Origin of the sequence: Croceibacter sp., assembly GCF_002716225.1 — a bacterium.
Lineage (GTDB): Bacteria > Bacteroidota > Bacteroidia > Flavobacteriales > Flavobacteriaceae > Croceibacter > Croceibacter atlanticus.
On record NZ_PAZX01000007.1, the window covers coordinates 403,701 to 494,364 of the forward strand.

The window sequence follows — 90,664 nt, forward strand, 5'->3', positions numbered from 1 at the left end:
TCTGAGCAAGGACCACAAGGACCTTGAGCACCCATTTCCCAGAANTTGTCTTTTTTGTTTCCATTTAAAATACGATCTTCAGAAATATGATTCTTCCAAAAATCATAAGCTTCTGTATCACGTTCTAAACCTTCAGAANCATCACCTTCAAAAATTGTAACGTATAAGTTGTCTTTATTTACCTTGTAAACTTCTGTAAGCAACTCCCAAGCCCAAGCAATAGCTTCTTCTTTAAAGTAATCTCCAAAACTCCAGTTTCCTAACATTTCGAACATTGTATGGTGATAGGTGTCTATACCAACTTCCTCTAAATCGTTGTGCTTACCACTAACGCGCAAACATTTTTGCGTGTCTGTAACTCTACTACTTTTAGGATCTCCATTACCTAAGAAAAACTCTTTAAACTGGTTCATCCCAGCATTTGTAAACATTAGCGTAGGGTCATCTTTAATGACCATTGGGGCAGAAGTGACAATGCTGTGTTTTTTAGATTTAAAAAACTCGAGGAATGTTTTACGAATATCTTGAGACGTCATTAGTCAAATGTTAATTACTTTAAGAAAANTTTATTTTTTTATATTTGTCACTTCCGCTTAGTTTTTTCGTCGTTAAGGGCGTACANATATATCGGCAAAAATAACATATTTAAACGAATGAGTAAGGTAAAATACTATTATGACAGTGACACACTTTCCTATCGAAAGATAGAACGAAAGAAGGGTCGTCGTTTTGGGTTTACATTTCTTATAGTTATTGGTGTTGCTCTAGCGGGTTTTCTATTTCATATTCTTTATTTAAACCTTCCTCAGATTGAAACGCCAAAGGAAAAAGCTTTNAAACGAGAGTTGGCTAATATGGAAATACAGTATGATATCCTTAATAAAAAAATGGATCAAGTAAATGCTGTACTTACAGATATTGAAGATAGAGACAACAATATATACAGGCTTTATTTTGAAGCAAATCCAATTCCTGAAGAGGTGCGCCGCGCGGGTTTTGGAGGTATAAACAGATATAAGGATTTAGAAGGTTACGATAACTCAGAATTAATTATAAAGAGTAACAAACGTATGGATGTTATTACCAAACAATTGGTAGTACAGTCTAGATCTCTAGATGAAATTGCAGTATTGGCAGAAGACAAGGAAAAACTTCTTGCTGCAATACCTGCAATACAACCTGTAAGAAACAAAGACTTAAGTAGAATTGCTTCTGGATATGGCTGGCGAAGCGATCCTTTTACTAAGGCTAGAAAATTTCATTACGGTATGGATTTTACCTCACCAAGAGGTACACCAATTTATGCTACAGGAGATGGTGTTATAGAGCGCGCCGATAGCAGATCTACCGGTTATGGAAATCATATTAGGATAGATCACGGTTATGGTTATACCAGTTTATATGCGCACTTATATAAATACAATGTAAAAAAAGGCCAGCGTGTTAAGCGTGGCGATGTTATTGGCTTTGTAGGAAGTACGGGAAGATCTCAAGCACCACACCTGCACTANGAGATATTTAAAGATGGAGAACGTATTAACCCAATTAATTTTTACTACGGGAATTTATCTCCAGCAGAGTTTAATGAAATTCTACAAAAATCTCAGCAAGAAAATCAATCTCTGGATTAATATTCTTTCTCNTGTAACATAACAGTTGCAAATCATACTAATAGATTGTAATACTATGTTAATAGGCACTTAGAGTGTGTATTTTGCAATAATGGTATTTAAAAAATGTCTAATTTAGCAGTATGCATATATCGCTTCCACAGAAATTATATTACAGTATTGGAGAAGTGGCAGAAGCCTTTGGTGTAAATGCCTCTTTAATACGATTTTGGGAAAAAGAATTTGATGTTCTGAAGCCCAANAAAAATGCAAAGGGAAACAGGAAGTTTACACCTGAAGATATNAAGAATCTTCAATTTATCTATCATTTGGTTAAAGAAAGAGGNTTTACTTTAGAGGGNGCAAAAACTCATTTAAAGGAGCAAAAACACCAATCTTTAAAAACATTTGAGATAATTAGAAAATTGGAGGCTATTAGAGCAGAATTAAACGAATTAAAAAACAACCTTTAAACAAATACCAACCTAAACTCACTATCATGAAAAAGTGGCTTATACCCGTAATAATTATTGTTGTATTAGGATTTGTAATCTATAATATGACTGTTGGCTTTAACAACAATGCTGTAGAGATGCGAGAAGACGCAAAAACAGCTTGGAGTAATGTAGAAAGCTCTTACCAAAGACGAAATGACCTTATCGGTAATTTAGTTAAAACTGTGCAAGGTGCAGCAGATTTTGAACGTACAACTTTAACCGAAGTTATTGAGGCACGTGCAAAAGCAACATCTGTTAATATAGATGCAAACAATCTTACGCCAGAAGCAATCTCTAACTTCCAACAAGCTCAAAGTGGTTTGTCTGGGGCACTATCTAGATTGTTAGTAACTGTTGAGCGTTATCCAGACCTAAAAGCAAATCAAAATTTCCTAAATCTGCAATCTCAATTAGAAGGCACAGAGAATAGAATTAATGTTGCAAGAGATCGTTACAATGCTCAAGTAGGTGAATATGAAAAATACACCAACAAATTTCCGAACTCAATCTTTGCAGGTTGGTTTGGCTTTGAAGAAATGACGCGTTATGAAGCAGATGCAGGTAGTGAAAATGCGCCAGATGTAGATTTCGATTTTAATTAAGCCTATGTCTAAAGTTGAAGATTTTCTTACTAAAAACGACGAAGCAGAAATTGTTGAAGCTATTCGTGNAGCAGAAAAACAAACGTCTGGTGAAATACGAGTGCATTTAGAAAAAACCTATGATGGTGATCATTTTGATCGTGCNTTAGAGTTATTTCATCAATTAAAGATGGATAATACAAAGCAGGAAAATGGTGTGCTAATATACGTAGCTGTAGAGGATAAAAGCTTTGTTATTTATGGCGATAAAGGTATTAACGATGTTGTGCCTAATAATTTTTGGGAAAGCACTAGAGATGCCATGCAAGCCGAATTTAAAAAAGGTGACTTTAAACAAGGGTTAATTAATGGAGTATTGAGTGCAGGACAACAATTGCAAGCCCATTTTCCTTGGGATGCAGATGATGTAAATGAGCTTTCTGATGAAATCTCTAAAAGCTAATGCATAAATTAACAAACATATTACTTGTTTTAAGTTTAGCTATTGGTCAAATGGTTGTTGCNCAGCGCGATATACCAGAAAAACCAAGTGGCGCAGATAATCAAAAACCAGTATTTGATTATGCTGAAATTTTATCTGATGCTGAAGAAGCGCAACTTAATACTAAGCTAATAAGTTATGCAGACACTACATCTACGCAAATTGTAATTGCCACTATTGAGTCTTTAGAAGGAGAATATATTGGTTTATATGCGCCTAAATGGGCTCAAGAATGGGGTATTGGTCAATCTCAAGAAGATAATGGNCTCTTTATCTTACTTTCAGAGAGTGATCGCAAAATTTGGATAACNACAGGTTATGGTCTGGAAGAATATATGACAGACTATAGAACAAAAGAGATTATAGATAAAATTATAATACCAGAATTTAAATCTGGTAGCTATTATAAAGGTTTAGATAAAGGAACCACTGCAATATTTCAAGTTCTAGACGGNACNTTTAAAGGTACACGCCAATCTAATAGTAATGATGGNTTACCTATGGGTGTTATACTTTTCATTATTTTCATAATTATATTTATTGCACTTGCTAGCAAACGTGGCGGAAAAGGAGGCGGTTCTGGAACAAGACGTGCTGGAGACTCCTTGTTAGATGTTATAATCCTTAGTAGTATGGGTCGCGGCAGTTTTGGCGGCGGCGGTGGCTTTGGTGGCTCTTCTGGCGGCGGCTTCGGCGGTGGCGGTTTTGGTGGTGGCTTTGGTGGCGGTGGCTTTGGCGGCGGCGGNGCTGGTGGTGGCTGGTAATCTNCAGAGCATATATTTAACCAGAANCTTTTAAGATCCATTACCNTATTTTATGTCTTCAANAACTAATTATTTAGAAATAAACAGAACATCGTGGAANGCTCGTACAACACATCATATTACTTCAGAGTTTTATGATGTTAAAGGGTTTTTANAAGGCANTACTTCACTTAAGTCTATAGAATTAGAATTGCTAGGAGATGTAAAAGGAAANTCTATTCTTCATTTNCAATGCCACTTTGGTCAAGACACTATTTCTTTAGCTCGTTTAGGTGCCCAATGCACAGGTGTAGATTTNTCTGACAAAGCAATTGANGCNGCAGAGCAATTGGCAGATAAAGCTAATATTGAAGCGTCTTTTATATGCTCAGATGTTTATGATTTGCCAAATAATTTAGAATCGAAATTTGATATTGTTTATACAAGTTATGGTGTTATAGGTTGGCTACCAGATTTAGATGCTTGGGCAAAAGTGATATCTAAGTTTTTGAAACCTTCAGGAAAATTAGTTTTTGTAGAGTTTCATCCTGTAGTCTGGATGTTTGATGATGATTTTAAACATATTAGCTATTCTTATTTTAATAAGGGTGAAATTGTAGAGACAGAAACGGGTACATATGCTCAAAAAGACGCGGATATTACAAACGATTATGTTTGTTGGAACCATAGTATGAGTGAAGTTGTAAATAGTTTAATTAAAAACGGATTGCAAATAAGTACTTTAAATGAGTATGACTACTCACCTTATAACTGTTTTAATAATACCGNGGAGTTTGTTTCAGGTAAATTTAGAATACAATCCTTAGAAGAAAAAATACCAATGGTTTTTGCTATAAAAGCTACAAAAATATAATGGGTGTTACTTTATATTATGCTTAAAACATAAGCTGTTTTCAANGTTTTTATATTGCCCATAATTAGGAATACGTTGGTATCCATATGAAGTGTAAAATGAAATAGCTGCCTTTTGTTTCTTGCCGGTTTCTAAAACACAGTTAAAATACCCTAATTCCTTAGCCCAATTTTCAAGAGCATCTAATAGTTTACTAGCAACAGATTTGCCTCTCTCATCTTGTAATACAAACATGCGTTTAATCTCGACCGCATTGTCATCAAAAGGTTTAATAGCACCACAGCCTATAGGTTTTTCATCTCTATAGGCTACAATAATATGGTTGTACTTGTCTGTATGATTAAACTGTTTGTAGAAAGCATGAAGAATCTCGCCATCTGCTTCAGCTAAATCCTTATTTAAAAGTGTTACTAAATAATTAAAATCTGAATCTTGAGATGTTGTTCTTTTTAAAGTCACCATCATTCAGCAGAGTGTNTANTTATTTTTTTCTAAAGTAAATGCTAATAGGAACACCAGAAAAATCAAAGTTTTCTCTAAACTTGTTTTCAATAAAGCGCTTATATGGCTCTTTTATGTATTGCGGTAAGTTAGCAAAGAACGCAAATTGTGGTTGCGGTGTTGGTAACTGCATACAATACTTAATTTTAATATACTTTCCTTTAGTTGCTGGTGGNGGTTGGTTTTCTATAATAGGAAGCATTAAATCATTAAGTTTACTAGTCTTAATTTTTTGATTTCTTGCTTCGTATACNTCAACAGCAGTTTCAATAGCTTTAAAAATACGTTGTTTTGTTAAGGCAGATATAAAGATNATTGGCACATCTGTAAATGGTGCAATCTGTTCGTGAATATGCTTTGTAAACTCCTTNACGCTTTTNTGGTCTTTTTCAACTAAATCCCATTTGTTAACTANGATCACTATTCCTTTTCGGTTGCGTTCTGCTAGCCAGAAAATATTCTGTACTTGGTTNTCAAAACCACGAGTAGCATCCATTACTAATAAACATACATCTGCATGTTCAATNGCGCGCACACTNCGCATTACAGAGTAAAATTCTAAATCTTCTTTAACTTTAGTTTTACGGCGTATTCCTGCAGTATCAACTAAATTAAACTCAAATCCAAAACGGTTGTATTTAGTGTCAATAGAGTCTCTTGTAGTACCTGCAATNTCTGTTACGATATAACGGTCTTCGCCAATTAATGCATTTATAAATGAAGATTTACCCGCATTTGGTCTTCCTACTACAGCAAACCTAGGTAAGCTATCTTCTTCGCGTTCTTCTTTCTCTGGNAGAATTTTTACAAGCTCATCTAATAAATCACCTGTTCCTGCACCATTCATACTTCCAATAGCATGNTATTCTCCTAAGCCAAGGTTGTAAAACTCCACAGCATCTGCGTGACGCTCTGCATTATCAACCTTATTTACAACAAGCATCATCGGCTTATTGCTACGGCGTAATAGTTTAGCAACATCTTCATCCATTCCAGTAATTCCAGATGTAACATCGACCATAAATAGGATGACATCTGCTTCATCTATAGCTAGCTCTACTTGCTTGTCTATTTCCTGTTCAAAAATATCATCAGACCCTACAACATATCCACCAGTATCAATAAGTGTAAATTCTTTACCGTTCCAATCTGCCTTTCCGTAATGGCGATCACGTGTTACACCACTAATGGCGTCTGTAATGGCTTCTCGGCGTTGAATCATCCTGTTAAAGAATGTCGATTTACCTACATTTGGTCGTCCTACAATAGCTACAATAGCACTCATAATCTGTTTAATTTTGTGCAAAAATACGCTATTTGAGTTACGAATAACAGATATGAAACAACTAAGTTTNAGAGTGATTTAAAGTTACTTGCACCTTTGGTGTGGTGTTTAGCATAGTATTTGTGGTCGTAAATTGAGAATATTCGCTTATTTTTCACTAAACTTGGCGTTCAATTTAATTTTTCTTTCCATATATGAGAATTATATATAGCTTTTTAGCCCTATTGCTACTTGTTGGTCCTACAACATTTGCACAAAAAGAAATTACACTAGAATCTATTTATGACGGTACGTTTAGACAAGAACGTTTACAATCNTTAAGATCATTAAATAATGGCGATGAGTATGTTGTACAGAATTACGACAGAGCAGCCAATACTATGACGGTAGATGTTTACAGTTATAAAACAGGTGAAAAAACACGAACGCTTATTAACTCTGCCGCTATTGAAGGATTACAGTATTTTCAAGGCTATGAGCTTTCTAATAATGAAACCAAGGCATTACTTTCAACCAATAACGAACAGATTTTTCGTAGATCCTCAAGAGGAATATATTATGTGTATGATTTAAACACTAAGGCAATTGTAAAAGTTAGTGAAAATAAAATACAAGAACCAACTTTATCTCCAGACGGCACAATGGTAGCCTATGTGTTTGAAAATAATATTTATATAAAGCACCTTGAATCTGGTGATACAGAACAGATTACTACAGATGGTGAAATTAATAGTATTATTAATGGTGTGACAGATTGGGTTTATGAAGAAGAATTTGCTTTTGTAAGAGCTTTTGATTGGAATGCAGACAGTAATAAGATTGCTTTTTTACAATTTGATGAATCTGAAGTTCCAGAATTCTCTATGGATCTTTTTAAGAAAGACCTTTANCCAACACAGGATGTATTTAAATACCCAAAAGCTGGAGAGAAGAATGCAGATGTAAGTTTACATATTTTTGATCTGAACACTAAGCAAAGTATGCCGGTTAATCTTGGAAAAGAATATGAGTACCTGCCAAGATTAGAGTGGACAAAGAAAGCAAACATATTAAGTGTACAAGCGTTAAACAGATATCAAAACGATTTAGACTTAATTTTTGTTGATGCCGCTGCAAATACTTCAAAAGTTGTTCTTAATGAGAAGGATGAAGCATATATTGATATCACAGACAACCTTACATTTCTAAACGATAACAGTTTTATTTGGACATCAGAAAAAGATAACTGGAACCATATTTACCATTACTCTAAAGAAGGTAAATTAATTAATCAGGTTACAAAAGGAAATTGGGATGTGACAGATTACTATGGTTTTGACCAAAGAACAGGNCGCATCTATTTTCAAAGNACNGAAAATGGTAGCATAAATCGCGATGTATTTTCAATTAAGATGAATGGAAAAAACAAAGCTCAGCTAACTCAGAAAAGAGGAACCAACAGTGCAGACTTTAGTAGTGATTTTAGCTATTTCATTAATTCTTATACGAGCGCAAGAACACCTTACGAGTTTACTCTCATAGATTCTAAAACTGGAAAGAAAGTAAGAGATATAAAAGANAACAAAGCTTTGTTAGAGCAGTTGAAANCTTACAACTTGTCTTCTAAAGAATTTTCGACACTTAATGTTAATGGGAATGATTTAAATATGTGGATGATAAANCCACAAAATTTTGANCCTACAAAATCATATCCATTATTAATGTTTCAATATTCTGGTCCAGGTTCTCAATCTGTAACCAATTCATTTTATGGAACAAATGACTATTGGCACCAAATGCTTGCACAACAAGGTTACATAGTAGCTTGTGTAGATGGTCGTGGTACAGGTTATAAAGGCGCAGATTTTAAGAAAGTGACTCAAAAAGAGTTGGGAAAGTATGAAGTTGAAGATCAAATACAGGCAGCAAAACAATTAGGAGCAGAGTCTTATATAGATGCTGAGCGTATAGGTATTTGGGGTTGGAGCTANGGTGGCTTTATGTCTTCTAACTGTTTATTTAAAGGAAACGACACCTTTGCAATGGCTATTGCAGTAGCACCTGTAACAAGCTGGAGATTTTATGACAGTATATATACAGAACGTTATATGACAACACCACANGAAAATGCAAGTGGTTATGATGATAACTCACCAATAAATCATGTTGATAAATTAAAAGGAGATTTCTTATTGNTACACGGTAGTGCAGATGATAATGTACACGTACAAAATACAATGCAAATGATTGAAGCCTTGNTACAAGCCAACAAACAATTTGACTGGGCAATTTATCCAGATAAAAATCACGGCATTTATGGTGGNAATACCAGNTTACACTTGTATACTAAGATGACAAACTTTATTAAAGAGAACTTATAACTAACACAAAATAGATATGGAATATAGATTTGGAGGTTCAGCAACCAACCAGAAAACTGTTTTAGGACAACCATCAGGATTATTTGTCCTGTTTTTCACTGAAATGTGGGAGCGCTTTTCGTATTACGGAATGCGTGCTTTATTAGTACTTTTCTTAATAACAAATGTATTAGGNGATGCCGAAAAGGGNTATGCTCCAGGTTGGGGTTGGGAACGTGCAGATGCAGTAATACTTTATGGATGGTATATAGGATTAGTTTACTTAACACCTATAATTGGTGGTCTTATTGCAGATAAGTTTACAGGATACAGAAAAGCTGTTATTATTGGAGCAGTAATAATGACTGTAGGACATGCATCAATGGCTTTCGAGGTTTTTGCAGATTGGTTTTTCTACATCGGGCTAGTGCTATTGATTTTAGGAAATGGAATGTTTAAGCCAAATATTTCTTCAATGGTAGGACAACTATACAAATCACAAGGTGAAGAAAAAGATGCAGGATATACTATATTTTATATGGGTATTAANGCTGGAGCTTTCTTAGGAATTTTACTATGTGGTTACATAGGAGAGAATATAGGATGGCATTACGGATTTGGTTTAGCTGGTATTTTTATGTTCTTCGGAATGTTACAATTTTACTTTGGTCAAAAGATTTTCGGAAAAATTGGATTAAGTGCTAAAGCAGAAACAGATTTTATTGATGAACGCGGCATACAAGCAGAGGAAGATTTATTAGAAAATAAGCCAGAAGAAGTTCCGGCAAATGTGACGCGTGACCGTATTATTGTTATTTCAATATTCGCATTGTTTACTACATTCTTTTGGTGGGCATTTGAGCAAGCTGGATCTTCAATGACCATTTTTGCAAGTGATTATACAGACCGCGCATTAACAGGAGATTCTGCCCTAATATTTAAAATAATTAATACAATTATAACAGTAGTGCCATTGTTGGTAATTACATATGTATTGGGAATGCTGTTCAAGCAGACATTTAAAAAGTTTGCTTTATCTAATTTTTGGCTCGGATTAAGTTTTGCTATTATTTGGGGAATCGTAATTTGGATGTTAGTGAGAGAATTTCAATCTGATACTACAGAAGTAGCAGCATCTTGGTTNTCAGTTTTAAACTCATTATTTATCATTTTGTTTGCACCGCTATTTGCAAAATTTTGGCAGTCTAGATTTAATCCTACAGGTCCAATTAAGTTTGCTATGGGATTAATCCTTGTAGGTATAGGTTTCGCAGCTTTAGCTTATGGCTCTATGGATATACCATTAGGTGCTAAAACAGCTTCAGTNAGNATGATATGGTTAGTATTAGCNTTCTTACTACATACANTAGGCGAGCTTTGTTTATCTCCAGTAGGTTTATCTTATGTAAGTAAATTAGCGCCTGTAAGATTAGTAGGTCTTATGTTTGGTATCTGGTTTATCTCTAACTTCTTGGCAGGAGTTATAGGTGGATGGACAGCAAGTTTTATGGATCCTATATTAGACGAACATGGACTTTCAACATTCTTTTTAATCTTTACACTTATTCCAATTGGAGCTGGTATCATTATGGTACTTATTTCTCCTATTATTAAGAGAATGATGCACGGTATTAGATAANCAAAAACTTATTATAACATTTTATACTAATCCTATAACATTTACGTTATAGGATTAGTTTTTAAATGGAAACATTCTAAATAACGGAATGATTTTTGTTTAATAAACANTACATATTATGAAATACACACTACTCTTAGTTCTTTTAATATTTACTACAACGCTATCTGCGCAAGAAGTAGAATGGATGAGTATGAATGATGCATTAGAAGCACAAAAAGAAGATCCTAAGAAGATTTTTGTTGATGTTTATACAGATTGGTGTGGTCCTTGTAAATTAATGGATAAGAAAACGCTGCAGAATAAAGATGTGGCTAAGTATATTTCNAATAACTATTATGCAGTAAAATTTAATGCAGAAGGTACAGAAGAGGTTAATTATAACGACTTTACTTATACAAACCCAAATTATAATCCAGATAGAAAAGGTAGGAACAGTCAGCATTTATTTGCTCACGCTTTAAAAATTACTGGATACCCAAGTATTGTGTTTTTTGATGAAACAGGAAAAGTTATAGCTCCTGTAGTTGGTTATCAAAGCCCAACTCAACTGGAAGTTTACCTTAAAATGATTAACAATGACGACTATAAACGTTTAAATACNGCTGAAGCTTGGAATGCCTATAAAGACAATTTCAAGTATAAATTTAAAAATTAATTACCCAAGCTAACCAGCTTACGGTAAGTGTTAGTAGGACTGAATAGTGCTAAGATGTTCAGTCTTTTATTAGGAAAGCTCCTTTTTCTCCAGTTGGATGAAAAGGGAGTTTTTTATGTTTTGCAGTAGCTTTCCAACGTTTTACATAGCTTTTATAATTATTTCCATCTGCAATAATACGTTCTGGTGAAATAGAGTCTATAAGTCTATTTAAATTAATTTTTGGAGAATTGCTAAGTATGATGGTAGCGTTACTAAAATCTGAACTATAAACACCTAAACTATCAATCACGTAAATACGATTACCCTTAAATTGATAAACATTTTTTAAGGGAACTGTAGAAACTGAATCTAAGTGACTACCAACAATATAATTTGAAACTAACTGCCGAGTAAATGAACTGCTACTTGAATCTTTAAGCGACACTTCAAAATGTTCTCCTTTTTTNAAACCAATAACGGTTTGAGCAGTTTGCTGAAAAACTACAAACTCCTCAGTAGTCTTTGNAGTGTAGGACTCATACATAAACCCAAGTTGAAAAATTACTACAGCACAAAGTATATAAATGAAGNTTTTAGTCTTAAAACGTTGTATGGATATTAAAATAGTACCAATTAAAACATAAGTAACTATAGTTTGAATTTCTGAAAATGGGATCTCCTTAAATACAAAAGAATTTTGTTGTGCAACCCAACTTATAACAGAATTCATAAACCCGATTACTAGCCTGAAGCCTTCAGCTATAAACGAAGGTAGAATACCCAAAAGGGCTAATGAGATACAAAGAAGCCCATACCCTAAAATGATGCCTAAAAAGGGAATTATNATAAGATTTGTAACAAAAAACAACCCTGGAAATTGATGGAAATNAAATAAACTTAAAGGCAATACGCCAATCTGTGCAGCAATAGTTACAGTAAAAACACCCCATAAGATTCTTGAAATATAATATTTAGGTCTAGGAATGAGTTTAGATAATTTAGGCTGCAATAGTATTATAGAAAATACAGCCAGATAACTTAATTGAAAGCCCACTGAAAATAAAAATTGGGGTTGCACTAATAGTATTACAAGTGCAGATAAAAACAAGGTGTTCAAAGTACTAGTTTTTCTTTTCAGATTTAGTGCAACAGCTAAAAATGAAAACATTGTAACTGCTCTNATAACCGATGGAGATAAACCTGCAATTATNGCAAAACACCATAAAAAGAGTACAATTAANACAGTTTTAAAGACATTGCCGTGTTTAAACCTGAAAAGTGGTGATAGTATAAGTTGAAGTAGCATTAGNATAATACCAACATGNAAACCAGAAACAGCTAAAATATGTATAACACCAGCAGATGCGTAGTCGTCATACATATCTTTTGAAATGTCTTTTTTTTGCCCTAATAATAATGCCTTTATAACAGCAAGCTCGTCACCTTTAAAACCATTGTCAATTAACGCTGTTTCTATGTTGTTTCTCAACGTGTTCGCAATACTATACATTGAAATTTTAACCTCTGAAAATTGAAATATCTCTCGGTTGCTAATACTTGCCTGTGCTAATATATTTTGATGCTCCAGATATTTAGCATAGTTAAATTGATATGGGTTTTTGGGTTCTGTAACTTTAGATAGTGTACTCTTAAAGGCTAANTATTCTCCNATATTATACGTNGGTTTTAAAGAGTCTTCTNTGCGAACCTTAAGTAGAATTTTACCANNAATGGGCTTATTGTTTATACGCTCAATATTGAAAATATAATTTTCTAAATTCCCATAAGGCTTAAGCTGTTCTGAAACATGNCCTTTTAANGTTAATGNGTTTTCATATGAAATTGAGTTTGTAAAATGATTNGGGTTATTTTTAGGTTGGTTAATTTCCCAAGAAAACATTCCTATACAAACAAATAAGAAAAGTGCAGCNACACCAAATAAGGCATCTTGTTTNTTACTTCGTTTAGACTTTATAAATAAAATAGTGAAAACTAGGACAGTACTACAAAGTAAAGTAATGACAAGCTTAAAGCTAATGGTAAACGTATAGGCTATTAAAATACCAGCAATAATAGCTAAGGTGAGCTTTATGATACTGAAATTGAGCACTTTCATATTGAAAAGTAATCAATTTATTTTAATTTANGTTATCTATAAAACGCGTCTAGCCATTACAAAAGCATTTTGCCAGTAAGCTTCGCTAAAATTAGATACAATTACACCTCTTGAACTTGTTGAGTGTATAAATAAAATATCTTCATCATTAAACCCTACAACTAATCCAACATGGTTAATAACCTTTCTGTTTTTATTTGTTTCAAAAAATAATAAATCNCCTTCATTAACTTCATCTAATTTTAAGCGAGTGCCTTGTAGAGACATTGCTCGTGAGGTTCTCGGCAACTCTACATCTTCAGTTTTAAAAGAAGTATAGACAAGACCGCTACAATCCATTCCACGTTTTGTGGTGCCACCAAATTTATATGGCGTGCCTTTAAAATCTAATGCGTAGTTGGTAATTTTAGAAGCGCGCTTGTCTTCTTCGGTTTTTTCGACAAACACAACGTGCTCACTTTTTTTTGCATCCTTTTTGGTTCTTATAACAGGCTTAATCTTCTCTTGTTCTTTTACAGTAGTTACAACTCGAGGTTTAGAACTACCGCAAGATGAAAACAAAACAAGAGCTAAAACAGAGATTAAAATTAAGCGCATTAAGAGTGGTGTAAAGTGAGTGTGAAATGTAATAAAAATATAAATTGATTATGAAATTGCATCAACAATTAGTTGTGCCGTTTTATCACTAGCTCCTGCACCGCCCAATTTCTTTTCCAAATCATAATAGTCTAAAAACAAGTTTTGTCTGTTTGTTTCGTCTAANATTATACTCAACTCTTTTTTTAATGTTTTGGTATTAAAATCGCCTTGTATTAATTCTTTTACTACGGGTTTATCCATAATTAAATTAACGAGCGAAATATATTCTAGGTTAATAACACGCTTAGCAATTTGATAAGAGATGGTACTACCTTTATAACAAACCACTTCAGGTACTTTAAATAATGCTGTTTCTAAAGTAGCTGTTCCAGATGTTACCAAAGCAGCTGTTGCAAGACTTAAAATATCGTAAGTCCTGTTCATTACTAAATTTACATTTTGCTTTTNAGTGAATTTAGAGTAGAACGCCGCATCTTGGCTNGGTGCTCCAGCAATTACAAATTGATAGTCTTTAAAATCTTTAGTAACGCTAAGCATAACCTCTAACATTTTAGATATTTCCTGCTTTCTGCTACCAGGTAATAATGCAATGATAGGACGGTTNTCTAAATTGAATTCAGCTTTAAAATNAGATGGGTTTATAAGTTGTTTTTGTNCAATTGCATCAATAAGTGGATGTCCTACAAAATGCACCGGAAAATTATGTTTATCTTCATAAAACTCTTTTTCGAAAGGCAGTATAACGTACATAGCATCTACATCACGCTTAATATCTTTAATACGNCCTTCTTTCCAAGCCCAAATTTGTGGAGAAATGTAATAGTGTGTTTTGTAACCTTCAGTTTTAGCCCATTTGGCAATTCGTAAATTAAAGCCAGGATAGTCTACAAAAATTATAACATCTGGGCTGTAGTTTGTTATGTCTTTTTTACAAAGCGTTATATTTTTAAGAATGGTTCTTAAGTTCATCACCACCTCAATAAACCCCATAAAAGCCAATTCTTTATAATGCTTTACCAGTGTACCGCCTACATCTTGCATTAAATCGCCACCCCAAAACCTAAAATCGGCTTGAGGATCTTTTTTCTTTAAAGCTTTCATAAGGTTAGCAGCGTGCAAATCGCCACTGGCTTCACCAGCAATTATATAATATTTCATAGGGTATGTAGTATGGTGAAAATCACCTTAAAATTACAAAATTAACAACTAGTGATGGTTAATTAACCAAACTTCAGGATAGCAATAGCAATAGCCGTCATTAATGATACAATTAAAACGCCTTTAGCACGATGGTCTTTTTTCTTTTTGAGAAANACAAAAAATGGAAAGAAGTTAGCTACTGCTCCAAGTGCAATAAGGCTACCTAGAAATTCATTTTCTACAGCAGCATTAAAAGTGCTGTCTAAAGACTCATTAGAAAATATAAGNATGTATAANATAGTTCCTATACAAGTTGCTATTAAACCAGTTACAAAACCAATTAATAATTCTTTTTTAATATCTATACTAGTCATTTAATTCCCAGCTATTTAAATCTTGAATAAAGTGATGTGCAGTTAAATCAAATTGAACAGGTACTACGCTCACGTAGCCGTTGCTAAGTGCCCATTCATCTGTATCTTCACCTTTATCTTCGTTAATAAATTCTCCAGTAAGCCAATAGTAATCTCTGCCTTGNGGGCTTTTTCGTTTATCAAAATCTTCTACCCAATGCGCTTTGGCCTGGCGGCATACTTTAATGCCCTTAATTTCTTTCTCTTTTAGTTTTGGAAGGTTTACATTTAAAACAACACCTTTGGGTAGGCCTTTGTCTAAGACATGTTCAGTAATCGCTTTTATGTATTTTTTACACGGTTCAAAGTCTGCTTCTAACGAATAATCTAATAAAGAAAATCCAATTGCTGGAATACCTTCTACACCAGCCTCAACAGCAGCACTCATTGTTCCGCTATAAATAACGTTGATTGATGAGTTTGAGCCGTGATTTACACCGCTTACACATAAATCTGGCTTTCTGTGTAAAATTTCTTGTGTTGCTAATTTAACACAGTCTGCAGGAGTTCCAGAGCAGCTATATTCCTTATGGTCAGCATCTTCTGTCATTTTAACGGGGTCGCAATATAGGGTGTCGTTAATTGTTATTGCGTGTCCCATAGCACTTTGTGGGCTATCTGGTGCAACAACCACTACGTTTCCTATGTCTTTCATGACAGATATAAGAGCGCGTATTCCAGGTGCTGTTATACCGTCATCATTGGTAACTAATATTAAAGGTTTTTTGTTAGCCATAAGTTGTAAGTTATAAAGCTGCAAAACTACTGAATTAATAATACCTAAAACTTATGAGTTAGTTAACAAATAATTGGCTAGCTTAGCAGATGTTGGCACGGTTTTTACCGTATATAAAATGAAAACGAAACAATGACCATAATCAGGATTATGAAAAGGAATTATAAAATATTAATAATAGGCTTGGTGTTTGCCATAGCCTCTTGCAGTTTCACAACTAAAAATTTTGAAAACGATAATAAAGATAAATTACTCATAGATCTTATTTCTTATGTGCTTAGCAAAGCNCATTATGATGCAAAAGATATAGATGATAATTTTTCTAAAGCAGTGTTTAATGATTATATAAATGCATTAGATCCTTTAAAACGTTACTTCTTAGCTTCAGATATTGAAGAGTTTAAGGCTTNTGAAGANCAAATTGANGATCAGGTAAATAATTTAGAAGTATCCTTTTTTTCATTAACTCATGAAAGATTGGTAGAGCGTATGAAAGATGCTAAGGCATTTTATCCAGAACTTTTAGAGAAGCCATTCAATTTTAATGAAGATGAAACCATTAATACAGATTATGATAACTTACCTTATGCNACCANTAAGGAAGAACTAAAANATAGATGGCGTAAGCAACTTAAATTTTCTACATTATCTACATATTTAGAAAAGCAGGAAGATCAAGAAAGAAGCGAAGATGAAGTTGCTAAAACAGATGAAGAATTAGAAGTTGAAGCTAGAGNAGTTACACGAACATCTTACCAAGAATATTTCGATTTTAATGATGATTTAGAGCGTAAGGACTGGTTTTCAATCTACATAAATGCAATTGTTGAAGAGTTTGATCCTCACTCGTTTTACTTTGCTCCTAGTGATAAAGATAGGTTTGATATACAAATGTCTGGAAAGCTAGAAGGTATTGGAGCGCGNTTACAACGTAAAAGTGATAATATTAAAATTGTTGAAATTATATCTGGCGGTCCAGCTTGGAGAGGTGAAGAGATTGAAGTAGGNGACCAAATTCTTAAAGTAAAACAGGAAGATGAAAAAGANCCTGTAAGTATTGTAGGAATGCGCNTAGATGATGCTGTTAGCTTAATTAAAGGTCCTAAAGGCACAAAAGTAGTATTAACCGTTAAAAAAGTTGATGGTACAATTGAAGATATTGCAATTATTAGAGATGTTGTAGAGCTTGAAGAAACTTACGCGAAATCTGCAATTGTAGATAAAGATGAACAACGATTTGGAGTAATTAACCTTCCAAAGTTTTACTTTGATATGCAAAATTACAAAGAACGTAATGCTGCTAAAGATGTAAAAGAAGAAATTATTCGTCTTAAGAAAGAAGGTATGGAAGGTCTAGTTTTAGACTTACGTAACAATGGTGGTGGCTCATTACAAACTGTTGTAGATATTGCAGGTATGTTTATAGAAGAAGGACCTGTTGTACAAGTTAAAACAAAAGAANCTGGCCAAGAAGTGCTAAAAGACAAAGACAAGAGCATTCTTTGGGATGGTCCTTTGGTAATTTTAGTAAATGAGTTGTCTGCATCTGCATCAGAGATTTTAGCTGCTGCAATGCAAGATTACAAACGCGCTATTATTATTGGAAGTAAGCAAACATATGGTAAGGGTACAGTACAAAATGTAATGGATTTAAACCGTTGGTTACGCCAAAACGAATATGGAGATATGGGTGCTTTAAAAGTAACTACTCAAAAGTTTTATAGAGTTAATGGAGGATCAACACAATTAGAAGGAGTAAAGAGTGATGTTGTAGTTGTAGATCGTTATAGCTTTATAGATATAGGAGAAAAAGATTTAGAAAATCCGNTACCTTGGGATAAGATAGACTCTGCAGATTATACACCTTGGGAAGGTTATATAGATTTTGAAGAAACAATTTCAAGCAGTAAAGATCGTATGGCTGCAAACGAGCAGTTAAAGCTAATTGAAGAAAATGCTAAATGGGTAAGTGCCCAACGTGAAGACAATGAGTTTTCTTTAAATTATTCAACTTATAAAGCTGAGGTAGAAAAAGATGAAGCTGAAGCTAAAAAATACGATGCTATTTCTAAATACAAATCAGATCTTACNTATAAGTCTNTNCCTTACGAAGAAGAGTTATTTGTAAATGATACAATACTTAAGGAAAAGCGCTCAAGATGGCACGAAAACTTAAGCAAGGATGTTTATATGGAAGAAGCAATAAGCGTTCTTAAAGATTTAAAGCTTAATAACATTAAGCGCAGTAAAGTAGCAAACATTAAGAACTAATAAATAGAATGGCAAACGCCAATTCATTATCTCAACTCNCGCTCCAAAAGTTTAAAAAAAACTTTTGGGGCGTTTTGAGTTTCTGGTTTGTTNTCTTGGGAATATTACTTGCAATATTTGCTTATGCATTAGCACCAGANAATTCTCAAAATGCTAATCAACAACATATTTCAATTCACTCTAAGAAGCCAGGATTTAAGGCTACTATTCTTACCATACCATCAAAATTAGAGCAAGAACAATCTTTTTTGGATAAACTCTTATTTGGTANGGAAGACAACTCTACAGAGTTACCTATTGTAGATTATAAGTTTGAGGGAGAATCAATAATTGTAACACCTTATACAGATGAAAGCATTAAAGGTTTGCCTAAAACCTATTCTTTTGCATCTTTTCCCAAAGGCTTAACTAAAACCGAAATCGAATCTCAATTTATAAATGAACAAACNTTTTTATTAGGAACAGATAAGTATGGTAGAGATTTGCTAAGCAGAATGCTAGTTGGTATTCGTATATCACTATCTATTGGTTTTGTAGCAGTATTTATCTCGTTGTTAATAGGAATAAGTTTGGGAGCACTTGCAGGGTTTTACGGTGGTAAGATAGATGCAGCTATCATGTGGCTTATAAATGTAACGTGGTCTATACCTACTTTACTATTAGTAATAGCCATTACATTGGCTTTAGGTAAGGGATTTTGGCAAGTGTTTATNGCAGTAGGTTTAACAATGTGGGTAGAGGTTGCCAGAGTTGTTCGTGGCCAAGTAATGAGTGTAAAAAATATGCAATATGTAACTGCAGCACGTGCTTTAGGGTTCACAAATGGTAGAATAATTGTAAAACACATCTTACCAAATATTTTAGCACCAGTAATTGTAATCTCTGCAGCTAATTTTGCTGCTGCAATATTAATTGAAAGTGGTCTTAGTTTTTTAGGTATAGGAGCACAACCTCCAATGCCAAGTTGGGGAGCAATGATAAAAGACCATTACAGTTATATTATTTTAGGTAAAGCTTACCTGGCAATTATACCTGGCTTGGNTATAATGAGCTTAGTAATGGCATTTATGCTAATAGGTAACGCTCTNAGAGATGCGTTAGACGTTAAGAGTTAACTAAAAATTTTATGCCTTGAAAAATTGCTAAACCTAGCAATACGACACCTAAAAATCGAGATACTTTTCTTTGTACAGTTTTGGTGTCACCTTTAACTGTATTACTCCATTTAGAATAGCCATAAAGGGTTAAGACTTTACCCAAGTAAACGCCAATAAAAAACACTAACAAGTCTAATGGAGATGAGTTAGAGGTAATCATTATAAGGTGTTTATTTATAATACTGAATGCTACCAACCAATAAATCATCACTGGCGGATTTAACAACGATAGTACAAAACCTTTAAGGTACTTAGAGGTTCCCATGTCATACCAGTGGCTGCGGTCATCATTTTTTGAAGGCTTTTTAACCAGGAAATATATACCAGCTATAAAAAACAAAAGAATGATAGTAAGATGAAGCCACATATTACGCTCAAAGAATGAAGCTATCATCATATTAAAATTAAGCGCTAGCAACGCTAATAAAATTTCTCCAAAACCAGCACCAAGAGCAATTTTAAATGCTGTTTTTTCACCAGACTTAAGAGTGGTCTGTATTACAGAGATATTTACCGCACCTAAGGGAATTGCAGAAAGTATGGTGGCAAGAACACCTACAAACAGGTAAAGTATTATCATAACAGTTTCGTTGAAAAACGAATGGCAAACTTACATGAAAAAAGCCAAAAACATTTTTTAATAATGTTATTGGCTTAGTATTAAGTGCGTTATTTATACTCTTTAGTTTACAGAATCTTTGGCTTTTGTTTTCTTCTTACCAAAGAGACCACCTAAAATATCTTTTGCTGCATCTTTTATCGCATCCTCATTAGTTTTAGGTGTACCTGCTTTAACACTATCTTGTTGTACTGTGGTACTATCCTTAGGCTTATTGCCACCTAAAATATTTCCTAAAAGGTCTTTTCCTTTATCCTTAAGATCATCTTTCTGCTTATCTATTATACGTTGTGTTAAACTGTTTACTACAGCTTGTGTATTTAAGTTTACTTTAGGGCTATTAAATGTTCCTGTAAGTCCTATTGGTAAAGCAACTGTCATTGTTTCTCGTTCCTGTGCACTAAGCTTAGAAAGCAAGCCACTAACCTCACTACCCATATACTTAGCAGGGACATCTAAAGTAACGTTATAATTCATATTTTGATCTAAACCGTGTGTGCCTCCAGCAGTTACTTTAATTCCTTTTATATTAAAATCGAATGGTTTTACTTGGATGTTTCCATTATCAAAAGTAAGGTAGGTTTCTAAGTTGTTTAGATTAAGATTGTCAAGATTTAAAAAGGCTACATTTTCAGACAACCGTGCTAACAATGGAGATTGTTCTGCATTTACTTTAGCGGTTAATACTTTTGCAAATGCATTTCCGGCAATGGTTTGTAATTGCGGCGTTAGGTCACCATTAAGATTACCATTTAATTTAATGTTTGTGTTTAAGGCGCCTTGTAAAGCTTTTGCAATTGGAGCTAAACCTTGAAGTAAATCTAAACCTTTAAATGATTGGTCTATGTCTATGGAGTTTAAATCCAAATCCATTGCAAATGTTGGTGTGTTTCCTTTTGTATTTACATTTCCATTTAAGGCAATGTTTCCGCCAAAAAGACTAGATTTTACATTGGTTAAAGATGCTTTTTCATCTTCAATAGCAATTGTTCCTGTAGCATTAGATAACTCAATGTCATCATAAATTACTTTCTTAACATTAAAATTCATTGTTGCAGCTAAGAAATCTGGAATTTTAATTGCTTCATTGTTATTAGGAGTAGTAACTGTATTTTCTGAAGTTGTCTTGGTAGCGGCAGTATTGTCTTCAGCTACCATAAAATCACTAACCTTAAACGTATTTGAGTTTACATTAAAATCACCTTTTAGATCTTGCTTAGACATTAAAAAAGGAATAAGGTTTTGAATACTTCCTGTTGCCGAAATATCTGTTTGGCCACTTGTTGCAGCAAAGCTATTTAAAGAAATATTTCCAGGTTTAAAGCTTACGTCTGCATTAGCAACTTTTAATTTGTTAGGAATGTCTGGAGATTTATAGCTGAAGTTTTTTAAGCTTGCTGTACCATTACTTTTAATGTTCTGATATTGCTCACGCTCTACAGAATTCATATCAAAGTTTGTGGTTAAGTCTGTAGTAAACCTTCCATTTAAATCTTGTTCAAGATTAAGAGGATAAACTTTCTCAATATTTGCTAAATCTAGAGAACCCTTAAGCGATAGGTTAACCAACATATTCTCAGTTAAATTTCTAAAGCTTCCGTTTGCGGCAAACACATCTTGATCTATCTTAAATGTTAGGTTGCCTATGTTTATATAAGTGTCTTCAACAATACCAGTTTCATTTTTAATATCTGCATTTATTGTAATGTTGTTTACACGTTTAGGTAGCTCTGTATACTTAAATGAGGCATTGCTTGAACGTATCTTTATGTCTAATGTAGGAATGTGTGTATCGTCTACAATACCTTTAATTTTTCCATCTACTATAAAATCTCCAGTTGTATCTACGCCATCTAAGTTTTTAGAATAGGTTTTGGGTATAATAGCTAAGAAGTTTTTAAAGTCTGAAGATGGTGTTTTAAAGGTAATGTCAATATCATTGTTATCTTCATTTACCTGTACAAACCCATTAAATGTTAATGGGAGTTCATTAATTTTTGCTTCATTTTCTAAAAACGTATACTTCTGTTTGTCTAGGTCTAGCTCAAAATTAGCATCTAATGTAATGGTATGGTCTTCTAGATAGTTTACGCCATCTAAATCTAAAGAGACCAAAGCATTGGTCTGTGTTTCTAAAGTAGATTTAGACACAGATAAATCTCCATTACCTACGTGATTTACATCTTTTAGCTTGAAAAATGTTTTGGTAGATTCATCTAAATAATTAATTCGAGAATCTTTTATCTCATAATGAGATAAATCAAAAGTAAAACCTGAACTTGTTGTATCTGTAGGTGTTTCAGTAGTTTGGGGTTGCTCTTTTGCTATATCATAGTTGGCATTACCTAAAGAATCTACTTTAATATTAATGTATGCTTTCTCCAGATTAAGCTCATCTACTTTAATTTGTTCATTCTCCTTTTTTAAAAGTTGCTTTATACCCATTTGTAACTCTAAGCGTTCACCACTTGCTAGGGTGTCGCCTTTAAAAGGATCGTTATTTACAACGCTAAAGTCTTTAATAACAACGGTAGCATCTGGAAAAGAGCTAAACAAAGTTAAATCTAGGTCGCGCCACTCCACTTGAGCATTTACGTTATTATTTATAGTCTTCTTTATAAGTTTTTCTATAGTGCCTTTAAAAAGAAAAGGTGCTGCAATTAATCCTATGACTAGGATTAGAACAAAAATCCCGAATATTTTAAGTATTTTTTTCATATAAATGGTCTAATATTTTAGACTGCTTTTTTTAATTAAATTTCTAACTCTTTTGTAGGTGTTAAGTTAAAGTACTTACGCATTGCAAAGACGGCTGCATAAAGCAAAGGTGTATCTAATGCAGCAATTAATACTTTAAATAAAAAACCGCTAATTAGCAATTCTGTAAAAATATCCCAAGGCAAAATCTCGAAAGAACATAACAAGAATAGCACACTAAACGTATCTACAAATTGAGATAAGAACGTTGAAAAGTTATTTCGCAACCAAAGGTGTTTTCCTTTAGTAAGGCGCTTCCAAAAATGGAAGATCTGTATATCAATATATTGCGCCAATAAGTATGCCATCATCGAGGCAAAAACAGCTATTGCAGAGTTTCCGAATACTTTTAAGAATAATTTATCATTTATAGGCGAATCTGTCAGTGCTGGTACACTAGCTGCCACCCAAATAATGAGTAATGAAAATACAGAAGCAAATATGCCAGTGGTCACTACTTGGTTAGCCCGCTTTTTTCCATAAATTTCTGATACAATATCTGTTATAAGAAAAGTAATAGGATAGGGTAATATGCCTACTGAAATTTTAAAGGTATAAATACCAAAAAAGTCCCAAGAGAAAAACTTCTGAAATATTAGATTAGAAACCACCAAAGAAGTGATAAATAATGCTGCCAATATAAAATATATTCTCTGAGCTTTTAAGCGTTGTGATAAAGATAATTTTGTCATTACCACAAAGGTAAATTTCATAACCTCAAGGTTGTATTAAAATTGTGTGAATAATGGAGGACAACTGTTATAAAAAATCTAGTAATTTTAGGTTTGTTCTCTAAACTTGCATTGGTTGTAATTGGTATCTTCGCAATTTCATGGCATTACCAGAACAACATCTTGTATACTTGTCTTTGGGCAGTAATTTGGGCAATAGAATTGAGCACTTGCAATACGCATTATATGCTCTTTTTGAAACTGTTGGTCACGTTTTAAAAGTCTCGTCGGTATATGAAACACCAGCTTTTGGTTTTAAAGGAGATGCCTTTTTAAATATTGCGGTGTCTTTGCAAACTATATTGTCTCCTAAAGATTTAATGGCTGAAATACTCTCTATTGAAACACATTTAGGGCGCATAAGAACCAAAACTAAAGGTTATGCATCCAGACCAATAGATATTGATATCCTCTTTTACGAAGATTTGGTAATAGAAACAGAATTGCTCACAGTGCCACATCCTCATATGGCCAATCGTAAATTTGTGTTACAGCCATTACTAGATATAGGTGCAGAAAAGGTACATCCTAAACTTAATAAAACAGTTACTACACTGTTTCAAGAGTGTAATGACGACTCTGTTTTAGACAAGCAACCAAAATGGTTGAAAAACCCTAGTTTACAATTTAACTTCAAGGCATTTAATTATCTCGCTATCGAAGGTAATATTGGTGCCGGAAAGACAAGTTTAGCAACAAAAATTTCAGAAGATTTTAATGCTAAACTTATTTTAGAACGCTTTAAGGACAACCCTTTTCTACCAAAGTTTTATGAAGATAAAACACGTTATGCATTTCCTTTAGAGATGAGTTTTTTGGCAGATAGATATCAGCAATTAGCAGATGATATTGCTCAATATGATTTGTTTACAGATTTTATAGTAAGCGATTATGATGTTTTTAAATCTTTAATATTTGCTCAAGTAACTTTACAGGAAGATGAGTATAAATTATATAGTAAGCTGTTTTATATGATGTATAAGGAGTTGGCAAAGCCAGATGCTTACATATACCTTTACCAAAATACAGATCGTTTATTAGCAAATATTAAGGAACGTGGTCGTGAGTATGAACAAAGTATAGACGCTAATTATCTATTAAACATAAATAAGAGTTACTTAAACTTTATTAAAAGCCAACCTCAAATGAATGTTAAGGTAATTGACATATCAGAGCTTGACTTTGTAAATAACCGAGCAGATTATTTAAGAGTTTTACGTGAGATCTTGAGTACCACTCAAAGTGCGGTTTAACTATATTAATTTCCCCAAATTCGATTCCAAAGATTGCCTAAAACAGTCTTCATTTCTTCAGAGTTTCGTTGTGGCTCTTCAATGGTTAATCCATTTTTAGTTTCTGCGAGTTTATAAGAAAACGCAAAATTAAGGGTGTCTGCATAAATATCATAAGCACCAAAACGCAAATCGTTAAAGTAGAGTTGTTCTCCTTTTTTAGAAACAGCATACCAACCTTCAGAAATAGTTATTAAACGACTCAGTGCTTTTTTGTCTTCAATTTTATCTAATAGTTGATGCTGTTTAGGGACTTTAATAAAAGAAATAGACTGAGTGTCAAAGATTGAATAATCTGCTAATACATAATGGTTGCCGGCATCTATGTTAGCAGACCATAACAAAGTATTAAACGGTGCTGGCCTAGTGTCTATCTTAGTGTAGTTAATATTTTGATTGTCAAGTGCAGTTGTGAACTTAAAGTAAGTAACACCTTTTAAAAGCAATGTAATTAATAAATAGCTAGAGCTTAATATTAAACCGAGTGTGTTAACACGCTTTCGTTTTTCTGAGGTTCTTGGCAGTCGCATTGCTAAAATTACACAGACTAAAAAGGGCAAAGTGTATAAAGGGTCTATCACAAATATATTTTGATAAGCTAACCTTAAATCGAAAGGCCAAAATAATTGTGTTCCCCAAGTTGTATGTGCATCTAAAAGTGGGTGTGTAACTAATCCCCAAAAAAATAACCAAGACCATTGTTGCCAAGTTGCCTCTTTGGTTTTGTAATAGAGTTTTGAAATTAACCAACCCAATAACGGAGCCATACCAATACTAAATAATATGGAGTGACTTATGCCACGATGTATTTCAATTGCAGTAATAGGATCTAAAAAGTTACCTACCAAAGTATCTAAATCTGGAATTGTACCTGCAATAGCACCCCAAAGCATAGCTTTGTTTCCTACTTTTTTACCAAGAACAGCTTCGCCTACAGCGGCACCTAAAACAATTTGGGTTAAACTATCCATTTATGAGTCTATAATCTGCATTTTCTTTAATAAGAACGAGGCATTCATGTTTTGGCAAATTCCGTTTTTTAAGGTGTAATCAAAATGCAACTCGTTATCTATAATTTCTGCGTCGAAATAGTAATTATGTACTTCGGGTAAGTTATTGGCAACCTCACATAGACTTAAGTCGTGTGTAGCAATTATACCTGTGGAGTTTGTGCCATTTAATTTTTCAATAAACTTTTTAGAACCTATGGCTTTGTCTGTTGAGTTTGTTCCTTTTAAGATTTCATCTAAAATTATGAAATAATCATCCTTAGCAATTTCATCTACAATAAACTTAAGACGTTTTAATTCTGAAAAGAAGTAAGAGGCATCATCACTAAGTGAGTCTGTAGTTCTCATACTCGTAATAAGCTTAATAGGATTGTAGGTGCAGGTTTTTGCACAAACAGGTAAACCACAGTTAGCCATAACAACCATAAGAGATACGGTTCTTAAAAATGTACTTTTTCCGGCCATATTTGCACCTGTAATGATAAAGAAATGACCGTTTTCTATATGAAACGAATTCTTTACAGCCACCTCACTAGCCATTAATGGGTGCGCAGCATCTTCTACATTAAATACAGAAGGTTGCTCTGTTATTTTTGGGAAAGTAAACTCCTTATGGTTAAAGCTAAAATTACCTAGACTGTTGTATGCATCAAACACAGCAACAACCTCAAACCAATCTGAAACTTGGTGTTTGTGGGCTTTTATCCATTGCTCAATTTTGTAAGATTGAAAATTATCCCATTGTAAAAAGCCATTGCCAAAAATGCCAAAAAGCATATTGTTACGTTGGTCTAAAGCACTTAATAGTTTTGAGAAACGAGATAATACTAGTGATGCTTGTTCTTTCTCAGTTACTATTTTTGCTTTTTGTTCTTTTAAAAATTCAGAAGAAAATTCTGTAGCTTCAATTTGCTGAATAAGTTGATAGTATTGCTCAAATAAGCCTTGTATCTTAGAAGTGTGAGAAGAAAGCAGATTTACTTTCTTTACAAACAATCCTGTTATTGCTAAACCAACAAAGAACCAAAAGCCTACAAGATAAACTGAAACAATATCAAAAAAATAAAGCGCAATTAAAGTAATTGAGATTCCGCTAAAAACAAATGGTAGCCAAGTAAACAATTTTGGGATTGCGGGTTTGTAGTTTGCAAGCCATGTCTTTACAGTTTGTGTGGTAATTTCAGTCTTTACCAAGCTTGCGGTTGCAGAAAAGTTTTGGCGCCATTCTGGTTTTTCAGCAAGTTCTTTTATAGCTTCTTGTTTTATTGAGATTCTATGTGTCTCGTTAGCTTTAAGATACTCTGCTAACTTGCGTGCTCCTTCTGTTAACGCAGCTCTGTTTAAATATTGAAAAAACGATTGTGGTCCAAATAAATCTATATCGTGACTATAATGGTGAGCAGGATCTATATATTCTGAACCGTTTGGAAGCTTAGAGTAATTACGGTTAAGTACTTCTAATTCAATTTCATTTAAAGCCACTAATTGTCTTAGCTTGTCGCGTTTTGCCTGTAAATTTGAGTGACGCGACACCAAAAATAAAAACACAGCTATAATCACAAAAATGCTTAATAAAATAGCTTGAGTGTTTGGGTAAGACGCATATACTACATAGGCGCCAACTATAAATACAGCGAGTCTTAACATACTAGACCATAAAAGCTTGGTCTTTAATTGAGATAAGGCTGAGTTATGGGTCTCTAATTGACCTTTGTAAAATTTTTTAGCTTCTTGCATAGCTGCAAAAGTAAGGAATTGAAAGCTCAAAACTCACCTAATTAAATCTGCTGAATAGGGTTTTAAGAATCTAGATTGTTAAGCGTTTCTTTTTGTTTTTTTGTGAGGTTGGCTACAACTAAATCGTAACTATAATCTATAAGAGTAATGAGGCGTTTTGTAGGGACATTGCTATTAACATTTACACTGTTCCAGTGCTTTTTGCTCATATGGTAAGCTCCGTAAATATCATCAGGAAACTCATCTCTCAATTCCAAAGCTTTGTCTGGATCGCACTTTAAATTTATAAATTGATTTCCAGACTCCCATTTTTCTAAACCTACTAACGCAAACATTTTATTCATCACTTTAAATACAAGCGTATGCTCATCAAAAGGAAACTCTGCAGTGGTTCCTTTTTTAGAAAGACAATAGTTTTGTAGCGCTTCAATATTCATAACTAATTGGTTGTAATTAAGTTATTTAATTGAGAGGCTTCTTGTGATGTAATTTGCGCTTTGGGTAAATGCAAGACTTCATTTTTAGAAGTTCTTAATGCATAGTGTGTTTCATTTTGCTGAACACTTTTAAAAAATTGGTGTTCTAATTCTGAAACAGCATCATCTTCTTGTAAAATAATTTTGTCTGGTGTTATTTGAAATTGAAAGGTGTACCCTTCAAACATACGTGGTTTTAAAAACGGAATTATAATAGGTTTTAAGGTATAATAAATACCGAAAACTAAAGTGAAACCAGATAACGATTGTATGAAGCTAGACTCTACAAAATAGTAATTGTACAAACTTAGTGCTATAATAAAGGGACCACCAAAACGTCTCATAATCTTAAGGTATGGCTTGCCTACTTTATAATAGTTGTTTCTATAAATTGAAATACGTTCTGCTTTAGTAAGTGTAATGGTGCTCATTAATGTAGTTTTTTAATGTCTCCTTTTTCGCCATCTATAGCTAATGCAGAGTAATCTAATTTCCAACCTATAGTTTCAGCTAAGCTTTCCATTAATAAGATGCTATTTAAGGCTTCTTTCTTGGCTTGCTCTAACAATCCACTTTCTGGAACTTTATCAATTATATGTTGTTTGGCCTCGCGGTTCATTTCTGTAAGATCGTGGCTTGTAAAAGGGTTTGCCCAACCTTCACGCTTGTCGTAAAATTTCACATCACTATCTATAGTTAAAATTTCAGGTTGTGGAAAATTTGAAATTTTAACCAGTTTTTGTTCTGGATCGCTTGTAAGCTCAATCTTATTTAAATCGAACCCAACGTGTGCCTTTGCATTAATAAGTATAATTGCTTTTTTTCTGCCAATAAAGTAATCTACCCATTTGTCTTTTAGGCTTTTGTAATGGTAAATTTCGGCAAAATCACCTTCTACAGTTACCAATTTACAAACACGCTTCATCTTCTCTAAAAGTACAACGCTTTGTGTGTCTGTACGTTTACGAGAATTGCGTTTAGAAAATGCATTAAAAATAAAATAGGCGACAATTGCGCCACCAGCTAAACCGAGGAAAAGTAACTCCATAGACTACAAAGTTAGTAGTTTTTTAAATATCATGGCAGTATCTATAAGCTTCAACAGGTACGAGATGCAAAAATAACTTCTTATCTCTAAAAATTTAAAAGGATGAGTTTGTGGTATAGTCTGTTTTATAAAATTCTATAAAGAACAGGTTTGCTTGGTGAGGCATCATTCTCAAAAGAGGCAATTTGTAAATTAAGAATATAGTCTCCATCTTTTACAGCATTTGGTACATAGATTAGTTCTGTGATAGTGGCATTAAACCTTGTGTCATTAGGATAATTCCAGAATGCATGATGTGCCAATAACTCTCCACCATCTTTTTCTTTATCCACACTTGGTAAATCTATAAGCAAGTGCTGTACACCACAACGCCTAATATATGCTGCTGCTTTTTCTGTGAGATACGGCCAATTGGTATTGGAGTATTGGCGTGTTTTCTTTTTAGAGGTATTGGGCAGCGTTCTTATAATAAGTGCTTCGGCTTGATGTGGTTTAAAAAATGTTTTTATCTGTTTCTTAGACAAAACAAAGTCTTCGTTACGTTGTTCTGGAACTATAGAAATTACTTTAGCTTTAAACATATATGTTTTTAAGCTGTTGTTAATGCTATGAAACTGTTCTGTAATATGGCCAACACATTCTGTATGTGTTCCGTGCGCGTGAGGATTAAACCAAATGTTGTTAAAGTTTACATCTGCGCCCTCAGAAACTTTACCAACCCATTTTTTATCTGAAACAGGCTCTATTTTTGGGGCTTTTAAATACCAAGCTTCTGGATTGTTATTACCATCTTTAAGAGGCAAAGAAATATCTATAGGTGCATTAAAATCGACAGTGTAAAGTGATTCTTTATGTTTTATGGTGGCCCGCACAGCGATTATATTTTTTAGAGTTCAGCTAAAGTTACATGAAATAAAATAAGCTCGCTATGTGAAATAGCGAGCTTTATTAAATTTTTAACCCTAACCTTATTTCTTAAGGTTTAGTATAATGATAAACAATCTTCCAAATATAAAAGTAAACAATCCGAAAACGGTTGTAAGAAAAGCAATTTTTAAGCCGCCTGCCATTACGCCTTGCGATACACTGCCAGCACCTTCTATAGCATCAAAAGCTTGTATGAGGCCAATAACACTACCTAAAATTCCCCAAGCTAAAATAAATAATGAGATATTACTAAGCAATGTGATAGTATGATCCTTGTTTGCTTTTGTAACAAGTTGCCTTACAAATAGAGCTACAAGAATTATGAAAATGAATACTATTGGCCACATGAAGAAAGGACCACCTTCGTTAATACGATCTAAAAGCATAATACTGTGTTTTAATGATTAATAGGTGTCAAAACTAGGCACTATAAAGCTACATTATTTTTATTTGCGACCAACAACCAATTTATGAGTGGTTTTTACAGCATCTTGTATAAATTATTTATTAATAAACTTGTTATGACTGAAAACCTTGTTAAACCAGTCATTCGTCTCAAAAGTTATAAGTATTGCTCAATTTTTAGCATCTTGCAGTGTGGATATATTAAAATTCAATCAAACTAAATTTTTAGCATCTCATATTCTTTTATGGATAGGTGTTTGGTTCTTTTTTGTGTATTTCTTTAGTTACAACTCATCAAACTCACTTTACGTTACTTGGTTTTCTAGTATTTTGTTACCCTTAACAATGGCAACAACCTATACTACTGTTTACTACCTTATTCCTAAATATCTATTAACTAGAAATTATGGGTTATTTGTACTATACTCTACCTACACATTAATCTTTACATCTTATATAGTTGTCCTTACAATGTTTGGCAGCTTTATGCTTTTGTCTAATTTTAATGTAGTGGATATGCCGCCTATGAGTAGAAACTTTGTGTTTATACTTATTTTAGTATACCTCATAGTAGGTCTTGTAAGCTTTGTAAGTATACTTAATTATAATTTTAAGACGCTATCAAAAAATAAAGCCTTAGAGAATAAGATATTAGATGCACAGCTAAAAATTAAAGACCAAGAATTACATTATTTAAAGAAGCAAATTCATCCTCACTTTCTGTTTAATTCTTTAAATACCATTTATGGATTTTCACTGAAGAAATCTGAACAAACTCCAGATGTTATACTGAAGCTATCTAATTTGCTAGATTATATTTTATACCAAGTACAACAACCTAAGGTAGCTTTAAAACAAGAGATTATACATATTGAAGATTATATTAGTCTTGAGCAAATTCGTTTTCAGGATACCTTAAAAACTAAGGTAAACTACAACACCTTTAATCCTAATCTTGAAATACCACCTATGCTGTTTTTACCATTTGTTGAAAATGCATTTAAGCATGGCGCAATCCTCAATGGTTTCTTACAGATAGAGATGACAGTAAATGTGCAGACAACTAGCATTGAGTTTGAGATAAAAAATACAGTAAAATCTAAAACACCAGCTAACGGTAATGGCTTAGGATTACCAACCATTAGAAAGCGATTAGATTTGTTATACCAAGATAATTATGAGTTAAACTCTAGCTTAGTGAATAACTGGTATACTGTTAACTTAAAATTAAACACCAATGTCTAAAACATTTAATGCTATAATAGTAGATGATGAGCCTATTGCTAGAGACATTATACGAACGCATTTAGAAAAGCTACCACAACTAATAGTTAAGGCAGAATGTAAAAATGCTATCGATGCTTTGGCAGTCTTAAAAGCAGAACATATTGATGTTGTTTTTTTAGATATTAATATGCCCGAAGTGTCTGGTTTATCTTTTGGGAAACTCATAAATAAAGATGTGAAATTAATTTTTACAACGGCACATAGAGAATATGCTGTTGAAGGCTTTGAGCTACAGGCTGTAGATTACCTTTTAAAGCCAATTTCCTTTGAGCGCTTAAAAAAAGCTACAGATAAATTAACAGGGTTTGTACAAGAAACAGAACAAGAAATTAGGGTTAAAACAGATACACCTTCAGATTTTACTTTTGTAAGAGCCGATCGTAAAATGGTTAAAGTAAATTTTGATGATATTAGCTATGTAGAAAGTTTGAGTGACTATATAAAAATACATACTAATACAGATACAGTAGTTACTAGAGAGACAATTTCAAACTTTGAAGCCAAGTTGCCTAAGCTTCAGTTTGTAAGAACACATAGGTCTTTTATCGTTTCAATCTCAAGTATAGTATCTTTTACAAATGAGTATGTTGAGGTGCCAAATAAAGCGATTCCTATAAGTAGAAGCTATAAAGAAGAGGTATTGTTAAGATTGCAGAATTAATAAGTGCTATTTTAAATTCAGCATAAATAATTCTGAAGCAATTCCGTCACTTAAAAATTTACCTTTTTTTGTTACAACAATGGTATCTCCGTCTAAGAATAAAAGATGATCTTCTATAAAATTTTTGGCCTGTTGCAATACGTAAGTTTTAAAATTTAGGCCAAATTCCTTTTCAATTTTACTAAGTGAAATTCCCCAAATGGTGCGTAAGCCTGTCATGACATATTCATTGTACCTGTCTGTAACAGATAACGTTTCAACCTCGTTAGGGATAATGTCTTGTTGTATGCTTTTAATGTATTTTGGATTGTTATTTATATTCCAACTTCGTTGTTTGCCATTATAGCTATGTGCAGAAGGACCTATGCCAAGATAAGATTTACCTGTCCAGTATGCCGTATTGTTTTTAGAGTGATATCCTTGTTTTCCAAAGTTTGAAAACTCATAATTACTGTAGCCTGCTTGCTGTAGTGTTTCAATAAGAATATCAAAATGTTGTTTTGCTAAATCATCATCAACTGGAGGCACAACACCTTTTTCTATATAGCGTTTAAGTGCAGTATTGGGCTCAACAGTAAGCGCATAACTAGAAATATGTGGTATATCAAGTTGTAGGGCAATGTTGAGATTCTCTTTCCATTTCTGGGTTGTCATTCCTGGAATCCCATAAATGAGATCTATTGAGATGTTATCAAATTCAGTTTTTGAAAATTCTATACATTGTAAGGTTTCTATAGCATTATGAGCACGATTCATCAGTTTTAAATCGTCTTCAAAAAAAGATTGAATGCCAATACTAAGCCTATTAATTTTAGATTTTCCTAACTCTGTAATTTTGTCTTTGGTTAAATCATCTGGATTTGCTTCAAGCGTAATTTCAGGAGTTTCAGAAACGTTGTAATTAGTATAAACAGTTTCAATAAGGCTATTTAACTCTTCAGCGGAAAGTAGAGAAGGTGTGCCACCGCCAAAATATATACACTCCACAGTATTGGTAAGCTCAACTTTACGAAGTGATAATTCTGTTTTAAGAGCATTTACAAGCTCATCTTTTTTCTTTAATGAGGTAGAAAAATGAAAGTCGCAGTAATGACAGGCTTGTTTGCAGAATGGAATATGTATATATATGCTAGACAATGAAAGTAATTAATGTTATTAGTTAGCTATTTTATGTAAACTCAGATGTTATTTTACAATTCGCTTTTCATTCTGTTTTACAAAGGCATCCCAGCCAGAGTAACTTTTACCAACTTCAATACGGCCAGTGTTATAAAAATGGCAAACTGCTGCTGCAAGGCCATCTGTACTGTCTAGGTTTTTAGGTAAGGTCTTAAGTTTTAAAACACTTTGTAGCATTTTGGCAACCTGTTCTTTACTGGCATTTCCGTTTCCTGTTATTGCCATCTTTATTTTTTTTGGCAAATACTCTGTTACAGGAACTTCTCTGCTTAATCCTGCAGCCATAGCTACGCCTTGGGCACGACCAAGTTTAAGCATACTCTGTACATTCTTTCCAAAAAATGGCGCTTCAATAGCTATTTCATCTGGATTAAACGTGTCTATCAACTCAATTGTACGTTCAAAAATAAGTTTAAGTTTAATATAAGGATCTGTATATTTTTTAAGCTGAAGTTCATTTAACTGAAGACACTCCATTTTTTTATTTACCACTTTAATTACTCCAAAACCCATAATTGTGGTACCTGGATCTATGCCTAATATGATGCGTTCTTTGCTCAAAACTTTAGTGTAAAACGTTACTTTTGGATATGCCGAAGTTGCCTCACAAACTTACACAATTCTTAACTGCTTTCTTTAAAGTAGCAGTGGTGATTTGCGTGTGCATATTTATTTACAAGCGATTACTAGACGAAACGGAGTTTAAAATTGAAAATTGGCTGCAGTTTCTTATAAACAGTAAAATATTCACGCTTAAAGTGATGATTGTTTTGGTGAGTTTCACACTATTAAATTGGTTTCTTGAATTAAAAAAATGGAAAAGATTAGTTTATCCATTTTCTAAAATAACTCTCAAAGATGCATTTAAACAATGCTTATCTGCTCACGTATTGGCTATAATCACACCTTTTAGGACTGGAGAATACGGTGTAAAAGCCGTGTATTTTCCAAAATTTATGAGAAGTGCCATAATTAAACAAAACGGCTTAGGGCATTTTATGCAATTGGCAGTTACTGGTTTTTTTGGTGTAATTGGGTGTATTAGTATTGCTTTGTCGCAATATCCTGATAAAGCAATTCTCATAATCTTTGGTGTAACGCTATTAATAGCATCTATAATTTTAATAGTGAGAAAGCTAATTAATCGATTTAAACTAGATGTTATTTTGATTACTCAAGTTCTTAAATTATCTATACTTAGGTATCTTGTATTTGCACATCAATTTTATTTCATATTGCTAATTTTTAATATTCAAATAGGGTATGTTTTAGGGATGTCGGTAATTTCTGCAACGTATTTAATTGCTTCAGTAATACCAATTCTTAACCTCTTTGATGCAGCATTAAAAGGGAGTATTGCCATAACATTATTTTCGTTATTTGGTGTAAGTGCTATGCCTATATTTTGTGCAACATTGTTAATGTGGATGCTAAATTTTGTGTTTCCAGCAGGTGTAGGAAGTATATATTTTCTGAAATTAAAGACTCATGATAGGTTAACCACAAAACTAGTGCAGGATGTTTAGCATTGTACTAATAGTTACTTGTTGCTATGTATTGCTGCTTGGTCTTTTTCTTGTTGGTGCCTTAAGGTTACCTGAGTTTAAAGCCACAAACACTTCTCATTTTACTAAATTTTCTATAATAGTTCCTTTTAGAAATGAAGTCGAGCATTTAAATGAATTGCTAACCTCATTTGAAAATTTAGATTATCCAAGGTCACACTTTGAAATCATACTTATCAATGATTCATCTGAAGATGGCTCTGTCTCTTTAGTTAAGTCGTTTACTCACACAACTAATTTAGAAATTAAGCTGATGCACTCTTATGGAACAACAAAATCACCTAAGAAAGAAGCACTTTTAAAAGGAATAAACAAATCGAATAATAATTGGATAGTAACCACAGATGCAGATTGTGCAGTACCAAGGTTATGGCTAAAGACACTAAATGCTTTTATCATAACCAAAACGCCTAATATGGTAGTTATGCCAGTCTTTATAACAAATGGACATAAAAAAACTTTAGAATGTCTTGAAACCTTGTGCTTGCAGACTGTTACAATGGGATCATTTGGTGTTGGTAAACCTATTATGAATAATGGTGCTAATTTGGCTTACCAAAAATCTGATTTTTTTCATGTAAAAGGATTTATAGGTAATGAACAAATTGCCAGTGGAGACGATATGTTTTTATTTGAAAAATTTATTAAATATAACTTGAGTGTTCAATATCTTAAATCTAAAAGTGCAATTGTATTAACTAAGCCTCAAAAAAACCTTAACAACTTAATCTCGCAACGAATACGCTGGGCATCTAAAACAAGTGCATCTAAGAATGTTTTGCTAAAGATTAGTGGAGTTCTAATTTTTAGTATGAATTTACTTGTGCTTATACTTTTAGGTTACAGTATTCTTATATTAAAATTGAGTACCCCTTTATTAATAGCTATTAGCTCGAAATTTTTAATTGATCTTATGATTATGGCTTTTGGAGCCAAATTTTTTATTTACAAGCTTAATTATTTCAATATCTTAAAACAGAGTTTAGCATATCCTTTTGCCAATGTGTATATAGCCATACGCTCAATGTTCGGAGGTTTTTCTTGGAAAGATAGAGCCTTCGAAAAATAATTTAATTAGAGACTATTATAATAGGAAGGTCAAAAGTTACACCAACAGGAACTCCTCTTTTTTGTGCAGGATAAATTTTAGGCAGTGTATTAATAGCATTAGTGCACCAGATTTCTAGAGTGTCTTTGTTTAAGAGGTTATAACCACAAATTTTTTGTAGTTTAACTAATCCTTTATCGTTAATTTTCAGATTTAATGTTATTGTATCATTATTTGTATTACGTTCTAACGGGTGAAAGGTAGACAACTGCTCATAAAAATGAAGAGCTATGGTTTCTTCAAAACATGCTTTTATTTTTTCTCTTTCAGATAAACTTTCACAGAGATCAAATGTTGGGTAGCTATCTACTTTAGACCAATTTATTTGATGAATTTCCTCCTCAACAACATCTTTTGATGAAATTTTATTTAGCTCAAAGCCATTGCATCCAGAGCAAATTATAAGTAGAAAAAATAACGACGAGACTCTCATGGCTTCAAAAATACAAATTGATAAAGTATTAATAAGGCACTTAGAATCATATAATTAATACACCGCTTAGATTTTAGTGTATATATTTTATTTTGAAAACCATTTTACTTTGTTTTCAATAGGTTCTCTGTAGCCTTTTTCAATAGGCTCATCATAATACCCCATATATAGAAAACCTAAACAAGCTTCTCCTTTTTCTAAGTTTAAGAAATCATTAGTGTACTTAATTAAGCTAGGAGAGCTCCAATAACAACCTATTCCAAGCTCTGTGCACATTAACCACATGTTTTGGACTGCCATAGCCGTAGCGGCAACCTCTTCCCATTCAGGAACACGTTCGTTCAGATCTCTCTGCATGCAAATTGCAATCACTGTATGAGAGGATTTAAATTTTTGAGAAATTTTCTTTGCTTTGAACTCAGAAGGTTTTTCTATTTCTTTCAAATAGGTACTAGCAAGAAAATCCCCTAATCTTAATTTTGCATCATCTTGAAAAATTTTAAAACGCCAAGGTTCAGTTTTCTTGTGAGTAGGAGCCCAGTTTGCTGCTTCTAAAACTTGAAGTATAGTGTCTCTAGCAATTGGCTTGGTGTTATATTGTTGGGGAAATACAGAACGTCTATTTTTAATTATATTGAAAAGCATTTTTTATTTTAAAGGTATTAATTTAAAATATGCTTGAACAAAAAATATTGAAATTTTGTTTAGATTCAAATGAGGGGTTTCAGAGGTTAATTATCAAGTGTTTAAAGTGTATTTTCTATTTTCAGAATTTTAATAACTTGAAAAAAAACAAAAAATTTAAAAATAATGTTTGTGGGAAAGAAAAAGACATGTATATTTGCCCTCGCTAACAAGCAAACGGTCTGGTAGTTCAGTTGGTTAGAATACCTGCCTGTCACGCAGGGGGTCGCGAGTTCGAGTCTCGTCCAGACCGCAAATTAGCAAAAAGCTTCAACATTTGTTGAAGCTTTTTTTATATATTTACAGTGTTGTGAGCTGAACNTGTTCAGCTAGGCTTGTAGTAGAGCCAATGAGAAGCTTATCCTTTAGGATGGGCTTTTTTTGATTAAATAAANTTTTGGCGTTCTACAAGNTANGTGGTTAAGATTCGATTAAAGTCTTTAGTCGTNTCTGCGGTTACATANTTAATCTGATATTGAATACACTTTAACCTTAAGTTTTTGAAATATTTAGAAATTGCTTCATTGTAATTGTCTTTAATACTATCAGCATATAAATTAATATGCTCTCCTGTTTCAACATCTACATAGCGTTTTGGACGATTNTCAAANTTNAANTTGANTTCTTTTTCAGAATCATANGTNTGAAATAAGATGACNTCGTGTTTGTTATGCTTTAAATGTCGTAATGCATCAAATAACTTTTNTTCATCCTCATTGCTTTGAAACATATCTGTAAATAAGAAAATCATAGAGCGACGATGAATATTTTCTGCAATTTGATGCAAATATTTGTATGTCTCAGTATCCTCTTCTTGTGGATTAGTNNTCACTGTTTTTTCTAGCTGATCTAGCAACATTGCTTGGTGACGATCACTTCCTTTTTCTGGNGCATAATATTCATATGTGTTACTATAAATACTTAATCCTACNGCGTCTCTTTGTTTTTTNAAAATTGTCATTAAACAAGCACTTGCCAATACCGAAAANCCAATTTTATTTAAGCTGTCTAAAGTCTGNGTTTTGACTTTTGGATAATGCATAGATGCAGAATTGTCTAAAATTATATGACAACGAAGGTTAGTTTCCTCTTCATACCGCTTTGTATAAAGCTTGTCTGTTTTGGCAAATAATTTCCAGTCTATATGTTTTGTNCTTTCACCATTATTATACACTTTATGTTCGGCAAATTCTGCAGAAAAACCGTGAAACGGACTTTTATGCATACCACTAATAAAGCCTTCGACAACCTGCTTTGCTAAGAGTTCTAAATTTGTAAAACCACTTGTTTTATTTACTTGGTCTTGAAGATTCATTCAAATTTTAAATTAAAGCTCACGCGTGAGCCATTATGAAGTTTGTTTATTTTCTGTAAAAGTCAAGTCTAGCGATAGTTTTAATGTTTTTTTTGAAAACAAAATAAATGCTATTAAGAATTAAAGATACACATTTGGAAGGTGAGTAAAGAACCTGTGATATCAATTTAGTATTTAGATATAAAAACAAAAAAAAGGTTTAGCAAACGCTAAACCTTTTTTTTAAAATATGAAGATTAGATTATAATAATGCATCTAATGCTTCAGCATAAGTGTTTTTTGGAGCTACACCAACTTGACGACCTACTACTTCACCATTTTGGAAAACCAATACAGTTGGAATATTACGAACTCCATATTTAGCAGCAAATTCTTGATTTGCATCTACATCTAATTTTCCTACTACAGCTTTACCTTCGTAGTCTTTACTAATATCATCTATAATTGGTCCTACCATACGACATGGTCCACACCAAGCAGCCCAAAAGTCTACCATTACTGGCTTGTCACTTTTTAATACTGTGTCTTCAAAGTTTGCATCTGTTATTTCGAGTGCCATAATTTTTTGTTTTAATTGTTATACAAAAGTAGTCAAATATTTTTCCAAAGCTTACAGTGTAAAAATCAGTTTTAGTTATGGAGCAATACGTCTGGCTTATAATGTTTTACTCAATGTGATTAATTTTGAAACAGTTTTATAATTTCTTGCTGTAATACTTACATTTAGAGTACTCTCCATTTTGTTNGTTGTAAGTTTTGCGCGTCCNGCTCCTTTTTCGTAAACTATATAAACACAAGTTGAGGTTGCTACAAAATGTTCATCGATAAATTGTTGCTTATTTAAGGAAGTGACATTCTCGCTTTTAGGCTTACTCTGATAAAAACAAAAATAACTTTTCTCTAACTGTTCATTCGTAAAGGGAGAGCTTTTAACTAGCTTGTCAAGTTTATTGGGAGTTAATATAATTACTGGTATGTCCCAACCGTATTTATTTTTTATAGCTTNCTTTATGAGTTCCTGNAGGNNNTTATTNTCAATNGGTGNTTTAAAAAGAATATTGCCGCTTTGAATGTATGTTTTTACGTTTTTAAATTCTAAACTTTCAAATAGCAGCCTTAANTCTGCCATGAGTATTTTTTTGTGTCCNCCTACATTAATACCTCTTAAGAGTGCTATATATGTATTCATGATTTCTTGAAAATATCTTCTGCAATTAAATAACCGCCAGTCCACGCATTTTGAAAATTAAAACCTCCTGTAATGGCGTCAATGTTTAAAACTTCACCTGAAAAATATAGATTTTTGTGAAGCTTACTTTCAAAAGTCTTAAAGTTAATATCTTTTAAANTAATNCCNCCAGCAGTGACAAACTCTTCTTTAAAGGTGCTNTTTCCGTTAACTTTATAAACGCCATTTGTTAGTTCCTCGGCTAAGTTTTGAAGCTGTAAGTTATTTAGATCTGCCCAGTTTTGGTTTTCAGATATATTTGAGGNTTCTAAGAGTTTGTGCCATAAACGTTTTGGNAACTCAAACTGAGCGTGAGTGTATGGAGACTTTTTTGAATTATTTTGTTTTAATACATTTAATTCTTGAAATGTTTCTTCTGTGGAANAATGTGTACGCCAGTTTACAGCTATTTTAAATTGATAATTCTTATCGTTAAGGATCCTTGCTCCCCAAGCAGATAATTTAAGAATCGCTGGACCACTCATACCCCAATGCGTTATTAATAACGGGCCAGAAGCTTCAAGGTTATTAGTGTCTAAAACTTTTACAGATGCCTCTGTAGCTAAGCCCATTAAATCTTTNATNCTNTAATCTTTTATNTTGAATGTAAATAATGATGGTACGGCAGNTTTAACTGTGTAATTTAATTTAGTGAGTGTCTTCCACATTTTTGGATTACTGCCTGTCGAAACAACTAAATGNTTTGTTGTATAGGTATTATTTGTAGTATTAACAATCCAGCTTTCGTTNTGAGGTGAAATATCTGTAACAGATTCTTTTAATTTTATATCAATACCCAATTCTTCAGCTTGATCTAAGAAGCAATTTATTATTGTTTGAGAATCATTGCTAACAGGAAAAATTCTGCCGTCGTCTTCAATTTTTAATTCAACACCACGTTCTTCAAACCACGCCATTGTGTCTCCTGTCATAAATCTATGAAAAGGGCCAAGCAATTCCTTTTCGCCTCTTGGGTAGTTTTTAGACAGTTCTTTAGGGATAAATTCTGCGTGGGTTACGTTACAACGACCACCACCAGAAATTTTCACCTTGGTTAAAACTTCTTTACCGCGTTCAAGTATTGCAATTTTAGCATTTGGTAATTTTTCAGCAGTATTTACAGCGGTAAAAAATCCAGCTGCGCCACCACCAATTATTAATACATCATAAACGTTCATAGGGTAAAAATAGTGATTAAGGAGTTGTAAATGTATGTTGGCAAGCCTTAATTAAATAGTAAGGGATCATCTGTTATGATGGCGTCTACCTGAAGATGGCTAAGTGTTTTTATAAGAGAATTAGTNTTTACCGTCCAAGTGAAAATTTTTAAGCCTCTTTGTTTTATTAATTGAACAGAATCTTCATTTAACAAACTATAATGTGGATGAAATGAATAGGCATTTATTGTTTCTGAAAANTATAANGCTTCTTGAAAATTAAAATTAGTAAGTANACCAAGTTTTGCATTAGCATCTAATNTTCTATATGATTTTAATTCTTGTTTGTAAAAACTTGAAATTATAATGTTAGTGTTTAAGGCGGTATGTGNTTTAAGAAGTTCAAAAACCGGTAATGCTGTTTTCCTGCCTTTCAACTCAATGTTTAGATATGCGTTTTTAGGGATAATCTCAAGTACNTCGTTAAGTGTAGGAATTATAAATTCACCTTCTAGTCTTAAAGNCCGNAATTCATTATAAGTGAGATTTTCTATAAGCCTAGAGTCTTTAAAACAACGNTTTAAATCTAAGTCNTGAAACACTATAACTTCTCCAGTTTTGCAACAATGTACATCTATTTCTACNCCGTTTGNNCCAAGTTGAAAAGCTTTCTGNANAGAAGGCANTGTGTTTTCGTAAATATGACTNTTAGCGCCACGATGCCCTATGCAAAGAGGCTTATGCATTTTTGAGTATATCTTCTGCAAATTTCTCACACAGATTTATTGTCCCTTTTACATCTTCTAGAGTTGTTCTCGGGTTTATTAAGCACATGCGCAACACTATTTGATTTTGAAGAATTGTCGTTACAAGAAGCGCCTCTCTTGAAGCCATTATCTTTTCGCTAATTTTTTGGTTTAACTCATCTAATTCTTCCTCATTAAGGTTTAGTTTAATTGAGTTGTATCTAAAATTAATTACAGCTAGTGTAGCGGGTGATACTACTTCCCATTTAGAACTCTTGCGTAAAATAGCCTCTGTTTGCTCTGCAAGNTTTAAGTTATAATCTATTGCTTTTCTAAAAGCTTTTAGCCCAAATGTCTTAACAGACATATATAATTTTAATGCTCTAAACCTTCTTGTAAGTTGTACGCCATGATCGTAAAAATTTATTTCACTATCATTGCCTTCAACATCTTTTAAATATTCAGGTTTTTCTGTAAATGTATGTTTTAACCACTTGCTGTTTCTTACTAATAGNCAGCCCATTTCATAAGGTTGGTAAAACCATTTGTGAGGATCNACAGTTAGGGAATCGGCTTTATCAATTCCTTTNAACAANTGCTTTCCATTTTTAGCTAAAATTGCTGCACCGCCATAGGCACCATCAATATGAAACCAGAGTTTTTCTTTCTTGCAGATTTTAGAAAGTTCTAATAATGGATCTACAGTTCCTGTATTGGTTGTTCCAGAAGATGCTACAATACAAAACGGCTGTAAGCCTTGTAAACGATCTTTTGCTATAGCATTCTGTAACTTGTTAAGAGACATTTTAAACTCTAAATCTGTTGGGATGATCCTAATTTGATCTCTTCTAAACCCTAAAATGGTAATAGCTTTAATGTTTGAGGAGTGTGCTTGATCGCTAAGGTAAAGAACAGCTTTACTAAAGTCTTCACCACATTTAATACGTCTTGCTGTAACAATTGCTGTTAGATTTGCCATAGAGCCGCCACTAGTAAAGATACCGCCACCACGTTTAGAGGGAAACCCAAACAGTTTTAAGAGCCAGTTAATTGTTACAATCTCTAACTCTGCTGCGGCAGGAGAAGCTACCCAACCACCAGAAAACACATTAAATCCTGTTGCTAAAGTATCTGCTATTGTGCTTACATAGTTACTTGGTCCTGGAACAAAAGAGTATGATTTTGGATGCGAAACAATGTTACTGTTAGACATCACCTTGTCTACCACAAAATTAAGTACGCTCATAGCATCTGTTGGTTCTTCTGGAGCATCTTCAAGAAACAACTTGTCCATATCTTCTCTTGAGCCTTCGGCTACTGGTAATTTTGAGTTTTGAGTATCAAAATGTTCCACGAGTTCATCTATAGCTTTATAGCCAAGTGTTCTCATTTCTTCTTTGGTAAGTTCTAATTTATGGGCGTTTGTTGTCATCACTTAAAATTATATAAAAAAAGCTTCAGAATCTACCGAAAACCTATTTCGATACATTCTGAAGCTTTCAGTGTTTTGCTAAGGCGTCTAATAAAGACGTGCTTCAATAATTAATAAAAAAAAGAGCTTTAAAATAAATTTTAAAGCTCTTTGTGCGGGCGAGAGGACTCGAACCTCCACACCTTGCGGCACCAGATCCTAAGTCTGGCGTGTCTACCAATTCCACCACGCCCGCGAGCGATTTTATTTAGAAAACTTCCTCGATAAATTGAGGCTTCCTCTAAAAAGGAATGCAAAGATAAATATTTTCTTATAATTGAAACCTAATTTTTATAAGAAATTTGAGACTGATTTTCGTATTTTTACAAGACATCAAAAAAATGCTATGGCAACAATACAAAAATACCTAGAAGAACATAAGGATCGTATGCTACAAGAGCTTGTAGACTTACTTAAAATTCCATCTATAAGCGCAGATAAAGCATATAAGGCAGATGTTATAAAAACTGCAGATGTTGTAAAACAACGGTTAGAAGAAGCAGGATGTGATATCGTCGAAATTTGTGAAACGCCAGGTTATCCTATTGTATATGGAGAAAAAATTAAAGATAAATCGTTGCCAACTGTACTTGTGTACGGTCATTACGATGTGCAACCGCCAGATCCTGTAAATTTATGGGACAGTCCGCCGTTTGAGCCTGTTATTAAAAAAACAGAGTTGCATCCAGATGGTGCTATTTATGCAAGAGGATCTTGTGATGATAAAGGCCAAATGTATATGCACGTGAAAGCTTTAGAGTACATGACTAAAAATGATGAGCTGCCGTGTAACGTTAAGTTTATGATTGAAGGTGAAGAGGAAGTTGGTAGTGAAAGCTTAGGGTGGTTTTTAGAGCGTAATCGCGAAAAACTTGCTAATGATGTTATTTTAATTAGTGATACGGGAATGATTGCTAAAGACGTGCCAAGCATTACTACAGGATTAAGAGGTTTAAGTTATGTTGAGGTAGAGGTTACAGGACCAAATAGAGATTTACATAGTGGTTTATATGGCGGTGCAGTAGCAAATCCTATAAATATCTTAACGAAGATGATAGCTTCGTTACATGATGATGATAACCATATCACTGTTGAAGGTTTTTATGATAAAGTAGAAGAATTAAGTGTAGAAGAGCGTGAAAAAATGGCTGAAGCTCCATTTTCATTAGAAAACTATAAAAGCGCTTTAGATATAGATGCTGTATATGGTGAAAAAGGATTCTCCACTAATGAGCGTAATTCTATACGACCAACGCTAGATGTTAATGGGATTTGGGGTGGTTATATAGGAGAAGGAGCAAAAACGGTTATACCTAGTAAAGCTTTTGCGAAAATATCAATGCGTTTAGTACCAGATCAAGATTGGCAGGAAATTACAGCATTGTTTAAACTACATTTCGAAAAGCTTGCGCCTAAAGGTGTAAGAGTAGAGGTTAAGCCTCATCATGGCGGTCAAGCATATGTTACGCCAATAGATAGTGATGGGTATAAAGCTGCAAGTAAAGCTTATGAAAAGACATTCGGGAAAACGCCTATACCTCAACGTAGTGGTGGTAGTATTCCTATTGTATCACTTTTTGAAAGAGAATTAAAAAGTAAGACAATTTTAATGGGCTTTGGTTTAGATAGTGATGCCATACACTCTCCAAATGAACATTTTGGTGTTTGGAATTATTTTAAAGGTATTGAAACTATTCCTTGGTTTTACCACTTCTTTACTAAAATAAAGAAATAGCAATATATCACACTAAACACCTAATAATTGATAATAATCCCGCAAAAAAAGTAAATTTTTGCGGGATTATTGTTTTTGCACTGTATTTTATAATACATTCGTTTTTCAAACCAATAAACCCTTTATTATTATGAAAAAATTATTTTGCCTATTAGCTTTAGGTGTAGCTTTAGTGTCCTGTGAAAATGATACTATCGAGCAGCAATCTGATGAAGTAAATATTGCTTCTGAAACTATAGACCTTTCAGATTTTTCAACTTCTAGCGATAAAAGTTTAGCTTATGATGCACCAGAGAACTCTAGAAAATGTAAGTCGATGGAAGTATTAGAAAGACAAATAAAAGAAAATCCTTCGCTTTATAATAAAATGCTTGCCATAGAGCAGTTTACAAGACTTAGAAATGCTAAGAAACCAGGTGGAGGAAATGGTAATGGAAACGGAAACGGTAATGGCGGAACTGATGGTGGAGGTTCTACTCCAACTGAAGATAACTTAGGGACACTAAATATTCCTGTTATAGTTCACGTTATTTATAATAATGCTAATGAAAATATAAGCGCACAGCAAATAGACTCTCAAATTGCTGTTTTAAATGAAGACTTTAGAGCAACAAATGGAGACGTAAGTCAAGTGCCTTCAGAATTTGCTGGTTTAGTGGCAGATTCAAACATCAACTTTTCATTAAGTCAAGTTATACGTGTAGCATCCACAAGAACATCTTGGGGAACTAATGATGCTATGAAATATGCTTCTAATGGAGGATCAGATGCTGTTACACCAAATGCTGCTTTAAATATTTGGGTTTGTAATATAGGTGGAGGAATATTAGGTTATGCTCAATTTCCAGGAGGAAACTCTAATACAGATGGTGTTGTAGTTTCACCACAGTATTTTGGTACTACAGGTTTTGTTTCTTCTCCATTTGATGGTGGTAGAACAGCTACTCATGAAGTTGGTCATTGGTTAAACTTAAGACACATTTGGGGAGATGGTAGATGTAGACAAGATGATTTTGTTGCAGATACACCATCGTCTGATGCACCTAACTACGGTTGCCCTTCATACCCTACTGTTAACTGTAGGTCTAATGACATGACTATGAACTATATGGATTATGTTAATGATGATTGTATGTATATGTTTTCACAAGGTCAAAAAGAACGTATGAGAGCATTATTTGCTAGTGGTGGTCCTAGAGCTACGTTTGTAAATTAATTTAAAATTTATATAACTTAAACCGCTTAAGAGATTAAGCGGTTTTTTATTTTATTATGGTTTTTAACGAACATCAAAATTTTAACCAATGGTGGCTTTGGATTTTACTATTAGTTATTTCTGTTGTTTTTGGCTATGCTATAATTCAACAAGAAGTTTTTAATACGCCTTTTGGAGATAAGCCAGCACCTACTTGGGTGTTAATCTTAATCGTAGTTTTATTAGGAGGCTTAGGTTTGCTTTTAAAAGCATTTATTTTAAAAACAAAGATAAATTCTGAAGAGATTTCATTTAGTTTCAAACCTTTGGTATCTCGTAAGTACACTTGGAGTGAAATTAAAACTATTAAAGTTATAGATTACGGCTTTGTAGGAGGTTGGGGCATAAGACTAGCCACAAAATATGGAACAGTTTATAATATTAAGGGATCAAAAGGGCTACTAGTTACTTTGATTAACAAGAAACAGTTTGTAATAGGAACTCAAAAACCAGAAGTTTTAAAAGCGTATTTAATCAGGTTGTCTGAAACTAATACGGTTGTTAAATCTTCTTTACATAATCTGTGATAATTACTATCTGTTGGCCGTCAACCTTGCCTTCAATATACTTTTCATTTTCGTGGTCTAAAGAAATTCGCCTTACTGCAGCACCTTGTTTGGCTACAAGACTACTTCCTTTTACCTTTAAATCTTTAATAAGTACAACACTATCGCCTGCTTGTAATACTACACCATTACTATCCCTATGTACAAGTTGATTGCTAGTGTCTACACCATCACCTTCAGCTTTTGCCCAAGCTAATTGATCTTCCTCCATATACATCATATCTATTAAATCTTGTGGCCAACCTTCTGCCTTAAGTCGTTGTAACATTCTGTAAGCCATAACTTGTACTGCAGGAACGGTACTCCACATAGAGTCGTTAAGACAGCGCCAATGGTTAGGATCTCTTTGGTCTGGGTTTTCTATTTGAGAGTTACAGGTATTACAAATCAAAATAGCAGCTTCTTCACCATCTTTAGGAGATGACGGTACATTATAAACGCCTAACTTTTCTGAAGAACCACAAAGTTCACATTGGTTATTGCTGCGCTGCTGTAATACTCTTTCTACACTCATTTTTTGTTTATTTATGGTGCAAAGGTAACCCAACCTCATTAATCAATGTGATTTCGAAACGATATAAAATTCAAGAGAGGTTTAATTTTAGAGAACTATAGTCTAACAGCTCTAAAATTATTTATCAGAATACACCTTTATAGGTTCTGTAATCTTTGGAGATTTAACAGGTGGTTTTGCTATTGCGGTTTGATTTTTCCTGCGTATATGTTTACAATAATATGAAAACAGCTCATTAGCATCTGCTCCTAGCCATTTTTTTACATATATAGTCCAGAAGTGATATTGTACATACCAAACACCACGTTCTTCATATAACCTGGCAGACGATTGTAACTTTTTATTAATGACAACAAACTCTTTGCGCTCATATAATTCATTAATTAAAATATTGTCTTCATAGATGATAAAAGATTCATCAAAACCTCCAATTTCATTAAATAAAGCTCTTGTTATAAATTGACTTTGATCTCCGCCACGACACGCACGCCAGCTAAATTGCGTTAGCCAACTTGCTAAACGTAACCACCAATGGTTGTTATCAAACTGCATTCTAAAACAACCAGCAAGATTGTCTTTCTGTATTTCCTCTATTATGTAAGTGTCAAAATGCTTAGGAGGAAATGAGTCTGCGTGTAAGAAATAAAGTACGTCTCCTTTTGAGTTTTTAGCGCCTGTATTCATTTGTTTAGCTCTCCCTTTTTCAGATGGTATAAGTTGAATCTTATAGCCATCAGCAAAAAAATTAGAAACAGCTTCTTGGGTGCCATCTGTACTGCCACCATCTATTACAGAAATATCTGTGATATTAGTTGCGGTAGAGCTATCAACTAAATGTTGAAGTAAATTTGTAATGTTATCAGCCTCGTTTAACGCTGGAATAATAATACTAAGCATATACCAAACTTACGGAAAGTATACCTTGAAAGTTTTTTAAAACCTAAAAAAACCCACTTGTTTCCGAGTGGGCTTGTAATTATTTTAAAATAAGGTGCTTATTGCTCGTTAAGATCCCAATTGTATTCCTTAAACGTAATCTCTGCATTAGGATTTATCTTGGTATCACTATACTTATTAATATATTCTGCCAAGTTTGGTTCGAAATCTTTGGTGTAAAAGCTGAAAATCTTAGATAGCTTTGGAGCATTCTCTGAAATCTCATTTTTATCTGAATTTATAAATTCATTAGTTACCAAGTCTAACTGTTCGTTTATTTTTCCAGCAGTATATGCTTCATCTAAAAGTTTTGGGCAAGAATATGATGCACAGTTAATAGCAAAATGAATTCTAGGCTCATTCATTTTTCTTAACACACCGTTTTCAAGAGATCCCAAGGATAGCATACTCCCATCAATTGGAATAAATGCATTGGTAAAAGCACCATTTATATCTTGTATACTATTTGTTGGATAATTTCTCAAAATTAAATCAACCGTATAGGCATTATAAGTATTTATGTAATAGGCAAGTAGTTCTTGTACAGACCAATTGCTGTTAGGTTTGTAAGATTGGAGTGTGTTTAAATAACTGTCTAAGGCAGCTCTGTCGTTTTTAAAACCTTTATAGTCTACAAAACCTGCTTTGTTTACGTATTTCTTTAAAAGGGCATCCCATTCGCTGTGGTCTACATTTACTTGAGAATTTGCAGTGGTAGACATTAAATCTCCATCTACCTTCTTAGTTGGTTGTCCTTGGCTTGTTAAACCTGCAGCACCAATTAGTGCGCAACTTTGCAATCCAGATACTGTTATGGCTATTATTAAGAATTTGAATATTAACTTCATTTGGTTTGTGTTTTGGTTAAAGGATAAAATTCCTGTTTAATAAAATCTTTAGGAAAACGCTCATCACCATCAAAACCTAATTCAATATCACGACCGTCTTCTGGAATATGGTTGGTACCAAAAAGGTAATCCCATATACTAAGAGTAAGTCCGTAATTAACACCATACTTTACATGTTTTGGCAAAACTTTAGCATGATGCCATATGTGCATCTTAGGATTATTAAAAATATATTTTAAAGGGCCATAGTCCCAACCAAGATTTGCGTGATTTAAATGGCCAACTGAAAGTGCAAAGAAGTGCACAATGGCAACATCTGCAGCATCAAAACCACCAATTAAAGCAATAGGAATATACAGTGCAGATTTATAAACTACAGGTTCCATCCAATGGTAGCGTAAATGAGCAGCAAAGCCCATTTCTTTTACAGAATGGTGTAGTTTATGAAAATTCCATAGAAAAGGAACTCGGTGTAAAAGGCGGTGCACATTCCATTGTGTGAAATCTGAAATTAAAAAGAAAATAAGTAATCCTACGCCATAAGGAAGCGCATCCACATCAAATAACTGTGCGCTTTCCAAACTAACTCCAAAGAGACTTAAGAAATTATCAAAAAGTAACGCTACAGTGTTGGAAAGTGCGATGAACACAATTAAATTCAATAAAAAGAAATTAAAGAACATATAAAATGTATCTAGCCAGAAGTCTTTTCTGAATATTTTTTGGTTCTTACGCCAAGGAAATAAAACTTCTAAACCCCAAACCACTAAAGAGACTATTATTAATCCATAAAAATAGTTATCCCATTTATTGTAACTCGTGATTTCTGAGAGGAGATAGTTCCAATATCCCGAATAGGAGTCTTGTATGGTCTGTAAAATATCATTCATAAGCCTTGCAAAAGTAGTCGAAATCTTACCTAAATCATTTCAATTGTAAATACGATTTATTAATAGTTAGATATTGAAACGCTATGGTTTTAATATCGTATTTAAATAACAACCACATTTGTATTGAAACTTTTTACACTATTCTTTTTATTTCTCACAACGACCATAGTTGGGCAAAACCAAATTTCCAAAAAGGGGTTGATTTATCATAATAATGAACCACTTGCTAACTGTAAAATTATAAACAGCACAGCAAACTTTACTACAGTTTATTCTGACACCAATGGTTTCTTTGAGATTTCTGTAGCGCTTAATGACACTTTACAATACATATACTCCAATGAACTTGTAAAGACACAGATTATAACAAAAGAGGTTATAGAAAAAGAATGGTTAGAGATTAACATTTTACAAGGTATAAATATGTTAGATGAGGTTGTTTTAGCGCATAGGAAAGATTTAAATGCAGTGTCTTTAGGAATTAGTAAACCTGGTATTATGCAACCTACAGTTTTTGAAAGACGGTTGTTAACTGCAGGCGATTTTAAACCAATACATCTTTTAGGCTTACTAGGCGGCTCTTTGCAAATAGACCCTATACTAAATGCTATAAATGGAAAAACTAAAAAATTAAAGAAATTGGTAGCTTTTGAGAGAGTTGCTGCCGATGTAGAATACCTTGAGAAAAAGTATTTACTCTTTATGATGTCTAAATTTAAAATTGATAAAGCAAAGGCAACCTCATTCTTTGTATATGTGGCAGAAGAACAATATTTGAGAAACTTAATTTCTGAAGAAAACGACTCTGGAATTAAATTTTATCTAATAGATAAATTTGCCGTATTTAAATCTTTTGGAAACTAAAAAGAGCCTCATTACAGAGACTCTTTTTTAAAAAATTATAATACTTAGCAACAACCGCCACCATCATAATGATAGGTAGACTCGCTAAAGTAAATGTCATCTCTGCCTAAAGCTTTTAATGCAGCAGCTGTTTTGTCGCAAATTGCTAACGGCTGATTTTTTAATAAAATATGGCCTTTTTTGTCATCAAAATAATCGTCTTTACCGTAGTAAATGGCTGCTTTACCTGTAAATACACAAGGACCATCTTCTGGCATTGGGTCTTTAATTGCTGCAACTTCAATAGACTCTATGTAAATTAACTCGTCTGTAGGGTATGCGCCAGGATTTAAGATGCGGTATGGTTTTCTTGCTCTAATTTCGATTGTGCCAAAACCTACATCTGTTAAAGCTTTTACGTATTCTTTTATTGGTAAACTACCACTAAGGCATAAAGCTCTAAGACGTTCGTCATTACGTAGAGTTTCATTCATGTCTTGCTCGCAAGTAGGATCACTCATTACAAGTTTGCCATGTGGTTTTAATACACGGTACATTTCTTTAATGGCACGTGTTAAATCTTCGGCCTTAAAAATATTGAATAAGCAATTTTGTGCAGCCACATCTATACTGTTGTCCTCAACTGGTAAGTTTAGCGCATCTCCTTTTTTAAGGTCTACAAACTCACTTTTAAACCAATCGTTCTGTTCTTCGGCAATCTTAAAGTTTTTGCGAGAAGCTTCAAGCATTTCATCAACAACATCAATACCAACGACACCATTTTTTTGACGGTTAAAATATGAGAATTGTAATAACTCCATACCGCCACCAACACCTACGTAAAGCATTTTAGGGTTATTAGACAAATCGCGAGCGTGAACAGTACTTCCGCAGCCGTAGTTCATCTCCTGCATGATTTTTGGAATTTTTAAACCTGGTAATTCCCAAATAGGATTTGTAGTACAACATAATCCTACATCTGGTGTTATTGCTGCTTCCTTGTAAACATCATGTGTGGTATCTAAATAACTCATAGTTGTAACCTTGTTTTAAATTGTAGTTTGACTAATGCGTGAAGGATTGAGGCTTTGTTGAAGCTCTTTTGCTTTTTTGCAAAAAGCGACTGCCGAAAGCCTGACCTTTAGGGCACGCCATACGCTTATAATGTCTTAATTAATTCTGTAAATAATGTGATCATATGTGGTTCTGCTTTTTCTGCCATCGCTATGATTTCTGAAATATCTACAGGTTTTAAATTGTCTGGGTCACACTCGTCTGTTAATACAGAAACGGCTGCGACTGGTAAGTTTAGGTGGTTTGCCACTATAATTTCTGGAACAGTGCTCATTCCTACTGCATCTGCACCGATAATCTTTAAGTAACGGTATTCTGCTCTAGTTTCTAGCTGAGGTCCGAATACAGAAGCGTAAACGCCTTTATGTAAATTAATATCTTTAGATGCCGCAATTTTCTCGATTGTTGCACTCATGGTTTTGTCATAAGGAGCGCTCATATCTACAAAACGTTCTCCCATTTTTTCTACACCTTTAAAAGCAAGAGGAGAGCCACCTTGTAGGTTTATATGATCATCTATCAACATCATCTCACCTTTCTTAAAACTGGTGTTTATAGCGCCAGAGGCATTACTTACCAATAGGTGTTTAATGCCCAACTCGTGCATAACACGAACAGGATAGGTTACATCTGTTAATGTGTAACCTTCATATAAATGAAAACGACCTTGCATTACAATTACATTCTTACCTTCTAAAGTGCCGTAAATAAGTTTGCCTTTATGAAACTCAACAGTAGCAGTTGGAAAGTTAGGAATATGGTTATAACTAACTTCGTGCTGTATGTCTATATGGTCTAATATTTTACTTAAACCAGTTCCTAGAATGATACCCACATCTGGAGCAGTAAATCCTTTACTTTTTAAATATTCTGAAGTTTCTTCTATATATGCTTTCATAGTCTATTGAAAATCTTTGTCTAAATAATTTGGTAAAAATTGCTGAAACGCGTCTACATGTTTAATGTCACTAAAGTAATCTACATCATTTCGTTCTGCTAATACTTTTACATTGGTGTCTTCTAAATCTTTTAAAGTGTTTGCCAGCACAGTATCTGTACCCCAAGTTTTGTTAGTGAAGACTTTAGTTTGCAAGCTACGCATTCCTAATAAATAATATCCACCATCTTCTGCAGGTCCTACAACCGCATCATGGTTTTTTAATGCAGAAAACGCCTCTTCTAAATCTTCTTGACTCATATCATACATATCACTTCCTATAATGATAATGTTTTTATAGCCATCTTTAAAACCTTGTTCAAATGCATGTTGCATACGTATACCTAGGTCTTCACCTTCTTGTTGGTACTTGGTGTATATAGTTTCATCCCAAATATCATTTTCTCTCACTTTTACAGAATAATATACAGCTTTATTTACATCTAACTGTTTAGTTATTGAAACTGTATGATCTAATAAGAATTTGTAAATTTTGAGGGCAGACTCATCTCCAACAGTTTTGGCTAAACGGGTTTTACATTTGCCCAACTCAGGATTTCTAGTAAATATTAAGAGAAGGTTTTCAGATTTAGTATTGGTCATTAGTGTGTAATCTTGTAAGCGCTATTTTTATAAATAACTTATTTATGTTTAATATACTTTATCTCCAGTTTTTAAATACTTTCCCCATACTTTAGAAAATACATGAACCTTATTTGTTTTCTTGCTTAAACTATCAACTACTGTAAAGCCAGCATCTTTCCAGGCAAAAATACTACCATATAAATTCTGTATATTGGTATAGCCTTTATTGCTTAGCTTTTCGCCAAAAGTCTCACTCCTAATACCAACAGAGCAATACACTACAATAGGTTTAGATTTTGAAATAGATAATGTATTTAAAATAGAGTCGTTTGGCTGTTCACCAACCCAAACGGCATTTGGTAAATGGCTAACTAAAAACTCCTGTTTTTTTCTTGTATCGAGAATAGTATAAGTATCCTCATCCATTTTAAGTTCTTGCACAGAAATGTATGGAATACTACGTGTATTATATTGCTCCAAAAGTGCATCTATATTTTTTTGGGCCAACATTGAGCCAGCAGAAAAAAATAATAGCGAAACCAGAATAAGAGTTTTCATAATTTTAGAAAATACCAGACTAAACTAAAAAGCTTTTCGACTAAGTTTAAGAGTGCCTTTATGCTACAGTACCTTGGCAGCTACTACCAGCACCAGCAGTACAACCATAGCAATGTTGTGAGATAATTATGTTTCTGTCATTAAGTAAATCTTCATTGTAATCTGAAACGTGTTTAACTTTACTAGCAACCTTTAAGCCAAGCATTTGGTTAAAATCACAATCATACAACCAACCATCCCAACTAATTGAAATTGTATTAGTACACATCACATTTTCAACTGCTGCAGGATTATAGGCATCAACTAATTGATACATGTAATCTTCATAATTTTCTGAAGCTATTAGATAGTCTAAGAAACGCGCAATAGGTAAGTTAGTGATAGCAAAAAGATTGTGAAACTGTATGTTAAAATCTTCAAGCAACGCCTTTTTAAAATCTTTCTCCATAGCAGCTTGATCGCCTGGTAAAAAGGCTCCACTAGGGTTATAAACAAGGTCTAAGCGTAAATCGCTTCCTGGCATACCATAGCCACGCTCATTTAGTTCTTGCAGCGCTTTAATAGATTTATCGAAAACACCATCACCACGTTGTTTGTCTGTCTTACCACGAGTCCAGTGTGGCATAGAGGATATTACGTGAACATTGTGTGCTTTAAAAAAGTCTGGAAGGTCATAATATTTTTTGTTTGCACGAATAATGGTAAGGTTACTACGTACAATAAAATCTTTAATACCAGCTTTTGAAGCCTCTTCAACAAACCAACGAAAATTTGGGTTCATTTCTGGGGCGCCACCAGTTAGGTCTAACGTATGTGCTCCTGTAGTTTTAATAATTTCAAGACATTGTTTCATAGTCTCGACCGTCATAATTTCCTTACGGTCTGGTCCAGCATCTACGTGACAGTGTTCACAAACCTGATTACACATATACCCTAAATTCATCTGTAAAATCTCAAGGGTTTTTGGGCGTAAAGGGAACTGGTTTATTTCAGAAATTTTTTCTTTAAAAGTTGGCAATTCACCACTTTGAAAAATTCCGTTTGAAAGTATTTCTAACTGTCTGTTTGCATTTGCTAATTCGCTGTCTTGTTTCTTTAGAGACTTAGTCGCCATTCAATATAATATTTAAGATGAGAGTTTAGTGTTTTAAACTCACAGAGCTATTTAAAAATTCAGTTTTAAAAGATTTTAGAATTAAAAATCTTAGTGAGAAAGTTTCTCATATTTATTCATCATCTGTACACCATGAACTAGTGTTGCGCCACTCTCAATAGCAGCACCAACATGAACAGACTCCATCATTTCTTCTTTGGTAATACCACGCTGTAAGCCATCTTTAGTATATGCATCTATACAATAAGGACACTTAACAACATGTGAAACAGCTAATGCAATTAAAGATTTTTCTCTCGCAGATAATGCGCCTTCCTCAAATACTTTACCGTAATAATCAAAAAATTTTGTACCTAGCTCTTCGCTCCATTCTGTAATTTTTCCAAATTTTCTTAGGTCTGCTGGGTCGTAATATGTTTTGTTCATGATCTATATTTTTGCCTAAATATAAGTATTAATCGTTATTAACTATAGATACTTACGAGGAACTTGGCATTATAGTTTTTTAAAATAGAAAAGCGTTCCTACAAATTGTAAGAACGCTTTAAGGCTATTTAAATAAATAGAATTGGGATTATTTTTTAATCTGAAGTTTAGTTACAAAAGAATTTCCTTTTGCAGTTGCCTTAACAATATAAAGCCCTTCAGATAAATTACCTGTTTGGATAGTGTCTTGAGTAGAAATGTTTGACTGCTTAAGAATTAACCTTCCGTTCATGTCATAAACCTCTAAAGTATCTAATGCCTGTGTTACGCTAAATCCTTGTGTTGCAGGATTAGGGTAAACAGAAAGTAAAGAAGGTTGTGACACGTCTTGAGTACTCAAGCTATTAGCTTCATTAGCATACACGTAAAACTGACCTGGTTCTAAACTTATCTCATTAGCTGTGTTTGTTACCTCTATAGTTTCATTAGTTAGCATATTATACCAAGTTCCTGTTTCTTGAAATGTTGGATTTATACTTTGTGTGGTAATTCCAAAGTTTCCTAAAACAGTGACATACCTTATAGAGTTTCCTGTAGCATTAGTGTCTTCTAGCTGTATTTTCTTTAAACCATTTGCGTTACCAACATCTAATGTAAAGGTTGTAGTTTTAAAAATTGGCTCTGCCAATTTTAACGCTATTAATTGAGACCATGTGTTATAAAGATCTACTCTATTTTGATCATTTAGAAAGTCCCAACCGTCTGGTTTTTCGTCCAGCTTACATTGGTCATTACCATAAGGTGTAGGCAACGTACCGTTAGAGCACGTAAAAATGCTTGTTTCATAACCAAGTTCTCCAAATTGCCATATCATCTTAGGACCTGGAACCGTAAAAAAGAACGCTCCTGCAGCTTCTAAACGGTCTAAAGCCGTTGGTAAGTCTGTTGCATCATAACTCGCATTAGAATTTCCGAAAGCTAAATTTTTATAGTTAAGACGTTCTTCGTCATGACTTTCCATATAACTTACTTGAGTTGGTGCGGTAAAATTGTTATTTATATAAGATACACCACTAATATTATTCTCTGTATTATAACCCATTGTACTTTGGTTATAAGGGTTTGTCAATTTATTCCAGGTCATAATACCTTTTCCTTCATCTAAGCGATAGTTACCCCATTCTATTTCTTCTTGTCTTGAACCTCCATTTCCTAAATGCTCAAAAATGATAAGAAAATCTTCATCTACATCCCATTGTGCATCTGCATATAGTTTTAAAACATCTACGCGGTCTTGGTTATAGCTGTTTGTACAGCCTTCATCACCTTCGCAATTTTGTGTAAATCCTTTAGTTAAGTCCCAACGCATACCATCTATCTTGTATTCTTCTATCCAATATTGAGCGGTTTGCATTACATATTGTCTTGTAGCATTGCTACTATGGTCAAAATCATTAAATACATTGTAAGAGTGCTGTGCAACTTGGTTAAAATATGGACTTTCTGCAGTTGCTTGACCACCATAACAACCATTGCAATTGTTATACATTCTGTATAATGGGTTTTGTCCTGTTGCTTGGTTGTAAACTACATCAAGAATAATTGCCATTCCTCTAGCGTGTGCCTCATCTACCAGTTCTTTAAATTTATCTGGTGTTCCATACGCCTTGTCTAGTGCCATGTGAAATTGTGGATTGTAACCCCAACTTATGTTTCCATCAAACTCAGAAACTGGCATTAATTCAATGGCGTTTATCCCTAATGTTTCTAGATAATCTAGACGATCTATAACATCCTGAAAGTTTTTATTGTCATCAAAATCTCTTACAAGTAGCTCATAAACCACTAAATCTTCTTTTGCAGGCTTTTCGAAATTGTCTATTTGCCACGTGTATTCTGATGCTCCTGGAATGACCCAACTAATTGCATCTTGTGTTTTGTCTGATGGATAATCAGGAATGTTAGGAAACGTGCTTTCTGGAATAAACACATCGTTGTTTGGTGTAAGTACTAGAGTAGAGTAAGGGTCTGCTATCGTAATTTCAGTATCAATTAGATATTGAAACAAAAGATTTTCTCCAGGCGTTTGGTTGTTTAATGTAATCCAATGTTTGTCTTGAGCTTCATCAAAATTTAATAAATAGTCATTGCTTAGTGCCCAATCTGTATCATTAAAATTACCAATAAGGTGTACATAGTCCTTGTTAGGTGCATAAAGTACTAAAGTAACAGATGTGTTATCTTCTGAAATGTTTATACCATCTTTCATTCCTGCAGGTACGGCAGCTAACGTAGGGTTGGGTGTTAATAAAACTTGAAATGTTTCACTAAGTGTTTCATTAGTGTCTGGATTTGTTGCAACCAATTCAAAATTTGAATCTTCTGAAACAATTACATCATATGTATATGTAGATAGTCCATTTTGAGTATCTGTACTAGTACCATTAACAAAGAGCTCGTAATTTGCATTAACACCCGTTTCAGCTTGAATACTTAATGTGTTTCCGGCATCTATAAATGAAACTGCTTCTGTAGGATTGTTAAGGTTTAATCCAAATACACCAACATTAAATATAAAATCTCCTGTTTGGCTAGCGCCATTTTGGCTTTTAGCAAGCACGCCGATTCGATCTATATTGGTAGAATTATAAAACTGCGTAGGGTCTGAAATTACATAAGAATATGTACCATCACCATTGTTGGTAAATTGAGCTTCAGCTGGTGAATTACCAAAACCACCACTACCAGTTACTGGAGAGTTGGTTGCAGCATCACTGTTAGGCTCATAAAACCAAGCCCATAAATATACATCTGAGGTTCCCCATTGTTGTTGTACATCTATACCTGATAATGTGATTGTAATTTCATCTGTTTGGTTAAAAGATGCAGGTGTAATTGTGATGTTTTGTGCTGAAAGCGTCATCACCATTAAAACTGCTAAAAATGTAAAGATTGATTTCATAGAAATGTTTTAAGATAAAAAAGGCTGTGAGTTACCACAGCCTTTAAAAATTAGTTTCAGATTATAACAAATTCAAAGAAAACTGATAATTTCTAGGATTGCTTAAGTCTAATATAACTTCATATGTTCCTGCCTCGCTAACAGACATATTGGTAGAGCTGTTAAACTCTAACGTACCGTCTGACGCTAAACCAAAGTTAGTGCCCCAATCGTCATTAGCTCTAAACTTAAATTCACCTACAGATAAATCTAACGTAATAGACCAAGTTCTTGAAGCTCTGTCAAAAGTTAGATCCATATCTTGGCTCCAGCCAGAATCATCTCCAGTAGTAGCAAATCCTATAATACCCCAATCTGTTTTTTGTGCAGAGTAAGTAAGATCTGTTGTATTAGCATTTACTAGGTAGTAGCCTTCTCCATCTGGTGTGGCACAATTTCCTTCGCCATCTGCAGTAAGTTGTTGTGTGTAAGCTAAACTTCCTGAAGCATCACCATAATCTACATTTCCCCACGCAAAATTTCCATCTGCATCTGGTGTTACAAATTTGTATTCTGTAGTTAAGTACACAAAGCCTTCATAATCGGTTTCTCCAGTTGTACTAGCTTCTAAATAAGGTACAAACGCCACGTTTTCATTTTCGTCAGGATTCCACTGTCCAAAACTAGGATCTCCACCATCTTGGTGAGGTCCTGGAACTGCCAATCGAGGTCCGTTTAATGGAACATATGTGGTAACAGATACTGTTTGTAGGTTAGAGGTTCTTTCTAGAACACCAGTTTCTGTAGTGATTGTTGCCAATAGTCTAAAATCTAAATCTCCTGTTTCTCCTGCTTCTATACCACTTAAATTAGCAATAGTATTTAACGATTGGTGTGTTAAAGCAAAAGACGTCGTGAAGTTATCGTCATTAGAATTTGCTGTTATTTCTTGAGGTGCTGTAAACTCAGTGCCACCTAAAGTAGCTTGTAATGTATAGTTTACAGAGACTGTCGCGCCTTCCGTATCAAAATCTTCAAATGCAATAGTTGCAGCTGTATCTTCCAATGTAGAGTTATCTAAAACTATGCTTGAGCCTTCCACAGGAGCATTTAATTCTGGATCTGCTTCAACATAAGTTGTTGCTGTATATATTAAAGCTTCTGTGTTTCCTGAAGCACTTTCTCCTCTTAAGTAAAATGTAAACTCCTTAAATGGTTCTGCGCCTATTTCTAAAAGCGTTGTATTTAAGTTAGCAACACTTACAGTAAAGCTACTGGTTTGTGTTGTTCCTAAAGTTACCGTAGATGTAAACTCAGGATCTGCAGAAAGTACAATAGAAAAAGGACCTTCTTCATCTCCAGTAAAAGTTACTGTTGTTGCTGGGTTTTCTGGGTAAGAAAAGTTAAGACTTAAGTTAGAGACATCTCCATTATTTGCTGTAAATACAGATTCTTGATCTTGTACCACTAAAGACTCATCATCTTCACAAGCTGTAAACAACATAAAGAATGCTGCTAAAAAACTAAGTTTGTATATAAATTTCATAATGTTTAGTTTGATAAGTTAATAGGAATCATACCGTATTTTCCAGATAGGTCATTAAACCAAATCTCGTAAGCATCTGCTACTGGAATTGGAATTTCTCCTGCATCTGTAGAGGCTTGTCCAGAAAACTCACTAGTGCCACCCCAAAGAGTTCCATCTAAACTAAATTGAATACCACCAGTATTTAGATCTGTTGAAAGAACAGACCAGATATGAGGATCAAAAGTAGATTGTGTCATAGCAACATCTTCTGTAGTTGAAGAGCCTGTAATTGTTACTTGTGTGTAATCTGTTGCGCTAGCTTCATCAAAAAGATCTATGCTAAATGTACGTTCTGCAAGATCTATTGTAAATGAGTAATACCCTTCTGAAGGGACACTAAAAACGCCTGGATCATCTCCAGAACCATCATTTACATTTACTTCGTCACCACCGTTTGTTCCCCATTGTGGTTGCCATTGTCCTCTTACTTCAAGAAGTTTAAATGCCATATCTCCACTTAAGAAACGACCTGTATAGGTGTATAGGTTATCGTTTTGAGAATCTCTGTAAAGTAGTGGATTTTCGTTGTTGTTATTCCAATCTGCTTCTGTTGCGTTACCAACTAAATACAAATCTTTAAAAGGATAGGTAAAGAATGGATAGATTTCGAAAACAACAGTGTTTGATGTTGCTGCTAAGCTATTTGTAGTTCCTATTGAAGAATTAACTCTCACATAAACATCTGACCAGTTAAAAGGAGCTAACCCTATTTGGCTTGCTTTTTTATTTAAGTCGTTAACAGTTAGCGTGATTGCATTTGGCCTTCCTTTAGTTACAGTACCTAATGATAAGGCGTCTGTGAACTCTGCATTTGTAGCCATTTGTACGTCATACTTAATCTCTGTAGGTACGTTATAATCTGCTTCTTCCCAAGATATGGTAACTGCAGGATTGTCTACATTGCTAGCATCTAATAAGATGCTCGTAATGTCAAGTTCTAAAGCCACTGGCTGTGCAGTAAGCTCTGCTTGAAAATCTGTTGAATCGTCTTCACTACAGGCACTAACTAAAAGGCCTAGTAGGAAAAGCGACGCAATTTTAAGGTTCTTTATCATAATTATTGTTTTAATTGTATTGAATTAATAACCTGGATTCTGTATTAAGTTCGGGTTTGTTGCTATACTCGAACTAGGAATTGGGTAAAGTGTTCTTGTAGCTTCGATAGATGCTCCATCTGGGCTGTCTCCTTTGTACTCCCAAACGTATTGGTTGCCTGTAAATAAACCAAAACGAATAAGGTCTTGTCTTCTGTGGCCTTCCCAATGTAATTCTCTTGCGCGTTCGTCAATAATAAAATCTAGTGTTAATTGGCTATTTGTAATGTTACCTTGCGTACTACCAAAAGCACGCTCTCTTAATTCATTAATATAACCTACAGCTAGATCTAAGCTTCCGCCGCCACCTCTTAAGTGAGCTTCGGCGTACATTAGATAAACATCTGCAAATCTAAAAATAGGGAAATCTGCATCTGAGAATGTTAGGTCAGATCCTTGTTCTCCTGTTGATGTTCTGTTAGAGTATTTTGTAAGAATATAACCATTATTTCCTTCAGAAACTGGCTGTACGCTTATAGGTCTGCCACTAGTAATTAATGAATTTCTTTGGTCATTGTTGTAAAGACCGTCTTCAAATAGTTGAGAAAACTCTCTACGTAGTCTAAACAAACCTCCAAATCCTCCAGCACTAACACCTAAAGACTCTCCATTTTGCTCCATCTTACCAACTTGACCTTGTACTAAAATTGTAGTACCACCAAAGTTTTGAGCAAATAAACCATCGTTTACAGATGGTAACATAATCTCATTCTGTGCACCATTTGTATTGTTATCTGCCAAGAAATTATCTAAATAGTTTGGAGTAAGTGTATAACCACTACCAATAAGCTCTTCACAAATATTTAAACAGTCTGTATAACGGTTAGTTCCTATATACACTTCTGCATTAAGGTAAAGTTTAGCTAAAATCATCTTAGCAACACCTTGGTCTGCACGACCATACTCATTTTGTAATGCTGGTGCTAAGTCTGTTTGTGCTTCTAGAAGCTCTGTTTCAATAAAGTTAAATAACTCTTCGCCTACAATTTCTTGTGGAGGTGTAGCAGAACCAATAACATCATTCTCTGTAACAAAAGCAGCTTTTCCAAACATATCTAATAAATGGTAATATGATAATGCTCGTAATACTCTAGCTTCTGCTCTAAATTGAGTGATGTCTTGTCTTAAGTCATCAGAAACACCTCTTGAGTCTAATAGTTCGTCTGTGGTTTGTCTTAAGAATTCATTTGCTAATGTAACTGAAAAAGACGCTCTTGCAAATACTCCTAATATTAAAGGATTTTCTGCGTCCCAAGTACCACGTTGTATACCTCTAATTCCTGGATCATTTTCGAATGTGAAAATAGATTCGTCTGTTGAAAGGTTTTGTAAGTTATATAACCCTCTAATGTATTGTCCAGTACCAGCATCTAAGCCTCCAATATTTGAGCTGCCTGCGCCGCTTAAGCCAGAAAGCGAAAGGTTGGCATAAACACCAGCTAATAAACTAGTATAGCTGTTAGAGTCTGCAAAAAACTCGTCTTCCAAAAGTAATTCTGGATCGTTAGGTGTTACATCTAGGTCTCCTTCACAAGACGTGGTCAATGTGAAGACTGCTAATAACAGTAATAGTATATTGATTTGAATTTTCATTATATCTTTAATTTATAGATGTTATTAAAATTTGTAATTAGCTCCAAATTGGTACACTCTAGCTCTAGGGAAAATGGTGTTATCTACACCAGATGCACCTACTTCTGGATCTAAGCCGCTATAGTCTGTAATAACAAATGCATTTTGTACACCTGTCCAGATTCTTAAACTATCTCCCCATTTAGTATCATCTAATTGGATAGTGTATCCTAAAGTAGCATTATCCATTCTTAAGAATGATGCATCTTCAAGATATATGTCTGATCTTATAATTTCGTCTGTACTTTGAGTAAAGTTAGTTTCTAATACAGATGTAGGTATGTTAGCTAAGAAACCATTACTGTTTAAATTGTTATAGTATGCATTGTTAGAGCTTACATTGTTATAAACGTAATTTCCTAAGCTAGCTCTTAAAAATACAGAAAGGTCAAACCCTTTATAGTTTACTGTAGAAGAAAAACCTAATAACACGTCTGGATCTGGATTTTTAGAAATAAATCGGTCATTGTTGTCTATTAACCCATCACCATTAAGATCTACGAATGCACCTTCAATAGGGTTTCCGCTTGCATCATAAACTTGCTTATAAACATAAAAAGAACCTGGAGCAAAGCCTTCTCTCTGTAAACCAATAGTACCACCAGTACCACCAGCAATTCCTGTAGTTTCAATATCTAAACCAAAAGCAAGATCTTCAATTTCTCTATCTAAGAAAGCAGCATTAAAGTTTACGTTCCAGTTTAAGTCTTCTTGCTGAATGATATCAGAATTTATAGTAAACTCTAAACCTTTAGAGCTAAAACTACCAATATTTAAAAAGCCTTGGTTACTAAAGTTAGAACCATCTGCGATTGGTACAAAAGATAATAAGTCTTCTGAAATGTTTTTATAAACTTCAACAGAACCAGAAATGCGATTATTAAAGAAACCGTAATCTAAACCAATGTTAGTTTGCTTAGTCTCTTCCCACTTAAGCAACTCATTTCTAAATTGTGGCTGTGCAATAGGAATAGAGCCGTCTCCAAATTGATATTGAGAGTTAGGTTCTCCTAAAGCAAAGCGACTTGTAAACAATAAAGACTGACCAATATTTTGTTGCCCAGTTACACCATAACTTGCTCTTAATTTTAAGAAGTTAAACTTTTCAGACTCTGCAAAGAAATCGTCACTAATTGTCCAACCTGCAGAAACACTTGGGAATGTACCAAAACGCTCATCTGGGCTAAATCTAGATGTACCATCTCTAGTAACAGATGCAGATAAGAAGTACTTATCTTTATAAGACACCTCACCTTTACCTATGTAGGTTAATAAAACTACTTCTGGGTCTATATTAGTAGTAGGAACAATAAGGGTGTTTGGGTCATTTTGTTCTCCAGTAGAAAAACTTTGTGATTCAAATTTTTGGTAGTTATATACACCTTGTACCCCTAAAGTAAAGTCGTTTATAGTTTTGTCGTAACGTAATTGAAAGTTAAACTGCTGGTTAGTTCTTTCGTTTTCATAAGCACTGCTGTTTCCTAGTAAAACAGTTTCACCTTCGTCGTTTACTATTCTTACACCCAAGGCACTTTCTTCAGGTCTCATAAAAGTACCTTTACCAGTACTCTTATCATATCCTAAGTTTAATAATGCACTAAACTCTGGTGCAAAGTGAAACTTATAATCTAATACAACATTACCAAAATAACGTGTTACTTCACTAACATTTCTAGTTTGCATAAGCTCTGCTACTGGGTTCCTAGCAACATTGGCTAGTGGATCTCCATTTGAATCTGTAAACTCAAAGAAACCACCATAAGCAGATCCTTCTTGGTAAATAGGTTGTGTTGGGTCAAAACGCAAAGCACCACCTTCAACACCAGGACTAAACCTGTTATCCTCTAGAGTAAGGTTAGCATTAAGGCTTACTTTTAAGTGGTCATCAAATAAACTAGGGTTAACACGTAAAGAGTAGGCATTACTTTGAAACTCCGATGTTTTTCTTAATCCAGGTCTATCTGTAAAACGCGCAGAAAACCTTACTGGTAATGTGTTTTTAAACAAAGAACCATTTAAAGACAGGTTACTATCAAAAGTTACTTGATTTTCATAAATCTCATCTTGCCAATCTGTATTTGCATCACCTAATAATCCTACATCTTGAGGACGCTGCTCGGCTACTAATGCTCTAAACTCATCTGCAGAAAATACATCTATAGTTTTAGCAAGTGTGTTATAACCTACTTGTGTATTAAACTCTGCCTTAAACTTCTTACCACCTTTTTTAGTTGTGATAATAATTACACCATTTGAGGCTCTACTACCATACACTGCTGTAGATGCAGCATCTTTAAGAACAGTAAAAGACTCAATGTCTGAAGGGTTAATAGTAGATAATATAGATCTTGCACCGCCTACGGCATCATTATCTATAGGTAAACCATCTATAACTATAAGAGGTTGGTTAGAGGCACTTAGAGAAGCACCACCACGAATTCTTATGTCTGATCCTGAACCTGGTGCACCACTAGTATTAATAGATAAACCAGCAACACGACCGCTTAATAAGTTTTCTGGTGTCGCAATGTTACCTTGATTAAAATCTTTTTCTGTAACCGCAGTTAATGCACCTGTGGAGCTTTTCATGGTTGTAGTTCCATATCCCACAATAATTACTTCATTTAATTTTGCGGCATCTTCCTTCATTGCAAATGATAGGTTAGATTGGCCAGTATAGGTAATTTCTTGTTTTTGAAACCCAACATAGGTTACTACAACAACATCACCAGAATTTAGAGAAATTGAGAAATTTCCATCAAAATCGGTGGAGGTTCCATTTGCGGTACCCTTAATTAAAATATTTGCTCCAGGTATTGGTAATCCAGAGGCAGCTTCAGTTACTGTTCCAGTCACAATATCCTGCGCAAATAAAGAGAGCGGAAATAGCACAAACAGCCATAAACATTTAGTAAGTAATTTCATATAAAATAGTAATGAGTTAGTAAATGATTGTACTTAATAGATTCACTTTTCGTTGTTAAAAATATATAAATCATTAAGTAAACTTTAAGAAATAAAAAATTATCCTCAGCGAAAACGTTTTCGTGTTGACAACTTTCTATTTATGACAATATTTCATTAACATCCGTTTGAGATAAAAGGTTAATAATTATGCATTACCTTTATTGCGAATACAATATCCCATGAATAAAAAAGTCACATTAAAGTCAATTGCCAAGGAGTTAGATGTATCAATTTCAACAGTTTCAAAAGCGTTAAAAGACAGTCCAGAAATTAGTAAGGATACAAAGCAGAAAATTAAAGCATTTGCAAAATTTTATAATTACAAACCAAATAATATTGCTCTAAGTTTAAAGAACAGAAAAACTAAAACTTTGGGCATTATCATTCCAGAAATAGTACACCATTTTTTTACTACCGTAATTAAAGGTATAGAGCAAGTTGCTAATGATGAAGGTTATAATGTAATTGTATGTCTTTCTAATAACTCATTTGATAAGGAAGTTATAAACATGGAGATACTTGCTAATGGCAGTACAGATGGTTTTATAATGTCTGTCGCTAAAGAAACACAACAAAAGAAAGATTATCACCATTTGGTTGAAACCATAAACCAAGGTATGCCAGTTGTTATGTTTGATAGGATGATTCCAGAAATTAACTGCGATAAAGTTATTATAGATGATAAGAAAGGCGCACGACAGGCGGTTCAGTTTCTAATTGATAAAGGAGCAAAAAAGGTTGCGCTATTAACTACAGTAGATTATGTGAGCGTAGGAAAATTAAGAACTACAGGATATTTAGAATGCTTAGAAAGTAATGATTTGCCTATTGATGAATCCTTAATTCTCAAAATAGAAGATATGGACCATTATGCTGAAAAAATTGAAGAATTTTTGAAGCAAACCTCTTGTGATAGTATTTTTGCAGTTAATGAACATTTTGCTGTAGAGGCTATTAGAGCCTTAAGGACACAAGGAAAGTCTGTACCAGAAGATGTCTCTGTAATTGCATTTACAGATGGCGAATTGTCTAAACATTTCATACCAAGTCTTACTACAATTAATCAAAAAGGCTTAGAAATGGGTGCAACTGCAGCAAAACTACTTATTGATAAACTTGAGCGTCCAGAAGATGAAAAAGAGCTCTACCAAACCGTTATACTCGAAACATCACTTATTGAAAGAGAATCTACAAAATAAGATAACATTGCTTTTTTAGACATTTCTAAAAATTAGTTTATATTTGACCCGATTATCAAACTTAATGATTCACTTTTCGCTGTTAAGTCTTGATAATTATTCTTTGTTAAGGCTTATCGTCTTGTTTAATTAATACAAACGATATGCAAAAACCCAAGTTAAGTTTTTGGGAAATCTGGAACATGAGTTTCGGGTTTCTTGGTATTCAGTTTGGTTTTGCTCTGCAAAACGCAAACACCTCAAGAATATTTGAAACCTTAGGTGCTCAAGTAGAAGATATTCCTATACTTTGGATAGCTGCTCCTGTTACAGGATTAGTTGTACAACCTATAATTGGTTATTTTTCAGACAGAACCTGGACAAAATTAGGTAGGCGTCGCCCTTATTTCCTAATTGGCGCAATCTTATCATCTATAGCTTTATTTATGATGCCTAACTCTCCATCATTATGGATTGCGGCAGGTACACTTTGGATTATGGATGCCTCCATAAATATTTCAATGGAGCCTTTTAGAGCTTTTGTAGGAGATAACCTTCCAGACAGACAACGTACTTTAGGCTTTGCTATGCAAAGTTTCTTTATTGGTATAGGTGCTGTTGTCGGGTCTTTACTACCATATATTTTCACCAATTGGATTGGTTTAGAAAATACAGCGGCAGAAGGTGTTATACCGCCATCTGTAAAGTGGTCTTTTTATGTAGGTGGCGTGGTATTTTTAATGGCAGTCTTGTGGACCGTTTTTAAATCTAAAGAATATTCTCCTAAAGAATTAGAGGCTTTTGAAGCCGCTTCTAACGCTAAAGCATCTTTACAGCCTAAAATAGAAAACAGAGAAAAAAACATTAAAAACCAGCAAACTATAGGTTTGGTGATGGCTGCAATTGGAGCAATTATAAGCTACTATATCTACGCAAATTCACTCACTAAAGAACTATATATCTTGTTTGTCGGTTTAATTGTATTAGGCACCTTATTTATTATAGTAGCTCAACTTAGAAAACAAAACATAAGAAATGGATTTACCATTATTATGACAGATATGTTGAATATGCCCGAAACCATGAAACAATTGGCTTGGGTACAATTCTTTTCTTGGTTTGCATTATTCTCAATGTGGATTTACACCACAGCATCAGTAACTGGACACGTATTTGGTACTACAGATACTACAACTGTATTATATAATGACTCTGCAGATTGGGTTACTGTTATGTTTACAGTTTATAATGGTGTCGCTGCAGCAGTTGCATTTTTGCTGCCAGTACTTGCTAAACGTACAAGCAACAAATTTACACATATGCTAGCTTTAGTAATGGGAGGCTTAGGTTTAATATCTATCTACTTTGTAACTACTAAAGTAGGATTATTGTTGGCAATGGTAGGTGTTGGTGTGGCTTGGGCAAGTATATTGTCAATTCCTTACGCGTTGCTTTCTGGCTCATTGCCTTCAGCTAAAATGGGATATTATATGGGTGTATTTAACTTTTTTATAGTAATACCTCAAATAGTAGCTGCTACAATCTTAGGCTTTTTAGTTAAAGAATATTTTAATAGCGAACCAATTTATGCTCTAATCATAGGTGGTTTTGCTATGATCCTTTCTGGACTATTAACATTAAGGGTTAAAACCAATAAAAAATTAAACATTAGTGATGCAACAAACTAAAGGATTCATATTCGATTTAGATGGTGTAATTGTCGATACCGCCAAATACCATTTCTTAGCTTGGCGCAGTTTAGCGAACCAGTTAGGTTTCGACTTTACTGAAAACGATAACGAAAAGCTAAAAGGCATAAGTAGAGTAAAATCGCTTGAGATGATCCTAGAATGGGGAAACATCACTTTGCCTGAAGAAGAGTTTAATAAGCAAATGGCATTAAAAAATGAAGAGTATTTAGCACATATAAGTGATATGAATGCCTCTGAAATACTGCCAGATGTTGAGAAAACATTAGAGTACTTAAAAAATAAACAACAAAAAATAGCCTTAGGGTCTGCAAGTAAAAACGCATCTCCAATTCTAGAACGCGTTGGTTTGTTAGATACATTTAAGGTTATAGTAGATGGTAATGCCGTTACTAAAGGTAAGCCTAATCCAGAAGTCTTTTTAAAAGGAGCAAAAGGTTTAGACCTAAACCCAGAAGCATGTATAGTTTTTGAAGATTCAATCTCAGGCATACAAGCTGCAAACAAAGCTAACATGGTTAGTATTGGTATAGGAGACCCAAAGGTGCTTCACGAAGCAGATTATGTATTCAAAGATTTCACAGAGATTTCTGAAGCATTTATAAATAAATTAATTGAAAATGAAAACGCAACTCTAAAACAAAACTAAGAGTAGTGTTAATGACTATTGAAAATTTAAAGCAATGAATCAAGAATATATCACAGCCAACGCTTGGTCAATTATAGAAGATGATTTTGACAAAGACCGCGTAAAATCCTCAGAGAGCCTTTTTAGTTTAGGAAACGGTGCTATGGGACAACGTGCTAATTTTGAGGAAACTTATACAGGAGACACCTTTCAAGGTAGTTATATTGCTGGTGTTTATTATCCAGATAAAACACGTGTAGGTTGGTGGAAAAACGGATATCCAGAATATTTTGCCAAAGTACTAAATGCTCCAAACTGGATTGGGATCAATGTTACAGTTAATGGTGTAACTTTAGATTTAAATACCTGTAAAAGCATAACTAATTATAAGCGTGAACTTAATATGAAAGAAGGATGGTATGAGCGTTCATTTACTGCAGTCTTGCCAAATGATGTTGAGGTAAACGTAAGTGCAAAACGCTTCTTGTCGCTAACACATGATGAGCTTGGAGTTATTAATTATAAGGTAACTCCAGTTAATACAAAGGCCGTTATTGAATTTTCGCCCTATATAGATGCAGGTATTACTAATGAAGATACTAATTGGGATGATAAATTTTGGGATATACTATCTGTTACAGAAGCAGACCAACAAGGATTCATTGCCTCTAAAACTATGAAAACAGAATTCCATGTAGGAACTTACATGCAATCTCTAGTCTTTGTCGATGGGCAAAAGCAGAATTTAAAACCATCTGTCACCCAATCAGATTCAGAATTATATTATAAATACACATTAAATGTAAATAAAGGCGAAGAAGCTAGTATTCAAAAATTTGCGGGATATGTGACAGATATGAATCACAAAACATCTCAATTAATTGATGCAGCAAAGACAGTTCTTAAAGAAAGCATCAATTTAGGATATGAAACGTTGTTAAAACAGCAAAAAGATTCTTGGGCTTCAATTTGGGATATGGCAGACATTACTATTGATGGTGATGTAAAAGCACAGCAAGGTATAAGATTCAATATCTTCCAGCTTAACCAAACCTATTTAGGAAAAGATGAACGTTTAAATATTGGGCCTAAAGGTTTTACAGGTGAAAAATATGGTGGTAGCACATATTGGGATACAGAAGCGTATTGCATACCATTTTATATGGCAACCAAAGACCAAAATGTAGCAAGAAGCTTATTGGCTTACCGTTACAATCACCTAGATAAAGCTATTGAAAATGCTGAAAAGTTAGGCTTTACTAACGGTGCAGCATTATACCCAATGGTTACTATGAATGGTGAGGAAAGCCATAACGAATGGGAAATAACCTTCGAAGAAATACATAGAAATGGTGCTATGGTTTATGCCATTTACAATTATGTAAGATACACAGGAGACTTTAGCTATATTCCAGAAATGGGATTAGAAGTTATGATAGCAATATCAAGATTCTGGTATCAGCGCTTTAACTATAGTCAAGAGAAAAACAAATTCGTAATGTTAGGCGTAACTGGTCCTAATGAGTACGAAAATAATGTAAATAATAATTGGTATACCAACTACTTTGCAAAATGGTGTATAGAGTACACTATGTTATGCTTAGATAAGGTTAAGGATGGTTATAGTGACGATTATAATCGCATTGTAGGCCATACTAAACTTAATGACTCGGAGCTAGACAAATGGCAAGAATTGGTAGACAATGTCTATTTACCGTATTCAGGTAAATATGATGTGTATTTACAGCAAGATAATTTCTTAGATAAAGAGTTAATACCGGTTTCAGAGCTTGATAAAACACAACGGCCAATTAATCAAAAATGGAGTTGGGATCGTATATTAAGATCGTGCTACATTAAGCAAGCAGATGTGTTACAAGGGTTTTATTTCTTCGAAGATCATTTTACAGAAGAAGAATTAGAGCGTCATTTTGACTTTTATGAACCACTTACAGTCCATGAATCCTCATTATCACCTTGCGTGCATAGTATACAAGCAGCAAAGTTGAATAGAATGGACCAAGCATATACATTTTATTTAAGAACATCTCGTTTAGATTTAGATGACTATAATAAGGAAGTAGAAGAAGGTTGCCATATTACAAGTATGGCAGGAACGTGGATGAGTATTGTTGAAGGATTTGGTGGTATGCGTGTTGTAAACGATACACTATCTTTTGAACCAAGGATCCCAAAAGAATGGGATGCATATTCCTTTAAAGTTAATTTCAGAAACCAAGTGGTTAAGGTAAATGTGTCTCAAAAAGGAAGCACGTTTGAGGTAGAAGGTAACTCAACTTTAAGCATTATCTTAAATGGAGAAGCGTTAAAAATTTCACCATCACAACCTGTAAAGGCATAATTTAAAACACATAATATGAATCGGTTAATAATAGCTATTTGTTTACTTCTAAGCATGCAAACAACGTTTGCACAGTTAGAAAGGTTGGAGCCACCAAATTGGTGGGCAGATATGAATTTAACATCAGTCCAACTGTTATGTTATGGTGAAAACATTTCAGATTATGAGGTGTCCTCTAAAGACATATCTATTGTAAATGTGGAGCGTACAGAAAATCCAAATTATCTGTTTGTTAATGTAAATTTTGAAGGGCTTTCTGCTGGAGAATATTCATTTAAGTTCAAAAAGAAAGGTTCAAAATCTTTCACTAAGGCTTTTGCCTTAAAAGAACGTGATGCAAACTCAAAAGAAAGAGAAAGCTTTAATTCAAGTGATTTGGTGTATTTAATAATGCCAGATCGTTTTGCCAATGGAGATACAAGTAATGACAGTATGCCAAGTGTTACAGAAAAAGTAAACAGAGCAGAACAAGGTGGCCGTCACGGTGGCGATTTACAAGGTGTAATTAATCAATTAGATTATTTAGAAGATCTTGGAGTTACTGCACTTTGGAGTACACCACTATTAGAAGATAACGACGCAAAATATTCTTATCACACCTATGCACAAAGCGATGTATATAAGATCGATCCACGTTATGGCACCAATGAGGATTATAAGCGCTTGGCTACCGAAATGGAACAACGCGATATGAAATTAATAATGGATTATGTGACCAATCATTGGGGTGCAGAACATTGGTTAATTAAAGATTTACCAGAACAAAGCTGGATTCATCAATTTGAAGACAATAAAGGCAAAGATTTTCCTTTAGATGGCTATGCCAACTCAAACTATAGGATGACAACACAGTACGATCCAAACGCATCTACAATAGATACACGTTACTGTGAAGATGGTTGGTTTACGAGTACAATGCCAGATTTAAACCAAAGCAACCCTAAAACGTTAACCTATTTAATACAAAATGCCATTTGGTGGATAGAGTATTCTGGGTTAGATGGTTTTCGTGTAGATACCTATTCATATAATGATAAAGAAGGCATCGCAAATTGGACAAAAGCTATTACAGATGAATATCCTAACTTTAATATTGTAGGAGAAGTTTGGCTACATAATCAAGCCCAAATAGCATATTGGCAAAAAGACAGCAAAATAGGAGCCTTGCAAAATTTTAATTCTCATTGCCCAAGCGTCATGGATTTTACACTTCATGATGCAATTGGTGTAATGTTTAAAGAAGACAACGCCAGCTGGAATGACGGAATGATTAAAGCGTACGATAATTTTGTGAATGACTTTTTATACCAAGACATAGACAATCTTATGGTTTTTGCAGAAAACCATGATACCGGACGTATAAACGAAATTTACAATGGGAGCCTAGACCATTATAAACTAGCAATGACGTTAGTGGCTACCACAAGAGGAACACCTCAAATTTATTACGGTAGTGAAATAGGAATGCGTGGCGACAAAGGAAAAGGAGATGGTGCTATACGACAAGATTTTCCTGGTGGTTGGGCTACAGATGCTAACAACGCCTTTACAAAAGATGGCCGTACAGAAGAGCAAGAGGCATATCATTTATTCTCTAAAACACTTTTCAATTTCAGAAAAGTGACACCAGCGTTACATACAGGAGAGTTATTACATTACCTTCCAGAAAATAACGTCTACGTATATTTCAGAAGTTTAGAAGATCAAACTGTAATGGTTGTATTAAATAATAATCCAGAAGAACAGACTTTAGATTTAAGTCGTTTTGCTGAAGGTATTAAGAAAGCTACAACAGGTAAAGAGTTATTTTCTCAAAACACACTAAATTTAGATGAACCCTTAACGGTTAAGGGAAAATCTCCATTAGTAATAAGCTTAAACTAAAAACAATGAAGTCAAATTTCCTTTTAATTTTTGGTCTTGTATTAACTGTCTTTGGCTGTAAGGAAATGACGTTACAGGTAAAAAAAGAGGCAGTTAAAGAAAAACAAATAGCAGAAGAGTTTGTGTTTAAAGCTTTAGATAGCGCAGTTTTAAAAGAAGGTAAGCTATTTAGGGTAGATTCTTTTCCGTCTCAATTTGTAGTCCCAAGAACGGTTGATGTTTGGGTACCAAAATCCTATTCCAAAGACAGCACGTATGTTGTGTTATATATGAATGATGGTCAAAATCTTTTTGATAGTACCACAACTTGGAACAAACAGGAATGGAAAGTAGATGAAACCTTAAGCAGATTAATACAACAAGATTCAATAAAAAATACAATTGTTGTAGGCGTGCACAGTATTCCAGAATTTAGGCATAGTGATTACTTTCCGCAAAAACCTTTAGAGCAACTTCCAAGCACAGCGTATGATTCTGTAGTGGTTATGGCAAAAAACAATGATGTCTCTAAAACAGAGTTTGTTTCTAATTCAGATAACTATTTAAAATTTTTAGTTGAAGAAGTTAAACCACAAATAGATGCTCAGTTCTCTACAAAAACAGGTGTTGAGCATACAGTAATTGCTGGAAGCAGTATGGGCGGATTAATTTCATGGTATGCAGTTACAGAATATCCTAGAATATTTGGAGGCGCAATTTGCATGTCTACACATTGGCCTGGCGCAATGCCGTTTGAAGGCAATCCGTTACCTGAAGCTTATTTTAGTTATCTGGAATCTAAATTACCAAGTCTAGAAACACATAAGTTTTATTTTGATTACGGAGACAAAACTCTAGATGCACTATATCCTCCATTTGCAACTCGAGTAGATGCTGTGTTTAAAGAAGCAGGTTTTACAGAAGATAATTTTAAAAATATGTTTTTTAAAGGCACAGATCATAGCGAGGCATCTTGGCAAAAACGATTACACATTCCTCTTAAATTCACATTATAATGATTCGAGTAAAACACATAGTGCCCTTTAGCTTAGTATTATTAGGACTATTAGTTGTGTCTTGTAACACTAAAGGAAAAGCATTAGGACAGCCTTCTGTTATTAAAGGTATGGCAACGCCAATACGTTTAGACGTAGATAGTACATCTGTATTGCTAACAGATTATTTTTTAAATGTTTCTGAAATAGATTCAACAAGTACCACTAAAGGATTTGAATCTTCCATAGATAAAGACAAGACAACACTCAAACTAAAAACCTTAGCAAACGCACCAGCATTAGGCAACCTAAGAGTGTGGACAAATGGTGTAGCTAATGATATACCGTTATTTAAAAGCGCTAAAGAATCTAAAACAATTTCATTTAAAGCTGAAGAAAATCAGTTTCAAACTGTTCAGTTAAAAGGAGAATTTACAAATTGGGGCACACAACCAATGCGCTATGCAAATGGAGAATGGACATATAGTGGAATTTTTAATCCTGGAAATCATCAATATGTTCTTATCGCAGATGGTAATGAAATGAATAATCCAGATGAAACAGAAACTGTTGATAATGGTATGGGCGGCACTAACTCTGTTATTTCTATTGGAAATAAGAATGCGTTAAAGCCAGAGCTTTCTACGGGAAAGAATAATGTGTCTGCTTTCACAGTAAAGATTAAAAACAACTACAACACTGTTTTAGCATATTTAGACAATCAACTTATTGATGGTTCGTATGAAGAAACAGATTCAGATGAAATTTATATAAAAATCCCAAAAGGTTTAAAAGGGCGTCATCTTATAAGAGTGTATGCATCTAATATAAACGGAAGAGGTAATGATATTTTAGTACCTCTCGAAAATAGTAGTGTTATAAGTGAAGCATCTAAATTAGAACGTACAGATTTTCACACTCAGATTATGTATTTCTTAATGGTAGATCGTTTTAAAGACGGCGATTTAACCAATACTAAAAAAGTTGATAACGACAGTATTTTACCAAAAGCCAATTATTATGGTGGCGATTTACAAGGTGTTTTAGACAAGATAAAGGACGGTTATTTTAAAGAATTAGGAATTAATACTGTGTGGTTGTCACCAATAACACAAAATCCCGAAGGCGCGTATGGTTTGTGGCCAGAACCTTTAACCAAATTTTCTGGATATCATGGATATTGGCCAATTAGTAATACAAAAATAGACTACCGCTTTGGAGATGAGGCCTTGTTTAAAGAGCTTATTGAAGAAGCTCACAAACAAGATATGAATGTTTTGCTGGACTATGTGGCAAATCACGTTCATGAAGAACATCCATTGTATAAAGAGCATCCAGAATGGGCAACAGAGTTATACTTGCCAGATGGTACGCTAAATACAGAACGTTGGGATGATCATAGATTAACAACTTGGTTTGATACGTTTATGCCAACACTTGATTTTAGCAAGCCAGAAGTGGTAGAAACTATGACAGATTCTGCAGCTTATTGGGTTACAAATTATGATTTAGATGGCTTTCGTCACGATGCCACAAAGCACATTCAATTAGACTTTTGGCGTACGCTAACACGTAAAGTTAAAGAACGCACAGACAGACCTATTTATCAAATAGGAGAAACCTACGGTAGTTATGAGCTAATTAATAGTTACATAAACACAGGAATGTTGGATGCGCAATTCGATTTTAACCTATACGATGCAGAAGTATCAACCTTTGCTAAAAATGAAACCTCTTTTGAGCGTTTAGCAAATACCTTGCAACAAGGCTTAAATTATTATGGAAGTCATCATTTAATGGGGAATATATCAGGTAACCAAGATAAGGCGCGCTTTATAAGTTATGCCTCTGGAGACGTAAGTTTTGAAGAAGATGCAAAAAAAGCAGGTTGGACACGTGAAATTACTATGAGTGACACTACGGCGTACAAAAAGTTGGCGCAGTTGCAGGCCTTCAACTTATCTGTACCAGGTATTCCAGTAATTTATTACGGAGATGAGTATGGTAGTATTGGCGGTAATGATCCAGATAACAGACGCTGGATGAAGTTTGAAAACTTAAACAATCAAGAAACTAAGCTCAAAAACACTGTAACATCATTAGTTAATAAGCGTAGAAACTCAATGGCACTTCAATATGGAGAAACCAAAATTTTAAGAGCAGATAAAGAGGTGATGATTATTGAGCGAAACTATTTTACAGAAGAAGTATATGTTGTTTTTAATAAAACAAATAAAGCTCAAGATATAAACGTAGATGGTAATACCATAACTGTTGAAGCAAACGGATTTAATTTTTTCGATAAATAACTTAAGACCCTAAATAAAACATACAAACAATGAAAATATATATTTCAGCTTTATTAATAGGACTTGCGTTTGTAGCATGTAAGTCAGAACCTAAACAAGAAGAGGTAACAGTAGAAACTCCTAAAGAGATTGCGCCAGTTAATGATGAAATGCTGGAAACAGCAATTATCTATGAGGCAAACATAAGACAGTATTCTAGTGAAGGTACTTTTAACGCCTTTACCAAAGACATTCCTGAGCTAAAGCAATTGGGTGTAAAAGTAATTTGGTTAATGCCAATATTTCCTATTTCAGAAACTAAACGTAAAGCTACTGGAGGCGATTTTGCAAGCCTTATTGAAGATGAGGCAGAGCGTGAAAAAATGTTAGGTAGTTATTATGCTGTTTCAGATTTTACAGAGGTAAATCCAGAATTTGGTACCAAAGAAGATTTTAGAGCACTTCTTAAAACGGCACATGATAATGATATGTATGTAATTTTAGACTGGGTGCCAAACCATACAGGTTGGGATCACGTTTGGATAAAAAATCATCCAGAATTTTATACTAAAAACGCTAAAGGAGAAATTACAGATCCATTAAACGAAGATGGAGAGCCAGTTGGTTGGGCAGATGTTGCAGACCTAGATTACAGTAATGAGAACTTACGTAACGAAATGATTTCAGATATGAAATATTGGTTGTCTGAAGAAGGTGTAGATGGCTTTAGATGTGATGTTGCTGGTAGTGTACCATTAGATTTTTGGGAGCAAGCTATACCACAACTTCGTGATACTAAAGATGTATTTATGTTAGCTGAAGCTTGGGAGCCAGAATTATTAAGAGCTAATTTATTTGATATGGCTTACGCTTGGGATGGTCATCATATGATGAACGCAATTGCATCTGGAGAAAAGGATGCGTCTGCTTTTAAAGACTACCTATCTAAAGTTGAAACCGACTACGAAGACAATGACATCTTAATGAATTTTGTAACAAACCACGACGAAAACTCTTGGAATGGAACTATTAAGGAGCGTATGGGTTCTAATGCAAGTGCAATGACAGCGTTGTCATACACAATGCCTGGAATGCCACTAATTTATAGTGGTCAAGAATACGATCTAGATCACAGGTTAAAGTTTTTTGAAAAGGATAGTATACCAAAAACAAAAGCTAATATGTGGCCATTGTTAGAAAAATTAGGGCAACTTAAGACAGAAAACAAAGCGCTTCATGGAGGTAAAGATGCTGCAACAATATCTATTTTAGAAACATCTAAGCCAAATGCTATCATTGCTTTTAAAAGAGAGAAAGCAGAAGACCAATTGGTATATTTAGCAAATGTATCTAATAACCCAATTACATTTACTGTACAATTAGAAGGTGTATATGTAGATGAAATGACAGGAAAAGAAATTGCGCTAGCTAAAGATCAGGAACACACATTAAAAGGAAATCAATACGTTATTTATACCAATAAATAATCTAACATATTATGTTTCGGTTAAACCTGTAATATATCGCTTAAGATATGTTACAGGTTTTTTTATTCTTTTAATTTTAAGAGAATTAAATCCTTTATCTCTAAAAAGAGATGCTCATTACTAACTATTTATCAACCGAAAACGTTTTAGTCAAGAGTAAGATTAGGCGTTTCCTTTTATTCTCAATACATTTAACATAATGAAAGATAAATTGAATCATATTGCTGTCCTAACAAGTGGTGGCGATGCTCCAGGAATGAATGCAGGAATAAGAGCAGTTGTACGTTCTTGTGCATTTCACGATATTAAATGTTCTGGTATTTATAGAGGTTACCAAGGTCTTATAGAAAATGATTTTGAAGTTCTTAATGCACGTTCAGTAAGAAATATTATAAATCGAGGTGGCACCTTTTTAAAATCTGCACGTTCTAAAGAATTTAGGACAAAAGAAGGACGTCAAAAAGCTTACGAAAATCTTATATCTCAAGGCGTAGATGCCTTGGTGGTAATTGGAGGAGATGGTACATTTAATGGTGCAGTTGTCTTTAATGAAGAACATGATTTTCCAATAGTAGGAATGCCAGGTACTATAGATAATGATATTAATGGAACAGATCATACCATTGGTTACGATACTGCATTAAATACTGTTGTTGAAGCTATAGATAAAATTAGAGATACCGCAAACTCTCATAACCGTTTGTTTTTAGTTGAGGTTATGGGAAGAGATGCAGGAGATATTGCCTTAAATGCAGGTATTGGTGCAGGAGCAGAAGAGATTTTAATTCCGGAAGAAGATTTAGGAACAGATAGATTGTTAGAGTCTTTAAAACGAAGTAAGAAATCTGGGAAAACCTCCAGCATTATTGTGGTTTCTGAAGGAGATAAAATAGGTAAGAATATTTTTGAACTCGCAGAGTTTATTGAAACCAACCTAGAAGATTACGAAGTTAGAGTCACTGTTTTAGGACACATACAACGTGGTGGTACGCCTAGCTGTTATGATCGTGTTTTAGCAAGCAGGTTAGGTATTGGTGCCGTAGATGCATTATTGGCAGGAGAGCGAGACATTATGATAGGAACAGTGCACGGTAAAGTTACATCTGTGCCATTTAAGGAAGCTGTTGCAGGACGCAATAAAATAGATTTAGATTTAATTAGAGTGGCAGATATTACTTCGACATAATACAATAAGATGTCTCGTGACAGGCATTGTCGAAATAGTTATATAGAAAAGAAATTATTAATTAAAAAGTTACCCAATACGTTGGGCATTACTATGACAAAATTAGCAATAAACGGTTTTGGCCGTATCGGTAGAATAGCATTTAGAATAGCAACACAACGCGACAATGTAGAAGTTGTAGCAATAAACGATTTATTAGACGTAGATCACTTAGCATACCTATTAAAATATGATTCAGTTCACGGAAAATTTCCAGGGATTGTTGAGGTTAAAGACGGCAACTTAGTTGTAGATGGTAATACAATTCGTGTAACAGCAGAGCGCAATCCAGAAGACTTAAAATGGGATGAAGTAGGTGCAGAAGTTGTAATGGATTGTACAGGAATATTTACAGATTTAGATAACGCAGATGCACACTTAAAAGCAGGTGCTAAAAAAGTAGTTATCTCTGCACCATCTAAAACAGCGCCTATGTTTGTAATGGGTGTAAACCACAAAGATGTTAAACCCTCAGATAATATTGTATCTAACGCATCTTGTACTACAAACTGTTTAGCGCCAATGGCTAAGGTTATAGATGATGAGTTTGGTATTGTAGAAGGGTTAATGACTACAGTACACGCAACAACATCTACACAATTCACTGTAGATTCGCCATCAAAGAAAAACTACAGATTAGGGCGTTCTGCAATGGCTAATATTATACCAACATCAACAGGAGCTGCAGTAGCGGTAACTAAAGTAATACCATCTTTAAAAGGTAAGCTAACAGGTATGGCGTTTAGAGTGCCAACAACAGATGTGTCTGTTGTAGATTTAACTGTACGTACAGAAAAGCCAGCTACTTACGAAGATATTAAGATAGCATTTAAAAAAGCATCTACTGGAGATTACCGTGGAATTATAGATTATATTGAAGATGATGTGGTGTCTCAAGACTTTGTAAGCGATGCCAATACATGTAATTTTGATGCAAATGCAGGAATTGCTTTAAATGATAAATTCTTTAAATTAATTGCTTGGTATGATAACGAGTACGGATATTCTTCTAAATTGGTAGATTTATCGTTACACGTAGCGTCATTATAATTTCATAAATATTTAAAAGAGTCTGGTGCTGTTAAATTATTAGTTTAATAGATGCTGGACTCTTTTCAATTTTACAAACACCTATCTTTAATTAAATTTTATTTATGGTACTCATAGCAGATGGCGGCTCAACAAAATGCGACTGGATTCTATTAGATTCCAAAGGCGATGTAAAGCTTAAGACAAGAACACTTGGCTTAAATCCAGCAGTCTTTAAACAAGAGGTTTTAGAAGAAAGGCTAAAAGAAAATAGTGAGCTTAAATCTATATGTGACATTGTAGAAACAGTACACTTTTACGGCGCAGGTTGTGGTACCAAAACGCCTAAGCAAAACCTAAAAGAGACATTACAAAATTACTTTTACGCAGCTAAGGAGATAGAGGTAAATGAAGATATGGCTGCTGCAGTGTATGCTGCAACAACAAAACCAGGCATTGTGTGCATCTTAGGTACAGGATCTAATTCCTGTTACTTTGATGGTAAAGACATTCACATGGCGGTGGACTCATTAGGGTATATTCTTATGGATGAAGCTAGTGGTAATTATTTTGGCAAACGCCTAATTAGAGATTACTACTACAATAAAATGCCTATAAAACTTAAAAAAGAATTTGCAGCTAGGTTCGATTTAGATTCAGATGTTATTAAAATGAACCTTTACAAAAAAGAGAACCCAAATATGTATTTGGCCTCTTTTGCAGAGTTTATATTTACCAGTGAAGTAGGAGATTTAAATGCTTATTTCTATAAATTAATAGAAGAAGGCATGCTCAAATTTATAGAGCGTCGCATTCTTTGTTTTAAAGAAGCACAACACGTGCCTATTCACTTTATAGGATCTATAGCCCATTTTTCAGAAGACATCATAAGAGAATGTTTTGAGCCCTATCAACTTGAGTTAGGTTCAATAATTAGAAGACCTATTGATGGTCTTATACAATACTATAAAGACAATATATTATAATGAATTTCCCATCTATAAACCCTACAGAAACAAACGCTTGGAAAGCACTAAAAGATCATTTTGAAAGCATTAAAGCTGAAAAAATGAAAGATTGGTTTGCTAAAGATCCTCAGCGTGCCGAAAAGTTTTCAATAGCTTGGAAAGATGTGTATGTAGATTATTCAAAAAACCGAATAACTGCAGAAACTAAACAACTGCTTTTAAACTTAGCAGATGAGGTGAAGCTTAAAGATGCTATTGAAGCGCAATTTTCAGGAGAAAAAATAAACCAGACAGAAGATAGGGAAGTATTGCATACAGCGTTAAGAGATGCTAAAACCAAAGTTTCTGTAAACGGAGAATCTATTTCTAAAGATGTTCAGGATAATCTGGACCATATGCAGTCGTTTTCTAAAAGTATTATAAACGGCGATTGGAAGGTCATACCGGAAAGCCTATAACAGATGTTGTAAATATAGGTATTGGAGGAAGTGATTTAGGACCACAAATGGTGGTTGATGCGTTACAGTTTTATAAAAATCACCTTAACGTACATTTTGTTAGTAATGTAGATGGAGACCATATTTCAGAAACGTTAAAACACTTAAATCCTGAGACCACTTTATTTGTCATTGTTTCAAAAACATTTACAACACAAGAAACACTTACCAATGCCAATACGGCAAGGCGTTGGTTTTTAAAAAACGCCGAAGAATCTGCAATAGCCAAACACTTTGTAGCAGTATCTACAAATGCTACCGCCATTAAAGATTTCGGAATTTCAGAAAAAAACAGTTTTACAATGTGGAACTGGGTTGGTGGCCGTTTTAGTTTATGGAGTAGTGTTGGACTTTCAATAAGTTTAGCTGTAGGTTTTAACAACTTTAAGCAGCTTTTAGATGGTGCAAAAGACATGGATTCTCATTTTAGGAATACAGAATTTTCAGAAAACATTCCTGTTATCACTGCTTTGTTAACAGTTTGGTATAACAATTTTTATGGAGCAGAGAGTGAAGCTATTATTCCATATTCTCAATACCTGCAAAAGTTAGCACCTTACTTACAACAAGGTATTATGGAAAGTAACGGTAAAGGGATAGACAGAGATGGAAAACAGATAGATTACGAAACTGGTACCATAATTTGGGGAGAGCCAGGAACAAATTCCCAGCACGCATTCTTTCAATTAATACATCAAGGCACAAAATTAATACCTAGTGATTTTATTGGTTTTAAAACTTCCTTACACGGTAATACAGAACATCACGATAAACTAATGGCAAACTACTTTGCCCAGACAGAAGCTTTGTTACAGGGAAAAGATGAGACAACAGTTGTTTCAGAATTAAAAAACAAAGGTCTTTCAGAATCTGAAATTAAGGCGCTAACACCTTTTAAAATATTTGAAGGTAACAGGCCAACCACAAGTATTCTAATTGATAAATTAACACCTAAATCTTTAGGTAGCTTAATTGCTATGTATGAGCATAAACTTTTTGTGCAAGGTGTTATCTGGAATATTTTCAGCTATGACCAATGGGGCGTCGAGTTAGGTAAGCAATTAGCTAATACAATTTTAGAAGATTTAAATGCAGATGGTTTAAAACACACGCATGACGCCTCGACAAGTAAACTATTAAAGCGTTATAAATCTTAGAGCTTCTTAGGTTAAAATGATTACTTAGGGCTCAACTTTTAACGTTGAGCCTTACTTGTTTATATCGATTAGCTTTTCAGTAACTTTGTGAAGGTGCTCGATGCTAATTTTAATTTAGTTTCGACAAGCTCAATCCTTTATAAATGTTCTTTACTTAGATAATTTCTTAAAATGCAGCTTCAAACAAAAATACCAATACAAGAACAATCTCCTAAAATTAATTATAACTCAAGCTTAGTGTTATTAGGCAGTTGTTTTGTTGAAAATATTGGAAAGAAGTTTGACTATTTTAAGTTGAAAAACACACTAAATCCGTTTGGTATTACGTTTCATCCATTGGTTTTAGAGCGTCTTATTAAAAATTCTTTAAAAGACAAATCCTATTCTGAAGATGATGTGTTTCAACTTAATGAGCGTTGGCATTGTTATGATGCACATTCAGTATTAAGTGATGCATCTCAATCAAAATTAATTAATAATCTAAACCTTGCTTCTAAAACGTTAAAGCACTCGTTTACAGACGCCTCACACATTGTTGTTACTTTAGGGACAGCTTGGGGTTATGTGCAACAACACTCAACGGAGGTTGTAAACAATTGTCATAAAGTACCACAGAAAAATTTCAAAAAGACTTTAGCTAGTGTAGATGAACTTGTAGTAAGTTTAAAATCTATTTCAGCAACTATTAAAGCCATAAATCCAGAGGCAAAACTTATACTTACAGTCTCTCCTGTTAGGCATATTAAAGACGGCTTTGTGGAGAACACTCAAAGTAAAGCGCATTTAATTTCTGCAGTCCATAAAACAATTTCAGCAACCAATAATACAGCCTACTTTCCATCATATGAAATTATGATGGATGAGCTAAGAGATTACCGATTTTATAGTGAAGATATGCTGCACCCAAGCCAGATTGCTGTTAACTATATATGGGAACAGTTTATAGCAGCTTGGTTTTCTCAAGAAGGGAAAGATACTTTAAACCGCGTAAATGACATTCAAAGAGGTTTAGCTCATAGGCCATTTAATCCGAGCTCAGATGCGCATCAAAAATTCATTAAGAACCTTCAGGAAAAAATTGAATCACTACAAAAGGATTATCCTCAAATAAAGTTCTAATCTTTCAGTATCTTTAATAGAAAATTGCAAACATGCGTAAAATCTTATTAGGTGCTGTTTTGGCATTGGTTATTGTATTTGGAATTAGGTACTGTGAGCATCAAAAAGATGAGCGCGAGCAGCTAGAAGCAAGTACGGCACTTATACAAACACAATTGCAAAATGTAGGAAAGCTTGTGGTAACAGAAGGAAATTACGCTCAGGTATTTTCATATAACGACTCTAAAGATTTATTATACGGCTTAGTTAAAGTTTATAAAAAAGCATTGGTAATAATTGATGCAAAAGCAAAGGTGAGCTATGATTTAAGTAAAATGGTGGTGACTACCAATGCAGAGAAAAAGAAAGTAATCATTTTATTTATTCCAGAACCAGAGTTGGATATAAACCCAAACATTAAATATTACGATGTTTCTCAAGATTACTTAAACCAATTTACAGAACGAGATTTTAATATCGTAAAAGAGCGTATAGAAGATGATTTGCGCAGAAAAATATCTAAGTCTGAACTTATGACAAATGCAGAGAACAAGCTAATTTCTGAACTTCAAAAAATATATATCCTTACAAACTCTATGGGTTGGACGTTAGAGTATGATGCAACACCCATTAATTCTTCAGAAGAGTTACAGCGCATAAAATTATAAAGTAAGTTATACTAAGGGCAATGAGAATTCCCCATTTATAAATAATTAAATTTATTTTCACTATTCACTATTCACTATTCACTATTCACTAATTTCTATATAACAATCTGTTACGTTTTAGCGTTATGATATACTCATAGATATCATCAATCAAAATCAATCATTATGTTACAACGCTTCTTCATCCTATGTTCTGGAGCAGATAATTCTTTATTAGAAACGTGTTCTAAAGGCGAGCAAAATAAATATGCCGGTATTGGCGCAACAGTATTTTTNACAGCAGTGATGGCTTTTTTAGCTTCTGCGTACGCACTTTATACGGTCTTTGATAATTATTTTGCTGCAATAGGGTTCGGTTTAGTTTGGGGTTTGCTCATATTTAACCTGGACCGCTATATAGTTTCAACAATTAAAAAAACAGGACGCTTTAGTAATGAGTTGTTCCAAGCAGCACCTCGACTTATTTTGGCAATAATCATAGCAATAGTTATTGCCAAGCCTTTAGAGCTTAAGATATTTGAAAAGGAAATAGATCGTGTCATACTAGAGCAGAAAAATGCATTTACTGTTGAAAATCAAAATCAGATAGCCACACAATTTTCTCCAGAAGTTGATGCTATTACAAATGAAATNGATGCTTTAAAGNCTGAAATAGCCACAAAAGAAAATGAGGTTAATGCACTTTATGATATNTANATNAGTGAAGCAGAAGGCACCTCTGGAACNCAANNNNTAGGAAAAGGTCCAGTTTATAAAGAAAAGCGCGATAAACACGATGCAGCTCTAGCAGATTTACAAGCTTTAAAGACGACCAACGCTTCTAAAATAGAAGCTTTAGAGGCACAAATAAGCACTCTCAAAACTAATTACGATACGAAAGTAGCAGACACACAGCCAATAGTTGAAAATTTTGATGGTCTTATGGCACGCATTACAGCGCTTGATACCTTGCCTTGGTTACCGTCATTTTTTATATTCTTANTATTTCTATGTATTGAAACTGCGCCAATTATAGCAAAACTGTTAGCGCCTAGAGGAGAATATGATGTAAAGCTTAGTGAAGCCGAAGACGAGCTTAAGTCTTGGGCAACCCAAAAAGCACAACAACGTGCAAGCTTGGTAAAAGCAGATCACACCTTAAATGATCGTGTGTACGGAGATATAAGCACAGAAGAAGAGTTATACGCCTATAAGATGAAACGCGCTAGGGAGCTTATGAAACAACAGCAAGAGGCATTTTATAAAAGCCAGACTAAAGTGTTTTAATTATTAATTTTCATTGCAAGGTCCCACATAACAACACCAACGCTTACAGAAATATTTAAAGAGTGTTTACTGCCAAATTGAGGAATTTCAATAACAGCATCACTTTGTGATACAACATCTTGCTGCACGCCTTTTACTTCNTTTCCAAANACNACTGCATAGGTAGTGNTTGGTTCTGGTTTAAATGTNTTTAGCATTATAGCGTCTTCGGCTTGTTCAATAGCCAGTATTTTTACGTGGTCCTCTTTTAAGCGTTCTACCAAAGCAACTGTATCGTTTACATACNCCCAAACTACAGTTTCAGTAGCACCTAAGGCAGTTTTTCTAATGTCTTTATGTGGTGGTTGTGCAGTAATACCACATAAATAGATTTTTTCAATTAAAAATGCATCTGCTGTACGAAATACAGANCCTACATTATGAAAGCTTCTTACATTATCTAAGATGATAATAAGTGGTGTTTTTGTAGCGTCTTTAAATTCTTCAACCGTTTTACGATCTAGTTCTGCGTTTTTAAGCTTTCTGTGTTTCATAACTGCAAAGTTACAAANGAAACTAACGTTGTTACAATGCAATNACAAATGAAATTTTCACCTTCAAAATTTTAGCATTACCCAATACCTTATATTTGCCAACTTATGAGCGAAAAAAGAAAACAGCAAGCAAAACTTTTAAGAAANTTTAGAAGTATACATCGTACGTTGGGTGCACTTCTGTTTGTGTTTTTCTTTGTAGTTTCTATTACTGCTTTACTTTTAGGNTGGAAGAAAAATAGTGGCAANCTCATATTACCATCAACTAAAATGGGAACAACCACTACTATAAATAACTGGATGCCTATGGAGCAATTACAGGATATTGCTTTTAATGTATTAAAAGACTCTGTTAGTAGTTCTATAAATTTGGATTTAGACCGTATAGATTCACGACCAAGCAAAGGTGTTGTAAAGTTTGTATTTAAAGAACATTATTGGGGTGTACAATTAGATGGTGCAACAGGAAAAGTACTNTCGNTATCACCAAGGCGTGCCGATGTTATTGAAAACATTCANGACGGCTCAATTTTAGATGTTGTATTTAAAACTAATTCTAACATCCTCAAGCTAATTTACTCGTCTGTTATGAGCATATCNCTTTTATTATTTACTGTTACTGGTTTTTGGTTGTGGTATGGACCTAAGCGAATGCGTAAGTCAAAACGAACACCTTAGGTTTTTTTACTTTACACATTTAGAGTTGATAACAACCTATATGTAATTGTTTAAAACTTCNTTCGGGTATACCTTTCAATTTTGGTACTTTCGCAAGTCAATCACAGCATTTAAATCTAATGGCCAAAGCAAAGAAAGTCACACCATTAATGCAGCAATATAATAGCATCAAGACAAAGTATCCTGATGCCTTATTGTTATTTCGCGTAGGCGATTTTTACGAAACTTTTGGGGAAGATGCTGTAAAAGCAGCGCGCATATTAAATATAGTGCTCACTAACCGAAATAATGGTGGCGAGCGTACAGAGCTTGCAGGATTTCCACACCATTCATTAAATACCTACCTACCCAAATTAGTAAAAGCAGGNGANCGTGTNGCTATTTGTGACCAACTNGAAGATCCAAAAGCAACTAAAAGTATTGTTAAACGTGGCGTTACAGAACTTGTTACGCCAGGTGTTGCGCTAAATGATGAGGTGCTACAGAGCAATTCTAATAACTTCCTTGCTTCAGTTTACATTGGAAAAAAGCAAATGGGTGTAGCGTTTTTAGATGTTTCAACAGGCGAATTTCTTACAGCGCAAGGCTCTTCAGAATATATAGATAAATTACTGCAAAATTTTGCGCCTAGTGAAATACTTATTGCAAAACAAAAGAAAGCAGATTTCACAACAACCTTTGGGTCAGATTTTCATACATTTTATATTGAAGATTGGGTNTTTAAGACAGACTATGCCCACGAAACACTACATCAACATTTTGGTGTAAAATCATTAAAAGGCTTTGGTGTAGATCATTTAGAAGATGGTATTATAGCCTCTGGAGCTATATTATATTACCTAAGTGAAACACAACATCATAAATTAAAACATATTACAAGCATAAGCCGCATTGCAGAAGACGCCTATGTTTGGATGGATCGTTTTACTATAAGAAATCTAGAGCTTTATCAAGGCACATCTTTACAGTCTGTAACTTTATTAGATGTTATAGATAAAACAACATCTCCTATGGGAGGTAGAACATTAAAGCGNTGGTTGGCACTGCCATTAAAAAACGCTGAAAAAATAAAAAAACGTCACCGNGTTGTAAACTATTTCCTTAAGCAAAAAACNTTATTGAGTGATGTNACGTCTCATATAAAACAGATTGGAGATATAGANCGTCTCATTTCTAAAGTAGCTACCGCTAAAGTAAGCCCNAGAGAAGTTATTCAACTTAAAAACTCATTAGATGCTATTGTGCCTATTAAGACATTAGCCCTTAAATCTGAAAACGATGCTCTAAAAGTTATAGGTGATAATTTACAGTCTTGTGATTTATTGCGAGGAAAAATAACAGAAACCTTAAATGAAGAAGCACCAGTTAACNTACTAAAGGGTAGTACTATAGCTAGAGGATTTTCCAAAGAGCTGGATGAGCTTAGNGATATACGTTTTTCTGGAAANGAATATCTAGATAAAATGCTTCAGAGAGAAACAGAGGCTACTGGTATTACATCATTAAAAATAGCAAGCAACAATGTTTTTGGATATTATATTGAAGTGAGAAATTCTCATAAAGATAANGTTCCAGAAAACTGGGTTAGAAAACAAACTTTGGTAAATGCAGAGCGATATATTACTGAAGAATTAAAAGAATACGAAGCTAAAATTTTAGGAGCAGAAGAGAAGATTGTACAAATAGAGCAAGAGTTGTTCTCTAAATTAGTTATTTGGATTTCAGACTACATAAAACCAGTACAGCAAAATGCACATCTTATAGGAGAAATAGACTGTCTTTGTGGTTTTGCTACACAAGCTATGCAGGAAAACTATTGTTTGCCAGAAATCACAGAAGACTATAGTTTAGAGATTACAGAAGGAAGACATCCCGTTATTGAAAAACAGTTGCCACTTGGAGAACCCTATATAACTAACGATATCTTGCTTAATCGTGATGATCAGCAAATGATTATGATAACTGGGCCAAATATGAGTGGTAAGTCTGCTATCCTAAGACAAACGGCACTTATTGTATTATTAGCTCAAATGGGAAGTTTTGTNCCTGCTAAAGCTGCCAAAATAGGATTAGTAGATAAGATTTTTACTAGAGTAGGCGCAAGTGATAATATTTCGATGGGTGAAAGTACATTTATGGTCGAGATGAATGAAACTGCGAGTATTCTTAATAATCTTTCAGATCGTAGTTTAGTGCTTTTAGATGAGATAGGTCGTGGTACAAGTACATANGATGGTATTTCTATAGCTTGGGCAATTAGTGAATACTTACATGAGCANCCAGCAAAGGCTAAGACACTATTTGCAACTCATTATCATGAGTTAAATGAGATGACAGAAACCTTTGAGCGCATTAAGAATTATAATGTGTCTGTAAAAGAATTAAAAGATAATGTNCTCTTTTTAAGAAAACTAGTTCCAGGAGGTAGCGAACATAGCTTCGGAATTCACGTAGCTAAAATGGCAGGAATGCCACAACAGGTATTGCATCGAGCAAATAAAATATTAAAGAAATTAGAGAAAAGCCATTCTTCTGAAGAGTTGAGCGGACAGATTAAAAAAGCAACAGAGCAAGAACCACAATTAAGCTTTTTTAAGTTAGATGATCCTTTATTAGAAGATATAAAGCAGGAAATCATACTAGTAGACATAAATACTTTAACGCCTGTTGAAGCATTAATGAAGTTAAATGAGATTAAAAGAATGCTTGTCCCAAAAGGAAATGCTTAATAAAAATAAGGACTTAAACATTTCTTTAAATTATTTTCCTGAAATCCTTTGTGGTTAAGTGAAAGTTATTAAATTTGCAACCGCTAATTCAACAAGTTGAGTTAGTACGTTCATTACAATCGCGAAAATAGCTCAGCTGGTAGAGCGCCACCTTGCCAAGGTGGAGGTCGCGGGTTCGAATCCCGTTTTTCGCTCAGTTACCAAAAAAATGTCGATATTTGAAAGCCGATATTTTTAAAGCATTCGTAAATTTTAGAGTTTACGCTCGGGTGGTGGAATTGGTAGACACGTTGGACTTAAAATCCAATGAACATTAGTTCGTA

77 protein-coding genes, 3 tRNA genes and 2 pseudogenes (1 of these 82 running past the window's edge) are annotated in these 90,664 nt (G+C 34.0%); 38 read left to right on the forward strand and 44 right to left on the reverse strand.

Annotated features, from left to right (window positions below):
- Window positions 1-536: the beginning of an alanine--tRNA ligase gene (gene alaS / locus CL818_RS05555; RefSeq protein WP_286972160.1), read on the reverse strand. It extends 2,077 nt beyond the left edge of the window; 536 of the gene's 2,613 nt are visible here — the first part of the coding sequence; it begins with the start codon at window positions 534-536; the stop codon falls past the left edge of the window.
- 117 nt (window positions 537-653) lie between these two features.
- Between alaS and CL818_RS05560 the strand changes: the two genes are divergently transcribed.
- The 6 genes from CL818_RS05560 (at window position 654) to CL818_RS05585 (ending at window position 4,807) form a co-directional block, all read left to right on the forward strand.
- On the forward strand, window positions 654-1,631 hold the full coding sequence (locus CL818_RS05560; RefSeq protein ID WP_286972162.1) for a M23 family metallopeptidase: 978 nt from the start codon (window positions 654-656) through the stop codon (window positions 1,629-1,631).
- A 122-nt stretch (window positions 1,632-1,753) separates the two neighbouring features.
- Window positions 1,754-2,083 (forward strand): MerR family transcriptional regulator, encoded by a 330-nt coding sequence (locus CL818_RS05565; RefSeq protein WP_286972164.1) that lies wholly within the window; start codon window positions 1,754-1,756, stop codon window positions 2,081-2,083.
- Window positions 2,084-2,109: 26 nt separating this feature from the next.
- A complete protein-coding gene (locus tag CL818_RS05570; RefSeq protein WP_013186719.1) occupies window positions 2,110-2,709 on the forward strand; it encodes a LemA family protein in 600 nt (199 codons plus the stop codon).
- Window positions 2,710-2,713: 4 nt separating this feature from the next.
- A complete protein-coding gene (locus tag CL818_RS05575; protein WP_286972167.1) occupies window positions 2,714-3,151 on the forward strand; it encodes a TPM domain-containing protein in 438 nt (145 codons plus the stop codon).
- Window positions 3,151-3,954 (forward strand): TPM domain-containing protein, encoded by an 804-nt coding sequence (locus CL818_RS05580; protein ID WP_272972659.1) that lies wholly within the window; start codon window positions 3,151-3,153, stop codon window positions 3,952-3,954. The genes CL818_RS05575 and CL818_RS05580 overlap by 1 nt, the downstream gene beginning before the upstream one ends.
- Before the next feature lie 52 nt (window positions 3,955-4,006).
- Window positions 4,007-4,807 carry a class I SAM-dependent methyltransferase gene (locus tag CL818_RS05585; protein ID WP_286972169.1) on the forward strand — a complete coding sequence of 267 codons (801 nt, stop codon included), beginning with the start codon at window positions 4,007-4,009 and terminating at the stop codon, window positions 4,805-4,807.
- A 6-nt stretch (window positions 4,808-4,813) separates the two neighbouring features.
- Here CL818_RS05585 and CL818_RS05590 read toward each other — a convergent pair whose 3' ends face one another.
- Window positions 4,814-5,272 carry a GNAT family N-acetyltransferase gene (locus CL818_RS05590; protein WP_286972171.1) on the reverse strand — a complete coding sequence of 153 codons (459 nt, stop codon included), beginning with the start codon at window positions 5,270-5,272 and terminating at the stop codon, window positions 4,814-4,816.
- Between the two features lie 16 nt (window positions 5,273-5,288).
- A complete protein-coding gene (gene der / locus CL818_RS05595) occupies window positions 5,289-6,593 on the reverse strand; it encodes a ribosome biogenesis GTPase Der (protein WP_286972173.1) in 1,305 nt (434 codons plus the stop codon).
- Window positions 6,594-6,787: 194 nt separating this feature from the next.
- On the opposite strand from der, the gene CL818_RS05600 reads away from it, so the two are divergent.
- From CL818_RS05600 to CL818_RS05610, 3 genes are all read left to right on the forward strand, one after another.
- Window positions 6,788-8,953 carry a S9 family peptidase gene (locus tag CL818_RS05600; RefSeq protein ID WP_286972175.1) on the forward strand — a complete coding sequence of 722 codons (2,166 nt, stop codon included), beginning with the start codon at window positions 6,788-6,790 and terminating at the stop codon, window positions 8,951-8,953.
- A gap of 16 nt (window positions 8,954-8,969) precedes the next feature.
- Window positions 8,970-10,571: a peptide MFS transporter gene (locus CL818_RS05605; RefSeq protein ID WP_286972177.1), complete on the forward strand. Its 1,602-nt coding sequence runs from the start codon at window positions 8,970-8,972 to the stop codon at window positions 10,569-10,571.
- 118 nt (window positions 10,572-10,689) lie between these two features.
- Window positions 10,690-11,229 (forward strand): thioredoxin family protein, encoded by a 540-nt coding sequence (locus CL818_RS05610; protein WP_272972655.1) that lies wholly within the window; start codon window positions 10,690-10,692, stop codon window positions 11,227-11,229.
- A gap of 58 nt (window positions 11,230-11,287) precedes the next feature.
- Here the strand turns inward: CL818_RS05610 and CL818_RS05615 are convergent, their stop codons facing one another.
- The 4 genes from CL818_RS05615 to surE form a co-directional block, all read right to left on the reverse strand.
- Window positions 11,288-13,327 carry a ComEC/Rec2 family competence protein gene (locus CL818_RS05615; RefSeq protein ID WP_502692210.1) on the reverse strand — a complete coding sequence of 680 codons (2,040 nt, stop codon included), beginning with the start codon at window positions 13,325-13,327 and terminating at the stop codon, window positions 11,288-11,290.
- 36 nt (window positions 13,328-13,363) lie between these two features.
- A complete protein-coding gene (locus CL818_RS05620) occupies window positions 13,364-13,924 on the reverse strand; it encodes a C40 family peptidase (RefSeq protein ID WP_013186729.1) in 561 nt (186 codons plus the stop codon).
- 48 nt (window positions 13,925-13,972) lie between these two features.
- On the reverse strand, window positions 13,973-15,085 hold the full coding sequence (gene lpxB / locus CL818_RS05625; protein WP_286972183.1) for a lipid-A-disaccharide synthase: 1,113 nt from the start codon (window positions 15,083-15,085) through the stop codon (window positions 13,973-13,975).
- 348 nt (window positions 15,086-15,433) lie between these two features.
- Window positions 15,434-16,216 (reverse strand): 5'/3'-nucleotidase SurE, encoded by a 783-nt coding sequence (surE, locus tag CL818_RS05635; RefSeq protein ID WP_013186732.1) that lies wholly within the window; start codon window positions 16,214-16,216, stop codon window positions 15,434-15,436.
- A 150-nt stretch (window positions 16,217-16,366) separates the two neighbouring features.
- On the opposite strand from surE, the gene CL818_RS05640 reads away from it, so the two are divergent.
- Complete coding sequence (locus tag CL818_RS05640; protein ID WP_286972186.1) at window positions 16,367-18,487, forward strand: carboxy terminal-processing peptidase; 2,121 nt, start codon at window positions 16,367-16,369, stop codon at window positions 18,485-18,487.
- Window positions 18,488-18,495: 8 nt separating this feature from the next.
- The gene (locus CL818_RS05645) at window positions 18,496-19,602 is read left to right on the forward strand and encodes an ABC transporter permease (RefSeq protein WP_286972187.1); all 1,107 of its coding nucleotides are present in this window, start codon (window positions 18,496-18,498) and stop codon (window positions 19,600-19,602) included.
- On the opposite strand, the gene CL818_RS05650 is transcribed toward CL818_RS05645, so the two are convergent.
- The 3 genes from CL818_RS05650 to CL818_RS05660 all read right to left on the reverse strand — a co-directional run bounded on the left by CL818_RS05650 (window position 19,592) and on the right by CL818_RS05660 (window position 23,712).
- A complete protein-coding gene (locus CL818_RS05650) occupies window positions 19,592-20,224 on the reverse strand; it encodes a LysE family transporter (RefSeq protein ID WP_272972650.1) in 633 nt (210 codons plus the stop codon). The genes CL818_RS05645 and CL818_RS05650 overlap by 11 nt on opposite strands.
- 102 nt (window positions 20,225-20,326) lie before the next feature.
- Window positions 20,327-22,981, reverse strand: a complete 2,655-nt coding sequence (locus tag CL818_RS05655) for an AsmA family protein (RefSeq protein ID WP_272972649.1) — start codon at window positions 22,979-22,981, stop codon at window positions 20,327-20,329.
- Window positions 22,982-23,016: 35 nt separating this feature from the next.
- Window positions 23,017-23,712 carry a queuosine precursor transporter gene (locus CL818_RS05660; RefSeq protein WP_272973096.1) on the reverse strand — a complete coding sequence of 232 codons (696 nt, stop codon included), beginning with the start codon at window positions 23,710-23,712 and terminating at the stop codon, window positions 23,017-23,019.
- Window positions 23,713-23,852: 140 nt separating this feature from the next.
- Between CL818_RS05660 and folK the strand changes: the two genes are divergently transcribed.
- Complete coding sequence (folK, locus tag CL818_RS05665; RefSeq protein ID WP_272972648.1) at window positions 23,853-25,004, forward strand: 2-amino-4-hydroxy-6-hydroxymethyldihydropteridine diphosphokinase; 1,152 nt, start codon at window positions 23,853-23,855, stop codon at window positions 25,002-25,004.
- A 5-nt stretch (window positions 25,005-25,009) separates the two neighbouring features.
- Here the strand turns inward: folK and CL818_RS05670 are convergent, their stop codons facing one another.
- The 7 genes from CL818_RS05670 to CL818_RS05700 all read right to left on the reverse strand — a co-directional run bounded on the left by CL818_RS05670 (window position 25,010) and on the right by CL818_RS05700 (window position 30,627).
- Entirely contained in the window at window positions 25,010-26,014 is a 1,005-nt protein-coding gene (locus tag CL818_RS05670; RefSeq protein ID WP_272972647.1) for a metal-dependent hydrolase, read from the reverse strand.
- Window positions 26,015-27,790 (reverse strand): MutS-related protein, encoded by a 1,776-nt coding sequence (locus CL818_RS05675; RefSeq protein WP_272973095.1) that lies wholly within the window; start codon window positions 27,788-27,790, stop codon window positions 26,015-26,017. It abuts the gene before it with no gap.
- A 62-nt stretch (window positions 27,791-27,852) separates the two neighbouring features.
- Window positions 27,853-28,227 (reverse strand): MmcQ/YjbR family DNA-binding protein, encoded by a 375-nt coding sequence (locus CL818_RS05680; protein WP_272972646.1) that lies wholly within the window; start codon window positions 28,225-28,227, stop codon window positions 27,853-27,855.
- Between the two features lie 2 nt (window positions 28,228-28,229).
- Window positions 28,230-28,697 carry a hypothetical protein gene (locus tag CL818_RS05685; RefSeq protein ID WP_272972645.1) on the reverse strand — a complete coding sequence of 156 codons (468 nt, stop codon included), beginning with the start codon at window positions 28,695-28,697 and terminating at the stop codon, window positions 28,230-28,232.
- Window positions 28,697-29,314, reverse strand: a complete 618-nt coding sequence (locus CL818_RS05690) for a DUF4230 domain-containing protein (RefSeq protein ID WP_013186743.1) — start codon at window positions 29,312-29,314, stop codon at window positions 28,697-28,699. Before CL818_RS05690 ends, CL818_RS05685 begins: the two co-directional genes overlap by 1 nt.
- Window positions 29,315-29,439: 125 nt before the next feature.
- On the reverse strand, window positions 29,440-30,186 hold the full coding sequence (locus CL818_RS05695) for a cyclase family protein (protein WP_013186744.1): 747 nt from the start codon (window positions 30,184-30,186) through the stop codon (window positions 29,440-29,442).
- Window positions 30,187-30,282: 96 nt separating this feature from the next.
- A complete protein-coding gene (locus tag CL818_RS05700) occupies window positions 30,283-30,627 on the reverse strand; it encodes a MotA/TolQ/ExbB proton channel family protein (protein WP_013186745.1) in 345 nt (114 codons plus the stop codon).
- 148 nt (window positions 30,628-30,775) lie between these two features.
- On the opposite strand from CL818_RS05700, the gene CL818_RS05705 reads away from it, so the two are divergent.
- The gene (locus tag CL818_RS05705; RefSeq protein ID WP_286972191.1) at window positions 30,776-31,891 is read left to right on the forward strand and encodes a sensor histidine kinase; all 1,116 of its coding nucleotides are present in this window, start codon (window positions 30,776-30,778) and stop codon (window positions 31,889-31,891) included.
- Window positions 31,884-32,594, forward strand: a complete 711-nt coding sequence (locus CL818_RS05710) for a LytR/AlgR family response regulator transcription factor (RefSeq protein WP_272972643.1) — start codon at window positions 31,884-31,886, stop codon at window positions 32,592-32,594. Before CL818_RS05705 ends, CL818_RS05710 begins: the two co-directional genes overlap by 8 nt.
- A gap of 6 nt (window positions 32,595-32,600) precedes the next feature.
- Here the strand turns inward: CL818_RS05710 and hemW are convergent, their stop codons facing one another.
- Window positions 32,601-33,731 (reverse strand): radical SAM family heme chaperone HemW, encoded by a 1,131-nt coding sequence (gene hemW, locus CL818_RS05715; protein ID WP_272972642.1) that lies wholly within the window; start codon window positions 33,729-33,731, stop codon window positions 32,601-32,603.
- 48 nt (window positions 33,732-33,779) lie between these two features.
- Window positions 33,780-34,334, reverse strand: coding sequence for a crossover junction endodeoxyribonuclease RuvC (gene ruvC, locus CL818_RS05720; RefSeq protein WP_013186749.1), 555 nt, complete (start codon window positions 34,332-34,334; stop codon window positions 33,780-33,782).
- A gap of 29 nt (window positions 34,335-34,363) precedes the next feature.
- On the opposite strand from ruvC, the gene CL818_RS05725 reads away from it, so the two are divergent.
- Window positions 34,364-35,299, forward strand: coding sequence for a hypothetical protein (locus CL818_RS05725; RefSeq protein ID WP_286972194.1), 936 nt, complete (start codon window positions 34,364-34,366; stop codon window positions 35,297-35,299).
- Window positions 35,292-36,407, forward strand: coding sequence for a glycosyltransferase (locus CL818_RS05730; RefSeq protein WP_286972196.1), 1,116 nt, complete (start codon window positions 35,292-35,294; stop codon window positions 36,405-36,407). Before CL818_RS05725 ends, CL818_RS05730 begins: the two co-directional genes overlap by 8 nt.
- Window position 36,408: 1 nt before the next feature.
- On the opposite strand, the gene CL818_RS05735 is transcribed toward CL818_RS05730, so the two are convergent.
- Together CL818_RS05735 and CL818_RS05740 are read right to left on the reverse strand one after the other, a co-directional pair.
- Window positions 36,409-36,879, reverse strand: a complete 471-nt coding sequence (locus tag CL818_RS05735) for a hypothetical protein (protein WP_272972637.1) — start codon at window positions 36,877-36,879, stop codon at window positions 36,409-36,411.
- An 87-nt stretch (window positions 36,880-36,966) separates the two neighbouring features.
- Window positions 36,967-37,524, reverse strand: coding sequence for a nitroreductase family protein (locus tag CL818_RS05740; protein ID WP_013186753.1), 558 nt, complete (start codon window positions 37,522-37,524; stop codon window positions 36,967-36,969).
- Window positions 37,525-37,742: 218 nt separating this feature from the next.
- On the opposite strand from CL818_RS05740, the gene CL818_RS05745 reads away from it, so the two are divergent.
- Window positions 37,743-37,816, forward strand: a tRNA-Asp gene (locus CL818_RS05745).
- A gap of 132 nt (window positions 37,817-37,948) precedes the next feature.
- Here CL818_RS05745 and CL818_RS05750 read toward each other — a convergent pair.
- The 7 genes and pseudogenes from CL818_RS05750 to CL818_RS05775 form a co-directional block, all read right to left on the reverse strand.
- Window positions 37,949-38,878 (reverse strand): annotated as a pseudogene (locus tag CL818_RS05750) (DUF58 domain-containing protein).
- A 241-nt stretch (window positions 38,879-39,119) separates the two neighbouring features.
- Window positions 39,120-39,437, reverse strand: coding sequence for a thioredoxin (gene trxA / locus CL818_RS05755; RefSeq protein ID WP_013186755.1), 318 nt, complete (start codon window positions 39,435-39,437; stop codon window positions 39,120-39,122).
- A gap of 96 nt (window positions 39,438-39,533) precedes the next feature.
- Complete coding sequence (locus tag CL818_RS13545) at window positions 39,534-40,067, reverse strand: DUF1697 domain-containing protein (RefSeq protein WP_353743981.1); 534 nt, start codon at window positions 40,065-40,067, stop codon at window positions 39,534-39,536.
- The gene (locus CL818_RS05760; protein WP_286972199.1) at window positions 40,064-41,284 is read right to left on the reverse strand and encodes a BaiN/RdsA family NAD(P)/FAD-dependent oxidoreductase; all 1,221 of its coding nucleotides are present in this window, start codon (window positions 41,282-41,284) and stop codon (window positions 40,064-40,066) included. Before CL818_RS05760 ends, CL818_RS13545 begins: the two co-directional genes overlap by 4 nt.
- A 47-nt stretch (window positions 41,285-41,331) precedes the next feature.
- A complete protein-coding gene (locus CL818_RS05765) occupies window positions 41,332-42,009 on the reverse strand; it encodes a glycerophosphodiester phosphodiesterase (protein ID WP_286972202.1) in 678 nt (225 codons plus the stop codon).
- Window positions 42,002-43,441 carry a pyridoxal phosphate-dependent decarboxylase family protein gene (locus tag CL818_RS05770; protein ID WP_286972204.1) on the reverse strand — a complete coding sequence of 480 codons (1,440 nt, stop codon included), beginning with the start codon at window positions 43,439-43,441 and terminating at the stop codon, window positions 42,002-42,004. The genes CL818_RS05765 and CL818_RS05770 overlap by 8 nt, the downstream gene beginning before the upstream one ends.
- Window positions 43,442-43,594: 153 nt before the next feature.
- Window positions 43,595-43,676 (reverse strand) — tRNA-Leu (locus CL818_RS05775).
- 150 nt (window positions 43,677-43,826) lie between these two features.
- On the opposite strand from CL818_RS05775, the gene CL818_RS05780 reads away from it, so the two are divergent.
- The 3 genes from CL818_RS05780 to CL818_RS05790 all read left to right on the forward strand — a co-directional run bounded on the left by CL818_RS05780 (window position 43,827) and on the right by CL818_RS05790 (window position 46,997).
- On the forward strand, window positions 43,827-45,215 hold the full coding sequence (locus CL818_RS05780; protein ID WP_272972632.1) for a dipeptidase: 1,389 nt from the start codon (window positions 43,827-43,829) through the stop codon (window positions 45,213-45,215).
- Window positions 45,216-45,345: 130 nt separating this feature from the next.
- A complete protein-coding gene (locus CL818_RS05785; protein ID WP_013186761.1) occupies window positions 45,346-46,431 on the forward strand; it encodes a zinc metalloprotease in 1,086 nt (361 codons plus the stop codon).
- A gap of 56 nt (window positions 46,432-46,487) precedes the next feature.
- Window positions 46,488-46,997, forward strand: coding sequence for a hypothetical protein (locus CL818_RS05790; RefSeq protein WP_272972631.1), 510 nt, complete (start codon window positions 46,488-46,490; stop codon window positions 46,995-46,997).
- Here the strand turns inward: CL818_RS05790 and CL818_RS05795 are convergent.
- The 4 genes from CL818_RS05795 to CL818_RS05810 all read right to left on the reverse strand — a co-directional run bounded on the left by CL818_RS05795 (window position 46,972) and on the right by CL818_RS05810 (window position 50,224).
- Window positions 46,972-47,550 (reverse strand): PhnA domain-containing protein, encoded by a 579-nt coding sequence (locus tag CL818_RS05795; protein ID WP_272972630.1) that lies wholly within the window; start codon window positions 47,548-47,550, stop codon window positions 46,972-46,974. The genes CL818_RS05790 and CL818_RS05795 overlap by 26 nt on opposite strands.
- A 117-nt stretch (window positions 47,551-47,667) precedes the next feature.
- Window positions 47,668-48,447: a TIGR04283 family arsenosugar biosynthesis glycosyltransferase gene (locus tag CL818_RS05800; RefSeq protein WP_272972629.1), complete on the reverse strand. Its 780-nt coding sequence runs from the start codon at window positions 48,445-48,447 to the stop codon at window positions 47,668-47,670.
- A 98-nt stretch (window positions 48,448-48,545) separates the two neighbouring features.
- Entirely contained in the window at window positions 48,546-49,334 is a 789-nt protein-coding gene (locus tag CL818_RS05805; protein ID WP_272972628.1) for a DUF547 domain-containing protein, read from the reverse strand.
- Window positions 49,331-50,224, reverse strand: coding sequence for a sterol desaturase family protein (locus CL818_RS05810; RefSeq protein ID WP_272972627.1), 894 nt, complete (start codon window positions 50,222-50,224; stop codon window positions 49,331-49,333). The genes CL818_RS05805 and CL818_RS05810 overlap by 4 nt, the downstream gene beginning before the upstream one ends.
- 123 nt (window positions 50,225-50,347) lie before the next feature.
- Here CL818_RS05810 and CL818_RS05815 point away from each other — a divergent pair, with 123 nt between their 5' ends.
- The gene (locus CL818_RS05815; RefSeq protein WP_272972626.1) at window positions 50,348-51,088 is read left to right on the forward strand and encodes a hypothetical protein; all 741 of its coding nucleotides are present in this window, start codon (window positions 50,348-50,350) and stop codon (window positions 51,086-51,088) included.
- A 44-nt stretch (window positions 51,089-51,132) separates the two neighbouring features.
- Here the strand turns inward: CL818_RS05815 and arsM are convergent, their stop codons facing one another.
- The 11 genes from arsM to CL818_RS05870 form a co-directional block, all read right to left on the reverse strand.
- Window positions 51,133-52,101, reverse strand: coding sequence for an arsenosugar biosynthesis arsenite methyltransferase ArsM (arsM, locus tag CL818_RS05820; protein ID WP_272972625.1), 969 nt, complete (start codon window positions 52,099-52,101; stop codon window positions 51,133-51,135).
- Between the two features lie 125 nt (window positions 52,102-52,226).
- On the reverse strand, window positions 52,227-53,039 hold the full coding sequence (locus CL818_RS05825) for a purine-nucleoside phosphorylase (protein WP_272972624.1): 813 nt from the start codon (window positions 53,037-53,039) through the stop codon (window positions 52,227-52,229).
- Between the two features lie 3 nt (window positions 53,040-53,042).
- The gene (locus CL818_RS05830) at window positions 53,043-53,681 is read right to left on the reverse strand and encodes a TIGR04282 family arsenosugar biosynthesis glycosyltransferase (protein WP_286972209.1); all 639 of its coding nucleotides are present in this window, start codon (window positions 53,679-53,681) and stop codon (window positions 53,043-53,045) included.
- A 48-nt stretch (window positions 53,682-53,729) separates the two neighbouring features.
- Window positions 53,730-54,221, reverse strand: coding sequence for a rhodanese-like domain-containing protein (locus CL818_RS05835; protein ID WP_286972210.1), 492 nt, complete (start codon window positions 54,219-54,221; stop codon window positions 53,730-53,732).
- A 58-nt stretch (window positions 54,222-54,279) separates the two neighbouring features.
- Entirely contained in the window at window positions 54,280-55,335 is a 1,056-nt protein-coding gene (gene arsS, locus CL818_RS05840) for an arsenosugar biosynthesis radical SAM (seleno)protein ArsS (RefSeq protein ID WP_272972622.1), read from the reverse strand.
- A gap of 90 nt (window positions 55,336-55,425) precedes the next feature.
- Window positions 55,426-55,761: an arsenosugar biosynthesis-associated peroxidase-like protein gene (locus CL818_RS05845; RefSeq protein ID WP_013186773.1), complete on the reverse strand. Its 336-nt coding sequence runs from the start codon at window positions 55,759-55,761 to the stop codon at window positions 55,426-55,428.
- Window positions 55,762-55,909: 148 nt separating this feature from the next.
- Window positions 55,910-58,723 carry an alpha-amylase family glycosyl hydrolase gene (locus tag CL818_RS05850; RefSeq protein WP_286972213.1) on the reverse strand — a complete coding sequence of 938 codons (2,814 nt, stop codon included), beginning with the start codon at window positions 58,721-58,723 and terminating at the stop codon, window positions 55,910-55,912.
- 61 nt (window positions 58,724-58,784) lie between these two features.
- Window positions 58,785-60,248 carry a SusE domain-containing protein gene (locus tag CL818_RS05855; RefSeq protein ID WP_272972620.1) on the reverse strand — a complete coding sequence of 488 codons (1,464 nt, stop codon included), beginning with the start codon at window positions 60,246-60,248 and terminating at the stop codon, window positions 58,785-58,787.
- Window positions 60,249-60,253: 5 nt separating this feature from the next.
- A complete protein-coding gene (locus tag CL818_RS05860) occupies window positions 60,254-61,345 on the reverse strand; it encodes a SusE domain-containing protein (protein ID WP_272972619.1) in 1,092 nt (363 codons plus the stop codon).
- Between the two features lie 24 nt (window positions 61,346-61,369).
- Complete coding sequence (locus CL818_RS05865) at window positions 61,370-62,977, reverse strand: RagB/SusD family nutrient uptake outer membrane protein (RefSeq protein WP_272972618.1); 1,608 nt, start codon at window positions 62,975-62,977, stop codon at window positions 61,370-61,372.
- A 24-nt stretch (window positions 62,978-63,001) separates the two neighbouring features.
- The gene (locus CL818_RS05870; protein WP_272972617.1) at window positions 63,002-65,941 is read right to left on the reverse strand and encodes a SusC/RagA family TonB-linked outer membrane protein; all 2,940 of its coding nucleotides are present in this window, start codon (window positions 65,939-65,941) and stop codon (window positions 63,002-63,004) included.
- A gap of 221 nt (window positions 65,942-66,162) precedes the next feature.
- Between CL818_RS05870 and CL818_RS05875 the strand changes: the two genes are divergently transcribed.
- The 15 genes and pseudogenes from CL818_RS05875 to CL818_RS05945 all read left to right on the forward strand — a co-directional run bounded on the left by CL818_RS05875 (window position 66,163) and on the right by CL818_RS05945 (window position 86,401).
- Complete coding sequence (locus tag CL818_RS05875; protein ID WP_013186779.1) at window positions 66,163-67,182, forward strand: LacI family DNA-binding transcriptional regulator; 1,020 nt, start codon at window positions 66,163-66,165, stop codon at window positions 67,180-67,182.
- 143 nt (window positions 67,183-67,325) lie between these two features.
- Window positions 67,326-68,849 (forward strand): MFS transporter, encoded by a 1,524-nt coding sequence (locus CL818_RS05880; protein ID WP_272972616.1) that lies wholly within the window; start codon window positions 67,326-67,328, stop codon window positions 68,847-68,849.
- On the forward strand, window positions 68,836-69,519 hold the full coding sequence (gene pgmB, locus CL818_RS05885) for a beta-phosphoglucomutase (protein ID WP_272972615.1): 684 nt from the start codon (window positions 68,836-68,838) through the stop codon (window positions 69,517-69,519). Before CL818_RS05880 ends, pgmB begins: the two co-directional genes overlap by 14 nt.
- A 34-nt stretch (window positions 69,520-69,553) precedes the next feature.
- Window positions 69,554-71,860 (forward strand): maltose phosphorylase MdxK, encoded by a 2,307-nt coding sequence (mdxK, locus tag CL818_RS05890; RefSeq protein ID WP_272972614.1) that lies wholly within the window; start codon window positions 69,554-69,556, stop codon window positions 71,858-71,860.
- Between the two features lie 54 nt (window positions 71,861-71,914).
- Window positions 71,915-73,744 (forward strand): glycoside hydrolase family 13 protein, encoded by a 1,830-nt coding sequence (locus CL818_RS05895; RefSeq protein WP_286972220.1) that lies wholly within the window; start codon window positions 71,915-71,917, stop codon window positions 73,742-73,744.
- Window positions 73,745-73,749: 5 nt separating this feature from the next.
- Window positions 73,750-74,739, forward strand: a complete 990-nt coding sequence (locus tag CL818_RS05900; RefSeq protein WP_272972612.1) for an alpha/beta hydrolase — start codon at window positions 73,750-73,752, stop codon at window positions 74,737-74,739.
- A complete protein-coding gene (locus CL818_RS05905; RefSeq protein WP_272972611.1) occupies window positions 74,739-77,027 on the forward strand; it encodes an alpha-amylase family glycosyl hydrolase in 2,289 nt (762 codons plus the stop codon). The genes CL818_RS05900 and CL818_RS05905 overlap by 1 nt, the downstream gene beginning before the upstream one ends.
- Before the next feature lie 29 nt (window positions 77,028-77,056).
- Window positions 77,057-78,493 carry an alpha-amylase family glycosyl hydrolase gene (locus CL818_RS05910; protein ID WP_272972610.1) on the forward strand — a complete coding sequence of 479 codons (1,437 nt, stop codon included), beginning with the start codon at window positions 77,057-77,059 and terminating at the stop codon, window positions 78,491-78,493.
- A 199-nt stretch (window positions 78,494-78,692) separates the two neighbouring features.
- On the forward strand, window positions 78,693-79,679 hold the full coding sequence (gene pfkA / locus CL818_RS05915) for a 6-phosphofructokinase (RefSeq protein WP_013186787.1): 987 nt from the start codon (window positions 78,693-78,695) through the stop codon (window positions 79,677-79,679).
- A 93-nt stretch (window positions 79,680-79,772) separates the two neighbouring features.
- On the forward strand, window positions 79,773-80,768 hold the full coding sequence (gap, locus tag CL818_RS05920; RefSeq protein WP_272972609.1) for a type I glyceraldehyde-3-phosphate dehydrogenase: 996 nt from the start codon (window positions 79,773-79,775) through the stop codon (window positions 80,766-80,768).
- A gap of 104 nt (window positions 80,769-80,872) precedes the next feature.
- Window positions 80,873-81,733 (forward strand): BadF/BadG/BcrA/BcrD ATPase family protein, encoded by an 861-nt coding sequence (locus CL818_RS05925; protein ID WP_272972608.1) that lies wholly within the window; start codon window positions 80,873-80,875, stop codon window positions 81,731-81,733.
- Window positions 81,733-83,369 (forward strand): annotated as a pseudogene (gene pgi / locus CL818_RS05930) (glucose-6-phosphate isomerase). Before CL818_RS05925 ends, pgi begins: the two are co-directional and overlap by 1 nt.
- A gap of 171 nt (window positions 83,370-83,540) precedes the next feature.
- Entirely contained in the window at window positions 83,541-84,488 is a 948-nt protein-coding gene (locus tag CL818_RS05935; RefSeq protein WP_272972606.1) for a GSCFA domain-containing protein, read from the forward strand.
- Window positions 84,489-84,520: 32 nt separating this feature from the next.
- Window positions 84,521-85,135 carry a DUF4230 domain-containing protein gene (locus tag CL818_RS05940; protein ID WP_286972226.1) on the forward strand — a complete coding sequence of 205 codons (615 nt, stop codon included), beginning with the start codon at window positions 84,521-84,523 and terminating at the stop codon, window positions 85,133-85,135.
- A gap of 165 nt (window positions 85,136-85,300) precedes the next feature.
- Complete coding sequence (locus CL818_RS05945) at window positions 85,301-86,401, forward strand: DUF4407 domain-containing protein (protein ID WP_286972228.1); 1,101 nt, start codon at window positions 85,301-85,303, stop codon at window positions 86,399-86,401.
- Here CL818_RS05945 and CL818_RS05950 read toward each other — a convergent pair.
- A complete protein-coding gene (locus CL818_RS05950; RefSeq protein ID WP_286972230.1) occupies window positions 86,398-86,934 on the reverse strand; it encodes an RNA methyltransferase in 537 nt (178 codons plus the stop codon). The genes CL818_RS05945 and CL818_RS05950 overlap by 4 nt on opposite strands.
- 797 nt (window positions 86,935-87,731) lie before the next feature.
- On the opposite strand from CL818_RS05950, the gene mutS reads away from it, so the two are divergent.
- Window positions 87,732-90,341, forward strand: a complete 2,610-nt coding sequence (mutS, locus tag CL818_RS05960; RefSeq protein ID WP_286972234.1) for a DNA mismatch repair protein MutS — start codon at window positions 87,732-87,734, stop codon at window positions 90,339-90,341.
- Window positions 90,342-90,462: 121 nt separating this feature from the next.
- Window positions 90,463-90,535: transfer RNA gene (locus tag CL818_RS05965), tRNA-Gly, on the forward strand.
- The last annotated feature ends 129 nt before the right edge of the window (window positions 90,536-90,664 follow it).

Excerpts from the sequence above, each read along its gene's own strand:
- CL818_RS05710 (WP_272972643.1), top strand. The coding sequence starts at position 31,884 with ATGTCTAAAACATTTAATGCTATAATAGTAGATGATGAGCCTATTGCT.
- CL818_RS05740 (WP_013186753.1), bottom strand. The coding sequence starts at position 37,524 with ATGCTTTTCAATATAATTAAAAATAGACGTTCTGTATTTCCCCAACAA.
- CL818_RS05730 (WP_286972196.1), top strand. The coding sequence starts at position 35,292 with ATGTTTAGCATTGTACTAATAGTTACTTGTTGCTATGTATTGCTGCTT.
- CL818_RS05700 (WP_013186745.1), bottom strand. The coding sequence starts at position 30,627 with ATGCTTTTAGATCGTATTAACGAAGGTGGTCCTTTCTTCATGTGGCCA.
- CL818_RS05880 (WP_272972616.1), top strand. The coding sequence starts at position 67,326 with ATGCAAAAACCCAAGTTAAGTTTTTGGGAAATCTGGAACATGAGTTTC.
- CL818_RS05570 (WP_013186719.1), top strand. The coding sequence starts at position 2,110 with ATGAAAAAGTGGCTTATACCCGTAATAATTATTGTTGTATTAGGATTT.
- CL818_RS05680 (WP_272972646.1), bottom strand. The coding sequence starts at position 28,227 with ATGAATATTGAAGCGCTACAAAACTATTGTCTTTCTAAAAAAGGAACC.
- CL818_RS05830 (WP_286972209.1), bottom strand. The coding sequence starts at position 53,681 with ATGACCAATACTAAATCTGAAAACCTTCTCTTAATATTTACTAGAAAT.
- CL818_RS05780 (WP_272972632.1), top strand. The coding sequence starts at position 43,827 with ATGGCAACAATACAAAAATACCTAGAAGAACATAAGGATCGTATGCTA.
- CL818_RS05675 (WP_272973095.1), bottom strand. The coding sequence starts at position 27,790 with ATGCAAGAAGCTAAAAAATTTTACAAAGGTCAATTAGAGACCCATAAC.
- CL818_RS05925 (WP_272972608.1), top strand. The coding sequence starts at position 80,873 with ATGGTACTCATAGCAGATGGCGGCTCAACAAAATGCGACTGGATTCTA.
- CL818_RS05865 (WP_272972618.1), bottom strand. The coding sequence starts at position 62,977 with ATGAAAATTCAAATCAATATACTATTACTGTTATTAGCAGTCTTCACA.
- CL818_RS05835 (WP_286972210.1), bottom strand. The coding sequence starts at position 54,221 with ATGAAAACTCTTATTCTGGTTTCGCTATTATTTTTTTCTGCTGGCTCA.
- folK (WP_272972648.1), top strand. The coding sequence starts at position 23,853 with ATGGCATTACCAGAACAACATCTTGTATACTTGTCTTTGGGCAGTAAT.
- CL818_RS05900 (WP_272972612.1), top strand. The coding sequence starts at position 73,750 with ATGAAGTCAAATTTCCTTTTAATTTTTGGTCTTGTATTAACTGTCTTT.
- CL818_RS05855 (WP_272972620.1), bottom strand. The coding sequence starts at position 60,248 with ATGAAATTTATATACAAACTTAGTTTTTTAGCAGCATTCTTTATGTTG.
- CL818_RS05660 (WP_272973096.1), bottom strand. The coding sequence starts at position 23,712 with ATGACAAAATTATCTTTATCACAACGCTTAAAAGCTCAGAGAATATAT.
- CL818_RS05650 (WP_272972650.1), bottom strand. The coding sequence starts at position 20,224 with ATGATAATACTTTACCTGTTTGTAGGTGTTCTTGCCACCATACTTTCT.
- CL818_RS05685 (WP_272972645.1), bottom strand. The coding sequence starts at position 28,697 with ATGAGCACCATTACACTTACTAAAGCAGAACGTATTTCAATTTATAGA.
- gap (WP_272972609.1), top strand. The coding sequence starts at position 79,773 with ATGACAAAATTAGCAATAAACGGTTTTGGCCGTATCGGTAGAATAGCA.
- arsM (WP_272972625.1), bottom strand. The coding sequence starts at position 52,101 with ATGAGTTATTTAGATACCACACATGATGTTTACAAGGAAGCAGCAATA.
- CL818_RS05655 (WP_272972649.1), bottom strand. The coding sequence starts at position 22,981 with ATGAAAAAAATACTTAAAATATTCGGGATTTTTGTTCTAATCCTAGTC.
- CL818_RS05910 (WP_272972610.1), top strand. The coding sequence starts at position 77,057 with ATGAAAATATATATTTCAGCTTTATTAATAGGACTTGCGTTTGTAGCA.
- CL818_RS05725 (WP_286972194.1), top strand. The coding sequence starts at position 34,364 with ATGCCGAAGTTGCCTCACAAACTTACACAATTCTTAACTGCTTTCTTT.
- CL818_RS05845 (WP_013186773.1), bottom strand. The coding sequence starts at position 55,761 with ATGAACAAAACATATTACGACCCAGCAGACCTAAGAAAATTTGGAAAA.
- mdxK (WP_272972614.1), top strand. The coding sequence starts at position 69,554 with ATGAATCAAGAATATATCACAGCCAACGCTTGGTCAATTATAGAAGAT.
- arsS (WP_272972622.1), bottom strand. The coding sequence starts at position 55,335 with ATGGCGACTAAGTCTCTAAAGAAACAAGACAGCGAATTAGCAAATGCA.
- CL818_RS05875 (WP_013186779.1), top strand. The coding sequence starts at position 66,163 with ATGAATAAAAAAGTCACATTAAAGTCAATTGCCAAGGAGTTAGATGTA.
- trxA (WP_013186755.1), bottom strand. The coding sequence starts at position 39,437 with ATGGCACTCGAAATAACAGATGCAAACTTTGAAGACACAGTATTAAAA.
- CL818_RS05800 (WP_272972629.1), bottom strand. The coding sequence starts at position 48,447 with ATGCTTAGTATTATTATTCCAGCGTTAAACGAGGCTGATAACATTACA.
- pgmB (WP_272972615.1), top strand. The coding sequence starts at position 68,836 with ATGCAACAAACTAAAGGATTCATATTCGATTTAGATGGTGTAATTGTC.
- CL818_RS05690 (WP_013186743.1), bottom strand. The coding sequence starts at position 29,314 with ATGGAGTTACTTTTCCTCGGTTTAGCTGGTGGCGCAATTGTCGCCTAT.
- CL818_RS05785 (WP_013186761.1), top strand. The coding sequence starts at position 45,346 with ATGAAAAAATTATTTTGCCTATTAGCTTTAGGTGTAGCTTTAGTGTCC.
- CL818_RS05860 (WP_272972619.1), bottom strand. The coding sequence starts at position 61,345 with ATGATAAAGAACCTTAAAATTGCGTCGCTTTTCCTACTAGGCCTTTTA.
- CL818_RS05935 (WP_272972606.1), top strand. The coding sequence starts at position 83,541 with ATGCAGCTTCAAACAAAAATACCAATACAAGAACAATCTCCTAAAATT.
- CL818_RS05805 (WP_272972628.1), bottom strand. The coding sequence starts at position 49,334 with ATGAAGTTAATATTCAAATTCTTAATAATAGCCATAACAGTATCTGGA.
- CL818_RS05810 (WP_272972627.1), bottom strand. The coding sequence starts at position 50,224 with ATGAATGATATTTTACAGACCATACAAGACTCCTATTCGGGATATTGG.
- CL818_RS05735 (WP_272972637.1), bottom strand. The coding sequence starts at position 36,879 with ATGAGAGTCTCGTCGTTATTTTTTCTACTTATAATTTGCTCTGGATGC.
- CL818_RS05870 (WP_272972617.1), bottom strand. The coding sequence starts at position 65,941 with ATGAAATTACTTACTAAATGTTTATGGCTGTTTGTGCTATTTCCGCTC.
- CL818_RS05795 (WP_272972630.1), bottom strand. The coding sequence starts at position 47,550 with ATGAGTGTAGAAAGAGTATTACAGCAGCGCAGCAATAACCAATGTGAA.
- CL818_RS05825 (WP_272972624.1), bottom strand. The coding sequence starts at position 53,039 with ATGAAAGCATATATAGAAGAAACTTCAGAATATTTAAAAAGTAAAGGA.
- CL818_RS05790 (WP_272972631.1), top strand. The coding sequence starts at position 46,488 with ATGGTTTTTAACGAACATCAAAATTTTAACCAATGGTGGCTTTGGATT.
- CL818_RS05940 (WP_286972226.1), top strand. The coding sequence starts at position 84,521 with ATGCGTAAAATCTTATTAGGTGCTGTTTTGGCATTGGTTATTGTATTT.
- CL818_RS05850 (WP_286972213.1), bottom strand. The coding sequence starts at position 58,723 with ATGAAATCAATCTTTACATTTTTAGCAGTTTTAATGGTGATGACGCTT.
- CL818_RS05905 (WP_272972611.1), top strand. The coding sequence starts at position 74,739 with ATGATTCGAGTAAAACACATAGTGCCCTTTAGCTTAGTATTATTAGGA.
- pfkA (WP_013186787.1), top strand. The coding sequence starts at position 78,693 with ATGAAAGATAAATTGAATCATATTGCTGTCCTAACAAGTGGTGGCGAT.
- CL818_RS05670 (WP_272972647.1), bottom strand. The coding sequence starts at position 26,014 with ATGGATAGTTTAACCCAAATTGTTTTAGGTGCCGCTGTAGGCGAAGCT.
- CL818_RS05895 (WP_286972220.1), top strand. The coding sequence starts at position 71,915 with ATGCAAACAACGTTTGCACAGTTAGAAAGGTTGGAGCCACCAAATTGG.